Origin of the sequence: Aeromonas sp. S15(2024) (assembly GCF_041402265.1) — a bacterium.
In the GTDB taxonomy this organism is placed as follows: domain Bacteria; phylum Pseudomonadota; class Gammaproteobacteria; order Enterobacterales; family Aeromonadaceae; genus Aeromonas; species Aeromonas dhakensis.
In genome coordinates, this window is sequence record NZ_JBGLQY010000006.1 from 1 (window position 1) to 113260 (window position 113260).

A 113260-nucleotide genomic window follows, 5' to 3' on the forward strand; every position below is an offset into this window, starting at 1 on the left:
ATAGCGCAGTGGAACCACCTGACCCCATGCCGAACTCAGAAGTGAAACGCTGTAGCGCCGATGGTAGTGTGGCATTCGCCATGCGAGAGTAGGACACTGCCAGGCACCCAAATTGAAGAAGCCCGCTCATTTGAGCGGGCTTTTTTATTGCCTGAAATTCAGTCATTTCTCCCCTAAGTGCAGTTCAGCTGTTCGATCTGCAACCACCTTACTCACACTGCTTCTTGTGCGGTTTGCCCATTACGGGGCTGATATTTGTCCATCAATTCAATTGTTGAACAGAAAAAGCACGGAATGTGATGCCTCTACCTTTCTTGCGATGCCCGCTCTGCTTTAATTCGTCAGCCTACGTTCGATGGGCCAAGGAATCACAATAATCTGAGGAATGGACACATGTTCAAAAGAACAGTAACGATGATGCTGGCGGCGGGAACCCTGGTATTAGGCGGTTGCGCATCCAATGGCGGTGCAGAGCAGGCGGCGGACAACAGCGATTTCGGTGGCAAGTCCATCTACCTGCGCGGGGAGATGAACGACTGGATGGCAACCGACGCGAGCAAGGTGGTCAAGGTGGCCGACAAGCTCTATATGGCCAAGGGAACGCTCAAGAAAGAGTGGGCTCCTTACAAGTTCAAATTCGCCGACTCCGGCTGGAGCTGTGGCACCAACTTCGGCTACAAGAGCCCAAGCGATGGCGTTGCCGTGCTGGGTGGAGAAGCCGTACCGGTCAATCCCTGCTCCAAGTATGAGGATATGAAGTTCTCACCGGATGCGGATGGTGTCTATGAGTTCTATCTGAATATGGCTGGTGACACCCCGACCGTATACGTCAAGAAGCCCTGATCTGCGACGGGAAGCAAGCTTCCCGAGCAATTAAATGACGCGATGTAATGCCCCGGATCAGTATCCTGCTGGCCGGGGCATTTTCTTGTGGCAGACATGACCAGAAAGCGCAAATAATTACTATATATTGTGATTTCATCTTCCGTGTTGGCTATATGTAGTAATGGCTGTTACTGTCATGAGGTCGCGGCATATCCAGGAGGTTGATTGAACATGGCTAAATCACATCCGGTGCGAGAGAGCGAAAGCGGCTTTCGCCAGATCCCTCTGCAGGAGACTTCCCTCGAGATCTGGGACAGCAAGTACCGGCTCAAGAGCAAGGACGGCACTCCCATCGATGGTGCCATCGATGAGACTTACCAGCGGGTTGCCCGTGCTCTCGCCGCGCAGGAGCATGACTCTGATGCCTGGTATGAGCTCTTCCTGTGGGCCCTGCGCAATGGTGCCATTCCTGCTGGTCGCATCATTTCCAATGCCGGCGCATTCGAGCACAAGCCTGCTACCTCCACCATCAACTGCACCGTGTCCGGCACCATCGAGGATTCGATGGACGATATCCTCGGCAAGGTGCACGAGGCGGGGCTGACCCTGAAGGCCGGCTGCGGCATCGGCTATGACTTCTCGACCCTGCGCCCGCGCGGGGCCTTCGTCTCCGGCGCCGGGGCCCATACTTCTGGCCCGCTCTCCTTCATGGATATCTACGACAAGATGTGTTTCACCATCTCGTCGGCGGGAGGGCGTCGTGGCGCCCAGATGGGCACCATGGATATCCGTCACCCCGATGTGGTCGAGTTTATCCAGGCCAAGCGGGAGGATGGCCGCCTGCGCCAGTTCAATCTCTCCCTGCTCATCACCGAAGAGTTCGTCAAGGCGGTGAAAGAGGATGCCTCCTGGCAGCTTATCTTCCCCTACACCGCCAGGGAGGTGGGGCAGGATGGTATTGCGCTGGATGATCCCGCCCAGGTGGTCTGGGCCGACTGGCCCAACAAGGAGGGGGTTGTCGTCAACGCCTTGGGACAGGTCGCCTGCAAGGTCTACAAGACCCTGCCGGCCCGCAGGCTGTGGAACGTCATCATGACTTCCACCTACGACTATGCGGAGCCCGGTTTTATCCTTATCGACAAGGTCAACCAGATGAACAACAACTGGTTCTGCGAGGAGATACGGGCAACCAACCCCTGTGGCGAGCAACCGCTGCCTCCCTATGGGGCCTGCCTGCTGGGATCCATCAACCTGACCCGCTTCGTGCGCGATCCTTTCACCGAACAGGCCGCCTTTGACTGGCCCGCATTTCGCAAAGTGGTGGCCATTTTCACCCGTATGCTGGACAACGTGGTGGCGATCAACCAGCTGCCGCTGGCCAAGCAGCGCGAGGAGATCATCAGCAAACGCCGGCATGGCATGGGCTTCCTTGGCCTCGGCTCGGCCCTCACCATGCTGCGGATAAAATATGGCTCTACCGCCGCAGTCGCTTTTACCGAACTGGTATCCCAGGAGTTGGCCATGACCGGCTGGCGCGAGTCCCTGGCCTTGGCGAAGGAGAAGGGCCCGGCCCCCATCATGGAGCAGGAGTTCGAGGTGACCGGCAAGCTGCTGCGACTGCGCCCCGAGATGGCGGCGGATGGCATCAAGCCGGGCGACAAGGTAAAGGGCAAGGTGCTGCACGCGCGCTACAGCCGCTATATGCAGCAGGTGGCCGAGGTGGATCCTGCCCTGGTTGCCGAGCTGGCAGAAGTGGGGGGGCGTTTCACCCACCACAGCAGCATAGCGCCGACCGGCACTATCTCGCTCTCGCTCGCCAACAACGCCAGCAACGGTATCGAACCGAGCTTTGCCCACCACTACAGCCGCAACGTCATCAAGCCGGGCAAGAAGAGCAAGGAGGGCGTGGATGTCTACTCCTACGAGTTGCTTGCCTACCGCGAGCTGGTGAATCCGGCGGCCATGTCCTATGCCGAGGATGAGGCGACCCGGCTGCCGGACTACTTCATCACCGCCGACGACATCACGCCGGCGCAGCATGTGGACATTCAGGCGGCAGCCCAGCGCTGGATCGACTCCTCCATCTCCAAGACCGCCAACGTGCCGACCGACTTTCCGTTCGAACAGTTCAAGGACATCTACCTCTATGCCTCGGATTCGGGGCTCAAGGGCTGCACCACCTTCCGATTCAACCCGGCAGCCTTCCAGGGCGTGCTGGTGAAGGAGCAGGATCTGGAGAAGACTCAGTACGAGTTCACCCTGGAGGATGGCTCAGTCGTCACGGCAAAAGGGAATGAGGAGATCGAATACGATGGCGAGCTGCATACCGCCGCCAACCTCTACGACGCCTTGAAAGAAGGCTATTACGGCAAATTTTGAGGACGAGTTCATGATCAAGAAGATCGACGGGAAAATCGTCGCCTACCAGGTGAAAACCCGGGATGAGCCGCAAGCAGAGCCGGCCCAGCAGGATGCCGTGGTACAGATGCACGAGACAGTGCTGCGGCCGGAGCGGTTGATGGGCACCACCTACAAACTGAAGACGCCGGAGCATGTCTCCGAACATTCGCTGTTCATCACCATCAACGACATAGTGCTCAATGAGGGGACGGTGCACGAGACCCGCCGGCCATTCGAGATCTTCATCAACTCCAAGAGCCTGGAACATTACCAGTGGATAGTGGCGCTGACCCGCATCATCTCGGCGGTGTTTCGCAAGGGGGGTGATGTCACCTTTCTGGTGGAGGAGTTGCGCTCCGTGTTCGATCCCAAGGGTGGCTACTGGAACAAGGGCAAGTACGTACCGTCCCTTATCGCCGAAATTGGCAACGTGATCGAGACCCACCTCACCGAGATCGGTATGCTCAAGGTGGCCGGGCTGGATGAGCACCAGCAGGCGTTTCTGGCCGGCAAGCAGGCGGAGATCCAAGCCGCGCAAGAAGCCGACGAGCAGCAGGCTGGGAGTGGTTTTCCCCCCGGTGCGGCGCTCTGCTACAAGTGCCACAGCAAGGCGCTGGTGCAGAAAGATGGCTGCATGACCTGCCTTAACTGCGGCGACTCCAAGTGCAGTTGAACCCTTGGGGGCCAGTAAAGGTCAGCTGCTGTTTTTCTGCGCAAACACGCGGGGTGCCCAAGTGATTTGTTGCGTGATGGTAAAATCGGGCGTAGCGTTGGGGGTAATAAAACTGTCACGGCCGTGTGGTTTCAATGACATCTGAGATTCACACACGTGGCACCTTCAGTGCCAAGGAGGATGCTTATGGACAACACGGACCGAAAGCTGTTTATCCTGGATACCAACGTTCTGCTTCACGAACCTCTCGCCATCTACTCCTTCAAAGAGCACGACGTGCTCATCCCCATGACGGTGCTGGAAGAGCTCGACAACATCAAGGATCGCCACAAGGACGTCAGCCGCGATGCGCGAGTGGCCATCCGGGCGCTGGAGGATGTATTTCGCGACGCAACGCCGGAACAGATTGCGCAAGGGGTTGCGCTGGCCGGTGAGGCGAGCGGTCACATCTCCATCTTCAGTGACCATCATCTGCCGCAGGATGCCGAGGTGTTCACCGACAAGGAGGCCGACAACCGCATCATCAACGCGGCCCTCTACCTGCAAAAGCACGAATTGAAGCGGCAGGTGGTGCTGGTCACCAAAGACATCAACATGCGGCTCAAGGCCAAGGGGGCCGGGCTTGCCCACGTCGAGGATTATCGCAGCGACCAGCTGATCGATGACATCCGGCTGCTCGCCAAGGGCTTCCAGACGGTGCCCGGCAGCTTCTGGGAGCGGGTCGGCGAGTGTGACAGCGAGACCCATGGCCGCGATACCGTCCACGTCATCGATGCCAAGCTGCTGGAGGGGGTTCACGTCAACCAGTACCTGATCGATGAAGAGAACTTCTTCGCCGCCCGGGTACTCAGCCACGACAACCAGAAGATCCGCATCAAGGATCTAGGGCGCGAGCGGCTGATGTCCCGCAAGGCGTGGGGGGTGCATCCGAAGAACGTCTATCAGGGGATGGCGCTCGATGCGCTGCTCGACCCGCACATCGATCTGGTGATCCTGACCGGCCCGGCGGGCTGCGGCAAGACACTGCTGGCCATGGCTGCCGCCCTGGAGCTGGTGATCGAGAAGGGGATCTACGAGAAGGTCATCGTAACCCGTAATACTCCGGAAATTGCCGAGAGCATCGGCTTCCTGCCCGGCACCGAAGAAGAGAAGATGATGCCCTGGCTGGCTGCGGTCACCGACACTCTGGAGGTGCTGCACAAGCAGGACGAGAACATGAGCGGGTCCCTCAGCTACATCATGGAGAAGGCCAACATCCAGTTCAAATCGGTCAACTTCATGCGCGGGCGCAGCATCCAGAACACCTTCGTGCTGCTGGATGAGTGCCAGAACCTGACCGCGTCCCAGATCAAGACCATCATCACCCGCTGCGGCGAGGGCACCAAGATCGTCTGCTCCGGTAACCTGGCCCAGATCGACTCCAACTACCTGAGCCCGGTGACCTCGGGTCTGACCTACATAGTCGAGCGTTTCAAGGACTTCGATGGCAGTGCCAACATTTTCCTGAACGGGGTGGTGCGCAGCAAGCTCGCCTCCTTCGCCGAGGAAAACCTCTGATCTGACTATCCATCCTCATATGAAAAGGGGAAGCCGACCGGCTTCCCCTTTTTTGATCCCGTTGCCGGTCACTGCTCCTTTGTGCGGCCAAGGTAGCGCAGCAGCCCGGGGTGGTCGCTGTTGTGCAGGATATCCGGCGTACCCTGCAGGGCGATGCGCCCCTCGTCCACGAACAACACCTGATCGGCGATGAGCTGGGCATCTTCCGGGTTGTGAGAGACCATCAGCACGGTAATGCCCTGCTCGCAGGCGAGCCTGGCCACCTCCGCCAGCATCTCCCGGCGCAGGGCTGGATCGAGCGCCGAGAAGGGCTCATCCAGCAGCAGCAGCGGCTTGCCGCGTACCAAGGCGCGGGCCAGCCCCACCCGTTGCTGCTGGCCACCGGAGAGCTGCTCCGGCAGGCGCGTGAGCATCTCGCCGAGGCCGACCCGGTTCGCGGCATCCTTCACCTGAGCCCGCTGGGCGGCGTTCAGGCGCAGGCCGGGGTGCAGGCCGATGGCGATGTTGTCGAATACCGACAGGTGCAGGAACAGGTTGTGATCCTGAAACAGGGTGGTGACCGGCCGTGCGGCCGGGCCCAGCGGCAGCAGATCTTCACCATCGAAGCTGAGGGTGCCTGATTCTATCGGCACGAAACCGGCGATCATGCCGAGCAGGGTCGACTTGCCTGCCCCGCTCGGACCGATCAGCGCGGTGATCTCCCCCTTGGGCAGGGTGGCGCTGAAGCTGACGCGCCAGTCCGGGTAGCTGGTCACCAGCTCATCAATGTTCAGCATGTTTTCCTCTCAAGGGGGCGTTTGAGCGACCAGCACAGCCGCCGAGACGGTAGCGTCGGGTCTTTTGTCTCTCAATGGTCGGCATGCTTTCCTCCAAGCCCCCGCTCTACCAGCCAGAACAGGGAGAAGCAGAGGGTGAGCAGCAGCAGGGCGGTGGCGGCCGCCTCGGTCAGCCGGTAGCTGCCGAGCTGCTGATAGAGCAGCCAGGGCAGGGTGGTGAGCTCCTGGCTGCCGAACATGGCGATGGCGCCGAGATCCCCGAGCGACAAGATCATGGCCAGCGCCGCCGCCTGGCCCAGCGGACGGCGCAGCAGGGGCCACTCAACCAGTCGCAGGCGATGCAGGCCGTGTACCCCCAGGCTGTCGGCCAGCCGGTCGTACTGGCGTACTACCAGCTGCATGGGGGCGGAGAGGGTACGCAGCACATAGGGCAGCGCCATCAGGGCGTTGACCAGCACCACCAGCCAGGGGCCGAGGGCAAAGACATCGGCAAACGGCATGCACAGGATGAAGAGGCCGGTGGAGAGCACCACCGCCGGGATCATCAGGATCACCGAGCCACTGGTCTCCCACAGGGTGGCGGCCCGCCGCTTGTGCTCCCGAACCCGCAGATGGCGGCTGGTGAGCAGCAGGGCGCTGCCGAGCAGGGTGGCCAGGCTGCCCGCCGCCAGCGCAATCAGCAGCGACTGGCCGCTGGCCAGCCACAACTTGCCTGAGGTCAGGGCATCCGGCAGGCCGGGATTGAGGCCGGCCACCACGATGGCCAGCAAGGGGGGCAGGAATACCGCCAGCCCGATGGCAAGGGCGAGGGAATCCACCAGGCCGCTGCCCGGCTGATGACGGTCCGGTCGCAGACAGGGGCGATGAGAGGTGATCCGGCTGGCCGGGCTGCTCTGCAGCTTGTGCTGCAGCATCAGCAGGGCGGCGGTCAGAATGAGCTGGACCAGCGCCAGTCCGCCGGCGGTGGCGAGATCGAAGTCAAAGCGCAGTGCCTGATAGACGGCCACCTCCAGGGTGGTGGACTTGGGGCCACCCCCCAGCGCCAGCACGGTGGCGAAGCTGGTGAAGCAGAGCATGAAGATGAGGCTGGCCAGCCCTGGCAACTGGGCCCGGATCAGCGGCCACTCCAGCAGCTGGAAGATATGGGAGGAGCGCATGCCGAGCTGGCTGGCGAGGCGCCAGGAGGATTCGGGGATGCTCTCCAGGCTCTGCAGCAAGAGACGCGCGGCCAGCGGCATGTTGAAGAAGACGTGGGCCAGCAGGATGCCGAACAGGCCGTAGAGGTAGTTGCCGGGAGCGAGCCCGAACCCGTGCAGCAGTTGCGGCAACCAGCCCTGCTTGCCGTGCACCGCGACGATGCCGAAGACGGCGATGATGACCGGCAGTACCAGCGAGAGGCCGAACAGCTTGATGAGCAGGGTGCGCCCCGGAAAGCGGCGCCGCGCCAGGGCGCGGGCCACCGGAATGGCCAGTCCCAGGCTCAGCAGGGTGGAGAGCAGCGCCTGCCAGAGGCTGAAGCCCAGCACGTGGCGCAGGTAGGGGTCAGCCAGCAGGGGGCGAGGGGCTAGCCCCCCTGCCTGCCACAACAGGGCCGCCAGCGGCCCCAGCGACAACAGCAGGATCAGGACGGTGGCGGCACTGCCCGGCAGCCACCAGAGCAGACGCGTCCCAGGTTTCACGAAGAGATGACTCACTGGGTAACGGCTTGCAGCCACTCGCGGATCCAGCCCTTGCGATTGGCGGCCACCTCGTCAGAGCTGAAGGCGAGCGGCTTAGCTACGGTGATCATCTGCTCGAAGCCCTTGGGCAGCGGTGTGTCGATCACCGGATACATCCAGTTGCCGGTCGCCATCTCGTTCTGGAAGGCGGGGCTTATCATGAACTGCAGGAACTGATCCGCCAGCTTGCCCTGCTTGGCATTTTTGAGCTTGGCGGCCACCTCCACCTGACGGTAGTGCCCCTCTTCAAACGCCGCGGCCTGATACTGGGACTTGTGCTCGGCAATCAGGTGATAGGCGGGTGAGCTGGTGTAGGAGAGCACCATGTCCGCCTCGCCATCGAGGAACATGCCATAGGCCTCTGACCACCCCTTGGTGACGGTGACCGTCTTTTTGGCCAGTTGCTCCCAGGCGGCGGGGGCCTGGTCACCGTAGACCGACTTCATCCACAGCATCAGCCCCTGGCCCGGGGTGGAGGTGCGGGGATCCTGATAGATGATCTTGAGGTCGGGCCGCGCTACCAGTTCTTTCAGGCTCTTGGGGGGCTGCTTGAGCTTCTCCTTGTCGTAGACGAAGGCGAAGTAGCCATAGTCGTAGGGGACGAAGGTGTCATCCTGCCAGCCGCCGGGCACCTTGAGGCCATCCAGCTTGGTGGCGTGAGCGGCGAACAGGCCGCTCTGCTTGGCCTCACTGACGAGGGCATCGTCCAGCCCCAGCACCAGGTCGGCCTTGCTGTGTTTGCCCTCCAGTCGCAACCGGTTGAGGATGGCCACGCCATCTTCGAGCGGCACCAGATTGAGGGTACAACCGCACTCCTTCTCGAAGGCCTGTTTGATCTTGGGACCGGGTCCCCACTCGGCAGTGAAGGAGCTGTAGGTGTAGACGGTGAGGGTATCCGCCGCGAAGGCCTGAGCGGAGAGCAGGCCGGTGGCGGCTAGCAGCAGGGTTTTCATGGGTGGCACTCCCTTTAGCAATGAGGTGCCAGCGGATGAGGGCGCAAAAACGAGCGCCATGCCTCAAATTCCTCCGCCAGCATTATCTGGATCAGGTTCACGGGTATAATCTCAGCGGTAGACCGCACCCCGTTTGAGAAACGCACCGCATTGTATTAACGTTCTTGGGGGGAGGCCAGCACAATTGTTCCTGCGGGCCAGCGAGACGGATCAGCTCAACAGAGGATGTTTGCGTGATCACCAGCACCAAGGAAAGACGCGCCTTCCAGCGCATGATAATCAATGCTCCCGTCACCATCTTCCAGCAGCAGCAGGTGCTGGAGGGGGTCTGCCGGGATCTCAGCGCCAACGGCATGGGCATCTCGGTGCCGGAGCACCAGCTCGATACGACCCAGCCCATCCGGGTGAGCCTGGCCACCAACAACAACCTGTTGCCCCCCTTCGAGGCGCAGGCCCGCATCATCAGGGTGCTGGAAGAGGAGGACGGGCTCTTGCTGGCCATCGAGTTCCAGTCCCTCGCCTGAGCCATCCATTTCCTTGCCTCCATCGACCAGCCCTGCGCTGGTCGCTTTCATTGTGGCCTGTCCCCCCTCGTTTTCATGACGTCCACCACCTATTTGTCGGCGCGAACCGGCTGCACGCTGAGCTGCTTGCTGTCGATGAAGGTCTTGCTGGTCGGGGCCAGCTGACCCATCGCCAGCTGGGCCGGGCCGGTGGGTTCCATCAGCAGGTAGGTTTCCCCTTCCCAGCTCAAGGTAGCCTCGCCTGGCTTGGCCGGCAGCGCCACTCCGAGCAGGGCGTGACCCGGTACGAACACCATGGCCTGTTTCAATTCGGGAAAGAGCTGGGCCAGCATGGCGGTCATCAGGGTTACCTTACTGTCGCAGTCGCCCTGATTTTGCTCCAGTACCTGGCGGGGGCTGAGAAAGCCCTTGCCCTGGCGGCCCGACTGACTGTCGAGCAGTTGATAGGGGATGGCCTGCACGAAGTCGAGCATGTGGGCAGTGGTCTTCTGGCGCGCCTCGGTTTCCGTGCTGCCCTGCTGCTTGAGCTGTTCGGCCAGCGGCGCCAGTTCGCTGCGGCTCTCCAGTGCGATGCGCACGTGATCCTGCTTGATGGCGGCGGCACCGTCGGGGGCGGTGAACGGCTGAAAATAGTGCAGCTTGAGCCACGCAGCCTCCTGCTTGTCGCGCTGCTGGGTGAGCCAGCTCATGGCCTTGGCGACCTGTTCGGGTTGGCGGCCCTTGAGTCTGAGCTCCATCTCGGGGCGGGAGAGGGAGAACTGCACGGCGGGGAACTCGGCCACTCCCTGTTGCAGCAGGCTCTGCAGCACGTCCTCCTGCATGCGGGCCGACCGATAGGCGATGAGCGGCGGCAGCTTGCCTGCCTCCAGCCGATAGGTGAGTTGCTGCGCCTTGCCGTCCTTGTCCTGCCAGCCGACGTTGAGCTGACCGCCACTGCTGTTGAAATAGGTCTGCCCGGCGCAGACCGGCAGCGCCAGCCAGAGGCCGCAGAGCAGGGGGAGGGCGAGTGTCATCTTCATCCAGGTGTCCCGTCGGGTATGCAGAAGTGGCGGGCCATGGCGTGCACCTAGGCCTGACAATAAAACAGGGAGCCAAGGCTCCCTGTTGATTCTACTCGTTTTTTGCAACTGGCTGATTAAATCCAGCTCGGCTGTTTTGCCTCGAAGGCGCTGATGGCGGCCTCGTGCTGCAGGGTCAGGCCGATGGCATCCAGCCCGTTGAGCAGGCAGTAACGACGGAACTCATCGATCTTGAAGCCGAAGCAGAGGCTACCTGCCCGCACCTGATTGGCTTCCAGATCTACTTCGATCTCGATGTCCGGCTGGGCGGCGACCAGTTGGAACAGGGCGTCGACCTCCTCCTCCTTCAGGCGCACCGGCACCATGCCGTTGTTGATGGCGTTGCCGTAGAAAATGTCGGCAAAGCTCGGGGCAATGATGGTCTTGAAGCCGTAGTCCGCCAGCGCCCAGGGGGCGTGCTCGCGACTCGAACCGCAGCCGAAGTTCTCGCGGGCCAGCAGGATGCTGGCGCCGGCGAACTGCGATTGGTTCAGCACGAACTCGGGGTTGGGCTGCAGACCGGCATCGTCCAGGAAGCGCCAGTCGTGGAACAGGTGCTTGCCAAAACCGATGCGATTGACCTTCTGCAGAAACTGCTTGGGAATGATGGCGTCGGTGTCGACGTTGGCGCTGTCGAGGGGGACGACGATCCCTTTATGCTGTTTGAAACCTGTCATGTACGTTCCCTCTTACAGTGCACGAATATCGGCGAAGATGATGTCGGTGACGGCGAAGGGCCGTCCGTGTTGTTTGAATGCTTTCATCCTCAACCCCTCTTACAGTGCACGAATGTCGGCGAAGCGGCCGGTGACGGCGGCGGCGGCGGCCATGGCCGGGCTCACCAGATGGGTGCGGCCGGCGCGGCCCTGACGCCCCTCGAAGTTGCGGTTGCTGGTGGAGGCGCAGCGCTCCCCCGGTTGCAGCCGGTCGTTGTTCATGGCGAGGCACATGGAGCAGCCGGGCAGACGCCATTCAAAGCCGGCCTCGATGAAGATCTTGTCGAGCCCCTCGGCCTCGGCCTGGGCCTTCACCTGCTCGGAGCCCGGCACCACCAGCGCCTGCACGCCAGCGGCGACCTTGCGACCGCGGGCGATGGCGGCGGCGGCGCGTAAGTCCTCGATGCGGCTGTTGGTGCAGGAACCGATAAACACCTTGTCGATGGCGACGTCGGAGAGCTTCTGACCCGGTTGCAGATCCATGTAGGCGAGGGCCTTGCGGGCGGATTGCTGCTCCATCAGATCGCTGAAGGATTCCGGCGCCGGAATGGGTTCATTGACGGCGATCACCTGACCCGGGTTGGTGCCCCAGGTCACCTGAGGGGCGATGTCGGCGGCGTCCAGCACCACTTCGGCATCGAATTTGGCATCGGCATCGCTCTTGAGGCTCTGCCAGTAGGCGATGGCCTGCTCCAGCGCCTCGCCTTTGGGGGCGAACTCCTTGCCACGGATATAGTCGATGGTGGTCTGGTCGGGGGCGATCATGCCGGCCTTGGCGCCGAGTTCGATGGCCATGTTGCACACCGTCATGCGCCCTTCCATGGTGAGCTCTTCGATGGCCTCGCCGGCGAACTCCACCACATAGCCGGTACCGCCGGCATGGCCGACCTTGCCGATGATGGCCAGCACCACGTCTTTGGCGCTGATGCCATCACTCAGTTTGCCGTTGACCGAAATGCGCATGGTCTTGGCACGGCCCTGTTTCAGGGTCTGGGTGGCCATCACATGCTCCACCTCGGAGGTGCCGATGCCGAACGCGAGCGAGCCGAAGGCGCCGTGGGTGGCGGTGTGGGAGTCACCGCAGACGATGGTGGTGCCGGGCAGGGTAATACCGAGCTCGGGACCCATCACGTGGACGATACCCTGATACTTGTGGTTCAGGTCATAGAGGCGAACCCCAAACTCCTTGCAGTTATGGGCCAGCGTCTCCATCTGGATGCGGGCCATCTCGCCGGAGGCGGCGATGTCCTTGGTGGTGGTGGAGACGTTGTGATCCATGGTGGCCCAGGTCAGATCCGGGCGACGCAGCTGGCGGTTCATGGCGCGCAGGCCGTCGAATGCCTGCGGGCTGGTCACTTCATGCACCAGGTGGCGGTCGATGTAGATGAGGGGGGTTTCCCCTTCCACTTCCCGCACCACGTGGGCGTCGAATACTTTCTGATAGAGGGTCTTGGCCATTGCTCGGTTTCCTTGTTATCTATGCCGTGGGGTCAGATGCGCGCGGCGATCTGGCTGCCCATCTCGGCCGTGCTCTGCACCGGGTGCTTGGCTCTGGCCTGATGCAGGTCGGCGGTGAAGTAGCCTTCGGCCAGGGTCTGGGCCACGGCCTGCTCGATGGCCTGGGCGGCGGCTTCCTGGCCGAGGCTGTAGCGCAGCATCAGGGCGGCGGAGAGGATCTGGGCGATGGGGTTGGCGATCCCCTTGCCAGCGATGTCCGGGGCCGAGCCGCCGGCCGGCTCGAACAGTCCGAAGCCCGATTCGTTCAGGCTGGCGGAGGGGAGCAGCCCCATGGAGCCGGTGATCATGGCGCACTCGTCGGAGAGGATGTCGCCGAACAGGTTGGAGCAGAGCAGCACGTCGAACTGGGACGGATCCTTGATGAGCTGCATGGTGGCGTTGTCGATATACATATGGTTCAGTTCGACGTCGGGATACCCCTTGGCGACCTCGTTTACCACCTCGCGCCACAGAATGGAGGAGGCGAGCACGTTGGCCTTGTCGATGGAGGTGACCTTGGCCTTGCGCACCTGGGCCGACTCGAACGCTATCTTGGCGATGCGCTCGATCTCGAAGCGATGGTACACCTCGGTGTCGAATGCCTTCTCGGTGGGGCCTTCCCCTTCACGCCCCTTGGGCTGACCGAAGTAGATGCCGCCGGTCAGCTCGCGCACGCAGGCGATGTCAAAACCGCGATCCGAAATGTCGGCCCGCAGCGGAGAGAATTGCTCGAGGCCGGTGTAGATACGGGCCGGACGCAGGTTGCAGAACAGCTTGAAGTGGGCGCGCAGGGGCAGCAGGGCGCCGCGTTCCGGCTGATCGTTGGGGGGCAGATGCTCCCACTTGGGGCCGCCCACCGAGCCGAACAGCACGGCGTCGGCCGCTTCACAGCCGGCTATGGTGCTCTGGGGCAGCGGGGTGCCGTGGTTGTCGATGGCGATGCCGCCCACGTCATGGCGCTCGTAGTCGAGGGCGAAGCCGAATCTGGCCTGCACCTTTTCCAGCACCTTGACGGCCTCGGCCATGACTTCCGGGCCAATGCCGTCACCCGGCAATACTGCGATCCGATAACTGCTCATACTCACACGCTCTCCGTATTGATCTTGTCTGTTTTTGCGACGTTGCGTTCCATCTGTTCGGCCACCTGATCGGCGCGCCAGATGCTGTTGATCACGTGGATCAACGCCTGGGCGGAAGACTCTATGATGTCGGTGGCCAGGCCCATGCCATGGAATTTGCGGCCCTTGTACTGTGCGACTATGTCGACCTGGCCGAGGGCGTTCTTGCCTTCCCCCTTGCCCTTGAGTTCGTACTTGTCGATGCTGATCTCGTAGCCGGTGATGCGGTTGATGCATTGGTAGACCGCATCCACCGGGCCGTTGCCGGTGGCGGCTTCGCTGACGATCTCCTGGCCCACCTTCAATTTCACCGAGGCGGTGGCCATCACCGAGCTGCCGCTCTGCACGCCCAGGTACTCCAGCTTGAAGTGCTCCGGCTCTTCGTGGATCTGGCTGAAGAAGGCGAGCGCCTCCAGATCGTAATCGAACACCTGCCCCTTCTTGTCGGCCAGGGTGAGGAACTTGGCGTAGAGATCGTCGAGATCGTAACTGCTCTCGGCGTAGCCCATGGACTCCATCCGGTGCTTGATGACGTGGCGGCCGGAGCGGGAGGTCATGTTGAGGTTGTTCTGGGTGAGGCCGATGCTCTCTGGGGTGATAATTTCGTAGGTGTTTTTCGCCTTGAGCACGCCGTCCTGATGGATGCCGGAGCTGTGGGAGAAGGCGTTGGCCCCGACGATGGCCTTGTTCGGCTGCACCGGCATGTTGCAGAGCTGGCTGACCAGGGCGCTGGTGCGATGGATCTCGCTGTGGCGGATGTTGGTGTGCACCCCGAGCAGGTCGGCGCGGGTTTTCAGGATCATCGCCACCTCTTCCAGCGAGCAGTTGCCGGCCCGTTCGCCGATGCCGTTGATGGTGCACTCGATCTGGCGGGCCCCCATCTGCACGGCGCCGATGGAGTTGGCCACCGAGAGGCCCAGATCGTCGTGGCAGTGCACCGAGATGATGGCCTGATCGATGTTGGGGACCCGGTTGAACAGGGTCTGGATGATGCCGGAGAACTCGGTCGGCACCGTGTAGCCCACGGTATCGGGAATGTTGATGGTGCGGGCGCCGGCCTTGATGGCGGCCTCCACCATGCGGCACAGGTTGTCTATCGGGGTGCGGCCTGCATCCTCGCAGGAGAACTCCACGTCGTCGGTATAGCGGCGGGCGTGCTTGATGGCGCTGACCCCCATCTCCAGCACGTCCTCGAAGCTCTTCTTCAGCTTGCTCTCGACGTGGATGGAGGAGGTGGAGATAAAGGTGTGGATGCGAAAGGCGTCGGCGACCCGCAGGGCCTCGCCGGCGGCGTCTATGTCCTTGGGCAGGGCGCGGGCGAGGGCACAGACCCGGCTCTGCTTGATGTGACGTGCAATGGTCTGCACCGATTGAAAGTCGCCGGGGGAGGAGACCGGGAACCCCACCTCCATGACGTCGACACCGAGCCGCTCCAGTGCCTGGGCGATCTGCAGCTTCTCCTTGACCGTCAAGCTGGCCGCCAGGGCCTGCTCACCATCGCGCAGGGTGGTGTCGAATATGATGACCCGATCTGACATGTGACTTCCCTCTTCCTAAGTTCGGTGACGTGCATCCTGCGTTGGCATAAAAAAACCCGTGCAGGGTGCACGGGTTTTTGTAAATTCCGGCTATGCCTGAGCCCGGCTACAAGGATCCCGCGCGAGAGGTCGCGATTAGGGCGATTAGTAGTAGCGGAGCGGCAATACGCATGATGAATCAATCCTTGCAGTCGATAACGCTTTACCAATATCGAGATTTTTATGCTGTGTCAACCGTACGCACCCGGTTCATTTCGCTGGTTTATTTAATCGGATTGTAAAGGAGTGCAAATTTACTTGTCCCATATTCGGCCCTTGCCCGATTATCTGGTCATTCCTGCTGTACTCGATCATCTGTACAATCAGATCGACTTGTCAGTTTCTGCTGAATTATCCGAGGTATTAAATGGAAAAACGTAGACCTGGTCGTCCGGTCGGACGTTCTGACATTCGTGACAAGTTGCTCTGTGCCGCTCGCGAGCGTTTTCTGAACACCCCCTACAGCAAGGTGACGACCCGCGAGATCGCCGAGCTGGCTGGATCCAATCTGGCCATGATCCACTACTACTTCGGCAGCAAAGAGGGCCTCTACAAGGCGGTGCTGGGGGATGTGGCCGAGCCGCTCGACCAGGCCTGGCACGACGAGACCGGCAACCGCAGCCTCAACGATCTGCTCAACACCTACTACCAGGTGATGGCGCCCAACAGCGAGCTGACCTCCGCCATCTCCAGCGCATTATCGACCGAGAAGAGTCCGGGTCGGGATTTTGTGCTGAACCGCCTGCTGGAACGCCAGCTGCCCCAGTTCGATGCCTTGCTGGAGTCCATGAAGAACAACGGCGAGCTGGGTGACAACCTGGATCCCGAGATGCTGAAGATCTCCTTCCTCAGCATGATGTGGCAGCCCTTCGTGATGAAGGATCTCTACGAGCAGGTGTTCGGCCTGACCGTGGACGAGCACTTCATGGCTCGCCTGGCGGATCACAACTGCCGCCTGATGGAAAACGGCCTGCGCGGCACCCTGAACTGATCATTTGCCACGCTGGTAGCAAAAAGGGCCATTCGGCCCTTTTTTCATAAATCTGTTATTTGAACGTCAACCAAGTGTCACCCCGCCACCCTAGTCTGCTCTGTGACGCTAGGGAAGGAGGGGTTATGAACAAGATCCAGCAATGGGACCTGCAGGTGTGCCGCATCTGCCTGCTCCACGCCTACAACCGGCCACAGGCCAGGATCAGCCGGCTCATCTCCCGTACCGGTGACGGCCCGCTCTACGCCGTGCTGGCGGCCCTGCTCTGGTGGCAGGGGGAAGCCGAGCGCGAACTGGTGAAGCTGGCACTGCTCGCCTTCGCCCTCGAGTTGCCGCTCTACCTGCTGCTCAAGAATGCCCTCAAACGCCAGCGCCCGGTGGGGCTGCCGGTCTTCATCACCCCCTCCGACCGCTACAGCCTGCCCTCGGGCCACACCGCCGCCGCCTTCCTGATGGCAACCGTGCTGGCGGCCAGCTTCCCGTTCTGGGCGCCGTTGCTGTTCGTCTGGGCCGCGCTGGTGGGGGCATCCCGTCTGCTGCTGGGGGTCCACTATCTGAGTGACCTGGTAGCCGGCGCCCTGCTCGGCGGTGGCTGCGCCCTGCTGGCGCTCATGTGGGGGCAGGGATGAAGATACTGTTCGGTGTGCAGGGGACCGGCAACGGCCACATCAGTCGCAGTCGTACCCTGGCGCGGGCCTTGCGGGCCCGTGGTCTCGAGGTGGACTATCTGTTCAGCGGCCGTCCTGCGGACGGCTACTTCGAGATGGCCGAATTCGGCGACTACCGCACCTTTCCCGGTATCACCTTCGTCAGCCATGAGGGGGCCATCTCGAACTGGCGCACCCTCAAGGGGCTCTCGCCCCTGCGCTTCTGGCGCGACATGCGAGCGCTCGATTGTCGCGACTACGACCTCGTCATCAGCGATTTCGAGCCTATCAGCGCCCATGCCGCTCGCCGCTGGGACAAGCCGAGCCTCACCATCAGCCATCAGGCGAGTTTCGACTGGCCCATTCCACGCTGGGGGGAGAGCGGTTTCAACCGCCAGCTGATGCGCTACTTCGCGCCGGTGCGCCAGTCGCTCGGGCTGCACTGGTTTCACTTCGGCCAGCCCCTGTTGCCGCCCATCATAGATCCCATCAGTCATGGGCCCGACAACCAGCAGATCCTGGTCTATCTGCCGTTCGAGCAGACCGAGGCGATCGCGGCCCTGTTGTCGCGCTTCAACCAGCAACACTTCGTCTGCTTTCATCCGGCCATTCGCAATGCCAGCCAGTGGCGCAACATTCGCTTCGAGCCGCAGGCCCGTGAGGCGTTCAAGCAGGTGCTGGCCGGCTGTCGCGGGGTCATCACCAACGGTGGTTTCGAGCTCGCCTCGGAGGCGCTCTCCCTTGGCAAAAAGCTGCTGGTCAAGCCGCTGGGAGGCCAGTTCGAGCAGCTGACCAATAGCAAGACCCTCGAACTGATGGGGCTGGCGCGGCTGATGGATGCGCTCGATGCCAACGCGGTGCGGGCCTGGCTGGATGCGACGGCCCCGGGCCAGATCTGCTACCCCGATGTGGCGGGGGAGCTGGCCGGCTGGCTCGCCGCCGGCGCCCAGGAGAGCGTGGCGGATCTCTCCCGCCGGCTGTGGGCCCGAACCCTGTTTCCGGAGGAGGTGTGCGATCGGCTGAGCGAGCTGGAGGAGGGGAGTGCCCTCAGCAGTTGCTGGTTATCGCAAGTGAGCGCCTTTGACTAGACTGAGAGGGATCCCACCAAGGAGAGGACGGACACCATGCGCTTTACCAATGAAAACGGCGACACCATGAACCTGGCGGACAATCTCACCCTGCACGAGCTGCTGGACATGGGGGTCAGCATCTCGGTCTGCGAAGAGACGGATCCGGATCAGCAGATCTGGCTGGCGGAGCCGGAACAGGATCACTGATCCGCAGCCTGCCACCAAGGCCCACCCTGGCGGTGGGCCATTTTTTTCCGCTTTTGGCGGTTGTTGCAGCATGATCCGCTGGCTTGCCACCCATCTTCCCCGCATTGTTCCCACTCTTTCCAGCAAGTCACTGAATGTTAATAGTTGTTTGAAATTTATGACTGTTGTGGTCAGACAAAGCCGTGGACAACCGTTCACAAGCGGGTTAAGTTGGTTTTTCACCCGCTTTGCGGGTGAATGATGGAAAAAACCTATTTTTCTACTATCGACAGTGCCGAACTCGCCGGGTCCGTATTCAGACAACAACAACGCACGGGCCGGCGGTGCCGGGAAGCAGCGGACTGCCGATAGCTTTCGCTTAACGGAGCAAAGCCTGGAGGGCTTTATCATGGAGATGTTATCAGGCGCCCAGATGGTGGTTAGAGCGCTGGAAGATCAGGGAGTTGAGCACGTTTTCGGCTACCCTGGTGGCTCAGTGCTCGACATCTATGACGCTCTCTTTGAAAACGGCAAGATGGAGCATGTCCTGGTGCGGCACGAGCAGGCCGCGGTGCACATGGCGGACGGTTACGCCCGCTCCACCGGCAAGGTGGGCACAGTGCTGGTGACCTCGGGTCCCGGCGCCACCAACTGCATCACAGGGATCGCGACCGCCTACATGGACTCCATCCCCCTGGTGATCCTGTCCGGCCAGGTGCCGACCAGCATGATCGGGGAGGATGCGTTCCAGGAGACCGACATGATCGGCATCTCCCGCCCGGTGGTGAAGCACAGCTTCCTGTGCAAGAAAGCCAGCGACATTCCGGCCGCCATCAAGAAGGCCTACTACATTGCCGCCAGCGGCCGCCCGGGGCCGGTGGTGGTGGATCTGCCCAAAGACGTGCAGAACCCGAAAGAGAAATTCCCCTACGAGTACCCGGAGACGGTCTCCCTGCGCTCCTACAACCCGACCAAGTCGGGTCACAAGGGCCAGATCAAGCGTGCCGCCAAGCTGTTGGTGGAGGCGAGCCGCCCGGTGATGTATGTCGGCGGCGGTGCCATCAATGCCAATGCGGATCACCTGGTGACCAAGCTGGCGGAGCTGCTGAACCTGCCGGTGACCACCACCCTGATGGGGCTGGGGGCCTTCTCCGGCACCCATCCGCAGTTCATCGGCATGCTCGGCATGCACGGTACCTTCGAAGCGAACAAGAGCATGCACAACGCGGATCTCATCTTCGCCGTGGGGGCCCGCTTCGATGACCGCGTCACCAACAATGTGGCCAAGTTCTGTCCCAACGCCACCATAGTCCACATCGACATCGATCCCACCTCCATCTCCAAGACGGTGCAGGCCCATGTGCCCATCGTCGGCTCAGTGGAAACCGTGCTGGAGCAGATGCTGGAAGTGATCCGCGAGTGCGGTTTTGACAACGACAAGCAGGCGCTGGCGGACTGGTGGAGCCAGATCGGCCAGTGGCGTTCGCGCAACTGCCTGGCCTACGAGACCCACCCCACCCTGATCAAGCCGCAGCAGGTGATCGAGACCCTCTACAAGGTGACCAAGGGGGAGGCATTCGTGGCCTCCGACGTGGGTCAGCACCAGATGTTTGCTGCTCTCTACTACCCGTTCGCCAAGCCGCGCCAGTGGATCAACTCCGGTGGCCTCGGCACCATGGGGTTCGGCATTCCGGCCGCCATGGGCGCCCAGTTTGCCAACCCGGATGCCGTGGTCTGCTGCGTCACCGGCGACGGCTCGGTGCAGATGAACATTCAGGAACTCTCTACCTGCATGCAGTACGGGGTGCCCATCAAGATCATCTCCATCAACAACCGTGCGCTGGGCATGGTCAAGCAGTGGCAGAAGATGTTCTACGGCGGTCGCCACAGCCACTCCTACATGGAATCCCTGCCTGACTTCGTCAAGCTGGCGGAAGCCTATGGCCACGTCGGCATCGCGGTGAGCGATCCGGCGGAGCTGGAGAGCGCCATGGAGAAGGCCTTCGCCATGAAGGATCGGTTGGTGTTCATGGACATATCGGTAGACCCGGATGAGCACGTCTATCCAATGCAGATAAAGTTCGGTGCCATGGACGAGATGTGGCTGAGCAAGACGGAGAGAACCTGATGAGACATATAATTTCCGTTCTGCTGGAGAACGAATCCGGCGCCCTGAGCCGGGTGGTGGGCCTCTTCTCCCAGCGCGGCTACAACATCGAGACCCTGACGGTGGCCCCCACCGAGGATCCCACCCTGTCGCGCATGACCATCGTCACCATGGGTGACGAACGAGTGCTGGAGCAGATCCAGAAGCAGCTGCACAAGCTGGTGGACGTGCTCAAGGTGTGCGACTTGAGCGAAGGGGAGCACATCGAGCGCGAGATCGCGTTGGTCAAGGCGCGCGCCGCCGGTGGTGGTCGCGACGAGCTGAAACGGCTGGCGGATATCTTCCGCGGCCAGATCGTCGACGTCACTCCCGAGCTCTACACGGTGCAACTGGTGGGGACCAGCGAGAAGCTGGATGCCTTCATCAAGACTGCCGCTCAGACCAACGAGATTGTCGAAGTGGTGCGCTCCGGGGTGTGTGGCATCTCCCGCGCCGACAAGGCGCTGCGTCCCTGAGCCATCGCTTGGCAGCAGGCAGATTAAAGGGGCTCCTCGGAGCCCCTTTCTTGTGGGCGCTTGGTGGAATGGAGGGCTGGCACGAGTCTGTCATTTTCTTTCAAATGATCGGTAAACTATCCACAAAAGCTGTGGAAAACTCTGTAGATTAGCGGTGTGTCTGGCGTTAGTGTGCTGATCTTAAAAGGATATTTGGATCTGATCTGCGCTGGGGCGCAATTGTGCAATCGACTCTGGCGGGTGTGAGTGTTTGCTTATCCCGCCGCCCTTGCGGGACTGGCGCCTGTCGCCGAGCAGGTGATCCTGCCAGGATCCCGATTTGATCTTGTGGATCAACATTTCCCCAAATCAGCCATAAAAAAACCCGCCTTGCGGCGGGTTTTTCAGCAGGCAGAGCCTCGGACGATTACTCGGCCTGGGCTGCCTGAATACCGGTCAGGGCGATGGTGTAGACGATGTCGTCAACCAGGGCGCCACGGGACAAGTCGTTGACCGGCTTGCGCATGCCTTGCAGCATCGGGCCGATGGAGACCAGGTCAGCGGAGCGCTGTACCGCCTTGTAGGTGGTGTTGCCAGTGTTCAGATCCGGGAACACGAACACGGTGGCCTTGCCTGCTACCGGAGAGTTCGGGGCCTTGGACTTGGCCACGTTCTCCATGATGGCGGCATCGTACTGCAGCGGACCATCGATGATGAGATCGGGGCGCTTGGCCTTGGCCAGCTCGGTCGCTTCACGCACTTTCTCTACGTCTGCGCCGGCGCCGGAGGTGCCGGTGGAGTAGGAGATCATGGCTACACGCGGCTCGATGCCGAAGGCGGCAGCGGAGTCGGCGGACTGGATGGCGATCTCGGCCAGCTGCTCGGCAGTGGGATCCGGGTTGATCGCGCAGTCACCGTAGACCAGTACCTGATCCGGCAGCAGCATGAAGAAGATGGAGGAGATCAGGGAAGAGCCCGGGGCGGTCTTGATGATCTGCATCGGCGGACGGATGGTGTTGGCAGTGGTGTGCACCGCGCCGGATACCAGACCGTCGACTTCGTTGCGCTCCAGCATCATGGTACCCAGTACCACGTTGTCTTCCAGCTGTTCGCGGGCAACCACTTCGGTCATGCCCTTGTTCTTGCGCAGCTCGACCAGGCGGGCCACATAGCGCTCGCGCACGGCAACCGGATCGATGATCTCGACGCGGTCGGTCAGTACCACGCCCTGCTGTTCGGCGACGCGACGGATCTCTTCCGGGTTGCCCAGCAGCACCGGACGGGCGATGCCACGCTCGGCACAGATGGCGGCAGCCTTGATGGTGCGCGGCTCTTCCCCTTCCGGCAGCACGACGCGCTTGTTGGCCTGACGGGCCAGCTCGGTCAGCTGATAACGGAAGGCCGGCGGGCTCAGGCGACGGGAGCGGGTGGACTTGGCGGAGAGAGACTCGATCCAGTGCTTGTCGATGTGGCCAGCCACATAGTCCTGCACCAGCTCGATACGCTCGCGGTCATCTTCCGGGATGTCGACGTTGAAGTTCTGCAGGCTGACGGCGGTTTGCCAGGTGTTGGTGCCGGTGATCATGATCGGCAGGCCGGTAGCCATGGCCTGTTGGCACAGCGCCATCACCTGGGGTTCCGGGTGATAGTTGCCGGTCAGCAGCAGGGCGCCCAGCTTGACGCCGTTCATGGCGGAGAGGCAGGCGGAGACGATGACGTCGGAACGGTCGCCGGAGGTCACCAGCAGGCTGCCCGGACGGAAGTGCTCGATCATGTTGTGGATGGAGCGGGCGCAGAAGGTCACGGTCTGCAGACGGCGGCTGTCCAGCTCACCCTTGTGCAGGATCTTGGCAGCCAGGTGCTTGGCGAGATCCTTGGCGCGCGGGGCGATCAGCTGGGTGTTCCAGGGGATGCAGCCGAGGATGCGCAGCGGGCTCTTGCCGAATACCTGCAGTACTTCCAGGTTGTGAGCGGTGTCGGCGCCGTGGTGATGGGCTTCGAACATCTCGGTCAGGTCGGGGCGGGTCACGCCGTGCTCGTCAACCGGTGCACCCACCTTGTTGATGACGCAGCCCACGATGCGGGGGTTGCTGACGCCACCGAAGTTGGAGCAAGCAAGCTCGATGCGCTCTTTCAGCTTCTGGCTGGAGTCGTTGCCCGGGTGGGTCACGAACACCATGTCGGCGTCCAGCGCCTTGGCGACGTCGTAGTTCAGCTTGTTGGCAAACGGCTGCTTGTCGGTCGGCACCATGCCTTCGATGACCAGCACTTCGGCACCGCTGGCCTTCACGTGCTCTTCAAAGCGGGCCACGATCTCTTCCAGCAGGATGTCGGTGTTGCTGGAGGTGATCATGTTCTCGGCGTAGGAGAGGGCGAACGGCTCGGGCGGGTTGATGTTGGCAGCAGCGCGGATCACGGCGGTGGAACGCTCGGTACCGGTTTCACCCGGACGCGGCTGAGCGACCGGTTTGAAGAAGCTGACATTGACACCGTGACGTTCCATGGCGCGAACGACGCCAAGGCTCACGGAAGTTACGCCGACACCAGTGCCGACCGGGATAAGCATAATAGTGCGTGCCACTTTATACCCCTTGTTCATTTTTGGGATCAGGAAAAGGCCGCCCTTGGGCGGCCTTGCTCTACAGCGAAATTATGCGCCGACCAGTTCCAGCGCGTCGTGGGCGATGACCCACTCTTCGTTGGTCGGGATAACCAGGGCCTTGGTGGAGCCAGCCTTGGTGATCTCGCCACCCTTGCCGAAGCGAGCCTTCAGGTTGGCGTCGTGATCGACGTCGAAGCCCAGCAGACCCAGTTTGTTCAGGGTGATTTCACGGATCGGGGCGGAGTTTTCACCGATACCACCGGTGAAGACCACGGCGTCCAGACGACCGTCCATGGCGGCAGCGTAGGCGCCGATGTACTTGGCCAGGCGATAGCAGTAAACGTCCATGGCACGCTTGGCTTCTTCTTTGCTGTCGTAGTTGTCTTCAACGAAACGGCAGTCGGAAGTTACTTCGGTCAGACCCTGCAGGCCGGACTCTTTGGTCAGCATGGTGTTGATCTGATCAACGCTCATGCCCAGCTTGTCGTGCAGGAAGAAGATTATGGCCGGATCGATGTCGCCGGAGCGGGTACCCATCACCAGGCCTTCCAGCGGGGTCAGACCCATGGAGGTGTCGACGGACTGGCCGTTCTTGATGGCGCAGACGGAGCCGCCGTTGCCCAGGTGGCAGTTGATGATGTTCAGCTCTTCCACCGGCTTGTTCAGCTGCTTGGCAGCTTCCAGGCTGATGTAGTAGTGGCTGGTGCCGTGGGCGCCGTAGCGACGGATGCCGTTCTCTTTGTAGAGTTTGTACGGCAGGGCGTACAGGAAGGCTTCTTCCGGCATGGTCTGGTGGAAAGCGGTGTCGAACACGGCCACGTTCTTCTCGGCCAGCGCCGGGAACACACGACGGGCTTCACGAATACCGATCAGGTGAGCCGGGTTGTGCAGCGGGGCGTACGGTACGGCGGCTTCGATGCCGGCGATCACGTCGTCGCAGATGCGCACGGAGGAGGTGAAGCGCTCGCCGCCGTGTACGACACGGTGGCCGATGGCGATCAGGTTCTTGGACAGCTCCGGGTTGAGCGGCAGGATCTTGTTGACGATGTAGTCCAGCGCTTCCTGGTGAGCGGCACCGGCGCCCAGATCGGCACTGCCTTTCTCGCCGTTCAGTTTCCACTTGATGCGGGCGTCGTCGAGGTTGAAGCACTCGGCCAGGCCGGACAGCAGGTCATCACCGGTGGTTGCGTCAATGACAGCAAACTTCAGGGAAGAGCTGCCACAGTTAAGAACAAGAACCAGCTTACTCATGAATAAATCCTATCGCAGATTGGGTTGTGTAGGAGGATGCGTTGGACGCGCTGTGTCCAAAAACTTTCAACTTATCCTTATGAGGGTTGGCAATCTGTTGCTTGCCCCTTGTATAGTGATACAAGACCCGAAATCCAGACGTCCCTGACGGCTCAACGGCAGGCCGTTGGCGCAAAAATTGGGCGTACAAAGGATAACCCGATTGTTGAAAAATAACAAAGTCATCCTCAACCTTTGTTATTGCGCATCAAATATTGTCGTGGTTTTGCCGTTAATACGTTCAAAAAGAGCTCGGAGGTAGCATGAGCATGAACATTTTTGGAACTAAGTTACAGCAAGGCCGTCATTATATGACCCTTTGGCCCCGCCGTCCCGAGCTTAATTCCATGTTCCCGGAGAATCGGGTGATCAAGGCCACCGAGTTCGCCCTCAAGGTGATTCCTGCGCTGGCAGTGCTCAGCGTCATGCTGCAGTTCCAGTTTGGCGAGCAGCACTACTGGCCTTCCGTCATGACCTCGGTGCTGTTTCTGCTCAGCTTGCCGCTGCAGGGCTACTACTGGCTTGGCCAGCGTGCCGATACCCGGTTGCCGCCCTCCCTTGCCAGCTGGTATCGCGAGATCAACGGCAAGATGAACGAACAGGGCGGTCAGCGCCAGCTGGTGGCCCAGCCCAGATACGAAGAGCTGGCTGATACCCTCAACGCCGCCTTCAAGCAGCTGGACAAATCCTTCCTCTACGAGTGAGGCCCCACGGCCTGCCAACCGGACAAAGGCGCCTCGCGGCGCCTTTTTAATGGCTGCCGGATCAGGCCGCCAATACCTTGCGGATCTCCTGGATGGAGAGCTTGTACTGGCGCGGGCACTGGCGCCAGACCGCCAGCATGCGCTGGTACTTGTCACGCATGGCGATGTCGCTGGAGAGCTCGTCGCAGGGGCAATTGAGCTCGGGGAAGCGCTTGTCCACCTCCAGCAGGAAGCAGACGTAGTCGGCCAGCTCCCGCTCCTGGCTGCGGCTGTAGCCGTTGAACTCCAGTCGGCTGGCATTGATTTCGCCCTGATCGGCTGCGTCCAGGTTGCCCCAGGAGATGGCCAGCGCATGGTGCAGCTCCAGGGTATCGATCACCTCCTGGCAGGTGGCGAGATCCAGATGACCAAAGCTCTTCTCCAGTTCGAGGATCTGCAGGCAGTAGCCGCGCTCGATGATGGTGCTGGCCCGTTGGTAAAACGCCGCCTTCTCCGGATTGAGTTTGGCCAGGATCTCGTACTGGTTGCTCAGGATCAGACGTTCGGTGTGGCTCATGTTCATGGGCTTTTCTCACTGGAAAATGAAACTGGGGTCACGTTAACCCATATATAGGATGAATTTTTTGATCTGGCAGGGGAGGTTGGCGAGATTGCGGGGCGGGAAATCAACGCAGGCGTGGGCTGGTTAATTAAATGTAACGGCTGGCACCTTGCTTTCTGGCCAGTTGGCGCAACAATAAGGGCGTCATTTGGCTTGCGCCGAAAGACCCGTCACCAAGGCATCCCGTTATGGATGCACACAGCCCCGCCATGGAAAACAACAAGGCTGCCGCCCCTCATTCGGGCAGGCGACCGAAAGGGCGGTATCGCGCGCCCCGCCTGCAATGCGGAAGGGCTGCGACATGCGAATAAAAAAGGGCCTGCGCTTGCAGGCCCTTTTCATATCAGCAGTACCGGTATCTGTGGTTCAGCCCTTGAGCAGATCGAGCACCACCTGATGGTGATCGCTGGTCTTGAACTTGTCGAAGCGGTGGGCAATCTTGCCCTCTTCGTCGATGAGGAAGCTGAGCCGGTGGATACCGTCATACTCCTTGCCCATGAACTTCTTCGGGCCCCAGACGCCAAACGCATCGGCCACCGCATGATCTTCATCGGCCAGCAGGCGGAAGTTCAGGCTGTCGCGCTCCTCGAATTTTTTCAGCCGCTTGGCGCTATCCGGGCTGATGCCGAGCACCACCACATTGAGGGCGGCCAGTTCGGCGTTGACGTCGCGCAGGCCGCAGGCCTGGGTGGTGCAGCCCGGGGTCATCGCCTTGGGGTAGAAATAGACGAGCACTTTCTTGCCGCGCAGGTCGGCCAGGCGCACCTGGTTGCCGTCCTGGTCGGAGAGGGAAAAGTCGGGGGCCAGGCTGCCAGCGGATAAAGGTTGCATGGGATCTCCTTGATGAGCCGTCAGGCGTGTTTGTTGTTGACGATGAATTCGAACGATTCTGCGCCCAGTTCACGACAGAATCCGGCGAAGGCCGCCTGCGAGCCGGCCGCCTCTCCCTGCTTGGCCAGATTGAGCTGAAAGCTGGCCTTGAGCAGGTTGAACGGCTGCTGTTCCAGGGTGATGGTCTGCATGGCCTGGATGTCCCAGCCGTGATCGCTGAAGAACTGGGTGCACTGGCTTACGATACCCGGCTGGTCCCGGATCAGGATCTCGGCGTTGGCGCTGATGTCGTATTGCAGCGACTGGTGGCGCTCGGTGCGTTTCATCATGGTGATGAGGTCCCACTCCTGACTGCGCAGGGGCAGGCTTATCTCGAGCTGCATCAGGCTGTTCCAGTCACCGGACAGCAGCATGATGAAGGTGAATTCATTGCCGAAGATGCCAAGACGGCTGTCGACAATGTTGCAGCCACAACCACTGACGTGGCGGGTGACCTCATTGACGATGCCAGGCCTGTCCGTGCCTATGGCCGTTACGACCAGGTAATGAGTCATAAATCTTCTCTCGTCCATTAGCGGGTGGCGAATGCGGGCGGCGGGCACGTCGACCGAAGGGGTCTGGCCCGCGCGGCCGCGTGGCGACCCTGCTGAGAATCTCGTTGTGGCAAGCGTCCTGCCGGGTGGTGGCGGCCCGGTTCCGGCGCCAGTTTCCGGCGCTTGCGCACGGCTGTTTGTGCCGGATGGTAACACGGCTTGGCCGTGGCCTCCCTTGTTTTTCCAAGGGGGCAGCTTTACCATAACGCCCCTGAAAATCGGGAGAAATATCCATGTTGCGCGGTAGTATTGTTGCCCTCGTTACCCCCATGCTGGCTTCAGGTGAAGTCGATTGGGCCAGTCTTGCCAATCTGGTCGAGTATCATGTCAGCGCCGGAACCAGCGCCATCGTCGCGGTGGGGACCACGGGGGAGTCGGTGACCCTGAGCGAGCAGGAGCACATTGCCGTCGTGGAGAAAACCGTGGCACTGGCCGCCGGACGCATCCCGGTCATCGCCGGCTGTGGCTCCAACAATACCGCCCATGCCGTCGCCCTGGCCAAGCGCTTCGCCGAAACAGGCGTAGTAGCGGGTCTCTCGGTCACACCTTATTACAACAAACCCACTCAGGAAGGTCTCTATCGTCACTATTGTGCGATCGCCGAGGCTAGTGGTCTGCCCCAAATTCTTTATAATGTGCCCGGTCGTACCGGTTGCGATCTCAAACCGGAAACGGTAGCCAGACTGGCCAGGGTGCCCGGCATCATAGGCCTGAAAGAGGCCACCGGGGATCTGAGCCGTACGCCGCTGCTGCGTGAGCTGTGTGGTGCGCAATTCGCACTTTATAGTGGCGATGATGCCAGTGGATGTGATTTTATGCTGCAAGGCGGTGACGGTGTCATTTCGGTCACTACCAATATTGCAGCGGCCCAGATGGCCGACATGTGTCGTGCTGCGCTGGCCGGCGATGCCGGGCGGGCGCATGACATCAACAATCGATTGATGCCGTTGCATCAGACTCTGTTCTGCGAACCGAGCCCCATCCCGGTGAAATGGGCCTGCGCCCAGCTGGGATTGATTGCGACGGCCACCTTGCGTCTGCCGCTCACCGACCTCACTGCCGAGGGCGAGCGGGCGATGGCGCGAGCACTGACGACTGCGGAGTTGATGGCGAGTGTTTAAAGCAAATGGAAAGGGAAATGCAGTGCGCCTGGTGCTGAGCGTGGCGACCGTTGCCGTGCTGGCAGCCTGTAGCTCACCCCAGGAACGCAAGATGGCCAACCGTGGTTTCGAGTACGAGGATGCCCGCCTTGAAGGCCGTGCTTTCCTGGTGCCGGCCGGGTTGAGTGCCCCCGCCTTTAACAGCAGTTTCGACATTCCGCCCCTGCCAGAGAGCAGCCGTGACGGCGCCCTGGGGGCCAAGGTGGATGTGCGTCCGCCCGCCCAGCTGCTGACCGTGGTACCGGGCAGCCAGGTGGTAACCAATGCCGGTGAACCTACCATGGCCTTCTACGCTCTCAGCACCTCCCAGAGCGTGGAGCGCGATACCTGGGCCTTCCTGATGAACTTCCTCGCCCAGTACAAGGTCACCACCGAGAAGCTGGACCAGCAGGCCGGCGTGTTGCAGACCGGCTGGTTTGACAATACCAAGGCGCTCGACGGCTGGAGCGAAGAGGACGACGACTTCGTCATTCGCCAGCGCTATCAGTTCACCCTGCGCAACGATCCCCAGCGCCACGCCGTCAACATGTCGGTCCGGGTACTGGATCACGAGGAGACCATCGATGGCGAGACCAGCAAGGAGCTGACCCCGGCCGATGCCCAGCGCTACGCGACCAGGGCCCTCAACCAGTTCTCGCTCTACTACGACAAGCAGCTCAAGTCCCGCGAGCAGCACAAGGCCAACGATGGCATGGGGCTGGAGCTGGGTCTGGACAACAACGAGCTGAGCGCCTGGATCGTCGATGGCTCGTTTGACCAGGTGTGGCGTCGTCTCAATCAGGTGCTGCCGGCCTACGGCTTCACCATCAAGGATACCCAGCAGTCGCTGGGCTGGATCGACGTGGAGTACGACGAGCCGGGCAGCGAGTTTTGGAAGGCCAAGGGCAGCGAGCCGTTCAAACTGGACGAAGACAAGTATCGCTTCCAGCTTGGCGAGATGGCGGGGGGCAAGACCTCCATCACCCTGTTCGACAAGGACAAGAAGCCCGTGTCGTCCGGTGTCATCTCCCAGATGTACATCAGCCTGTCCGAGGCATTCGCCAAGGGTCTGGCTGACCAAGCTGCAAAAACAGAATAGAAACAGGGGCCTTGTGCCCCTGTTTTGTTATGTTAACCCCCCACAAACAGGAAGTGTTATTAGCCATGAGTCTTGCAGACCAAGTATTGGCGGTGAACGATGATTTGCCGATCCGTACCGATAAACCCGTCCATTCCGGTAAAGTGCGCAGCGTCTACTGGCTGACCGCCGCAGACAGTGCCCGCCTCATCCGTGAGAAGGGTTACGACGTGCCGGCGGATGCGCCGCTCGCCATCATGGTGATCAGCGACCGGATCTCGGCCTTCGACTGCATCTGGCAGGGCGTGGACGGGCTCAACGGTGTGCCGGGCAAAGGGGCTGCGCTCAACGCCATCTCCAGCCACTGGTTCAAGCTGTTCAAGGAGAAGGGGCTGGCCGACAGCCATATCCTGGACATCCCCCATCCCTTCGTCTGGATCGTGCAAAAAGCCCGTCCCGTGATGATCGAGGCGATCGCCCGCCAGTACATCACCGGCTCCATGTGGCGTGCCTACAAGGATGGCGAGCGCGAGTTCTGCGGCATCACCCTGCCGGAAGGACTGAAAAAGGATCAGAAGCTGCCGGAGATCCTCATCACCCCCTCCACCAAGGGCGTGCTGAAAGGGCTGGACGGCGTGCCGGAGGCCGATGACGTCAACGTCTCCCGTGCCGACATCGAACGCCACTACCAGGGCTTCAACTTCAGCAAGCCGGCCGACATCGACCGCTACGAAGTGCTGCTCAAAGAGGGCTTCAACGTCATCAGTGACGCGCTGGCCGAGCTGGATCAGGTCTTCGTCGACACCAAGTTCGAGTTTGGCTACGTCCAGGATGCCGCCGGCAACGAAAAGCTGATCTACATGGATGAAGTGGGCACCCCTGACAGCTCCCGTATCTGGGACGGCGCCGCCCTGCGCGACGGCCAGATCGTCGAGAAGTCGAAAGAGGGCTTCCGCCAGTGGCTGCTCAATCACTTCCCGGATCCGGACATCCTGCTCAACAAGCACCGCATGCCGGAACGTTTCGCCCTGGCCCGCGACAACAAGTTGCCGACCGAGGTGATGATGGACATCTCCAACACCTACGTGGGGATTGCCGAGAAGATCATCGGTCAGCCGCTGGTTCGCAGCGCCAATCCGAAGCAGGAGATCATCGAGGTGCTGCGCGAGCAGTACGGGCTGATCGACTGAGGCGTACCGCCTTTTTTACTGTCGTAAAAACAAACGTTTGCCACCTGCCGGTACGGCAGCGGTCACGGAACGGGCCCCATCAAGGGGCCCGTTTTTGTTGCCGTGCCGACTGGGCGGCAGAAGGGCGGCGATCAGCCGTTGACCCTGAACACCTGGCCGGTCTGTACGCCCAGTACCGATCTCTGGTAGGCCTGCGCCACCCTGGCGGCGGGCACGGGGACGAAGCCCGGGAAGAAGCTGGCGTATTTATCCATCGACTCCGTCAGCACGGTCGGGCTCACCACGTTGATGCGCAGGCCCCGCGGCAGCTCGCAGGCGGCCGCCTTGACGAAGTGCTCGACGGCGCCGTTGATGGTGGTGACGCTGGCGCCCCAGTTGATGGGCTCCTCGCTCAGAATGCCGCTGATCAGGGTGATGGAGCCCTTGTCGTTGAGGTGGGGGATGGCGGCGCGGGTCAGGTTGATCTGGCCCATCAGTTTGCTCTGGATCCCCAGCTGCCACTCTTCATCGGTCATCTCGGTCAGGGAGTTGAACGCGGCGCTGCCGCTGGCCACCACCAGCGCATCGAACTGCCCCAGCTTGGCAAACAGCCCCTTGATGGAGGCGGGATCGCGCATGTCGACCCTGGCATCCCCCTGGCTGTGGCCGACCCGGATCACCTGGTGATCCTTGGCAAGCAAGTCGCTGACGGCAGAACCTATGGTGCCGGATGCACCCACAATCACAATTTTCATCTCAGTCACTCCTGGTTGGGATGTGTTGATTCTAGTGCGCTAAAAAAGGGGAAAAAGCGCGTAAAATAAACCCATTGTTTCCAAATTGGAGCTAATGATGGATATCGCCCATCTGGCCAGTTTCTACGAAGTGGTACAAAGGGGCAGTTTCTCCGCCGCCGCCGATGCGCTAGGGGTGAGCAAGGGGATGCTGAGCCGTCATGTCAGTGCGCTAGAGTCCTCCCTCAATGCCCAGTTGCTGCAACGCACCACCCGCCGGCTCAGCCTGACCGAGGCGGGCTCGACCCTCTACCAGCAGGCGGGGGAGATCTTCGCGCTGGCCCGTCAGGCGGAGCAGGATATCCAGGCCCTGACCGAGGAAGATGGCGGCCGGCTGCGCTTCACCTGCCCGATCAGCGCCGGCGATCGCATGGTGAGCGAGCTGCTGGCTCGCTTCGCCGAGCTCTGCCCCGGGGTTGCGGTCGAGCTCAACTTCACCAATCAGATGGTCGACATGAGCCAGGGTGAGCATGACATCGCCCTGCGCGCCATAAGCGAGGTGCCCGACAACCTGGTGGCCATGCCGCTGGGCCGGCTCAGGGATGTGGTGGTGGCGAGCCCCACACTGGTGGCACGGGAGGGCAAGCCGGCCACCCCTTATGAGCTCAACGGCCGTGCCTGCCTGCTCATGGGGAGCAATCCGGTCTGGGAGCAGTGGCACTTCAGCCGGGAGGGGGAGGAGGCGCACATCCTGGTGCAAGGCAAGGTGCGGGCCAATCACTACAGCACGGCGCTGCAGCTGGCCCGGGCGGGGTTGGGCTATGCCAAATGTCCGCTGGTTGCGGTGGATGCCCTGCTGGCGGCAGGGGAGCTGGTGACCGTGCTCGACGGCTGGCACAGCGGTCTGCACCCGCTTCATATCCTGCATGCCCAGCAGCGGCGGGTGCCGCGCAAGATCCGGCTGTTCAAGCAGGTGCTGGCTCAGTGGTTTGCCGAGCGGCCCCACTACCTGCTCTGAACTGCCGTTATTTTTCTGTCATCTTCGGCTGCTAGCCTGCGCCCATCAACGCGATCAGGAAGATGAACGAAGATGAAGGGCTGTCGATATAAAAACCGTGTGTCGCTGCTGTGCGCCGCACTGGGCATGAACATGATGCTGGGCACAGGCTCGGTGCATGCTGCGGTTGAGGTGACGGTGCCGGCGGATTTCCAGATCCTGGCGGTGAGCGCTGGCACCCTGCACGACGAGCAGCACGCCACCCTGCCGGATGGGGAACAGCAGCTGCTGGTGCGTTATGAAGGGGTGATCCCGAGTCGCAGCAGCAGCGAGAATGACCGCCAGCTGCGCTCCGCGCCGCAGGTGCTGCGCTATCAGGCGAGCCAGCAACAATTACAGCTGGTCGCCAACTTGCCGAGGGATGAGCGGGGTATGGCGCAGTATGCCAAGTCTCCAGTTATGGGCTTGCAGGCCGGTGGCCAGAGCATTGCCAGCCAGCAGGATGCGCTGGTGACCAGCGGCATGCTGATCGGCATGGACTGGCGCGCCAAGCTGGCCGAATACAATCAGCGCGGTGGCAAGGCGGCGCTGACGGCGGCTTCTGTTTCTGCACTTCCTGCGGCCGTGGTCGCCAGCGAGGTTGCGCCGGTAGCGGCCAGCGAGCTGGAGGGGCAGTTGCAGCAACTCTTCCTCAAGGCGGATCCGGCCCTGCGCAAGCGCTTTGTCAGCTGGGCCGTGCCGCGGCTTTAAGTTTGCCGTCCGTTGCAGTAACGTGGGGGCTCTCATCGTGTCTAGCGCCCATCTTATTGCAACGAGGTCTTCATGTTTGAATTGCACAGTCGCCTGCAGGCGGATACCCGCCTGCTTGGCGATCTGCCTCTCTGCCGCGTCCTGCTGGCCAAGGACAGCCAGTATCCCTGGCTCATCCTGGTGCCGAGAGTGGCCAATCTGCGGGAAATCCACCACCTGGCGCCGGCCCAGCAACAGCAGCTGATGCAGGAGTCCTGCGCGGTGGCGACCCTGATGGAGCAGGCGCTGCGTCCGGACAAGATCAACGTGGCGGCGCTTGGCAACCTGGTGCCCCAGCTGCATCTGCACCACGTGGCCCGTTTCAGTACCGACAAGGCCTGGCCTGGCCCCATCTGGGGGGCTCATCCCTCCTTGCCCTATGATGAATCGACCCTGCAGCGGGAAGCCGCCGGCTGGCGACTCAAGCTGGCCAATCTGGCCGGATTCACTCCCCTTGAAACTGACAGTTGAATCAAGTGAGAGGCGGCTCGCTATTTCGACGCCCGGGCCGCGCTATCTGTTAGAGTTATGGTATAGATAAGCCCATTTTCGATGTTCAGGAAGGTCCCATGATAGTGACAAGAGCCGACGATGATACCGTATTGACCACAGAGGACGTGCTGTTGAGCCTGTGCCATTCGGTGACGGATGTATTGAGTGCGGCAACCCAGAGTCAGGTGCGTTTCTCCGGCATGGTGCAGCGGATCAGCAAAACCTGCCTCAAGCCGGATATCGGCTGCTTCGTGCTGTTTGACGGCGGCTTCTCCGGCCTGGTGGTGATCAACTTCTCCGCCTCCGCCGCCATGGAGCTCTACGAGAGCTATATGCTCAGCATGGGGTTATCCAAGGAAGATCTCGCCATCTCCCACACCTCGGACGAGGTGAGCAACGTCATGGGCGAGCTGATGAACCAGATCGTCGGCAGCTTCACCGTCAAGGTGGGCCGGGATCTGCAGACCCACATCACCCAAAACCAGCCGAAGATGCTGGCCCTCAACAAACAGGTGATGCTGAGCGTCGATACCAATCTCGACAGCCCGGAGTCGCGCCGGGTCACCTTCTTCACCGCTCGCAACAACATCTTCTATCTGGAGCTGGCGATGGACAAGACCGAGTTCATCCGCATCCACAACGATGGCATGGATCAGGAAGAGCTGGATCCCGATGCCTTGATCGCCCAGACCAAACGCGATGCTGCCCAGCCTGTGCCGGCCGCCGCCCCGGTGGCCAACGATCACGACGATCTACTGGACTCCCTCGGGATCTGATTTTCCCGCTGTCCGCCAACAAACGAGGCCACCCATGGGGTGGCCTCGTTTGTTGGTGCTGATCGCCGTTAGAAGTTGTAGAGCAGACCCGTGCTGAAACGGGTGGACTGGCTGTCGTAGAAGTCGATGTCCGAGTCGGCATTGGAGTAGGCTGCGGTGAAGGTGGCGGCCAGGGCCTTGACGCCGAACAGGTTGTGCCAGAAGAAGGTACCGTTGACGGCGAATTCGTCCGCGTCGGCATGCTGGCCGAAGATGGGGTTCGCCTCGTCGTACTTGCGCTTGCCGGTGTAGAGGTTGCTGACGAAGGACCACTGGGGGCCGCGCTTGGCGTAGGTCAGCTTTAGGCCGGTGTTCTTGAAGCTCTCGGCGCTGCCGTCCAGGCGAGCCTCCTTGTAGAGGATGGCCGGCTCCAGCAGCTGGTTGCCGTTGAAATGGAACTGGTAGGAGAGCTCCATGTCGTGCACCTTGCCGTTGCGATCCAGCATGCCGGCGTAGTGGGTGCCGTGGCTCTGATCATACTGCTGGCCACTGCGCTCCTCGTCCATGTCCACCTCCCGGGTGGTCAGGTTGCCGTAGAAGTTGCTGCCCCAGATCTTGTCCCAGGCGAAACGGGCCCCTTTTGACTTCAGGTCGGTCGAGCTGCGGTCCACGCCGGTGGCGAAGGGATCGCTCCACAGCTCCACCGGCATGACGTTGAACACCAGCGAGGTGGCAACGATACCCTTGTCGCCCATCTCCTGGCGCAGGCCGAGCTGCTGGGTGAAGTCGAAACGCACCGCATCCTGGATCAGGTTGCCGAGGAATATTTGGGTGCGGGTATCGGCGAAGGTATAGCGGATGTCGGCGTTGAGCAGCGGCGTCAGGCCACTCTCGCTGTCGGGCGAGCCGAGATCATTGATACGGCTGTGGTTGTCATCGCCCGCGTAGAAGTTGGACTGGTAGCTGACGGCGTTGACCCCGCCCAGCAGAAAGCCGGACCAGCCTGACTGCTTGGGGATCTCGCCCAGGTCGGCGTGGGCGGCATTGGCTGCCAGCAGGCCAAGACTCAGCAGGGTGAGATTGCGCATCGATGAGACTCCTGAATTATCAGTTGGTTGAATTGAACGGCCTGGCATTATAGCCAGCCAGGCTTAATCCGGGCTGACCGAATTGACTCCGGCATGCTACCCCAGCGGGCGGAGGAGGTTAATCGATAATTTATCGTGCGACGGCAGAAGAGTTCGGCGCGTCGTGCTGGTATTCTGTTCGGCGAATATCGGGGAGAAAACAATAAGATGAAACAGATAAAATCCTGGGCGCAATATTACGTCGACCTGATGACCAAGCTGGGGCTGGTGCGATTCAGCATGTTCCTGGCCACCGGCATCATAGTGCTGGCCGTCTCCATCCAGATGGGGGTCACCCTGTTTCTGCGCGGCACCGTGGATATCGTCGACCTGGTGCGCTCGGTCTTCTTCGGCCTGCTGGTCACCCCCTGGGCCGTCTATTTTCTCTCCATCGTGGTGGATCAGCTGGAGGATTCCCGCCAGCGGCTGACCCGCATGGTGCGCAAGCTGCAGGACATGCGCGAGCGGGATCTCGAGCTCAACAGCCAGCTGCAGGAGAACATCAGCCGCCTCAACGCCCAGATCGCCGAGACCAATCGGGCCGAGACCCTGCGTCAGCAGGCCATCGAGGATCTGGAGAACGAGGTGTTCCAGCGCGAGAAGGCCCAGCTGCACCTGGGCGAGCGCACCGCCCTGCTGCGCTCCTTCATCGACTGCTCCCCCGATCTGGTCTATTACCGCAACGAAGACGAGCAGTTCTCCGGCTGCAACCGCGCCATGGAGGAGCTGACCGGCAAGGTGGAGGCCGAACTCATCGGGCTGACTCCGTTCGACGTCTACAAGCACGACATCGCCAGCAAGGTGGTGGAGACCGACAAGCAGGTCTTCGCCAGCAATGAGCCGCTCACCTATGAGCAGTGGCTGGAGTACCCAGATGGCCGCAAGGCCTACTTCGAGTTGCGCAAGGTGCCCTTCTTCGACCGCTTCGGCAAGCGGCTCGGCCTGCTCGGCTTTGGCCGCGACATCACCGAGCGCAAGCAGTACCAGGACAAGCTGGAGAAGGCGAGCCGCGACAAGACCACCTTCATCTCCACCATCAGCCACGAGCTGCGCACCCCGCTTAACGGCATCGTCGGCCTGAGCCGGATGCTGATGGATACGCCGCTCGATCCCAAACGGCATCAGCAGCTCAAGACCATTCACCTGAGCGCGGTGACGCTCGGCAACATCTTCAACGACATCATCGATCTGGACAAACTGGATCGGCGCCGGTTGGAGATTGCGCCGACCCGCATCGATCTGCCCGCCTTCCTCGACGAGCTGGAGACGCTGTCGCGCATCCAGGCGGAGCAGAAGGGGCTCTATCTGCACTTCGATCGGGATGGTGAGGTGCCGCAGTTCGTGATGGCAGATGGCACCCGATTGCGCCAGGTGCTGTGGAATCTGGTGGGCAATGCGGTGAAGTTCACCGACGAAGGCGGGGTGACGGTACGCTGCCTCGCCCATGCCGCCGACGCGCCGGGCAAGCTGGCGCTGCACTTCGAGGTGGAGGATACCGGCATCGGCATTCCACGGGCCCAGCAGGAGAAGATCTTCGCCATGTACTATCAGGTACAGGGCAAGAAGCACGCCACCGGCACCGGCATCGGCCTCGCGGTCTCCCGCCAGCTGGTGCAGGCGATGGGTGGCCAGCTCTACGTGGACAGCGATCCGGGCGAGGGATCCTGCTTTACCGCCGAACTGGAGGTGGAGTGTATCGAAGGAGAGGTTGCCGCCCTCGAGCCCGAGATGCCGTCCCTCGACATCCTGCTGGTGGAGGACGTCGAGCTCAACGTGACCGTGGCCTGCGCCCTGCTGAGCAAGCTTGGCCATCAGGTCAAGGTGGCGCGCGATGGCGCCCAGGCGCTGGCCATGGCCAACCCGGATGATTTCGACTTGATCCTGCTCGACATCCAGCTGCCGGACATGACGGGGTTCGATGTGGCGGAACAGCTGCTCGCCCGCTACGGCGAAAGTTTGCCGCCCATGGTGGCACTCACCGCCAACGCCACCGGCGATCGCCAGTACTACCGGGATCACGGTATGCAGGATGTGATCAACAAGCCGCTCGGCTCGAAGGCGGTGCGGGAGGTGATTGGTCACCTGTTTGCCGATCTGGCCGGGGACGAGGCGGACGAGCAGGCCGACACCGTCAGCCAGGATGCGCTGCTGGACCTGCCCTTCCTCACCGATTATGCCGATACCGTGGGCAAACCGGTGCTGCTCTCCAGCGTCGATCTGTTCGAGAAGATGATGCCCGACTACATGGCGGTGCTCGACTCCAACATGATTGCCCGGGATCAGGCCGGCGTAGTGGAGGAGGCGCACAAGATCAAGGGGGCGGCGGGCTCCATCGGCCTGCGCCGGCTGCAGCAGACGGCCCAGCTGATCCAGAGTCCGGATCATCCGGCCTGGTGGGAGAACGTGGAAGACTGGATTGAGACGCTGCGCCGGGAGTACCCGGGCGATATCGCCCGCCTGCGGCGCTGGTTGCTCTCATAAACGCGCTGCGCTGGCAAGGAGCTGCAACATGTATAGCCGTTTGATTACCCCCGAGCGGATCCACCCCTGGGGTGACGAAGAATTGCTGGAGGCGACCGAGCAGGATCGTGCCCGTATCGTGCAGGCGGCGCCGGTGCGCCGGCTGCAGCAGAAGACCCAGGTCTTCCCGCTCGACGTGAAGGCCTCGGTGCGCAGCCGACTGACCCACTCGCTGGAAGTACAGGAGACCGGTCGCCAGATCAGCCGCCGCGTTCTGGCGGCCCTGCCGGCCGGCGCTGTGTGTGAGGGGGCCTTCGTCAATCTGGTGGAGATGTCCTGCCTGTTGCACGACGTCGGCAACCCGCCGTTCGGCCACTTTGGCGAGCAGGTGATGAGCCAGTGGCTGGCGCAGGAGCTGGACGGCCTGTTTGCCGCTGCGCTGGGCAAGGCGCCCAGCCCGCAGTGGGCCGAGCTTCGCCAGGATCTGCTGGTGTTTGACGGCAATGCCCAGAGCCTGCGGCTGGTACACAGCCTGCACGAGTTGAATCTGACCCTGGGGCAACTGGCGGCACTGTGCAAGTATCCGCAACAACCGCCGGTGGGCCGGCAGGCAACCCCCTACTATGGCCAGCATCACGGCTGGAGCAGCAAGCGCGGCATCTTCTTCAGCGAACAACCCCTCTACAGCGCCCTTGGCCAGAGCCTGGGGCTAGCCGCCGGCTGTCGTCACCCGCTGGTCTACATCATGGAAGCGGCGGACGACATCTCCTACTGCATCGCGGATCTGGAGGATGCGGTGGATCGGCGCATCCTCGGCCTCGGCGAACTGCTGCAGGCGCTGCGGGAAGCGGATGGCGGTGACTACATGGCGGCGTTGCTGAGTGCGGCCGTCGACTCGGATCGCGGCTTCTTTCCCCATTTCCGCCAACAGCTGACTCGGGATCTGGTGGCGCTGGCCGCCAGCACCTATGTGAGCGAGCACGCCCAGATCCTGAGCGGCGCCTATCCTCAGGCCCTGCTGCACGGCCAGGCGCCGGCGGCGCGGGTGCTCGACATCCTCAAGCGGGTCGCTCGCGAGCTGGTGTTCATGCGTCCCGAGGTGGAGGCGCTGGAGCTGGAGGGCTACGCCGCCCTGCGCGGCGTGCTCTCCACCTACGCCTGCCTGCTGGCCCTGCCTGCTGGCCACTTCGAACGCCTGCTGGCGGGGCAGGGGGGCAGCGAGCTGTTCTTTGCCCGGCGGCTTTACCATCGCCTGTCGGCCCGCCATCTCAAGGCCTATCGACTGGCGGTGGCCAACCGGGATCCCCGTTTTGCCGAGGAGGCGGAGCAGGAGTGGTATTACCGGGTGCGGCTGCTACTGGATTACGTGAGCGGCATGACGGACACCTATGCGCTGGAGGAGTTTCGGCTGCTGTCCGGGATCTGAGCGGGACGGCGTCAGGCTCTCTGTTCCGGATGAGTATTGATAGATGACTCACCTCCCCATATGGGGGGTGAGGTTCTTGTATAAAATTCGGTCTTTTTTTAGACTGTGGCAACTTGTTCAACTTTCACACGGTAAGGAGACGGATATGCAACATTCAATGCTAAACGTTGCGTTCGACCGCTGCATCAGCAGCGCGAAGACTCGTGCTCTTTTTCTGCCGCGTGGAGGAAACAGGTAACACCTGCTTTTTCATCACCCGCGGTTGTCCCGCAGGGTGATCTCTTCTCTCCGGGGGAACCGCACGTTCAACTGGAGAATATTATGTCTATCGAACTGACCCTGCTGCGCACCGTCGAGACCCTGGTCCAGAAACGGATCACCCGGCTGGAACGCCGCACCCGTTATCTGCACCTGTCGCCCGCCCTGCTCAAAGACATCGGTCTGGAAGGGCAAAATGTGCAGATCGCCCACATCCGTGAGCAGGAGTATCAAACCGGCTTCCGGCTTGGGAACCGAATAACCTGATAAGGTGGGGCCTGGCCCCCTTCTTGCTAGAAAACGGCAGGCGTGAGCCTGCCGTTTTTCGTATCCGCACAAGTTCTGTTATGAATTTTTATTCACACATTTTGCCAAAATCCCTATGATCGCTCTCCGATCTGTTCAGGAGTCACCCATGCTGCGCCTCTGTTATCGCGCCATTCTGTTGTGCTGGTTTGCTTGCTGGAGCCATGTGGCTGCGGCAGAAACCTCTCTGGACAAGGATCAGCTGGGACTGACGGAACGGCTGTGGCTCGCCTCGCGCAATGACCTGGTGGTGGGCATGCCCTCGATGGCCTGGCCCCCCTACATCTATACCAATGGCCGGGGTGGCTTCAACGGTCCGCTCGACGACTTTGCCAACCAGATTGCCGGCCGGCTGGGGCTGACCGTGCGCTACAAGACCTATCCCTACTATGCCGATGCCCAGCAGGCGCTGCTCGATGGGGAGGTGGACATGCTGATCGGCGTGACGCCCAGCCAGTCGCGTCAGGAGAAGATGCGCTTTACCTCGGATCTGATGACCCTGCAGCGCGCCGTCCTGCTGACGCGGGAAGAGGGGGAGCCGACCCTGGCCGCGGCACGCCAGTTGCGCTGGGTGTGCGAGCACGGCTTCAGCTCCTGCGAGGAGCTGACCCAGCTCGGGATGACCCAGCTGACCGAGGCGGACAGCAGCGACGAAGCCGTCTTCATGGTCAAGAAGGGGCTGGCGGATGCCTATCTCTCCGATCTGCCCTCGCTGATGCGGCTGCAGCGCCTGCAGCCGCAGACCGGGCTCAGGGTGATCACCCCGGAGTGGGTGACGGATACCTCGCTGGCCATGGCGGTGAGGCTGGACAATCAGGGGCTGCGCGATCTGCTGGAGCTGGCCCTCAACGATATGTCGCTGGATGAGCGCCGCCGCATTCTGGAGACCGGCGGTATCGTCGACTACGAGCTGGCCAACGGCCCTCGCCAGATAGTGTTCAACCAGAGCGAATTGGACTGGCTGGCCCGCCACCCGACCCTGCGCTTCGGGGTGGCGCCGGACTGGCCAGCGGTGAGCGAGATCGATGGCAATGGCCAGCTCAAGGGCTTCATCGCCGACCTGCTCAAGCTGGTGAGCCTGCGATCCGGCCTGCACTTCAGCCTGGTACCCACCAGCAGCTGGGCCGAGACCCAGAGCCTGCTGCAGGCGCGCAAGCTGGATTTCATTCCGGCCATCACCCCGACTGCAGAGCGGCGCCAGTACGCCCTGTTTACCCCCGACTACGCCTTCATCCACCGGGTGATTGCCGCCAGGCAGGGGAGTGAAGAGCTGGCCAGTCTCAACGAGCTCAAGGGACGCCGGGTGGGGATCGTCGGCGGCTCGGTGGAGGAGTTGGTGCTCAAGGAGGTGGGCGCCAACCCTGTGGCAGTGAGCAGCGATACCAAACTGCTGCCGCTGCTGGACGGACACCAGGTCGACTATGTGCTGATGAGCATGACCACCCTGGAGCAGGCATTGCAGAAAGGGTTCAACAACCGCTACCAGGTGGTGTTTTCCGGCAACGAGCTGAGGGTGCCGGTCGCCATGGCGGTGCATCAACAGGATCCCATGTTGCAGCAGATCCTGACCAAGGTGCTGCTCTCCATCCGGCCGGAAGAGATGACCAAGCTGGAGCACAAGTGGCTGACTCTGACCATCCAGACCGGCATCAATCCGACCACGGTGGCGCTCTGGTCCGCCTTGGGGCTGGGGGCCTTCCTGCTCTGCGTGCTGCTGTTCATGGGCTGGAACCGGACCCTGCGTCGCCAGATAGTGCAGCGCCAGCTGGCCGAGCACAAATTGAACGAGCAGCTGACGTTTGTGCAGACCCTGCTCAACTCCCTGCCCAACATGGTGGTGCTGCGGGATCGCGAGCAGCGCATCACCCTGTGCAACCGGGCCTATCGGGATGCCTTCATCGGCGACCCGATGAAGGAGGGGGGCGACGATCTGGACCGCATGCCGGCCAGAGAGCGGGCGCGGGTACTGAAAGAAGAGCAGAAGGTGTGGCAGAGCGGCGCACAGTTGGAGGGGGCGGGCAACAGCCGCCGCCAGGATGGCGCCATGTTCCACGTCATCTATACCAAGCGTCCCTACACCTCCCCGGATGGAGACATGCTCGGTGTCTTGACCGTGCTGACCGACGTGACCCGCATCAAGGAGGCCGAGGCGCGGGCCCGCAAGGCGGAGACCCGCCTCACCCAGATCACTGACAGCATGCCTGGCATCGTCTATCAGTACCTCTGGATCGGACCCGGCAAGGGGCGCTTCCTCTATGCCTCGCAGGGGGCGAGCGAGATCCTGGGGGCCAGCCGGCAGGAGATGCTGTCGGCCGAGTCGGGGGGAGAGGTGTTCGGCTTTACCGAGGAGGCGTTGCAGGACTTCGTCAGCAAGGTGGCCAACCATGCTCAGACCCTGGCCCCCCTCGATCTCGAGGTCAAGGTGGAGCGGCCGGAGGGAGCGCGCTATCTGCAGGTGCGCGGCAGCTTTGTGCCGCAGGAGGAGGGGCACCTGATCCTCAACGGGGTGATCCAGGACATCACGGCCCTCAAGCGCCAGGAGCATGAGCTGAGGGAGGCGCGGGCCTATGCCGAGCAGGCGATGCAGGTACGCAGCCGCTTCCTCGCCACCATGAGCCACGAGCTCAGAACCCCCATCTCCGGCATGCATGGCATGCTGGAGCTGCTACAGATGAGCGAGCTGAACGAGGATCAGCGCTACCTGCTGCGTAACGTGGTCACCTCCACCAACAACCTGCTCTATCTGGTCAACGATGTGCTCGACTTCTCCAAGATAGAGGCGGGCCAGTTGCAGCTCCATTATCAGGAGTGCCGGCTTGCCTCCGTCATCTGCGACGTGATCCGCGGCCATGCCACCCTGGCCCATGGCAAGGGGCTCAGAGTGACGCTGGACTGGGGCACCGAGGTGCCGGATCAGGCCCGAATCGATGCGGTGCGGGTGGGCCAGGTGCTCTCCAACCTGCTCAACAATGCGGTCAAGTTCACCGAGCGGGGCGAGATCCGCATCCAGGTAGGCCTGCAGGCCGAGCGACTGGCCATCACGGTCAGCGACACCGGCATCGGCATCGCCGAAGAGAAGCAGGATCGCCTGTTCACTCCGTTCGAGCAGGTGGAGTCCGACATAACCCGACGCTTCGGCGGCACCGGGCTGGGGCTGGCCATCTGCCACCAGCTGGCCCAGAAGATGGGGGGCACGCTGACGCTCGAGAGCAAATCGGGGCACGGCACCCGGCTCACCTTCGAGTTCCCGCTGAGCGAATGTCAGTGGGATGCCCCGCCGCTGGCCGGCCAGGAGTGGTGGCTGTTTGGCGAAGATGTTGCCTTGCAGAGCGCCATGCAGCGGCTGGGGGCCAGGCTGCATCGTCTGGATCCACAACAGTGGCAGCAGCCCCTCAACGGCCTGTTGCTGGTGGAGGAGAGCTGGCTCGAGCAGACGCTCGGCAGCGACTGGCTGGGCCATTTGCAGCAGTCGACCCTCAAGGGCATAGTGCTCTCCCCGCAGGAGGCCCTGCGCGGTCGTATGGGATCGAGTGCCTGGTGGCGGCTGGGGCAATCGCCGCTCTATCCCGACCTGTTGCTGGAGACTTGCCATCAGTTATTGGGGGAGGCGGCGATCAGCCCGGTGGAAGCCAATGCGCCCAAGCTGCACGGGCGGGTGCTGGTGGCCGACGATCACCCCATCAACCGCGCCCTGCTGGCCCGCCAGCTGGCGATCCTCGGCGTGGATGCCGAGGTGGTGGATGACGGCGACAAGGCCTTGCGCACCTGGCAGGGGCAGGGATTCACCCTGCTGCTGACCGACTGCCACATGCCGGCGATGGATGGTTACAGCCTGACCCGGGCGCTGCGGGAGCAGGGGGTATCGGCCCCTGTCATCGGGGTGACGGCCGACACCTCCGAAGAGGCCGGCCTGCAGATGCAGGAGGCGGGCATGAACGACATGTTGTTCAAACCCTATACCCTGGATACGCTGCGGCAGGTGCTGATGCGCTGGCTGCCGGTGAGCAGCCAGGCGCAGGAACCCAGCCTGGCCCCTGCCCCTGCCAGCGAGCAGGGGGAGCGCTGGATCTCGCTGTTTGGCGATGAGGTGGTGGCGCGCAGCATGGCGCGGGAATACCTGGATTCCAATCGCCAGGACGGAGATGACATGATGCAGGCACTGGCCAGGCAGGATACCTATGCCCTGGTGGAGACGGCGCATCGGATCAAGGGGGCTGCCCGCATGGTGGGGCAGCAGGCATTGGCGGAGGAGGCGGCCCGGCTCGAAGCGGCGGCCCGCCTCAAGCAGCTGGACGAGCTCAGCGAACTGAGCCAGACGGTGCTGGCGCTGATGAAGGCTATTACAGGTGAAATTGGATTATGGCTCGATGAACAAGACACAGCATGAGTTGGTGATCATGGTGGTGGAAGATCACGCCTTCCAGCGCAAGGCGTTGATGCACCAGATCCGCGGGCTCGGTTACGCTTCCCTGCTGGAGGCGCAAGACGGGGTGGAGGCGTTGGCCATGTGCCAGCGGCATCAGGTCGACATCCTGTTTTGCGATCTGCGCATGCCGGGCATGGATGGCATGGCGCTGTTGCGCCGCCTCTCCCTTGGCGGCTTTCGCGGCGGCATCATCCTCTCCAGTGCGCTGGAGGATGACGTGGTCGAGGCCGTGCTGCGCATGAGCGCCGCCTATGGCTTGCAGGTGCTGGGGCGCATCGAGAAGCCCTCCAGCCAGCAGCAGATCAGCCAGCTGATCGGGGCCTGGCGCCCGCAGCAGGAGCGAGCCCAGGAGGAAGATGGCCACCGTCTGACCCTGGATGAGCTGAGCCTGGCGCTGGAGCAGGATCAGCTGCTGCCCTGGTATCAGCCCAAGGTGAGCTTCGGCTCCGGCCAGTGGGTCGGCATGGAGGCGCTGGCCCGCTGGCAGCATCCGGAGTACGGCCTCATCTCGCCGGCCCGCTTCATTCCGCTGGCGGAGCACAACGGCCTCATCGATCGGTTGACCGAGGTGATCATCAGCAAGTCGCTGCGAGACGGCCACCTGTGGGAGCAGACCGGGCTATCCCTCAACCTCTCGATGAACCTCTCCACCACCTCGCTGATCGAGGGGGATCTGTGCAACACCCTGATCAACCAGTGCCAGCGCTGGAGCATCAATCCCGAGCTCATCACCCTGGAGGTGACCGAGAGCGCGTTCGTGCAGGATCTGGGCAAATCGCTGGAGGTGCTGACGCGCCTGCGCATGCACGGTTTCGGCCTCTCCATCGATGACTTCGGTACCGGCTACTCCTCCATGCAGCAGCTGGCCCTGCTGCCCTTCACCGAACTCAAGCTGGATCGCTCTTTCGTGGATCACTGCTTTGAGGACCCCTCTCGCTTGGCCATAATAGAGTCAAGCATCGAGCTGGCCCGCAAACTGGGGCTCAAGTCCGTCGCCGAAGGGGTGGAGGATGAACTCACCTGGCGGCTGCTGGCGCGGCTGGGGTGCGACGTGTGCCAGGGCTTCTTCTCTGCCCGGCCCATGCCGCGTGAGGAGTTGATGGGATGGCACGACTCCTGGCGTGAACGGCTACCGGCGCTGCTCGGGGAGTGAATGTTGGACAGGATGCCCGCAAAGAAACAAGGATGTTCATGAAAATTTCAAGCAAGTTGCTGCTCAGCTTCTGTTTTATCAATCTGCTGGTGATCCTCTCTTCCAGCCTGGTCTACCACCAGCTCGGCCGCATCGGACAGGCCGGCAGCGCTCTGATGGAGCAGGCCCTGCCCGCCCTGCAACGGGATGAGGCCAGCCAGAAGGCGCTGGTGGCGACTATCTCCTCCCTGCGGGCCTATCTCATCCTGGGCAAGGATCCGGCGCAGGCCGACCGCCTCAAACAGGAGTGGGAGGGGGCCTGGCAGGTGATCGAACACCAGCAGTTCACCGCCGAGCTTGCTCGCTCGCTCAAGGCCTTCAAGACCAGCCAGCAGAAGGTGTGGGACATAGCTCAGACCGACGAGAATCTGCCCGCCCATACCCTGATGTTGCAGGAGGCGGGGCCGTTGGCAGAGTCTGCCCTCGATCAGCTGCAGTCCTTTGCCAACGAAGAGGTGGCCACCCCGCAGGATCAGCTGCCCGGCGATCGCCGTCTGCTGCTCAAGCAGGTGGGGGATGCCTATAACGGCCTCTCCAATGCCCTTTCCGCCCTGCGTGACTTCCTCATCTCGGGGGATCCGGACTATCGCACCAAATACCAGGACTATTACCAGTTCCACCAGCAGCGGGTGGCCGAACTGAAGCAGCAAGAGGCCAACTTTACCGAGGCGCAGAAGGGGATCTGGTCGCTGTTCGAGGAGATGTCGGCCCCCTTTGTCGAGCTGGTGGGCCAGGTGATAGAGAAGCGTCAGGCCCCGGACTGGGATCAGGCCAATTACCTGATGGCGACCGAGATTGAGCCCGCACTCGGCCAGCTGGCGACCCAGCTGGCCGGCCAGGTGACCGAGACCCGTGCCGAGGTACAGAGCATGGGCCAGAAGATGACCAGCGCCGGTCAGGCCATCAATCGCACCCTGCTGCTGGCCACCCTGACCGTGATCGTGCTGGGTACCCTGGTGGCGCTGCTGTTCAGCCGGCGCCTGACCCGGGACATCGCCAGCCTGGTGCTGCGAGCCGATCAGGTGGCCAATGGCCGGCTGCCGGCCCGCCCCCTGCCGGTGCAGAGCCAGGATGAGCTGGGCGGGCTGACGGGCTCCATCAACCAGATGTCCGGCCAGCTGCGCCAGCTGGTGGGGGAGATCCAGGGGGCGGTGGGGCAGGTAGACGGGGCCTGCGGCGAGGTGAGCGCCACCACCCGCGCCATCGTCACCGATCTGGCGAGCCAGAATCAGCGGGTCGATACGGTGGCGGCGGCCATCGAGCAGATGTCGGTCAGTACCCGGGATGTGGCGGGCAATATCGCCGAAGCGGCGCGGGCCGCCCAGCAGGCCGAGCAGCAGACCCGCCAGGGGGGCCACGAGCTGGCCCGCATGACGGCCACCATGCAGCAAATTGCCGCCATGATTGCCCAGGCGAACGAGGCGATGGGTCAGCTCAGCAGCCAGAGCGAGCAGGTGGGACGCGTCACCGAGGTGATCGCCACCATTGCCGAGCAGACCAATCTGCTGGCGCTCAACGCCGCCATCGAGGCGGCGCGGGCCGGCGAGCAGGGACGCGGGTTTGCGGTGGTGGCCGACGAGGTGCGCCTGCTGGCGAGCCGCACCAGCCAGTCCACCGAGGAGATCAGCCAGACCATCGCCAGCATCCAGCAGCAGACCCGCCAGACCGTCAACACGGTCGGCAGCGGTACCCGGCTGGTGGAAGAGGGGCGCGGCGCCGTCGACTCGGTGACCGCTACCCTGGACGCCATGCTGCAGCTGGTGCAGGACTTGTCGGGTCAGCTGGGGGCCATCGCCACCGCGACCGAGCAGCAGTCGCGGGTGGCCCAGGAGGTGGCGGGCACGGTGGAGGAGATCGCCGGGCTCAGCCGGCAGTCGAGCCAGCGCAGCCAGCAGGGGGAGGAGATAGTGGCCAGGCTGGCGCAGGATACCGGCCGCTTGACGGCGGTGATCAGCCGCTTCGAACTGGATGACTGAGGCGGACAAGGCCCATAAGAACGGGGCAGGCCGCTTGGCCTGCCCCATTTCTTTTCAATCTTGCTGGCAAGAGATGGTTGCTCTGACCTGGCGGGTCACTCCAGCCGGCGGAAGGACTGGTTGTCGAAGCTGCTGCTGGTCTCCTGATTGAGCAGGCTCACCAGCAGGATCGCGCGCTTGTCGCCATCCGGCTCCAGATAGATAGCCTCGAAGCCGGCCAGCGGACCGGATTCTATCAATACCTTGTCACCCTGGGTCGGCAGGTTGGCGTAGCTGGCGCGCGCCTCGTCGCTGTCGTCCCGGCTCATCAGCTGATAGACCAGCTGGCTGTTGATGGCGGTCCACTCCCGTCCGAAGTGGATGATGCGGCTGATGCCGCGGGTGGACTTCAGGGTGACCGGGGTGACCTCTTCCAGATCCACGTAGATGAACAGGTAGTTGGGGAACATGGGCTCCCGCACCGGGACTCGCTTGCCCCGCCGCAGTTTTTCAATTTCCACCATGGGATAATAGGACTCGATCCCCTGGGCTTCGAGATGGGCGCGGGCGCGGGCCTCTTCTTTTGGCTTGCAGTAGGCCAGATACCATTTTTTCATGTGATGAATATGTTCGTGTTGCCGTGCTCGCCGATATGATAGCGGCAGCAATAAAAAAGGCCACGCATTGCGTGGCCTTTTTTGCCGAGTGAGTGATTACCAACCTTTCACCAGGCCGCCTTTGAACAGTTCCAGCCCTTTCTTGTAGACGTCATCGGTCTGGAAGGCTTGTACGAACTGTTTGACCTTCTCGTCGTCCTTGTTGTTGTCGCGGGCGACGATCAGGTTGACGTAGGGGGACTCCTTGTCCTCAACAAACAGGCCGTTCTCGGTCGGGGTCAGGCCAATCTGACCGGCGAAGGTGTTGTTGATGATGGCCAAGTCCACGTCTTCCAGCGAGCGCGGCAGTTGGGCCGCTTCCAGCTCGACGATCTTGAAGTTGCGCGGGTTGCTGGCGATGTCCAGCACGGTCGCTTCCAGACCGGCACCCTCTTTGAGCTTCAGCAGACCCTGCTTCTCCAGCAGGATCAGGGAGCGGCCCAGGTTGGTCGGATCGTTCGGCACCGCGATCTGGGCACCATCTTTCAGCTCGGAGAGGGCCTTGATCTTCTTGGAGTAACCGGCGATCGGGTAGACGAAGGTGTTGCCGACCGGCACCAGCTTGAAGCCGCGATCACGGATCTGGGCATCCAGATAGGGCTTGTGCTGGAAGGCGTTGACGTCAACGCTGCCATCGTTCAGGGCCACGTTCGGGGTGACGTAGTCGGAGAAGTTGACCACCTCGACGGTCAGACCGTATTTCTCCTTGGCCACTTTGGCGGCCACTTCAACCAGTTCGGTCTCGGGGCCGGCGATGGCGCCCACCTTCAGGGTCTTGTTCTCTTCTTTTTGACCGCAACCGGCCAGTACCAGGGTAGCCAGCAGGGCAGCCGCAACGGATTTGATGCCAAATTTCATAAAACCTCCTGTCAGAAATCGACGATTAACGATGATCACATTTGTTGACCAGGCGCTCACCCGCGCTCTGGATGAGTTGAACCAGCACTACTAGGATCACGACGGTGACCAGCATGACGGTCGGGTCAAAGCGCTGATAGCCGTAGCGAATACCCACATCGCCCAGTCCACCGCCCCCGATGGCACCAGCCATGGCGGAGTAGTTCACCAGCGTGACGAGGGTGATGGTGACGCTGTTGAGGATGCCGGGCAGGGCCTCGGGCAGCAGCACCTTGGTGATGATTTGCAATGGCTTGGCGCCCATCGCCTTGGCCGCTTCCAGCAGGCCGTCCGGCACCTCCATCAGGGCCCCTTCCACCAGGCGGGCGATGAAGGGGATGCAACCGACGGTCAGCGGCACGATGGCGGCGATGGTGCCGATACTGGTGCCGACGATCAGCCGGGTCAGCGGGATGATGGCGACCAGCAGGATGATGAAGGGTACCGAGCGACCCACGTTGACCACCATGCCCAGGGTGCGGTTGAGCAGCGGGTTGGCCAGGATCTGGCCGGCCTTGGTCACGTGCAGCGCCACGCCGAGCGGCAGACCGAGCAGGCAGCCAAACAGGGCGGAGGCAAACACCATGATGAGGGTGTCGCCCAGGGCCGTGAACAGCAGATTAATCATTGCTTCGGACATAACCCATTACCTCCAGCTGAATATGGTTGTCGATGAAGAACTGCTGGGTGGCCTCGCACTGGGCCTCATCCCCGAACAGTTCCGCCAGCAGGAAGCCGAACTTGACGCCGCCGGCGTACTCGATGTCGGCGCTCAGGATGCTGATGTCGATGTTGAAGCGGCGGCTCGCCTCCGAGATGAGCGGCGTGTCGACCGTGCTGCCGGTAAAGCCGAGCTTCACCAGCGGATAGCTGGCAGGTATCCGGTCGCTACTCATCCGATCCTGATACTCCTGGGGTACTTCCAGGTGAATGGTGGAGTGGATGAAATCCCGTGCCAGCTGGGTCTTGGCATTGCTGAAGAACCAGGCCACTTCGCCCTGTTCGATCAGACGGCCGTCGCTGATGATGGCCACTTCGTCGCAGATCCCCTTCACCACGTCCATCTCGTGGGTGATGAGCAGTATGGTGAGCCCCAGCTTGACGTTGATCTCCTTGAGCAGGGTCAGGATCGAGCGGGTGGTCTGTGGGTCGAGGGCCGAGGTGGCCTCGTCGCACAGCAGCACCTTGGGGGCCGGGGCCAGCGCCCGGGCGATGGCGACCCGCTGCTTCTGACCACCGGACAGCTCGGACGGATAGGCGTGGGCGCGGGCTTCCAGCCCGACCAGCGCCAGCAACTCGGTGACCCGATTCTGGATCTTGTCCTTGCTCCAGCCCGCCAGCTCCAGCGGGAAGGCGATGTTGGCGGAGACGGTGCGGGAGGCCAGCAGGTTGAAGTGCTGGAAGATCATCCCGATCTGGCGGCGGGCCTGGGTCAGATCCCGCTCGCTCAGGGCGACCAAATCCTGGCCGTCGACGATGACCTGGCCATCCGTCGGGCGCTCCAGCAGGTTGACACAGCGGATGAGGGTGCTCTTGCCGGCACCGGAGGCACCGATCACCCCGAAAATTTTGCCTTGCGGCACATGCAGGCTGACATCACGCAGGGCGTGCACGGCATCACTGCCTTTACCGTAGACTTTGTTGAGACCGATCAACTTAATCATGGATTCTTCCGTGCTAACAGCCTTAAAGCACAGGGCGCTACAGGCGGGTGAATTGGGCAGAGGTTTCACTGGGTTGCTCTGTCATCATGGAGGATGATGCTAAGATGTCTGGATGGCCGTGTCAACGCGTGTTTATACATCTAGACGTCTAAAAAAGTGCTAAGGATTGCCACTGGTTGACTAAGGCCGACGGTGATCCGGTTCACATCAATATTGTATTTTGCAGTGTAGTAGGATTGCCGAATATCAAATGGCAAATACACCATTATCACTTCCTTTATTAGTCGTGAGACGGATTCAGCTGCTCATCCTTTTACTCCCCCCGGGTTGGCACAAATCATTCCATTTTGTATCGATCGCTGCTTTCTTGGCCGGCTTCTTGATGCAGCACAACAAGGGCCGTGCTTTGGCTTGGCTTGCAATTGCCTGTTTTTTATACTGAGTGGGCACGACATACAGGAGGGCAACCTGATGCGATTTCAACAAATCAAAGACTTGCTGCTCTATCTGGAGCAGGTGCATCACCAGCTTGGACTCTGTTACGGGCGCCTCATGACCCAGGTGGATGGCGAGCGCAGCCGGCTGCTGCTGGCCTATCTGCAGCAGCGGGAGGAGGCGGCGGGTACCCAGCTGGAGGACTACCTGAGCGAACTTGGCGAAGGGGTGAAGGAGACCTGGCTGGAGCGGGGCTTCAGCGAGGATCTGCTGCCCGGGATCCGGCGCCTTGACCTGCCCGCCACGGCCCAGACCCAGGACATAGTGCAGCTGGTGTGCCGGCAGGAGGAGAAACTCATCGGTGAGCTCAGCCATCTGGCCCGGGAGTGTCCGACCGAGGAGACGGTGCGGCTGCTCGGTGGCTTGGCCACGCAGGAGCAGACCCGCCTGACCCGGTTGGTGCACGGCGCCCATCGGCTCGACGACCTCTAGGGGATGGCCGCTGTCGGGTGAAGTGTGCGGCGCGTAGTGAAAAATGTGTGGGGAAAACAGCAGAGGCCCGGCAATGCCGGGCCTCTGCTGTTTGTTGTTCACGATGGGCTCATGCCGACTGGCGGGCGGCGGTCAGCTCGGCGGCGTGCAGGGCGGCGCCTATGATGCCGGCCTGATTGAGGTTGGCGGCCGCTACCAGCGGGGCACGGGTCTCAATCTTGTCGATGAACTTGTCGAGCTTGGCGGCGCTGCCGCCGCCCAGGATGAAGAGGTCGGGGGAGAACAGAAACTCGAGGCGAGACAGGTACTTGTTGAAGCGCTTGCCCCAGCGGCCCCAGGAGAGATCCTCGCGCTTGCGCACCGCGTCCGAGCAGTAGTGCTCGGCCACCATCCCTTCCAGCATCAGGTGACCCAGCTCGGTGTTGGGCAGCAGTTGGCCGTTGACGAACACGGCGGTGCCGATGCCGGTGCCGACCGTGATGAGGATGATCACCCCCTGGCGATCCCGGCCGTTGCCGTAGCGCATCTCCGCCAGACCGGCCGCATCGGCGTCGTTCAGCACGTGGCAGGGCTGGCCGGTCACGTCGCCAAACAGATGGGCGACGTCGGTCTCAATCCAGCTCTTGTCGATGTTGGCCGCACTCTTGGCGATGCCGTTGTGGATGGTGGCGGGAAAGCCGCAGCCCACCGGGCCCTTCCAGTCGAAGTGTTCCACCAGCGCCTTGAGGGTATGCGCCACGGCGGCCGGGGTGGCCGGCTGCGGCGTCACCAGCCGGTGGCGTTCGCCAATCAGCTCGCCCGTTGCGGTGTCGACGAGGCATCCCTTGATCCCCGAACCACCGATATCCACTCCCAACATCTGCATCAGCTTGTTCCTTTTGTTGTGCCGACCATCGACCGTCGGCAGAGCATGAAAAAATGACCTGGATCCGGCAAGGGGCAGATCGTCTATGCGTGATCCGGCAGACCTTTTTCGATGCAGCGGATCAGCAAGCGGGTCTTTTTGTTGTCATCCTGCTGGCGCCGGGCCAGGGTCGCCAGCGCCCACTCGATATGTTCGGCCACCATGGGTTCGGCTTCAGCCAGCGCCTGCTGCAGGGCCACCATTACCTCCTGGCTGGCCGGGCCGTTGCCAAGGGCCACCGCCAGGTTGCGGCGCCAGCGCTGATAGCCGATGCGGCGAATGGGGCTGCCTTCCGTGTGTTTGAGAAACTCGCTCTCGCTCCAGCCCCACAAGGTCAACAGCGGCGGGCGGTGCAGATTGGGGCGCGGGCTGAAGTCGGGCTCAGGGCTGGCATTGGCGTAGCGGTTCCAGGGGCAGATGAGCTGGCAGTCGTCACAGCCATAAATGCGGTTGCCCATCAGCGGCCGGAACTCTACGGGGATGGGGCCGTCGTTCTCGATGGTGAGATAGGAGATGCAGCGGCGGCCATCCACCACGTAGGGGGCGACAATGGCGCCGGTGGGGCAGATGTTGATGCAGGCCACGCACTTGCCGCATTGCTCTTTCTCCACCGGGGCGTCCAGCGGCAGTGGCAGGCTGAGCAGCAGCTCCCCCAGAAAGAAGAAGGATCCCGCCGACTCGTTGAGCAGCAGCGAGTGTTTGCCCACCCAGCCGAGGCCGGCCTTGGCCGCCAGCGGTCGCTCCAGAATGGGGGCCGAGTCGACGAAGGGGCGCCAGCCCAGCGCCTCGCAGCGCTGCTCGATGCGCTCCCCCAGCTGCTTGAGCCGGCTGCGCAGCAACTTGTGGTAGTCGCGACCGAGGGCGTAGCGGCTGATGTAGCCAAGGGTGGGGTCGCGCAGGGTGGCGGCGAAGCCCGCCTCGAACGGGAGATAGTTCATCCGCACCGACAGCACCCGCAAGGTGCCCGGCAGCAGCTCGTGGGGGCGAGCCCGCATCATGCCGTGGCGCGCCATGTAGTCCATGCTGCCGTGATAGCCAGCGTCCAGCCAGGCTTGCAGCCTGGGCTCTTCGAGGGTGAGATCCGTGTCTGTGATGCCGGCCTGGTCGAATCCTAGCTCGCTCGCCCAGAGCTTGATATCTTGGGCCAGTTGATGGAGTTCGGCCGTGGTCATGGCGCTGCCGGTCCTGCTGGCGGGCGGCCTGAGCGTGCACCGGGATGGGAGTGTACTGTCATGCTGTATCGCATCTCTGGGGGCTTGCTGCCAAGGTTAACCGATGGGGGCGTTTGCCGCCGTCATACTGCATCATGAGCCCGGTGCCCGCCGGACCGGATCAATGGATGAGAGTCAGGAGCCGTCATGGAACAGGTCATCGGGGATGCTATCAGCGGGAAAGAGGGGCAGAGCTTACCACAATCACTGTGGCGGACTGAACAGATCCGTGCCCTGGAGCGGGAGTGGGCCGAACGCGAGGGGCTGAGTCTCTATGCCCTGATGGAGCGCGCCGGCGCTGCGCTGCGCACCTACGCCATCCACCACTGGCCGCACAGCCGGTGCTGGTGGATCTTTACCGGCCCCGGCAACAACGGTGGCGACGGCTACGTGCTGGCCCGCCTGGCGAGACAGCTTGGTCTTGAGCCTCAGGTGATTGCCGTGCGGGATCCCGCCGAGCTGACGGGGGATGCCAGGCGGGCCGCCGACGAGTGGCTGGCGATGGGGGGCACAGTGGTGTCGCCCGAGGAGCGGGAACTCGACCGGCTGCCGGCCCCGGATCTGGTGATAGATGCACTGCTTGGCACCGGTGTCCATATCCGGCTGTCACCGCTCATGACAAGGATCGTCGCAACAATCAATGGCTTGCAGGTGCCCGTGTTGGCGGTGGATCTCCCCTCCGGCCTCAATGCCGATACCGGCTGCGCCATGGGAGCCGTGGTGCGCGCCAGCCGTACCCTCACCTTCATCGGCATCAAGCAGGGCATGCTCACCGCCGACGGGGTGGATTGCGTCGGTCGACTCGACTGCGACACCCTCGGCGTCACCGCGCCGCCCGAGTGGCAGGCTGCCGCCGAGCGTGTCGATTATCCTTCTCTTTGCGCCAGGCTGACGCCGCGCCAGCGCTCGTCCCACAAGGGCTCCCACGGCAAGGTGTTGCTGGTGGGGGGTAATGCGGGGATGCAGGGGGCCATCGTGCTGGCCGCGCGCGCCTGCCTGCGGGCCGGTGCCGGTCTGGTCCGGGTGTGCCAGCATCCTGACCAGCTGCCCGCCAGCCTCTACCAGGCCGAATTGATGGGCAGTCAGGCCGGGGGGGAGGAAAGCTGGGCCTCGGTGCGGGTAGTGGGACCGGGTCTGGGTCAGGATGAGTGGGGTCGGCGCCATTTTGAGTCATTTGTTAACGAGCGGGTGCCACTGGTATTGGATGCCGATGGATTGAATTGGCTGGCGCAATGTCCCCGTCATCAGGATAATTGGGTGCTCACGCCCCATCCGGGCGAGGCGGCCCGCCTGCTGGGCTGCACCATTGCCGAGATCGCCGCGGATCGCTTTGCCGCGGTGCAGCGTCTGCAGCAGCGCTTCGGCGGTGTGGTGCTGCTCAAGGGGGCGGGGACGCTGATCCACGACGGCAAGGGGATGGCGCTCTGCAACGAGGGCAATCCCGGCATGGCCTGTGGCGGCATGGGCGACCTGTTATCTGGTATAATCGCCGCCCTTTTGGCCCAGGGCTGGTCTGCCGCCGAGGCAGCCCGACTGGGCGCCGTGATCCACGGGGAAGCGGCCGATCTGGCCGCTGCAGACGGAGAGCGGGGCATGCTGGCATCAGACCTGCTGCCCTTTATCCGTCGACTGGTTAATCCCGACACCATAACAAGCTAAAGAAGAACATGGCAAAACAGTTGATGATGACACTGCCGGACGAGGCAGCAACCGTGGCACTGGGTGGCCGTCTGGCCCACGCCTGCCAGCAGGCGACCACTGTCTTCCTGCATGGGGCCCTCGGGGCCGGCAAGACTACCCTGACTCGTGGCTGGGTGCAGGGGCTGGGTCATGAGGGCAAGGTCAAGAGCCCGACCTACACCCTGGTGGAGCCCTACGAGCTGGCCGACTGGCAGCTTTACCACTTCGATCTCTATCGGCTGGCCGACCCGGAAGAGCTGGAGTTCATGGGGATCCGCGACTACTTCGGCGCCAACACCCTTTGTCTGGTGGAGTGGCCGGAAAAGGGCGACGGCTGGCTGCCTGCGCCAGATCTCGAGATCACCCTGAGTTATGCAAACGAGCAGCGCGAGGTGCAGATTGACGCCCGCACTGCTATTGGCGAAGCCATTCTGGAACGGTTGTCATCTACGTGCGCTTGATCCTTGTTATTGCCCTCTCCCTGCTGGCCTTACCCTCCTGGGCGAATCAGCTCAAGAGCGTGCGGGTGTGGCCATCGCCGGACAACACCCGGGTGGTGCTCGACATGAGCAGCGCCCCCAATTACAACTACTTCACCCTGACCGGCCCCGATCGGCTGGTGATCGACCTGAAAGGGGCGAGCAACGTCACCAACCTGGCCCGCATCGAGAACAAGAGCGAGCTGGTGCGCAAGATCCGCGAGAGCTCGCCTCTGGAAAAAGGCGGGCTGCGGCTGGTGCTGGACCTGAGTTCAGCCATCAAGCCGGTGGTGTTCCCGCTGGCACCGGCCGGCCCCTACGGCCACCGGCTGGTGATCGACCTGCCTTATGAAGAGAAGTCCTCCGCCACCGCTCAGGCGGCACCGGTGGGTGGCAAGGGCAAGGGGGTGGTGATCGCCATCGACCCGGGCCACGGCGGGGAAGACCCGGGCTCCATCGGTCCGCGCCGTACCTACGAGAAGCGGGTGACCCTGGCGGTTTCCCAGAAACTGGCCGCCCTCATCGACCGCGAACCCGGCATGCGCGCCGTGCTGACCCGGCGTGGCGACTACTTCGTCGATCTGAACAAGCGCTCCGAGATTGCCCGCAAGGCCAAGGCCGATCTGCTGGTGTCGGTGCACGCCGACAGCTTCCACAACTCGACCCCGCGCGGCGCCTCCGTCTGGGTGCTGTCGACCAACCGTGCCAACCGCGAGATGGGCAGCTGGCTGGAGAAGCAGGAGAAACAGGGCGAGCTGCTGGGGGGCGTAGGCAAGGTGTTGGCCGAATCCGATCCCAACCCCTACCTGGCGCAGACCTTCCTCGACCTCTCCATGGACAAGTCGCGGGCCGAGGGCTATGACGTCAGCCGCCAGATCCTGCGCTCGCTGGGCCGGGTGGCCCGGTTGCACAAGAAGGCACCGGAACACGCCAGCCTGGCGGTGCTGAAGGCACCTGACATTCCCTCCGTGCTGGTGGAGACGGGCTTTATCTCCAACCACGCCGAAGAGAAGCTGCTGGCGACCTCCAGCTATCAGGATCAACTGGCTCGCGCCATCTTCGAGGGGATCCGCAACTACTACAGGGCTCACCCGACCAAGGGGGCCATGCTCACCGGCAAGGGGCAGGCCAGCAACAAGCAGGCCGCGGTCAGCCGACCTGCCCCTGCCAGCAAGCCGGTCGCCGTCAGCAAACCGGCGGCGCAGCCGGTGCAGCAGGTGGTAACCAACCGGATGCCGGCCACCGAACCGAACCGCAGCAGCGACGGCGGGGCGCCGGTCAGCAGCGTCGGCGGCTCTTCGTCCGGTGCCGGGGTGATCAAGCCCTACGTGGTGGCAGCCAAGGAGCCGAGCGTCCCGGTGACCAGCGTGCAGAGCAATGACAAGGCCAACATGATCCGTCATGTGGTCACCCGCGGGCAGAGCCTCTCCCGGCTTGCCGAGAAATACGGGGTCAGCCAGGCGCGGCTGGTGGAGATCAACAAGCTCAAGTCGCGGGACATCCAGATAGGGCAGGTGCTCTATATCCCGCAAAAGTAGCGCTGGATGAGGTGCCGGGTCCGTCCCTGCCGGTGGCAGAGGCTGACCCGGTGAACCGTCATCTAACCCCGCCGATTGCCCGCACCTTCAACCAAGCAGGAGCCAGCGATGCCGATCCGTACCTTGTCCCCTGTTCTGGCCAGCCAGACGAGCGCGGGCTGTGATACGGCGGCGTGGCTCCCAGTCGGGGCGGTTGCCACAGCCATTCCGTTCAACCAGCAGGAGTAAGCGATGCCAATTCGTATATTGCCGCCGATTCTGGCCAACCAGATTGCTGCCGGTGAGGTGGTGGAGCGGCCCTCCTCCGTGGTCAAGGAGCTGGTGGAAAACAGCCTGGATGCAGGGGCCGACCGGGTCGAGATCGACATCGACAAGGGTGGTGCCAAGCTCATTCGCATTCGCGACAATGGCGGTGGCGTCGCCAAGGATGAGCTGGTGCTGGCGCTGTCGCGCCACGCCACCTCCAAGGTGGCGACCCTCGACGATCTGGAAGGGATCAACAGCCTGGGCTTTCGCGGCGAGGCGCTCGCCTCCATCAGTTCGGTCTCCCGGCTCACCTTTACCTCCCGCACGGCGGAGCAGTCCGAAGCCTGGCAGGCCCAGGCCGAAGGGCGCGAGATGAGCGTCACCGTCAAGCCGGCGGCCCACCCGGTGGGCACGACTGTGGAGGTGGTGGACCTCTTCTTCAACACCCCGGCCCGGCGCAAGTTCATGCGCAGCGAAAAGACCGAGTTTGCCCACATCGACGAGCTGGTGCGCCGCATCGCGCTCTCCCGCTTCGACGTCACCCTGATCCTGCGCCACAACGGCAAGGTGGTGCGCCAGTACAAGGCCGCCAACACGGTGGCGGAGCAGGAGCGCCGGCTCGCCGCGGTGTGCGGCTCTCCCTTCATGCACCACGCGCTGGCGGTGGAGAGCGAGCACAGCGACGTGCGGCTGTGGGGCTGGCTGGCCACGCCCGCCGGCGCCAGACCGCAAAACGATCTGCAATACACCTATGTCAACGGCCGCATGATGCGCGACAAGCTCATCAACCACGCCATTCGCCAGGCCTATGACGAACTGCTGCCGACCGACCGGTTCGCGGCCTACGTGCTCTACATCGAGCTGGATCCGCGTCAGGTGGACGTCAACGTCCATCCGGCCAAGCACGAGGTGCGTTTTCATCAGGCGCGCCTCATTCACGACTTCATCTTCCAGGCGCTCTTTACCGCCCTGCGCCAGCCAGGGGCGGCAAGCGACGAGAGCGACCAGCCTCTGGCCGAGACCCTGGTCGAGCTGCCGGTCAGTGCCCCCATCGAGTATCCGGGCCAGGCGCCCAGAGCCGAGTGGTATGGTGCCGAGCACAACTACCGGGCCCCGGCCCGGGAAGTGCGGGAAGGAAGTGGCGCCGGGCGACCCGGCAACTACCAGCCGCCCGAGCCCCCGAGCCGGGAGGCGATGCGCGGCATGGGAGCCCTGCTCACCACCCTGCCGACGGTGCAGGACACGCCGCTGGCAGAGGCTGAAACCGCGCCTGCTGCCGCCGCCGTGGCCGCCAAGGCGGGGGCGTGGCGGGCCTTGACCCTGGTGGAGCAGGCCTATCTGCTGCTGGAGCGAGACAACCGGCTGGCCCTGCTGTCGCTGGTGCGGGCCGAGCGCCTGCTGCTGCGCCACTGGCTGCTGGAAACCTGGGGCCAGGGGCTGGCGGCCCAGCCGCTGCTGCTGCCGGTCTCCTTCAAGCTGCCGAAAAACCTGGTCGCACTGGTGGAAACGCAGGAGCGTTTGCTCAAACGGATGGGGCTGGAGTTGAAAAGCGGCGGGCGCGACACCATGATCCTGACTCGGGTGCCGGCGCTGCTGCGCCAGACCGATCTGGTGCGCTTATTACCCGAATTGCTGCAACTGATCGAGAGCGGATCTGACAGTGATGCTGGCCAGCAGGCTGAAGTACTATGCCAATGGCTGGTGGAGCAGGGGATAAGTCGCGAAAAAGTATATGATTTTGCCACGGCCAACCGCTTGCTGACGGAACTTGTTGCCGATTTCAGTGACCAACTGGCAGACGTTCGCATGGTGCGCCCGCTGTCACTGGCCAGCGTGCTGGCCGAGTTCGCCGATGGCCATTGAGGGAAATGCCCTCTTGAATCCATAAACCAGTTTTTTGCAGGTGCGCCACCAAGGGGGGGCGACCATGCAAGGGGAGTTTTTCACGTGGCTGACTTGCCGACTGCAATTTTTCTGATGGGGCCGACGGCCTCCGGCAAGACGGATCTCGCCATCGAACTGTGCCAGGCACTGCCCTGCGACATCATCAGCGTGGATTCCGCGCTCATCTATCGCGGCATGGATATCGGCACCGCCAAGCCTACGCCGGCCGAACTGGCGCAGGCGCCGCACCGGCTGATCGACATCCTGGATCCCGCCATGAGCTATTCGGCGGCCGATTTTTGCCGTGATGCGCTGCGGGAGATGAAAGAGATTGCCGAGCGCGGCCGCATTCCGCTGCTGGTGGGCGGCACCATGCTCTATTTCAAGGCGCTGCTGGAGGGACTCTCTCCGTTGCCCTCCGCCGACCCCGCCATTCGGGCCGGCATCGAGGAGGAAGCCTCCCGCCTTGGCTGGCAGGCGCTGCACGATGAGCTGGTGCGCATCGACCCGGTGGCCGGGGCCCGTATCCATCCCAATGACCCGCAACGGCTCAGCCGGGCGCTCGAGGTCTACCGCATCAGCGGCAAGACGCTCACCGAGCTGACCCAGGTGCAGGGGGAGGGGCTGCCCTACCGGGTACTGCAGTTTGCCATCGCACCGAGCGATCGCGCCGTGCTGCACCAGCGCATCGAGCTGCGCTTTGACAAGATGCTGCAGGGTGGCTTTGAACAGGAGGTCAGGGGCCTCTACCAACGGGGCGATCTCACCCCGGATCTTCCCTCCATCCGCTGCGTGGGATACCGCCAAATGTGGGACTACCTGGCGGGGGAAGTGGAGTATGATGAGATGCGCTATCGCGGAATTGTTGCCACCCGCCAGTTGGCCAAGCGTCAAATGACCTGGTTGCGCGGTTGGTCTGATGTGACCTGGTTGGAATCTGGTGAGTCTGGCAATCTGGCAAGGGTCGTCGCCCGTGCCGGAGTGGCTTGACACTCCTGTATAATCAGGTTGTTATATTGATATCCGGTGTTTAAAAACAACAAACTATAAGGAAAAGAAGATGGCTAAGGGGCAATCTCTCCAAGACCCGTTTTTGAATGCGCTGCGCCGTGAGCGGATTCCTGTTTCTATCTATTTGGTGAACGGCATCAAGCTGCAGGGTCAGATCGAATCGTTTGACCAGTTTGTCATTTTGCTGAAGAACACCGTGAGCCAGATGGTCTACAAGCACGCCATCTCCACCGTGGTGCCGGCCCGTGCCGTCAACCATCACCAGCACGCCCAGGGCGCGGCTGGCGAAGAGCAGGGTGAAGCCGAGGCGTGATATCCCGGGACGAGGCGACTCGTCAACCCAGATTCATCATGATTCCTGTCAAGGAGCAAGCGCTTGTTTGACCGTTATGAAGCCGGCGAACAGGCCGTTCTGGTACATGTCAACTTCAGTGATGAGGGTGAGCGGGAGGATCTGGAAGAGCTCAAGATGCTGGTGAGCTCGGCCGGGGTCAATGCGCTGGGGGTGATCACCACCAGCCGCAGTGCGCCCAGCGCCAAATTTTTTGTCGGCAGCGGCAAGGCTGAAGAGATCGCGTCCCAGGTCCAGATGCTGGACGCCGACGTCGTCATCTTCAACCATGCCCTGACCCCTGCCCAGGAGCGTAACCTGGAGCGTCTGTTCCAGTGCCGGGTAGTGGACAGGACCGGCCTGATCCTCGATATCTTCGCTCAGCGTGCCCGTACTCACGAAGGCAAGTTGCAGGTCGAACTGGCCCAGTTGCGCCATCTCTCTACTCGCCTGGTGCGAGGCTGGACCCACCTTGAACGTCAGAAGGGGGGGATCGGCCTGCGCGGTCCGGGTGAAACCCAGCTGGAAACCGACCGCCGCCTGTTGCGTGAACGCATCAAGGCGATTTTGCGCCGGCTCGACAAGGTGGCCAAGCAGCGGGAACAGGGACGTCGTGCCCGCAACCGCAACGAGGTGCCGACCGTTTCTCTGGTGGGTTACACCAACGCCGGAAAGTCCACTTTGTTCAACCAACTTACAGCTGCCAGCGTGTATGCTGCCGACCAATTGTTCGCAACCCTGGATCCGACCCTGCGCAAATTGGTGATCCGGGATGTGGGTGATGTGATTCTGGCGGATACAGTTGGATTTATTCGACACTTGCCCCATGATCTGGTCGCGGCCTTCAAGGCGACGCTGCAGGAGACCCGCGAAGCGGATCTGCTGCTGCACGTGGTGGACTGTGCCGACGAGCAGATGCAGGAGAATATCGAATCGGTGCAGCAGGTGCTGGCCGAGATCGAAGCCGATGACCGGCCCCAGCTGATGATCTGCAACAAGATCGACAAGCTGGGTGAACACCCGGTCGGGCTGGAGCGGGACGAAGAGGGGCGCCCGGTGCGGGTCTGGCTGTCTGCCCAGACCGGCGAGGGGTGTGACGATCTGTTTGTTGCCCTGACCGAGCTGCTGGCCGGCTCCATGGTGCACCACACCCTGCAGTTGCCCCCTTCGGCCGCCAGATTGCGCAGTGCGCTCTATCGCCTCAAGGGCATCGAGCAGGAAGGTTTCAGCGAGGAGGGGGATTTTGTGTTGGAAGTCCGCCTGCAACTGGCTGACTGGAACCGCCTCGTGAAGCAAGAAGGTGAGAGTTTACAACGCTTTATCAGGCATTGATTCGTCGATGAGATGAATGTTTGCTAGCTTCATCAACGGTTGATGGCCCGATAGAGATGATATCCATCCGCATGTATTAATGGAGACGCTGATGGCTTGGAATGAGCCTGGTAATAACGGCAAAGACCGTGACCCCTGGGGGAACAACGGCAAGAATCAGGGACCCCCTGATCTGGACGAGATGCTGCGCAAGGTGAGCCGCCGTTTTGGTGGTCTGCTGGGTGGCGGCAAATCGGGTGGTGGTGACGTCGGCAAGTTCGGCCTCTCCATCGCGCTGGTAGTGGCGGTAGTGGTGTGGGTCGTCAGCGGCTTCTATACCATTCGCGAAGCCGAACGTGGCGTGGTGCTGCGCTTTGGCGAGTACTCCCACAACGTGGATCCGGGCCTGCGCTGGAAACCGACCTTCATCGACCGGGTGATCCCGGTGGACGTGGAGTCGGTCCGCTCCCTGCCGGCCTCCGGCTTCATGCTGACCCAGGACGAGAACGTGGTGCGGGTCGAGATGGACGTGCAGTATCGCGTGGTCGATCCCGAGCAGTACCTGTTCAGCGTCACCAACGCTGACGAGAGTCTGAGCCAGGCGACCGACAGCGCCCTGCGCTACGTGGTGGGTCATACCCGGATGGACGACGTGCTGACCACGGGCCGTGAGAAGGTGCGTCAGGAGACCTGGCAGGTGATCGACAGCATCATCGAGCCCTATCACATGGGTCTGCAGATCGTCGACGTCAACTTCCTGCCGGCGCGTCCGCCGGAAGAGGTGAAGGATGCGTTCGATGACGCCATCTCCGCTCAGGAAGATGAACAGCGCTTCATTCGTGAAGCCGAAGCCTATGCCCGTGAAGTGGAGCCGAAGGCCCGCGGCCAGGTCAAGCGTCTGGAGCAGGAGGCTGAGGCCTACAAGTCCCAGATCGTGCTGAAGGCCAAGGGTGAAGTCGCTCGCTTCAACGAGCTGCTGCCCCAGTATCAGGCTGCGCCCGAGCTGACCCGTGATCGTATCTACCTGGAGACCATGGAAGAGCTCTATCAGCAGGCCAACAAGGTGGTGGTCGACATGCCGGCTGGCAACAACAGCATGATCTACCTGCCGCTCGACAAGCTCTCCGGCAAGGCCAACGCGGTGCAACCGGCTCGTCCGGCAGGTGCGCCGGTGGTAGAACAAACCCCGCCGTCCAACGAAGGGGCCAACTCCACGCCGACCCCGCTGCGCAGCGGCGACCGTTTCAGCTCAGGGAGAAACTGATAGATGAAAAAGCTAGCTATTGGTGTCATCGCTGTGGCCGCCATGGTCTGCTTCTCTTCGGTCTTCATCGTCGATGAAGGTCAGAAGGGAATCGTGGTGCAGTTCGGCAAGGTGAAGCGGGTTGAATCCGGCGAGCCGCGTCTGTACGAGCCGGGCCTGCACTTCAAGGTGCCGCTCATCGACCAGGTTCGCAAGATGGATGCCCGCATCCAGACCCTGGAAGGGCAGGCAGATCGCTTCGTCACCTCCGAGAAGAAGGACCTCATCATCGACTCCTACGTGAAGTGGAAGATCGAGGACTTCTCCAAGTACTACCTGGCGACCGGCGGTGGCAACAAGATCCAGGCCGAAGACCTGCTCAAGCGCAAGATCAACAACGGTCTGCGTTCCGAAATTGGTAATCGCACCATCAAGGACATCGTCTCTGGCGAGCGCAGTACCGTAATGGAAGATGCCCTGATGAAGATGGCGCGCTCCTCCGAGCTCGGCATCAAGGTGGTGGATGTGCGCATCAAGCAGATCAACCTGCCGGTGGAAGTCTCCAGCTCCATCTATCAGCGGATGCGTGCCGAGCGGACCGCGGTAGCCCGTGAGCATCGCTCCCAGGGCCGCGAGCAGGCCGAGATCCTGCGCGCCGACATCGACCGCAAGGTGACCGTCATGATCGCCGATGCCGAGAGTAATGCTCGTCAGCTGCGTGGTGAAGGGGATGCCGAGGCCGCCAAGATCTATGCCGACAGCTACAAGAAAGACCCCGAGTTTTTCAGCTTCGTGCGCAGCATGGAGGCCTATCGCAAGAGCTTCGCCGGTGGCAACGACCTGATGGTCCTCAAGCCGGACAGCGAATTCTTCCGTTACCTCAAGTCGCCGCACGGCAGCAAGCAGTAAGCACGTCGTGATTTGACCCAAGGGCCTGATGATTCAGGCCCTTTTGTTTGCCGGCTATTGGCTGGCAGCGGGGGGCTGTGTGTGAGGCGCTTGTAGTTGGGGCGCATTCAGGCGAGAAAGGAGGTTGTATGCTGACATCCATCCTGATGGGGCTGGGCTTGCTGCTGCTGTTCGAAGGGCTGGGGCCGCTCTTGATGCCGCGCACCTGGCAGCAGATGTTGCGGCTGCTGAGCGATCAGCCGGCCAAGCAGTTGCGCCGTATCGGCGGCTGTCTGGTGGTGGCCGGGGCCGTTATCTTGTGGGCGCTGGCCCGCTAGCTCCTGGTTGAAACGACAGTGGTACAGTGAGTGCGGACAATAAAAAAGAGGCCCTCTGGCCTCTTTTTTATTGTCTACCGGCTGGCATCAGGCGCTGCGTTGTACCGCCATGTGGGCCAGGGTTTCCAGCGCCTGCTTGTGCCGGGAGTCCGGCAGGATGGCGAGGGCCGCGATGGCCTTGTCGGCCTCCTCCCGGGCCCGCATGCGGGAGTACTCCAGCGCGCCGGTACGGTCGAGGATGGCCAGGATCCGGTCGAGGTGCTCCATGCCGTTGCGGTGCTCGATGGCATCGCGCACCAGCTGGCGCTCTTCCGGGCTACCCACTTCCATGGCACGCAACAGCGGCAGGGTCGGCTTGCCTTCGGCCAGATCGTCGCCCACGTTCTTGCCCATCTCGTCGCTCTGGGAGCAGTAGTCCATCACGTCGTCGATGATCTGGAAGGCGGTGCCCAGATACTTGCCGTAGTCGGTCATCGCCTGCTCGATGGGGGCGGGCTGATGGGTCAGCACGGCTGCGAGACGGGTGGCGGCTTCGAACAGTTTGGCGGTCTTGCAGTAGATGACCGTCATGTAGCTCTCTTCGGTGGTATCCGGGTCGTTGCAGTTCATCAGCTGCAGCACCTCCCCTTCGGCGATGGTGTTGGTGGCCTCGGAGAGGATCTCCATCACCCGCAGGTTGGAGAGCTCGCTCATCATCTGGAAGGAGCGGCTGTAGAGGTAGTCACCCACCAGGACGCTGGCGGCGTTGCCAAACATGGCGTTGGCGGTCTCCCGGCCGCGGCGCAGGTCGGATTCGTCGACCACGTCGTCGTGCAGCAGGGTGGAGGTGTGAATGAATTCGATGATGGCAGCCAGTTTCAGGTGATCCTCACCCTCATATCCCAGTGCGCGGGCGGCCATGACGGTCAGCATGGGGCGCATCCGTTTCCCGCCTGCACTGACAATATAGAAACCCAGCTGGTTGATCAGGCTGACATCGGACTGGAGTCGCGCCAGGATCAGTTCATTGACCGCCGTCATGTCGGCGGCACAGAGCGCACGGATAGTCTGTTGGTCCATAAGTCTCGTAACGTGACGGCAGTGATGACTGCGATTTTAGCAATGGCGGGGATTCTACACGATTTCACAATGGGTTACAGTTAAGCGTTTATTCACGGCGGCAGATATGCGCACAAAATAAACTTTTTGCTAAATTGGCCTTGCCTGAGCAAATCGATTTGCGTAGAATGCCCGCCCATTGTTATAGGTTTTTGCGCGTGTCTGGCCTTGAGCAAAAGACACGCCTTTACGGAGTTAATCAAATGTACGCGGTATTCCAAAGCGGCGGAAAACAACACCGTGTGGCCGAAGGTCAAATCGTTCGTCTGGAAAAGCTGAACGTTGAGACTGGCGCTACCATCGACTTCAACGAAGTGCTGATGGTTGCTGCAGGCGACACTTTTAAAGTAGGTGCTCCTTTCGTTGAAGGTGGCAAGGTTGTAGCTGAAGTTGTGGCTCACGGCCGTGGCGAGAAAGTGACTATCGTCAAGTTCCGTCGTCGTAAGCACCACCGTAAGCAAGCGGGCCACCGTCAGTGGTTCACTGAAGTCAAAATCACTGGCATCAGCGCTTAATTAGAGGAGTACGATAGATGGCACACAAAAAAGCTGGCGGTTCATCCCGCAACGGCCGCGATTCAGAAGCTAAACGCCTGGGCGTGAAGCGTTTCGGCGGCGAAACAGTTCTGGCTGGCAGCATCATCGTTCGTCAGCGCGGCACCAAGTTCCACGCTGGTGAGAACGTTGGTCTGGGCAAGGACCACACCCTGTTCGCTACCGCGAACGGCAAGGTGCAGTTCGAAGTCAAAGGTCCGCTGAACCGTAAGTACGTAAGCATCGTTGCTGAGTAATTACGGACCGCAAGGATCCGAAGCCCCGCCAACAGGCGGGGCTTTTGTTTTTCTGATGTAGTTGACGAAAAAACGGCACGCAGCCGACCCTGGCTCTGAAGGGGCGACTGGCAAGATGCGTATCGCCCGCAGGGGTCTGTACCACTATAATGGCGTATCGGTTTTTCGAATTAAGGTGACGGTTACCTATGAAGTTTGTTGATGAAGTCCAGATTCGAGTCGATGCCGGTGACGGTGGTAACGGTTGTGTGAGCTTTCGCCGGGAGAAATACATTCCGAACGGCGGCCCGGACGGCGGTGACGGCGGTGACGGTGGCGACGTGTATCTGGTTGCCGATGAAAACCTGAACACCCTGATCGACTACCGTTTCGAGCGTTTCCACGCCGCCGAGCGTGGCGAGAATGGCCAGAGCGCCAACTGTACCGGTCGTCGCGGCAAGGACAAGATCCTGCGCGTGCCGGTCGGTACCCGTGCGACCGATGAAGATACCGGCGAACTGCTGGGGGATCTGACCCACCATGAGCAGAAGCTGCTGGTTGCTAAGGGCGGCTTCCACGGTCTTGGCAACACCCGCTTCAAGAGCTCGGTCAACCGTGCGCCGCGCCAGAAGAGCAACGGCACCCCGGGTGAAGTACGTACCCTGAAGCTGGAGCTGCTGCTGCTGGCTGACGTCGGCATGCTGGGCCTGCCCAACGCCGGCAAGTCCACCTTCATCCGCGCCGTCTCTGCGGCCCGCCCGAAAGTGGCCGACTACCCCTTCACCACGCTGGTGCCTAACCTGGGGGTGGTGCGTGGCGAGAACTCCCGCTCCTTCGTCATTGCCGACATTCCGGGTCTGATTGAGGGTGCTGCCGAAGGCGCCGGCCTCGGTATCCGCTTCCTCAAGCACCTCGAGCGCTGCCGCGTGCTGGTCCATCTGGTGGATATCTGCCCGGTGGATGGTTCCGATCCGGCCGAGAATGCCGTGACCATCGTCCGTGAGCTGGAGAAGTACAGCCCGGAGCTCGCGAGCAAGCCACGCTGGCTGGTGTTCAACAAGATGGACCTGATCCTAGAAGAAGAGGCAGGTGAAGTGATGGAGCGCGTGAAGGCTGCCCTGAACCACGAAGGGCCGGTTTACGCCATCACCGCCATTAGCAAGGAAGGGACCAAGAAGGTCTGCTACGACATCCTGGATCTGCTGGATACCATGCCCCGTCAGCTGGCGGAAGATGCCAAGGAAGCCATCGAGAAGGTGGAGTTCAAGTGGGACGACTACCACAAGAACCAGCTGGCCAAGGCCGAAGCGGATGCGCTGGCTGCCTCCAAGGCGTTTGACGAGTCGCTGGACGACGATGACTGGGACGACGAAGACGATGATGGCGTGGAAGTCATCTACGTGCGTGACTGACCCTCATCCTGCGGGTGGGCACAGTGCAGCCACCCGCCGCTGAAAAACCGGAGCCTTGCCAGGCTCCGGTTTTTTTATGGGGATCGACTGGATCACCATATAGATATATTTCTCATGTCACTTATTGCCTGCCAACCGCAACTGATTATACTGCGCTCCTGAATGTAACCTTAACGAAACAATGTGCTAACCATTTGTAATGAATTGATATGCGCATCTGTTTGGGTACATTCTTATGGAAGGTTTGCCTGTAAAAATATTTATGCTTGAAATGATCCATTAAAAGCTTGTTTGTGCATTTTTTTGGAGTATTCTTGCGCCCGTTTTGTCGGGTGAGAGCATGGGTATGCAGGTTCGCCTGGCTAAGGAAAAGTAACATTAAGGCTGTAAACCATGCTGGAAAAGACTCTGCAAGCACCTGCGCTCAATACCCGTCGCAACGTGCTGATGTTCCTGGTCCCGTCACTCATCGGGATCCTGCTGTTCATGACCCCCGTTCTCTATGACGGCAACGTCACCATCCCGGTAGCCGTACTGGCGAAGCTGGTACAGAGGGTGTTTGCCGACTATCTGGTGGCCATGGTCAGCGCCATCATCACCACCACCATGCTGATGACCCTGATCGCCTGGTTGTTCAAGCCGGCGATCCTGGTGAAGCGCCCCTTCCTCAACAGCCTGTTCAACGTCTCTCCCTTCTGGGCCTGCGTGCGGGTGCTTGGCGGTATCTTCGTGCTGCTGACCTTCTTCGAGGCCGGTCCCGAGGTGCTGCGTTCCGGTGCGACCGGTGGTCTGGTGCTGCACGATCTGCTGCCGGTGCTGTTCTCCGTCTTCATCTTCGCCGGCCTGCTGCTGCCGCTGCTGCTCGATTTTGGTCTGCTGGAGTTTGTCGGCACCATGATGACCCGCATCATGCGCCCCGTGTTCCGCCTGCCGGGCCGCTCTGCGGTGGACTGCTTCGCCTCCTGGCTCGGGGATGGCAGCGTCGGCATCCTGCTCACCAGCAAACAGTACGAAGGCAAGTTCTACACCCAGCGGGAAGCCGCCGTCATCGGCACCACCTTCTCTGCCGTTTCCATCACCTTCTGCCTGGTGGTGATCTCCCAGGTGAAGCTGGAGCACATGTTCGTGCCCTTCTACCTGACCGTCTGCCTGGCCGGGGTGGTGGCCGCCATCGTGGTGCCGCGCCTGCCGCCGCTCTCCTGGAAGAAGGATGTCTACAGCGACGGTACCCCCCTGTGCCGCAAGCAGGAGGCGATCCCCCATCAGCACAGCGTGCTGAGCTATGGCTATGAGCGGGCCCTGACCAAGGCCGACAGCATGACGGATCTCGGCGCCGTGGCGCGGGAAGGGGTGAAGAATGCCCTGGACATGGTGTTTGGCGTGCTGCCGGTGGTGATGGCGGTGGGTACCTGTGCCCTGATGCTGGCCGAGCACACCCCCATCTTCAACTGGCTGGGGGCCCCCTTCGTCCCCTTGCTGGAGCTGCTGCAACTGCCGGAGGCGGAAGCCGCTTCCAAGACCATCATGGTGGGCTTCGCCGACATGTTCATCCCGGCGGTGCTGGCCTCCACCATCGAGAGCGAGATGACCCGCTTCGTGATCGCCGCCATGTCGGTCACCCAGCTCATCTACATGTCGGAAGTGGGTGCCCTGCTGCTGGGCAGCAAGATCCCGGTCAAGCTGTGGGAGCTGTTCGTGATCTTCCTGTTGCGCACCCTGATCACCCTGCCGGTCATCGCCGGGGTGGCGCACCTGCTGTTCTGATCTGCCCCGCGTTTGTAAACGGTCAACTTCGGTTGGCCGTTTTTTTATGGTCGCTATTAGACCAAAGTGAGTCTTTTATGAGGCCCGAATTTACATTAATGTAACAAGCTGAAAAAACACGCCAGCCGAGCAGTAGGCAATTCCAACCTATGTGGCCAGGAGTCACCCCATGACCTCACTGCTCAGCTACCGGGCCGGTCCTTGCGATCAGCCGCTGCTTCACCAGACCATAGGCGCCTACCTGCAAGAGGTGGCGGAACGTTTCCCCGAGCGGCCCGCCGTGGTGGTGCGCCACCAGCAGATCCGCTGGAACTACCGGGAATACCTGACCCAGATAGACCGGCTGGCGCTGGGCCTGCTGGCGCTCGGGATCCGGCCAGGGGATCGGGTCGGTATCTGGTCGCCCAACAACATCGAGTGGTGCCTGGTGCAATTCGCTACGGCCCGCATCGGGGCCATCATGGTCTGCATCAACCCCGCCTACCGCAGCTACGAGCTCGCCTTTGCCATCAACAACGTGGGCTGTCGGGCCCTGATCTGCGCCAGCGCGTTCAAGGGCTGCGACTACCTCGCCATGCTGGGCGAGTTGGCCCCCGAGCTGGCGAGCTGTCCGCCAGGCCGCCTGACATCATCCCGGCTGCCAAGCCTGGAGATGGTGATCCGGCTCGGGGAGGAGCAAAGCGCCGGCATGCTCAACTTCCCCGAGGTGCTGGCACTGGGCGACCGGCAAGATCCGGCCTGGCTGGCCCGAGTGGCCGCCACCCTCAAACCCGATGACGCCATCAACATCCAGTTCACTTCGGGCACCACGGGCAACCCCAAGGGGGCTACCCTCAGTCACAGCAACATCCTCAACAACGGCCGCCAGGTGGCGCAAGGCATGGCGTTCAGCGAGCAGGATCGGCTCTGCATCCCGGTGCCGCTCTACCACTGTTTCGGCATGGTGCTCGGCAATCTGGTCTGCATCAGTGTGGGGGCCTGCGCCCTGTTTCCGGCCGAAGCCTTCGATCCGGCGGCCACCCTGCGGATGGTGAGCGAGGAGCGCTGCACCGCCCTGCACGGGGTGCCGACCATGTTCATCGCCGAGCTGGAGCTGGCGGAGTTTGACCAGTTCGATCTCTCCTCTCTGCGCACCGGCATCATGGCCGGTGCCATCTGTCCCGAGCCCTTGATGCGCAAGGTGCAGACCCTGATGCACATGACCGAGGTGACCATCGCCTACGGCCAGACCGAGTGCAGTCCCATCAATCACATGACCGCCATCGATGCACCGCTGGACAAGCGGGTCACCACGGTCGGCCGCGCCATCGGTCACACCGAGATCAAGCTGGTCGACCCCAGCGGAGAGATAGTGGCCATCGGCGAGCGGGGCGAGATCTGCTGTCGCAGCAACGGGGTGATGCAAGGGTACTGGCAGGATCCGGCCAAGACGGCGGATACCATAGATGAGGAAGGGTGGCTGCACTCGGGGGACATCGGCATCATGGATGAAGAGGGCTATGTGCGGATCGTCGGACGCAGCAAGGAGCTGATCATTCGCGGTGGCGAGAACATCTACCCGCGCGAGATCGAGGAGCGGCTCTATGATCATCCAGCGGTGCAGGATGCAGCCGTGTTCGGGGTCGACAGCGAGCGCTATGGCGAGGAAGTGTGTGCCTGGGTCAAGCTCAGGCCCCGCCAGGAGGCCAGCGAGGAGGAGCTGAAGCAGTTCCTGTCGGCCCGCATCGCCTACTTCAAGGTGCCCAGATACATCCGTTTCGTGGAGGAGTACCCCATGACGGTAACCGGCAAGCTGCAAAAATTCAGGATGCGGGAACTGATGAGCGACGAGCTGGCCCGCCAGCACGCCGAGGCGATGCGCTGAGCGTGGCGACATCGGAAAAAAGGGCCTGCGGGCCCTTTTTTGTCAGCGTCCCAGCGGGTGAGGCTGTGCCGGCTTGCGGGGGCACTGCACCAGCAGGGTATGGGTGGTGAAGGTGCTGCTCTGGGGGAAGCTTGGGCGAAATCCCGTCATCGGATCGGCGGCCCCCATGCTCATCTGATGGGAAGTGAAGGTGCGCTGGCGGCGATCGGTCTCCTGATAGCCGAGCGGGCAGCTCAGCGTCGCCTGCTGCTGGCACTCCTCCAGTGCGGCGCACTCGATCTGGAAGCGTTGCAGTGCGGGATTGGCTGAAGCGAGTTCGGTGACGGTGGCGGGCGCCGGCAGCAGGGCGCAGCCGGACAGCAAGAGGCTGCCCAGCAGGAAAATTCGGGGTGACATAAGAGAGTAGTGCTCGATGAAACAAGAAAAGGGTGGGTCGCGGCCGACCGGGGCCATCTGCCTCGTGCCGGCCGCAAAGCGCGGATCAGCGCGGCGTGATGCCCATATCGACCGGACACTGGATGGTCAGAGAGTGCACCGTGTTGGCCATGCGATAGGGTTTGCCAGCCTTGTAGACCTTCTTCTCGTCGTCATAGCTGCCTGCCGTGTACTGGGTGCTGTAGAGGGTCTGCTGACGGCGATCCGTCTCCTGGTAGCCCTGCGGGCAGGTCTGGTTGGCCTGCTGGAAGCAGGCCGTCATGCTGCTGCACTCGATGTAGAAGCCGCGCTGACTGGCATCGGCCAGGTGCACCGGGGTGACGGTGGGGGCGGGGGGAGACAACAGGGAGCAGCCGGAGAGCGTCAGCGCGCCCAGCATGATGAGATGTTTTGACATAGATAACCTGAACAGTGTGGTGTGACAAAGAGTGAGGGGGAGTCTATTGCTCCCCCTTCGCTATAGGGGCACCGTTATAACCAGCCGGGGGCGTTCAGGCCAGTCCGCAAATGTAAGAAAATATGACCCGGCCCTAGGCCAGCTCGGCCAGCAGGGCGTTTTCATCCACCTGATCCAGCTGTTCGGGGGCGAGGAATCTCCCGGCGTAATCGCGCCAGATGCCGCTGCTGACGAACAGGGCAAACAGGGCGGGATCGATGTGCTGCTCGCGCACCATGCTCTGCATGATGGCCAGCGACTGGGAGACCGTCTTGCCCGATTTGTAGGGGCGATCGCTGGCGGTCAGCGCCTCGAAGATGTCGGCGATGGCCATGATGCGGGCGGGGATGCTCATCTGGCTGCCCAGCAGCTGGCGCGGGTAGCCCTTGCCGTCCATCCGCTCGTGATGGCCGCCGGCAATCTCGGGCACGCTGCGCAGATGGCGGGGGAAGGGGAGGCGTTCGAGCATGCGAATGGTCTGGATGATGTGCTCGTTGATCTTGTAGCGCTCCTCCTCGGTGAGGGTGCCGCGGCCGATGGCGAGGTTGTAGCGCTCGCCGCGGTTATAGAGGTGAGTGGGCACCCGCACCTTGAAGCCCCAGGGATTGCGCTCGTCCAGCTGATCGTGGACGGGGCGGGGGATGAGGTGGGCGGCCTTGTCCGCCAGCAGGGGTTCGACGCAGGGCAGCGGTGCGGCCGGCTCCCCCTGGCGCAACTTGAGCTCCTCCCGGCTGATGCCGAGCCGATCGTCCAGGGTGCGCAGCCAGGTGCGGCTGGCGATGGCATCCAGCCTGGTCAGCTTCTCCGGTGCCATCCATTCACCGCCCAGGTTGCACTCGGCGACGAAGGTGAACTCCTCGTCCAGGGTGCTCCAGAGCGGCGCCACCGCCGCCCTGGCCGCTTCCCGCTCTGACGCCGGCAGGCGGGCCGCCAGCGCCTCTATGTAGCCGTCGCGCTTGAGCACCTCGAAGCGGGTACGGATCTCGTGGATCCGGTCGTACAGGGTCTCCAGCTTGGTGGCCTTGTCCACCACGAACTCGGGGGTGGTCACCTTGCCGCAGTCGTGCAGCCAGCTGGCGATATGGATGGCCTCCCACTCCTCCTCGTTGAGCCGGAACTCGGCGAACGGTCCCTGCTGCTGGGCGCAGGCGGCCTCGGTCAGCATCCGGGTCAGCTCCGGCACCCGCTGGCAATGGCCGCCGGTGTAGGGGCTCTTGGCGTCGATCGCGCCGGCCATCAGCTCGATGAAGGACTCCAGCAGCTGTTTCTGCTCCTCCAGCAGGCGCTGATTCTCGATGGCTGAGGCCGAGGTGCCCGCCAGCGCCTCGATCAGACTGATGCGCGAGGCCAGTTCACGGGCCGAGCAGTCAGGCAGGATCAGCAGCAGGCAGCCGATCAGCTCCTGGCGATGGTTGCGCAGGGGCTCGGCCACCAGTTGGCAGGGGCCGGGGAAGGGGCCCCAGTCGGCCAGATGCTGCTGCCAGCCCTGCTGGTCGATGGCGAGGCTGAGCCGCTCACCCCGGACCAGCTCGCCAAACAGGGCCTGTTGCCAGCGGATCTGCCCGGCCGGCAGCGGCGCTTTGCGCCACAGCGCCTGTACCGCCACCATCCCCTGCTCCTGAGCCAGGTAGAGACAACCCCCTTCGGCCTGCACCGCTGCGATGGTTTCGTGCAGGATGCGGCTGAGCAGGGAGTCGAAGCGGTGTTCGGCCGCCAGCGCCCGCCCCATGTTCATGAAGTTGCCGAGGGTCAGCCGCATGCCTGACATGGTATGGGCCAGATCGTCGATCTCGCGGATGGAAGACTCGGGGACCCGGCTCTCGCCAAAATCGAAGTGCTGGATCCGCTCCGCCTCCTTGGTGAGCGCCAGCAGCGGGGTGGCGGTACGCCGCGAGACCAGCCAGATCACCGGCAGCAGCAACAGCAGGCCCGCCAGCGCCCAGCCAAGATTGACCAGGGCCTCGTCTCTGGCCTGCTGATAGAGCAGGTCAGCCGACACCAGCAGGGCGATATGGAAGGGGGAGTCGCTCCCGAGGGGGGAGAGGTTGACCAGCCAGTCGCTACCATCGGCGGCAGTCAGGTTGAGCTCGGCCGGGTCGCTTAGCAGGGTGGGCTGGCTGATGATCCGTTGTTGCAGGTCCGCCAGGGCCGGGTGGGGCAGGCTGGCCAGCATGGGCAGCTGGCTCAGCTGCTCGAAGCTGGGCAGGTGTCTGGGATCGGCGGCCAGCAGGGTGGCGTACTCATCGAACAGGATCACCTGGCTCTGGGCAGGCAACTGCAGCTTGCCGATCAGGGCCGACAGCCCCTCGACGCTGGTGTCGAGCCCGATCACGGCGCGTCTGTCGTCGCTCTCCACCGCCAGCGTCATGCCTGGCTCCTTGGTGGTGAAGAAGAGGTAGGGGTTGGTGGTGGCGATCCCCGCGCGCCAGCGGGCCTGCTTGTACCAGTCGCGGCTGCGGGGATCGTAGCGGTAGTTCGGCATGGGGCGCCGCTCGAGCAGGCTAAGGCGCTGATCGAAATAGAGAAACTCTCCCTTGCCCTGACTGAGGCTCTGCACCAGCAGGCTGCTGGTGGCCGGCACGCCGCCCAGCTGGGTTTTGGCCCGCTCGGTCAGTTTGCGCACCAGAAAGAAGTCGCCATCCTCGTAGCCGGCATAGACGGCCCCATAGCTGGGGCTGTTGGCCAGTACCTCCGCCAGTTGCGGCAGGTAGGCCAGACGGTCGGTCAGGTTGGTCATGGCCGCCAGCTGGCCGCTGCGCAGCAGGCTGAGCGACATGCGGGCCGGCCGCTCGTTCAGTTGCAGGGCGAGGGCCAGCTGCTGGCGATACTGCAGAAAGTTCTGTCGCTCGTGCTCCAGCCCCTGGCGGGCCCCTTGCTGGAACTGCAAGGCGATGAGGGCGCTGCCGAGCAGGGTGAACAACAGGATGAAGAGGGTGGCGATATGCACATAGAAGGGTTTACGACCTGGCCTGGCAGTTGTCATGGACACATCCTTGTCACACGGGCGATTGCAGAGACGATCAACCTGCAGTGTGCCTGCAGGATGACAATAAACACAATAACCCATTCAGAGAGATCGGGATGTGACAGAGAGAAACTCCCCCTGCTGGTGCTCCCGGAACCCGTGTCCGTCAATTTTGCCGGCCGATCAGGTGATTCATTCAGGTATCCCGTGCTACATTGCCCCCCTTGTTACTGGTCTGTGAATCAATGGAGTGACCCATGTCTGCCATCCCCTATTCCGTGCTCGATCTGGTGCCCGTTGCCGAAGGCTCCCAGCCGGCCGAATCGTTTCGCCGCTCGCTGGATCTGGCCCGTCATGCCGAGCGCTGGGGTTACAACCGCTACTGGCTGGCCGAGCACCACAACATGCCGGGCATCGCCAGCGCCGCTACCTCTGTGCTGATCGGCCACCTGGCCGGCGGCACCAATACTCTGCGCATCGGCGCCGGCGGCATCATGCTGCCGAACCACTCGCCGCTGGTCATTGCCGAGCAGTTCGGCACCCTGGCGTCACTCTATCCGGATCGCATCGATCTCGGCCTTGGCCGCGCGCCGGGCACCGATCAGCGCACCATGCGGGCGCTCAGACGCCAGCGCAGCGGCGAGGTGGATGACTTCCCGGCGGATGTGCGCGAGCTGATGGACTACTTTGGCGACGAGGTGGGCGCGGTGCAGGCGGTGCCGGGCCAGGGGCTGCATCTGCCCATCTGGCTGCTGGGCTCCAGTCTCTACAGCGCCCAGCTGGCGGCGGCCATGGGGCTGCCGTTCGGTTTTGCCTCCCACTTCGCCCCCGCCATGCTGCTGCAGGCGCTGGAAATTTACCGCGCCCAGTATCGCCCCTCCGCCCGCTGGCCCAAGCCCCATGCGGTGGTCTGCATCAACATGATCGCCGCCGACAGCGAGCGGGAGGCGCGCTTCCAGTTCACTACCCTGCAGCAGCAGTTCCTGCGCCTGCATCGCGGCAACGCGGGCAAGTTGCCGGCGCCCGTCGTCGAACTGAGCGAGGAGTGGTCCGAGCGCGAGCTGGTGGCGATGGAGCAGACCCTGGCCCGCTCACTGGTGGGCAACCCGGATCAGGTACGTCACGGCCTCAAGGCGCTGCTGGCGGAAACCCGGGCCGACGAGCTGATGTTCAACGGTCCCATCGTCGATCATCAGGCGCGGCTGCGCTCCTTTGAAATTGCCGCTGAGCTGATGCAGGCTCTATAAGCTCGACTCCCCGAAGAGCAGGGCGCTATCTTGCTAGAAGTGCCTCTGTCGCCCTGCTGTCAGGTCATCGAGAGGGGGCGTTGTGGGGAGGAAAGATGGGGTTTCTGCCCTCTCTATTTTATCTAATGCACTGAATTAAAAGGAAAGTCAGGTCGGTGTCAGGGCGCTGTCGTGTCGCATGCCACCCTCCGGCCCCTATGCTGGCCCCGTCAATCAACCACAAGGAGTTCGAGATGATCGTCAGGAAGTTGAGATTGCAGCGGGGCTGGTCACAGGAGCAGTTGGCCGCCTTTACCGGCCTGAGCGTTCGCACCATTCAGCGGATCGAGCAGGGTCAGCAGCCCGGACTGGAATCCCTCAAGGCCCTGGCCGCCGTCTTTGAGCTCGAGGTGGCGCAACTTGACGGTACAAGCCAACAGGAGCATGAGATGAGAGGGAGTGACACGATGGAACGGGATCAGATCCGGGTATCGGTAGAGGAGCGGGCCGCCATGCGTTATGTGGAGGGGCTCAAGGGCTTCTATTACCACATCGCCAGCTACCTGCTGGTAATATGCGGGCTGTTTGTCATCAACTATCTGAGCAACCCGGGCTATATCTGGGCCTGGTGGCCGGCACTGGGCTGGGGGCTGGGATTGATCTCCCATGCCATCAACCTGTTCCAGCCCTTCAAGCTGTTCGGCCCCGAGTGGGAGCGACAGCAGATCGAGAAACGACTGGGACGCAAGCTCTAGGGTGAGCAGTGCACCATAAAAAACGGGCCCGGCAATACCGGGCCTGTTTTATTGTCTGCAGCCTACTTGGCGTTGGCGGGACAGTGAGTGACGATCAGGGCATCATCTTCATGGCACCACAGGGTTGCTCAGGTTCAGCCGCTTATCGTCACTTGGCGTAGGTAGGGCAGGGGGTCGCGATCAGGGCATCATCTTCATAACGCCACAGGGTGAGGCTGTTGCCCCAGACGCAGCCGGTGTCGAGCGCCTTGATATCCTGCTTGCCGGTGTTGCCCATCAGGGCCGCCCAGTGGCCGAACACCAGAATGGGGTCGTCCACATGGTGTTCGCGCTGCTCGAACCAGGGACGCAGGCCCGGGGTCGACTCGGTGGGGCCCTTCTTGCATTTGAAGTCGAGCCGGCCGTCGAAATAGCAGAAGCGCATTCGGGTGAAGGTGTTGATGATGTAGCGGTAGCGCTCGATCCCGACCAGATCGTCCTGCCAGCCATCGGGCTGATCGCCATACATGTTGTGCAGCAGCCACTGGTACTGATCACCGCGCAGCAGGCTCTCCACCTCGCGGGCACAGTTGCGGGCGGTGCGGGCGTCCCACGCCGGGGAGATGCCGGCATGCACCATCATGATGGGCAGGTCGGGGTGCTCCGCCAGCAGCGGGCGGTGGCGCAGCCACTCCAGCAGCTCGTCCCGATCCGGTGCCTCCATCAGCTCCTGCAGTCTGTCTTTCTTCTTGAGTGGGGCGACCCCATCGGCGACCGCCAGCAGGTGCAGGTCGTGGTTGCCGAGCACGGTGACGGCACGGTTGCCCAGCCCTTTGACGAAGCGCAGGGTGTTGAGGGAGTCCGGGCCGCGGGCGACCAGATCGCCGCACAGCCAGAGTACGTCGTTAGCGGGATCGAACTCGGCTAGATCCAGCAGACGGCGCAAGTCGTCGTAACAGCCCTGGATATCGCCAACAAAACAGTTCGCCATGAAACCTCAGTTGATAATGTGGGGGACGGCCAGCGTAAAGGGTGCGATGGGCACCTCGAATTGCTGCCCCGACTCGTCTTGCAGGGTATAACTCCCTTCCATCACGCCGAGCGGGGTGGCCAGCGGCACGCCGCTCTGATAGCGGAAGGTCTCGCCGGGGGCGATGACCGGCTGCTCGCCGACCACGCCGGGGCCTTCGACTTCCAGCATCTTGCCATTGGCATCTGTGATGAGCCAGCGCCGGCGCAGCAGTTGCGCCGGGCCGGGCCCCAGGTTCTCGATCTCGATGAGATAGTGGAACTGGTAAGGGTCTTTGCTGTCCGCCACATACGAGGGGTATGGGCGGACCAGGATGTGCGGGGTTGCCACGGGATCAGGCCTTTGGCTGATCCGCCAGCCAGTTGGCGATCATGACGAACTGCTCGAGGGAGAGGTTCTCCGGGCGCAGGTTGCCATCGATGCCAAGTTCGGTCAGCTGGGCGTCCGTGATGAAGTTGGAGAAGCTGTTGCGAATGGTCTTGCGACGCTGGCCGAAGCCCTCGGTGCAGACCCGGTTCAGGCAACGAATGTCTTTCGCGACTATGGTCGGGTTCTTGTGCGGGATCAGACGGACCACGGCAGAATCCACCTTGGGCGCCGGCTTGAAGGCGCCAGGGCCCACTTCCAGCACAGGCACTACCTGGCAGTAGTACTGGGTCATCACGCTCAGCCGGCCATAGGCCTTGCTGCCTGGGCCGGCGGCCAGACGCAGTACCACTTCCTTTTGCAGCATGAAGTGCATGTCTTCTACCCGATCGGCGAACTCGCACAGGTGGAAGATGAGCGGGGTGGAGATGTTGTAGGGCAGGTTGCCGAAGATGCGCAGCGGCCCCTTGCCTTCCCCCATCAGGGTGCTGAAGTCAAAACGCATGGCATCGGCTTCGATGACGGTGAGTTTATCCTTCAGGGTCGGGTGCTCGCGCAGGCGCGCCGCCAGATCCCGGTCCAGCTCGACCACGGTCATCTTGTCCATCTGGGCGGCGACCGGCTCGGTCAGCGCGGCCAGACCCGGGCCTATCTCCACCAGGTTCTGACCCGGCTGTGGATTGATGGCGGCCACGATCTGGTCGATCACGTAGCGATCGTGCAAGAAGTTCTGACCGAAACGCTTACGGGCCGTGTGGCCCATGTGCACCTTACTGCTCATATCTTTTTTTCTCTACCATCTTGATGGCGTGGTTGATCGCGGTGATCAGGCTGCCGGAGTCGGCCAGGCCCTTGCCTGCCAGGTCCAGTGCGGTGCCGTGATCCACCGAAGTGCGGATGAAAGGGAGTCCAAGGGTGATATTGACCGAACTGCCGAAGCCCTTGTATTTGAGCACGGGCAGCCCCTGGTCGTGGTACATGGCGAGTACCGCATCCGCATCCTTGAGGTATTTCTCCTGGAACAGGGTATCGGCCGGCAGCGGGCCGACCAGATCGATCCCCTCCTGGCGCAGGCCGGCCAGGGCGGGTTCGATCACGTCAATCTCTTCACGGCCGAGGTGGCCGCCTTCCCCGGCGTGGGGGTTGAGGCCGCAGACGTAAATGCGGGGCTTGGCGATGCCGAACTTGGCTTTGAGATCCGCATCCAGGATACGGATCACCTTGCCGAGGCGATCCTCGGTGATGGCCATCGCCACATAGGCCAGCGGAATGTGGGTGGTCGCCAGCGCGACCCGCAGCCCTTCGGTCGCCAGCAGCATCACCACGTCGGCGGTGTTGGATTGCTGGGCGAAGAACTCGGTGTGACCGCTGAACGAGACGCCAGCCTGGTTGATGATCCCCTTGTGCACCGGCCCGGTCACCACGGCGGCAAATTCGCCGCTCATGTTGCCGTCGCAGGCGCGTTGCAGGGTGGCCAGCACGTAGGCGCCATTGCCCTCGTCCAGCTTGCCCGGTATCACGGTGGCGCCGAGGGGAATCGGACAGACGGTGAGGGTGCCCGCCCGCTGCGGTTGTGCCGGCTGACCGGCATCATAGGGCAGCAGCTCGACGGGCAGCTCCAGCAGGGCGGCCCGTTCGCGCAGCAGCGCCGGATCGGCGATCACCACCAGCTGGTGCGGCCAGTCCTGCTGGGCTATCTGCAGCACCAGATCCGGGCCGATCCCGGCCGGTTCACCCGGGGTAATGGCGAGGCGACGACAGGTCATCAGCTGCCGGCGCCTTCGATCTGGATGTAGGCCTCGTCACGCAGCTCGTCCAGCCAGGCCTGGGACTCTTCGGTGAAGCGGCGGTTGTAGATCAGCTGATAGGCGCGCTGCTCCTGGGCCTTGGTGGTGGCATCCTGGCTGCGGCGCTCTTCCAGCTGGACGATGTGCCAGCCGTGGGTAGTGCGGAAGGGTTCGCTGATCTGGCCTGGTTGCAGGCGGTTGACCATGTCGCGGAACTCGGGCACGTAGACGTTGGGATCGGACCAGCCCAGTTCGCCACCCTGCACCGCGGAGCCCGGATCCTCGGAGTACTTCTCCGCCAAGCTGGCGAAGCTCGCCTTGCCGCTCTTGATGTCGTGCAGGATGCCGTCCAGCATCCCCTTGGCTTTCTCTTCGCTCAGGATGATGGAGGGCTTGATCAGGATGTGGCGGGCGCGCACTTCGGTCTGCACCACCTGCTGCTGGCCCTTGCTGTCGAACACCTTGATGATGTGCAGGCCGGCACCGGAGCGCAGCGGGCCGACGATGTCGCCCTTCTTGGCACCCTGCACCGCTTCGGCCATTAGGGTCGGCATCTCTTGCGGGCTCATCCAGCCCCAGTCACCCCCTTCCAGCGCCTTGGGTCCGCTGCTCTCGGCAATGGCCATCTTGCGGAAGTCGGCGCCCTGCTTGAGGGCGGCCAGGATGCGTTCAATCTTGCTCTTGGCGGCGTTGAGCTGCTCGGCGCTCGGGTTGTCCGGCAGGGCAACCTGGATGTGGCCGACATGGTACTGCTGTTGCTGCTGACCCTGCTTGGCCAGGATATCCACCACCTGCTTCACCTCCTGCTCGGAGATGTTGATGCGGCGGCGCACCTGGTTGCGGCGCACCTCGTTCATCAGGATCTCGCGGCGCACCTCTTCCCGATACTGGGCATAGGTCAGTCCCTCGCGATCCAGCTGGGCACGCAGCTGATCCAGAGTCATCTTGTTGTCGGCGGCGATGCTCTGGATCGCTTGCTCCAACTGGGTATCGCTGATCTTGAGGCCCTGGCGCTCGGCCAGCTGCAACTGCAGGCTCTCCTGGATCAGGCGGTCCAGCGCCTGTTTGCGCAGGGTAGCGTCATCGGGCAGGGACTGGCCGTTTTCCTGGGCGGAGATCTTGACCTTCTGGACCAGGGCCTCCTGCTGGCTGGCCAGCACCACGTCCTTGTTGACCACGGCAAGCACCTTGTCCATCAGCTCGGGGGCGGCGAAGGCACCCTGGCTCATGGCTCCGAACAGGCCTGCAGTCAGCAGGGAAATCAACGTCTTCTTCATATCCATCTCTCAAGGCGTTTGCCAGACCGCTTATTGGTCTCGCAGGTTAAACGGACGAATGTAAGGCAGTGCTTCGGTGTCAAGGGAGGTGCCCTTGGTGCCGGTACCCACGCTACCCAATCCTTTCATTTCAAACTGAATGCCCAGGCTGCGCTCCGAAGTCGGACGCAGGGTCACGTTGTCCGGAGTGTTGACCCACTCCAGGTTGAAGTTGATGCTCCAGCAGCAGGAGTCGTACTTCAGGCCCACCTTGCGATCAGACTTCACGCTCTGGTTGAGCTCCTGGTAGTAACCCCCGTACAGGTGCCACTGATCGTTGAGCGGCGTGGTCAACAGCAGGCCGATCTGGTTGAGGTCGGTGACCTGTCCCCGGTTTTCGAGATCGTAGTTGGCGTCGCGCACGAAACGGTGGTTCAACTGGCTGATCAGCTTCTCGTGGCGATACTCGAGGGCGCTGTTGGCGGAGCTGAGCCGGCTCTGGTCCATATCATATTGCGCGCCGGCATGGGCAAACCACTGCTCGTTGATCTTGGCATCCCCCTCGAAGGAGAGCGGGGAGCGGGTGTTGGTGGTCAGGGTCTCGCTGGGATAGAGCTTGACCCTGGGCGCAACGAAATCGAAAGCTTGGGCAACGGCCAGCCGAATTCGTTCATCGCCGACCTCATCATATACCCGGCTGGTGAGGCCGATGGAGATCCTGTTGGAGTCGCTGATGCGATCCAGGCCGGCGTAGCGGCGGTCGCTGAACAGGCTGTAGTAGTCCTGGCGCATGGTGGTGGAGTCATAGACCCCTATGTTGTCCTGATCCTTGTAGGGCACATAGAGGTACTGGAACTCCGGCTCCAGGGTCTGGTTGGCATCGCCGCCGAACCAGTTCTGGTTGCGTTCGAAGGTCATGCCGCCCTTGAGGCGGAACGAGGGCAGGGTGCGGGTGATGATCCCTTCGTCCAGCGTAACCCCGTTGGCGCCTGCAGGGGTGAAGCGGCTGACAAAGGTCTGGCTCATGTTGTCCGGCACTTCCTGATCGTAGCGGGTGTACATCAGCTTGTACTGGCTGTCGAGGTAGTAGCCTGCCTCGTTGATCAGCGGCATGGTCAGGGTCGGGGCCGTGTAGACCCGGGTGCCGGTATAGGCGCCGCCCTGGTTCTGGGCGATGGCCTGGGCATTGTTGTAGCCGAACTTGGTGATCTCGGTGTTCCAGGCCAGATCGTACCAGCTGCCCTGCTGGTAGTAGTTGTGGTCGATGCGCGGCATCAGCTCGTGGGGCTGCTGGGCGCTGGCCAGCAGGATCTGGTAGGTACGCACCTCGGTGTTGATGTTCCAGTTGGGCTGGAAGTAACCGGCCATCAGGGACTGCTGCAACTGGTTCTCGACCTGGGTACCCACCTTGGGAGAGAAGTCGTTGAAGTAGTTGTAATCCCGATCCCGCACCTTGGTGTAGTCCACTGATACCCGCATGGCGTTGTCCATGAACATGGAGGTGTGACGGGCATTCAACAGGTAGCGGTGCCCGTCGGACATGGCCTGGTTGAGGCTCGGGGTCTCGTCGTACTGCTTGTCGTTGGCCAGGTTCTCGAAATAGAGGCTGCCTACGTGGGCCGGATCCGGCATGTAGCGGAACTGCACCTGCTCCATCAGGCCCCGTCTGTCCATGAAGCGGGAGGTGATGGTGGCATCGTAGTTGGGGGCTATGTTCCAGTAGAACGGCTGGGTGATGTCCATGCCGTTCTTGGAGCTCTGGGTGTAACCCGGGTAGAGCAGGCCCGTCTTGCGCTCATCCTTGATGGGGAAGTTGATGTACGGGAAGTAGAACACCGGATAGTCGTAGAGCCAGAGGCTGGCGTTCCAGGCTTCCCCGAACACCTCGGTCTGATCGATGTCGATGCTGCCCGCCTTCAGGGTCCACACTTCCTGGCCCGGTGGGCAGGTGGTGTACTGGGCCCCTTCCAGGGTGATGTTCTGGTTGTTGTTGGTCATGGTGACCCGGTCGGCAGAGCCGCGCACCGGCGAGCCATGCACCTGATACTTGCCCTCTTCCAGCTCGGAATTCTTGGTATCCAGGTTGGATTTCAGGGTCTTGTCGCTGGTGACCGTGATCTGGCCGTCGTTGTAATAGATGTTGCCGATGGCGATGACGTCCCGGCTCTTCTGATCGAGCTCGGCGTAGTCGGAATCGAACTTGCGCACGCCCTGGCGCACCTTGACGTCGCCCTGATAGACGGCGGTGCCGCCCTGCTTGGCTTCGAGGCGATCGGCATCCACCTCCACGGGCTGGGCATTGGCGTCGGTGCCGGGCGCCAGTTTTTCAATCTTGGGGACATAGTCATAGCAGAGCCCGTCCAGGATCCCGGTGGCGGGAGGCGGCGTCAGCGGCGCTGCCTGCACGATGGCAGGGGTCAGGGCAGGAACAAGGCTGATGGTCAGGGCGATGGGATAGGAGTATCCCAGTGTCCGTTTTGTCATGTGAAAGACTCGCGCAATCCGTGGTAGCTACGGCTGATTCAAGACATGCATTTTACGACAGGATTCATCGAGTTGACATTGCATGTCATTGCTTTATGTTAGCCGGCAATGATAAAGCATTATTGCGGCCAGGGCTAACAGCCAAGTGCTGCTTTCCAATTTGGTCCCCGACTTATGCACGATCGCGATTCCCTCTTGCTGCACTGGGCGCGCCGGATTTCCGGTGATGCCAGCCTTCAGTTGACCCTCATTTCCGGTGACGCCAGTTTTCGCCGCTACCACCGTGGCGGTGGCCTGATCTGGGTGGATGCCAACCCTAAAACCGAAAAAAATCATGAGTTTGTCCGCAATGCCTCGGCCCTGCATGCAGGCGGCCTGCTGTCCCCCGAGGTGCGGGCGGTGGACTACGAGCAGGGGCTGCTGGCGGTGACCGATCTGGGGGATACCCAACTTATTAGCTGCCTGAACGCAGACAATGTGCAGGCCTGGTACGGCAAGGCCATCGCGCTGCTGCCCCGTCTCGGCGCGGTTGAGCTGGACCTTGAGCCTTTTGATTCCGCCTTTATGGCGCGGGAGAACAGCATCTTCCCCGAGTGGCTGCTGGGTCACCATCTGCAACTGACCCTGAGCGATGAAGAGCAGCAACTGCTGGCCGAGACCTTCGCCTGCCTTACCGAGAACAACCTGGCCCAGCCCCAGGGGGTGATGCACCGGGATTTTCACAGCCGCAACCTGATGGTGTGCGGCGGTGAGACCCCGGCCGACAGTGAGCTGGCGGTCATCGACTTCCAGGACATGGTCATCGGGCCGCTCAGCTATGACCTGGTCTCTCTGCTGAAAGACTGCTACGTGCGCTGGCCGGACGCGGTGATCGAGCAGGGCATGCGACTCGGCTTCGACACTTTGCAGCAGGCCAAGCTGCTCGGCGGGCTCGATTACGCCGCGTTTCGTCGCGCCGCTGACCTCACCGGCATGCAGCGCCACCTCAAGGCGGCGGGCATCTTCACCCGGCTCTACCACCGCGACGGCAAGTCCGGCTACCTCAAGGATATTCCCCGCACCCTGGGCTACGTGGTGGATGTCTGCCGCAGCCATGGCGTCGCCTATCCGGTGCTGGCCCGCTTCGGCCAGTGGCTGGAGCAGGTGGTGCTGCCCGGGCTGGCCCGCAGCGGAGTGGCGTCATGAAGGCGATGATCCTGGCCGCCGGTCGCGGCGAGCGGATGCGCCCGCTCACCGACAGCCTGCCCAAGCCACTGCTGGCGGTGGGGGGCAGGCCGCTCATCGTGCACCATATCGAAAAACTCAAGGCGGCCGGTGTGACCGACCTGGTCATCAATCACGCCTGGCTTGGTCACAAGCTGGTGGAAGCGCTCGGCGATGGCAGTGCGTTCGGGGTCTCCATCCACTGGTCGGCCGAGGAGAGCGCGCTGGAGACCGCCGGCGGCATCATTCAGGCGCTGCCGCTGCTGGGCAGCGATCCTTTTCTGGTGATCAACGGCGATACCTGGCTCGACCTGGACTATCGCACCCTGGTGAGCCAGCCCCTTGGCGACCAGCTGGCCCACCTCTGGCTGGTGCCCAACCCGCCTCAGCATCCGGCGGGGGATTTTGCGCTGCAGGCGGGCAAGGTGGTTGACACCCCTGCGCTGACTTTCAGCGGCGTCGGGCTCTATGATCCCGCCGCCTTTGCCGGATTGGCGGCGGGGGCACGCAAGCTGGCGCCCCTGCTGCGGGAGTGGATGGCGCAAGGCAGGGTGGGCGGCAGCCTGCTGGCCGGCGAGTGGCGCGACATAGGGACGGCCCAGCGGCTGCACGAGCTGGACGATCAGTTGCAAGGACGCACTCATTAATTTCACGAGGTCTTGAACCATGCGTATTTGGGGTAAGGTGCTTGGCGCCTTCTTCGGTTTTCTGCTCGGCAACATCTTTGGTGCCCTGCTTGGCCTCTGGATCGGCCACCGCTTCGATCGGGGCATGGGCTTGAATTTTCGCCGCGCCCCCACCCAGCAGCAACAGGCGGTCTTCTTCCACGCCACCTTCGCCGTCATGGGCCACATCGCCAAGGCGAGCGGCCAGGTGACCGAGCAGGAGATCCGGGTCGCCTCCAACCTGATGGACCGGATGCGGCTGGCAGGGGAGCAGCGGGCTCGCGCCCAGGAATCGTTCCGCCAGGGCAAGGAGGCGGACTTCCCGCTGCGGGAGACCCTGGCCGAGTTTCGCCAGGCCAGCCAGGGCCAGCGCGATATCCTGCGCTTCTTCCTCGAGGTACAGCTGCAGGCCGCCTTCGCCGATGGCAAGGTCGAGGCCAGCGAGCGCGCCATCCTGCACACCATCGCCGACGAACTGGGCTTTAGCCGCATCGAGCTGGCCCGCATCCTGGCGATGGCCGAGGCGCAGATGAACTTCTTCAAGCGGGCCCACGGCGGTCAGTATCAGAATGGCGGGCAGGGTGGTCAGCAGTATCGGCAGGAGGCCCCCTCCCGTGACAGGCTCAAGGATGCCTACCAGCTGCTGGGAGTGAGCGAGAGCGACAGCGATCAGGAGATCAAGCGCGCCTACCGCAAGGAGATGAGCAAGCACCACCCGGACAAGCTGGCCGCCAAGGGCTTGCCGCCGGAAATGATGGAGATGGCCAAGGAGAAGACCCAGGAGATCCAGCAGGCCTGGGAGTGGATCCGCGAGGCGCGCGGCATTCGCTGAGCGCCCCTTCATTAGCCATAAAAAAATGCCCGTCGCTGACGGGCATTTTTGTTTGCGCAGTATTTGTGCGTCGCGGCTTAGTGGCTGTCGACCCAGACAAACTTGAGCACGAACAGCAGAGCCACCACCAGCACGCAGGGGTTGATCTCGCGCCAGCGGCCGGTGCCCGCTTTCATCACGCAGTAGGAGATGAAGCCCACGGCGATCCCCTCGGTGATGGAGAAGCTGAACGGCATCATGACGGCGGTCATGAAGGCCGGTACCGCTTCGGTCAGGTCTTCCCACTTCACCCGGGTCAGCTCGGAGCACATCAGCACACCCACGTAGATTAGGGCGCCGGCTGCGGCATAAGCTGGCACCATGGCGGCCACCGGGGAGAAGAAGATGGCCAGCAGGAACAACAGGCCGACCACGATGGCGGTCAGACCGGTACGGCCGCCTACGGCGACGCCGGAGCTGCTCTCGATGAAGGCGGTGACCGAGGAGGTACCCATGAAGGCGCCGCCGACGGAGCTGGCGCTATCCACCAGCAGGGCCTGCTTCATGCGCGGGAAGTGACCCTTGTCATCGGCCAGCTTGGCGCGGTTGGTGACGCCGATCAGGGTGCCGGAGGAGTCGAACAGGTTGACCAGCATGAAGGAGAAGATGATCCCGGCCAGGCTGATGTCGAGCGACCCCATCAGATCCAGCTGGCCGAACACCGGCTCTATGCTCGGAGGCATGGAGACGAAGCCCTTGAAGGTGACGTCGCCAAACAGCCAGCCCAGGGTGGTGGTCACCACGATGGCGATCAGCACGGCGGAGTGGACGCCGCGGGCGGAGAAGATGCAGATCAGGAAGAAGCCGAGCAGCCCCAGCAGGCAGGGCAGGGAGGTGAGGTTGCCCACCGTCACCATGGTAGCTGGGCTGGCCACCACTATGCCGGCGTTGTGCAGGCCGAGCAGGGCGATCAAGAGGCCGATGCCGGCGGTGATGCCGACCCGCAGGGTGAGCGGAATGTTGGCGATGAGCCAGTAGCGCACCCGCAGCAGGGTGAGGATCAGCAGGCCCATGGCGCCCCAGAAGATGGTGCCCATGCCCACTTGCCAGGAGTAGCCCATGCCGGCCACCACCACGAAGGCGAAGAAGGCGTTGAGGCCCATGGCGGGAGCCAGCGCGATAGGCAGGTTGGCGAGCAGGCCCATCAGGATGCTGCCGATGCCGGCGATGAGGCAGGTGGTGACGAACACGGCCTGGGTGTCCATGCCGGCCGCAGAGAGGATCTGCGGGTTGACGAAGACGATGTAGACCATGGTCAGGAAGGTGGTGATGCCGGCGATCACTTCGGTGCGGGCGTTGGTGCCATGGCCCTTCAGGGCAAACAGACGCTCAAGCAATCCTTGCCCGGCGGCCTGTGCGGGGGCCTGGTGTGGTTGATTCATGTTGGATTCCAATAGGTGACGTGAAATAAGCAGCAGGAGAGGGGCATCCTCCATGGGGGAGTGACGCCCGCTTTCTGGTGGTTAAACAACCAGACTCGTCCTGATACCGTGACAGCGCGCACATTTTTACACAGGCGGCGCCGTTTACAAACCCCGGATCTGCGAGGCGGATCAATGAATAGAGTAAAAATTCAAACGTTTTCCCCACCGAAAATAAAAAAGGTTCTCGCTGGAGAACCTTTTGAGGGGCAGGGATCGGGTCAGAGGGTCTTGAAGTAACGCTCCACCAGCTGGGCCAGCACGGAGTCGAGCTTGTCCTGCACCTCTCCCAGTTCCCGCCCCATGCGGCGCAGGAAGAGGCTGGCCTGCTCCTCGCTCAGCTTGCGGCCGTCGATGAAGAACTCCTGCTCCGGCAATTGCTTGTCATAGCGGGGCAGCAGGGTCCAGTTCACCAGCTCCGGCTCCACGGCGGCGAAGATCCTGGCGGCGGCGGCACAGAAGGTCTCGATGTGCGCCTTGCCGTCCGGCCCGAGGCAGCCCGGTTCAACCCGGATCTGGATGGTCAGTTTCTTCTCTGTGGTGGGCTGGGTCGTCATCTTGCTACATCCATGCATAAAAGGTATCCGTCTTGGATTGTAAGCCATCGGGCACAAGAAAGGGGAGCCTGGGCTCCCCTTGTCGCATTTGCCGGTTTACTTGGCGATGCGCTTGTACTCGTCGTGGTGGGAACGGTGCGGCTGATGCAGAAGCCGCACTTGTTTGCCCTGTTACTTGGCGATGCGCTTGTATTTCGCACGGTGCGGCTGGACCGCCTCGGCGCCGTAGGTCTTCTTCTTCCACTCTTCGTATTCGGTGAAGTTGCCTTCGAAGAATTCGATCTTGCCCTCGTCCTGATAGTCCAGGATGTGGGTGGCGATGCGGTCGAGGAACCAGCGGTCGTGGGAGATGACCATGGCGCAACCCGGGAACTCCAGCAGGGCGTTCTCGAGGGCGCGCAGGGTTTCGATGTCCAGATCGTTGGTCGGTTCATCCAGCAGCAACACGTTGCCGCCAGTTTGCAGCAGCTTGGCCAGGTGCAGACGGCCGCGTTCACCACCGGAGAGCTCGCCGACCCGCTTCTGCTGATCGGCGCCCTTGAAGTTGAAGCGGCCGATGTAGGCGCGGCTCGGGAACTCGTAGTTGCCGATGCGCAGGATGTCCTGGCCGTCGGCGACTTCCTCGAACACCGTCTTCTTGTCGTCCATGCTGTCGCGGAACTGATCGACAGAGGCCAGCACCACGGTTTCACCCAGGGTGATGGCGCCGGAATCCGGCTGCTCCTGACCCGACATCATGCGGAACAGGGTCGATTTACCGGCACCGTTCGGGCCGATGATGCCGACGATGGCCCCCTTCGGAATGGCAAACGACAGATCGTCGATCAGCACCCGGTCACCGTAGGATTTGCGCAGGTTGGCCACTTCCACCACCTTGTCGCCGAGGCGCGGTCCGGGCGGAATGAACAGCTCGTTGGTCTCGTTGCGCTTCTGGTAGTCGTTGGTGTTGAGCTCTTCGAAGCGTGCCATACGAGCCTTCGACTTGGCCTGACGGCCTTTCGGGTTCTGGCGAACCCACTCCAGCTCTTTCTCGATGGACTTGCGACGAGCCGCTTCCGTGCTGGCTTCCTGCGCCAGACGGGCATCTTTTTGCTCCAGCCAGGAGGAGTAGTTGCCCTCCCACGGGATACCTTCGCCGCGGTCCAGCTCCAGGATCCAGCCGGCCACGTTGTCGAGGAAGTAACGGTCGTGGGTGATGGCCACGACGGTGCCCTCGTAGTCGTGCAGGAAGCGCTCCAGCCAGGCCACGGATTCCGCATCCAGGTGGTTGGTCGGTTCGTCCAAGAGCAGCATGTCCGGCTTTTCCAGCAGCAGGCGGCACAGCGCCACGCGGCGGCGCTCACCACCGGAGAGGTGCTTGATCTTGGCATCCCAGGCCGGCAGGCGCAGGGCGTCGGCGGCGCGCTCCAGCTGGTTTTCCATGTTGTGGCCACCCTGGGCCTGGATGATGGCTTCCAGCTCGCCCTGTTCGCGGGCCAGCTTGTCAAAATCCGCATCCGGGTCGGCGTAGGCCGCATAGACCTCGTCCAGCCGGGCCATGGCGCGTTTTACCTCGCCGACCGCCTCTTCGACCGCTTCACGCACGGTCTGCTCCGGATCCAGCTTGGGCTCCTGTGGCAGGTAGCCAATCTTGATGCCGGGCTGCGGACGGGCTTCCCCTTCGATCTCGGTGTCGATGCCTGCCATGATGCGCAGCAGGGTCGATTTACCGGCGCCGTTCAGACCCAAAACGCCGATCTTGGCGCCCGGGAAGAAGGAGAGGGAGATGTTCTTGAGAATATGACGCTTGGGCGGCACTACCTTGCCGACCCTGTTCATGGTGTAAATAAATTGAGCCATTGGCTAATTCTCTTCCTTTTCAGCAGGTTAATGTCTTGGCACTAACAGACTGATGTCGTGGTGGGGCCAGGTCGACGCAGGTCGACCGGGTTCCAAAAAACCCGTCGATTGTAAACCAATGGGCGAGGGGGGGCAAAGGTGGCACCCGGTCGGCCATTCCCTTTGCCGGGGCCATCACAGCCTGCTGCAACGGGCCGCCAAACTTGGCATGATGAAGGCCCAGTTTGCCCCGGAGTTTGCATGACCAGCCTGCCCTCTGCCCCGCCTCTGGCGGCCACCCTCGCCGCCATGGGGTTGGCACCCGCCATCGGCGAGCCGCTTGCCGGCCGCCTGCCCCGTTTGACCTTGCAGCCGGGTCAGCCGCTGCTGGCTCAGGGGGCAATGCAGGAGTCGGCTTTCTACATCGAGCGGGGCATCGCCCGCGCCTGCCACTATGCCCGGGACGGGCAGGAGCGCTGCAAGGAGTTCTACTTCGAAGGGGAGCTCTGTCTGCTCTACGACAGCTGGCTCACCGGGGCTCCCGCCCGTTACCAGCTGGAGGCCGTCACGACGCTGCAGCTGGTGCGGGTGCCGCTCGCCCTGCTGGACGAGCCCGCCTGGCAGCCGGTCTGCATGGCCCTGCTGCGGCAGCAGTTGTGCTACAAGGAGCGCAAGGAGGCCTTCTTGCTGCTCCACTCCCCCGAAGAGCGCTACCGGGAGCTCTGCCGCACCTTCCCCCACTGGCCGGCGCGGCTCACCCAGGTGCAGCTCGCCAACTACATCGGCATCAGCCCGGTCACCCTGTCGCGGATCCGCCGACGCATTAACCCGGGTTAATGCCGCGCCGCGTCCATTCCCGCCATGCTGGGCCTCTCGAACAAGTCTGGAGTGGGGATGATGTCGCTGTTCTTGTGGTCACAACTGGTGGTGAGCCTGGCGCTGCTGCTGGATCTGCTGTCGTTTCAGCTGCGGACGCGCCGGGCCATTCTGGCCTGCCTGGCGCTCTCCTGCGCCCTCAATGGCGCCCATTTCGCGCTGCTGGGACAGTGGTCTGCCGCCCTGCTGCTCTGGCTGGCGAGCCTGCGCTTCGTGGTCAGCATGCTGGCCACGCGCCGCCTCTTGATGTGGCTCTTTATGGGGTTGTCCTGCCTCGCGGTGCTCGCCACCTATCAGGGGCCGCTCGCCCTGCTGGGGTTGCTGGCCAGTCTGCTGCAGACCCGGGCTGCGTTTTGCCTGGATGATCGCCTGCTGCGGCGCTGGATGCTGCTGGGCACCCTCTGCTGGCTGGCCAACAACCTGCTGGTGGGGTCGCCCGTGGCGGCGCTGATGGAGGGGCTGTTTCTGGTCAGCAATCTGGTGGGCTACTACCGCCACTATGGGCACAGGGTGTTACCTGCCGGCTGAGGTCGGTCTGCCGAGAAAAAAGCGGGTAATGCTGCAGAATGGGTGTTGTAAGGCAAAGAGGCCGCCACTGTGGCGGCCTCTCTGGCATGTCAGGCTTTGTTGAAGCCGTTGATGAGCGCCTTTGCGTAGTCGATGACGAACTGCTGGCAGTGAATGGCGGTTTGCGGATCGAACTCCTCGCCGTGCAGATCGCTGTTGGAGAGCACCCGGATACCCACGAAGGGCACCTTGTAGGCCTCCGCTACCAGGGCGGCGGAGGAGGTTTCCATCTCTTCTGCGGCGGTCTGGTAGGTCTGGTGCAGCCAGTTGATGCGGGCGACCTGGCGGTTCCACTCGTCGGCGGTGCCTATGATGCCGGGGACCACCCGACCGTGACGATAACCGTCGGCCATGCCGAGGGCGCGGCCGACCAGCTCAGGATCGCCGGCAAAGGAGGCGTGCTCCACCAGTTTGCCGTTGTCGCGCAGGCGCATGGTGACCTCGAAGTTGTGCCATTTGCTCGGATCGACGCCCTGCTCGGCGGGGGTCAGATCACTGCGATAAGCCCCCATGTTGAAGCTCCTGGTGCCGATGACGATGTCGCCCCGGTGCAGCGCCGGATCGTGGCCGCCCGCCGTGCCCTGGTTGATGACGAGGCGCGGCCGGAAGCGCTCCATGGCGAGGGTGGTGGCCGCGGCGGCATTGGCCAGTCCCACCTCGGTGCGGGAGACGACCACCGGATAACCCGAGAGGGTGCCCTGCCAGTAGGTCCAGGTGCCCACGGTCAGCTCTTGCTTCTCCTTGAGGGCGGCCACCAGGGTTTCGACTTCGACGTCCATTGCCCCCTGGATCAGGATGGGTGCCGGATTGGCCGCCACGACGGCGGAGGAGAAGAGGGCAAACAGGGTGAGCAGGCGCGAGCAGCGTTTGATGAAATTCATGGATTACCTGTAGAACGTGCGAGAAAGCGCCGGATCCTATCGAAAGGCAAACGATTGCGCAAATGAGGGGGTGGTTTTTGTCAATAGCAGGCCGGCAGGAAGTCGGGTTCAGGGCTGCTTGTGGCCGGCGAAGTAGAGCACCCGCCGTACATATTGCTGGGTCTCCTGATAGGGGGGGATGCCACCATACTGCTCCACCGATTTTTCGCCGGCGTTGTAGGCCGCCGACATCAGGGTCCAGTTGCCATCGAAATGGGTGTGCAGCCACTTGAGATAGGCCACACCCCCCTTGATGTTCTGCTCCGGATCGAAGGGGCGGGTCACCCCGAAGCGCTGCTGGGTCTCGGGAATGAGCTGCATCAGCCCCTGGGCATTCTTGGGGGAGACGGCGCGGCTGTCGAGGTTGGATTCGGCGATGGCGATGGCCAGCACCAGCCGCTCGTCGATGCGGTGGCGCTTGGCGGCATGGCGCAGCATGTTGGCCAGCTTCTGCTTGGCGGGTGACTGGCGGGCCAGATAGGCCTCCAGATTGAAAGGGGTGGTGGGGATGGCGGCGAAGTAACCGCCGGATCCGCCGACGCCGCTGCCGCACTGATCCCCCATCACGGCATTGCCGACCCGGCTGTTGTAGTAACGGATGGCCTGCTGGTTGCCAAGACGGATCGCCATGGCCAGGTAGGCGTTGGCCATGCGGGGGTTGCGAACCGAGCCCGGGCCGGTGGCGAGCAGGCGGCCGATGCGAAAATACCCTTCCGGGTTACCCGTGGTGGCGGCGGCGCAGTAGAAGTGGATGGCCTGGGTCAGGTTGCCCTGACTCTGTGCCTGTTGCCCTTGCTTCAGTGCGCTGAGCGCCTTGGGCGCCTGTCTGAAATCCCTGCTTTGCGCCGCTGCCTGCACGTTACCGGCCAGCAACAGCGATAAAAAAAGCAGCAAAAACAGCCTGTTTTCGCTGAGGCTCGACATGGATTCTCTCCTGTTGGGGTACAGAAGATATAGGGGAACATGGCCCGTTCTGCCATTAATCCAGTGGATCCTGTTGTTATTGATCCGGGTATCCAGAGATCAAAACGGTATGGAACCAATGGCCGATGCAGTCCTATCAGGGGCTGGCCGTGCATCCAGGTGGTCGGTGGCGATAAAGAGGTGGCTAAATCAGTTGCCCCCGGCCCCCTCAGACGTCGAGGTGATAGGGCTGCTCGTCCGGCTCGGCGGCGGGCAGCTGGCGATACATCAGGCGAATTTCGCTCACTACCCAGAGCGAGAGCAGACCGAGCAGGCTCAGCAGCGGCGCCAGGGTGTGGCTCTGTTGCAGTCCGTAGGCAGACAGGGCGGCGCCCAGCAACAGCAGAATACGGATCATGAGGTGACTCCTTCTCATCATGGTGAGGGGGCGGATGCGTGCCCGTGTGGCACCAAGTGCGGCCAGTATACCCCAGCCGGTGCCCGGCAAACCGCCATCCGCCTCACATCCCCATCCTAAGGGGGGAGGTGGTGCGGCGCCATTCCATTAACTCATCAAACAATTTTCAGCCGGCCGTAGCAGGGCGCACCCAGTGTCCGGTCGGGATGGCTACTCCAGCTCAGCGGGTTGGTAGTAGTCGAGATACCAGCGCACGAACGCGGCGACCCCTTCCTCGATGGAGGTGGCGGGGCGCAGGCCGGTGAGGGTGTGAAGGGGCTCGCTGTCGGCCCAGGTGGCGTGCATGTCGCCCGCCTGCATCGGCAGCATCCGCTTGATGGCGGGCTTGTCCAGCGCCTGTTCCAGCGCCTCGATGAAGTCGAGTAGCCGCACCGGCTGGCCATGACCGATGTTGAGGATGCGGTAGGGGGCGGCGCTCTCGGCCGGGCTCTGTTCGCCGGCGTGCCAGTGAGGATTGGGGCGGGGTGGCAGCTCGGCGACGGCGAGGATCCCCTCGACGATGTCGTCGATGAAGGTGAAGTCGCGGCTGAGATCGCCCTGGTTGTAGACGTCGATGGGCTCGCCCGCCAGGATGGCGCGGGTGAACCTGGCGATGGCCATGTCGGGCCGGCCCCAGGGGCCGTAGACGGTGAAGAAGCGCAGCCCTGTGGTGGGCAGGCCGTAGAGCGCCGAGTAGGCGTGGGCCATCAGCTCGCCGCTCTTCTTGGTGGCGGCATAGAGGGAAACCGGGTGGTCCACCTGCTGATCGGCACTGAACGGCAGCTGCTCGCCCATGCCATAGACCGAGCTGGAGGAGGCGTAGATCAGATGCCGGATGTCGTGCTGGCGGCATCCCTCCAGCACCGTCAGCATGCCGGTGAGGTTGCTCTCGCTGTAGGCAAAGGGGTTTTCCAGCGAGTGGCGCACCCCCGCCTGGGCACCCAGGTGGATCACCCGCTCGAACTGCCCCTCGGCAAACAGGGCGGCCATGCCGGCCCGGTCCGCCAGCTCGCCCTCTACGAAGCGAAAATGGGGGAAGGGGGTCAGCATCGACAGGCGAGCCTCTTTGAGGCTCACCTCGTAGTAGTCGTTGAGGTTGTCCAGCCCCACCACCTGATGACCCGCCTCACACAGCCGTCTGGCGACGTGAAAACCGATAAAACCGGCGGCGCCGGTGACCAGATACTTCATGGCTGGGGTCCTGTGCAGATCATGGGGCTCCTGATGGTGGTGCTGGAGTTGGGGCTGCGCGCGTTGTAGCAGAGCCGGCGCGTCTGTGCCATGGCAAACCGCCCTTTTCGTCAAGGTGGGGGCGGCTCAGGCGCGGCATGCTGCATCTTGGTGCAGCGGCTGTCAATGGAGAATGACAGGCACCAAAACGGGGCGTGGGCGGCGACTATTGTGATCATGGTCGCAAAAAATAGACTGAATCCCATAACGAAGCCCTGTGGACAGGGCTCGCGCCCGCGATATGGGCCACAGACACTCTTTTACTTCGCTATTGGATACCGGTTATGGACAACACCCCCGTCTCGGCGCAGTCCGCTCGTACTGCGCACCCCCTCTATGAAGACATCATCGCCCTGCTGACCGCCGCCGGCTTCGTCTCTCTCGGCATCTTTCTGTTTCATCAGGTGGGCCTGCTCACCGGCGGTACCGCCGGGCTGGCACTGCTGCTGCAGCAGGTGACCGGGCAGAGCTTCGGCCTGCTGTTCTTCGGCATGAACCTGCCCTTCTATGCCCTGGCCTGGCTCAGGATGGGGCCGCGCTTCACCCTCAACACCTTCGTCTCGGTGGCGACCGTCTCCTTCATGACGGATCACCTCAATGCCGTGCTGCAGATAGGCAAGATTGAGCCGGTCTACGCGGCGCTCATCGGTGGCACCCTGATCGGCATGGGGCTGCTCATCATGTTCCGCCACAAATCGAGCCTGGGCGGCTTCAACATCCTGGCGCTGTTTATCCAGGATCGCTTCGGCATCCGCGCCGGCAAGCTGCAAATGGGGCTGGATTGCACCATCGTCATCGCCTCTTTCTTCGTGGTGCAGCCCTGGATCCTGGCCCTCTCCGTGGTGGCGGCCATCATCTGTAACCTGGTGTTGACACTCAACCACAAGCCGGGTCGCTATCAGTTGGCGTGAGGCCTCTGTGAACCGGGTGGAAAAAGGGTGTGCAGCCGATGATCGGGCAGCGGTGAGGAGAGACCCCAGTGCACCCTGTGCCGCAGCAGATTGCCCTGGGCTTCCAGCCGGGTCAGGATCTGGTTGAAGGCTGCCAGCTGCGCCTCGCTCATGCGTTGGCGGTTGAAGGCGATGTAGTAGTTCGCCTCGTGACTCTTCTGCCATAGCCTGATCTTCGAGGCGCCACTGAGGTTGAGTCGATAGAGGGCCACATCCAGGTTGGAGAAGTAGAGGTTGTAGCGCCCCTGTCGCTCTATCTTGAGCAGGTTCGCATAATCATCGTTGACGTTGAGTTCCAGCTGCATCGGGGAGATCCCCTGCTGGTGCAGGGTGTCGTCAAGCTGGCGCAGCAAGGTCTCGCTGAAGGAGCCTCTGGTCACCCCGATCCGTGCGTGACCAAGGCGAGCCAGAGTCAGCGGCGCGTCAATTTCGTCGACGTGGGCAAAGATGCCCCAGCTCGCCTTGCACAGCGGTACCGAGTAGCTCAGCGTCTTTGCCCTAGCATCGCTCCAGGCGAGCGGAAACATGCCGTCCACTTCCCCCAGATCCAGCTCCTTTCTGGCCCGCAGATTGGGGCGCAGCGTGATCTGGCACCCTTCAGGCCAGTAGCTGCACGCCTCTTTCACCATGTCCACCATGGCGCCGGTCGGCTGGTTGTCACTGCCCATGAAGCTGTAGGGAGCAAACTCCTGGACGACCAGACGCAGGGGGGCGGCAACGCAGAGAGGGGAGAGGAGCCAGAGCAACAGCAGACGAGCAGGCATGGGGCAAGCATCCGTGATTGACACCCTTGCAGTATGAGCGAGAAATCGCCCTACAGGACGACGGTATACATCCCCTGCGGGTCTGTGATCACCCGGGCCGGGTAGTCGTAGAGCCGGTCGATGAGATCAGGCGTCAGCACCTCGCGCGGGGTGCCGTCGGCCATCACTCTGCCCTGCTCCAGCATCACCAGCCGGTCGGCGTAACGGGCCGCCAGATTGAGGTCGTGCAGCACCACCAGCACGGCGGTATGACGGGCGGCGAGGGCGCGCGCCATGGTGAGCAGCTGGTGCTGGTACTTGAGATCGAGCGCCGAGGTGGGTTCGTCCAGCAGCAGCAGCCGCGCTTGTTGCGGTTCCTCCGGGGCCTGCCAGATCTGGGCCAGCACCCGGGCGAACTGTACCCGCTGGCGTTCCCCGCCGGAGAGACCGGGATAGAGGCGGCCGGCCAGATGATCCACCCCGGCATGGGTCATGGCGGCCCGCACTATCTCGTCGCGTCGGCTGGCCGGCTCGCTGTGGGGCAGTCGGCCCATGGCCACCACCTCTTCGCACAGGAAGGGGAAATTCAGGGACGAGCTCTGCGGCAACACGCCTACACGGTGGGCCAGCTCGTTGCCGGCCCACTCCCGCCGCTCCCGGCCAAACAGATCTATCTCCCCCTCATGTTCCAGCTCGCCGGTGAGGCACTTGAGCAGCGAGCTCTTGCCGGCGCCGTTGGGGCCGAGCAGGGCGGTGAGGCTGCCCGCCTGCAGGCTGAGGTCGAGCCTGTCCAGGATGGGGCGGCCGCCCCGGCTGAGGCTGAGCTGGCGACAGTGCAGCAGGGTCGATGAAGCTGACAAGATGAGTCCTCCGGTTAAAGGGTGCGGCGGCCCTTGACCAGCAGCCAGATGAAGAAGGGGGCGCCCAGCAGGGCGGTGATGATGCCGACCGGCATCTCGGCCGGCGCCAGCAGGGTGCGGGCCAGCATGTCGGCGCCCAGCAGCAGGGCGGCCCCGAGCAGGGCTGAGAGCGGCAGCAGCCGGACGTGGTTGGGGCCGGCCAGCAGCCGCACCAGGTGCGGCACCACCAGACCGACGAAACCTATCATGCCGGCCACCGCCACCGCCACGCCGACCCCGGCGGCGGTGAACAGGATCAGCCGCCGCTTGAGGGACTGTACCTGGATGCCGAGGTGGCGGGCCTCCCCTTCACCCAGCAGCAGGGCGTTGAGGGGGTTGGCATCGCGCATAAACAGAATGAGCAGAGCAACCAGGGTCAGCAGCGCCAGCGCCACGTCCACCGGCTTGCCTGCCGCCAGCGACCCCATCTGCCACAGGCTCAGGTTGCGCAGCATCTGATCGTCGGCGAGATAGGTGAGCAGGCCGATCACAGCGCCGGAGAGCGCAGTGACGGCCACCCCGGCCAGCAGCATGACGGTGACCGAAGTGCCCCCCTCTCGGGTGCCGAGCAGGTAGACGAGGGTGGTGGTCAGCGCGCCGCCGAGAAAGGCGAGCAGGGGCAGCAGGCCGATGCCGAGCAGGCTCTGCCACTGCTGGCCGAGGGGGGCCAGCAGCACGATGGCCAGCGCCGCGCCGAGCGCCGCCCCGCCGGAGACCCCGATGATGCCGGGGTCGGCCAGGGGGTTGCGAAACAGCCCCTGCATCACGGCGCCGCAGAGGCCGAGAATCCCCCCTACGGCGATGCAGAGCAGGGTGCGTGGCAGGCGGATCTCCTGCACGATCAGCAACTTGTGGGCCTCAATCCCGCTCCCTTGGCCGGCGAACAGGGCGCGCAGGCTCTCGCCAAAGGAGAGGGCCATGGGACCGGTGGCCAGCGACCCAACCAGCAACAGAGCCAGTGCGCCGCCGGTGAGGCACAGCAGCCAGGGCAGTGGCAGACGCATCATGAACCCAGCTTGATCCACTTGGCGATCTGGCTAGCCTGCTGCAGCGAGGTGAGGCTGAGCCCCCCTTGCAGGGCGTGACCGTCGATGGCGTGAATGGCCCTGTTCTTGCCGGCCGGGGTGGCGGAAAGGGCGGGCACCTGGCTCAGCACGGTTTCAGGATCCTGATACTGCTGCCAGTCGCGGCCGCTCACCAGCACCAGATCGGGCTGCAGCTCGATCAGGGATTCGGTGGAGACGGGCTTGTAGTCTTGCAGCTGGGCCACCGGGTTGACGCCACCGGCCAGGGTGAGCAGGGCGCTGGCGGTGGTGTTGCCGCCGGCGATGCTGGTGGGCTGGCCCTTGTGCAGTAGCAGGAAGACCACCTTGAGCGGCTTGTTCTGCTTGGCCTGAGCGGCCAGCAGCTCGCTCTGGGTCTGGATTTCGGCCTTCAGACGGGTGCCGGCGGCCGGGTCTTTGAGCAGGGTGGACAGGGTATCGATGCGCTGGTTGAGGTTGGCGAGGGTGGGGGCGGTGGGCAGCACGTCCACCTCGACCCCGGCCCGGCGCAGCTGTTCCAGGGCGGGTGGTGGCCCCATTTCGTCGCTGCCGACCAGCCGGGTCGGCGCCAGGCTCAGGATCCCTTCGGCGGCGAGGGCGCGGTGATAGCCAACCCGCGGCAGGTTCTTCGGCTCCGGGCTGCTGATGTCGGTGGCAATGAGGCTCTGCTCGCCCCCGAGTGCCAGAATGAGTTCAGTGGTGGCCGGGCCTATGCTGACGATACGTTCCTGCGCCAGAGTGGGCAGGGACAGGGCTGAGCAGCCGAGCAGGCTGAGTGCGAGGGCAAAACGACGGCCCATGCTAACCTCCGAAGGGTGAATGAAGTGGGATTGCCGCCGAGAATATCAAGCCGTCGAAAAAAATGCACTGAGAATGAAAGCGATTATCAATTGCATTGGTTTGGGGCCTTCATTACAGTATCCGCCATGACAGAACAGGGATGTCGCAGGCATCCCAAGGGAGAACCGATGAGCATTGCACAACGCATTCATGGGCTGCTGGCACAAGATCCCGGCGCTCACCCGTCCACCATCGCCGCCGAGCTGGCCGTCAGCGAATGGGAGGTGGTGCGCCACCTGCCGGCCGAGCTGGTTACCCTGGTGCCCGCCGAGCAGGCAGAAGCCCTGCTGGCGGACCTGGCCGACTGGGGCCAGGTGACCACCATCGTCGAGTCCGACGGCTCCATCTTCGAGGTGAAGGCCCCCTTCCCCCGCGGCAAGAGCGCCCGTGGCTACTACAACCTGATGGGGCGTGACGGCGAGATGCACGGCCACCTCAAGCTCGACAACGTGGTCGGTATTGCTCTGGTCAGCAAGCTGTTCATGGGCAAGGAGGGACACTCCTTCCAGTTCTTCGGCCACAGCGGTCGCTGCATTTTCAAGGTCTATCTGGGGCGTGACGAGCAGCGTCAGCTGCTGCCGGCCCAGGTGGAACGCTTCATGGCCCTGCGCCACCAGTATCAAGAGGAAGTCAAAGCATGAGTGAACGTCAGGAGCGTCTGCAGAACCGCCTGCAACCGGAGATCCGCGAGTTTCGCGACGGTTGCCGCACCCTGCAGCTGGCGACGGTGGACAGTGAAGGCAACCCCAATGCCAGCTATGCCCCCTTCGTGCTGCAGGAAGATGGCTACTATGTGCTCATCTCCGAGATCGCCCGCCACGCCCGCAACCTGCAACAGGTACCCAAGGTGTCGCTGATGCTGATCGAGGACGAGAACGGGGCCCGCGAGCTGTTTGCCCGCAAACGCCTCACCTTCGATGCGCTGGCCGAAGTGGTGGCCCGCGACGACGTGCGCTGGGAGAAGGCCGTGGCGGCGCTGGAAGGGCGCTTTGGCGAGATAGTCAAAGGGCTCTCCAATCTCAAGGACTTCGTGCTGTTTCGTCTCAAGCCCGAGCAGGGGCTGTTCGTCAAGGGCTTCGGCCAGGCGTTCCGGGTCTCCGGCGACGAGCTGGTGGACTTCGTCCACCTGGTGGAAGGGCACAAGCGCATCGACAATGGCGCCGAGCTGACCAGCCCGGCCGATGCACCGGTCTGATCCGCGCGGATCGCCAAGATGACAAAACGGGCAGCCCTGGGGCTGCCCGTTTTTTTATGGACGGTTTTCCCTCAATCCTGCCAGGAGGCCTTGTTGGGAAAGGCGTCGCGGTCGGCCCGGGTGGCGGTCTCGTTGCACTCGCCCCGGATCTTCCAGGAAGTCTGGCTGAGCACTATGTAGCCTTCGCGGCAGTATTTGCGCTCGGTCAGTGCCTGGGTGAGCTGGGCATCCTGCAGCGCTTCGCGCCGCTCCAGCAGGCTCTTGTTCCTGCTCAGCCTGCTGCCGTCATCGTTCTGCAGGCGGGTGGGCAGGGTATCGAGCGGGGCGGCCTCGAAGGTGAAGCGCTTGCTCCCCTCCTCATTGATGTGGGTCATGAACAGGGGGGCCGGGCCATCCGGCTGGTGCCCCGGCAAGCCCGAGCAGGCGGTGATTGCCGGTAACAGCAGCGTGAAGGCAACGGCAGAGAGTAGACGCACACAAGACTCCAATCGGGTGATCGCTTCAAAGCGGGCAGATTAACATGCCGGCTCGGGTTGGGTGGCGCCGAGCAGCTCATCCGTCGTGAGCAGGGTCACGCTTCTGCCTTTTGGCAGGCTGAGGTGACGCCACATCCAGTGATGGTGCTCGATGATCTGCTCCGCGCTCAGGTGGGGCCGGTCAGCCGTGGTGTGGGCGTCGGTCACCGCCACCACCTCAAAACCGCGGGCGGCGGCGCTGCGCAATGTGGTGTCGACGCAAAAATCGGTGGCACAGCCGCAGACGAGCAGCCTGTCCACCGCCTGTTCCGCCAGCAGGAAACCGAGCTCGGTGTCGAGAAAGCTGTCGCAGGCGGTCTTGCTCACCCGGCTGTCATGCCCCTGCGGGGCGAGATCGGCGTGCAGATGCCAGCCCGGACTGGCGGGATCCACTTCGGAACCGGGGGCATCGTGCTGCACATAGATGACACGACCCTGTTCTGCCCGCACGCGCTCGGCCAATCGATTGATATTGGCGATGACCTGGGCGTCCTGATGGCGAGGCTGGGTGAACAGCCCCTGTTGCATGTCGATGACCAGTAACACATCCATATGAAATCCTTGGGCAATTGTTTGTCAGGGTGGCAGCCACTGGGCTCCTCAGACTCAAGGTCAGGGTTGCAGCCACTGGCTGCAGTCACGACTGCGGGATTGATGCAGTGCGCCCATATCTTGCTTCATTTCATCGGCATTTAGCCAGCGTTCCGGCAGGGGGGCGATGCCGACCCGCACGTCGGCCACCCGGCCGGCTGCCGCCGCTTGCTCCTTGCCCGCTTGCGGCGCTGTCAGCTCAGGCACGACCAGCGCCACCTTGAGGGCCGGGTTGCGACTGGCGATGCGGCTGGCCAGCCCCAGTCCCCCCTCCACGTGGAAGTTGCCGGCGATGTGCATGATGCGCCGGCCCGGGTGGCTGCGCAGGTAATCCACCATGCTCTCGGCCATGGTGTCGTCCCAGCTGGTCTGGGCGGCAAAGCGGCGGGCGTTGCCGTCGGCATCCCCATGATGGAGCGAGGCCATGAATTTCTGGCGATAGGGGTCATCGCCGAGAGTGAGGGTGCGGGCCAGCTGACTGCGACGGCTGGCGGGCAGCTGATCCAGCCAGGCCGGCCCCTCCTGGCCGACACAGCTCACCAGCGGTTTGGGCGCATTGGCGGCGATGACCGGCAGGTGGCGCGCCTTGGCGAACTCCACCAGCGGGCGATAGTCGCTCGGGTAGTTGGGCCAGGCGTTGCCGTCGCGAATGAGGGCCGCCTCGCCGATGCGACCGGCGAGGTAGGCATCCAGCACCGGCTGATCGGCGCGGCTGAACTGCTCCATGGAGAGCACCAGGGGGCGGCCGTCTGCCTGTGCCGTGTCGGCCAGGCCCGCCAGCATTCTGGCCTGCAGCAGGTGCACCGCCGGGTGGGTGTGCAGCTCGCCCACCAGCACTATGTCGGCATCCGCCACCCGGGTCAGGGCCTGCTCCAGGGTCAGCGCATCCCCCTGGGTGGCCTTGAGCTGATAGTGATAGAGGGTGCCGGCATCGTTGACGGGGGCCGTCGTGGCACAGGCGGCCAGCAGCAGGGGCAGGGTGAGCAGGGGCAGAAGTCGGGTCATGGGGGTCTCGCAGCGATGAGGTGCCTGCACTATACAATGGCAGCATGGCGGGCGGGAAAACAGAGGGGCGTAGTGTAGAACCTAATTACGACAAAAGAAAATGAGAATGATTCCGTTTATTATTGATCTTTATTGAGAGGTGAGTAAGATGCCTGCTGTTTGATAACAGTTCTCAATAAGGATTTGCAGTGGCCCATAACAACACCCTATCGCTGGTCGCCCTTGCCGTGGCGGCCGGCCTCGCTTCCCCGGTTTTCGCGGCGGACAAGAAAGCAGATGACGTCATGGTGGTCAGTGGCTCCCGGATGGAGCAGAAACTGGAAGATGTCTCCGGTCCCATCTCGGTCATTACCGCCGAACAGATTGAAGAGCAGGTGGTGAGCAACGTCGCCGACCTGTTCCGTTACGAGCCGGGCGTCACCGCTCTCGGCGGTGCCGGCGATGCCCAGACCTTCATCATTCGCGGCATGGGTGAGAACCGGGTCAAGATAGTGCGCGACGGCGTGCGCGAGAACGACGCCTACAAGAACGGCGGCGTGGGCCAGAGCTATTTCGACACCGACATGATCAAGCAGGTCGAGGTGGTCAAGGGGCCGGCCTCGGCCGCCTACGGCTCCGATGCACTGGGCGGCGTCATCGCTATCACCACCAAGGATGCGGCGGATTTCCTCAAGGGGCGCGACAGCTATCTGGACGCCACCTCCGGCTATGCCTCCAGCAGCCACCAGAAGATGGCGGGCTTTACCGGTGCCCTGCGTACCGGCGAGCTGGAAAACCTGCTGCGCTACACCTGGCGTGACGGCGGGGTGACCCAGAACTACGACAGCGACAAGAACGAGTTCGACATCGTCAGTCAGGCCGTGCTGTTCAAGAGCCAGTGGAACCTGAGCGATAGCCAGTTCCTCAAGCTGACCGTCGACTACTTCACCGAGGGTCAGGATCCCGACGCGGTCGACCTCACCAAGGCGGGCTCGGTCTTCAACCAGCCGATCACCGACAAGGATACCGACAACCTGTCGCTGGTGCTGGATCACGGCATCGCCCTGCAGGCGCCCTGGGTCGATCGCATCGACAGCAAGATCTACTACGCCCGCACCAAGCAGACCATGGATCAGTACGCCTCATCCAAATACCCGGTGCGGCCGACCAACCCCTATGTGACCAAGAACTCGCTGGATCACAACGGTTTCGAGCAGAAGAGCCTGGGCGCCCAGGTGAAGTTCAGCAAGGCGCTGGATAGCCAGCGGCTGGCCTGGGGCCTGGAGTATGAGCACACCGACAACGAGCGGACCCGCTTCAAGGCGCCGACCGTGGCGGGGGATTTTGAAGGCTACAGCGAGCTGAGCTTCCCCTCCACCACCACAGAGCACGGCGCCCTGTGGGCCTTTGACGAGCTGAAGTTCGGCGAGCGCTGGGTGCTGACGCCGGGGGCTCGCTATGACTACTATCGGATGAACCCGGATCAGGACCCCGCCTACACGGGCGAGAACCTCAAACGCTTCTCCGAAGGGGAGTTCTCGCCCAAGCTGGGGCTGGTATTCAAGGCGCACGAGGCGGCCAACCTGTTCGCCCAGTACAGCCACGGCTACAAGACTCCCATGTATGACAACGCCTTCTCCACCCTGAACCACCAGGCGTACGGCTATCGCATCGAGCCCAACACCAACCTCAAGCCCGAGAGCAGCGACGGCATCGATCTGGGGGTGCGCGGCAGCGCCGGCGGCTTCAGCTATGAAGTGGCCACCTTCTACAACAAGTACGACGACTTCATCGAGCTGGGCCAGGTGAGCACCGAAGGGCGCACCGCCGTCTACCAGTACCAGAACCTGGACAAGGCCACCACCAAAGGGGCCGAGGCCAAGGCGGACTACTGGCTGAACGATCTGGTCAACGTCTGGGGCAACCTCTCCTACATCGAGGGCAAGGATGGCGACGGCAACTACATCAACAGCCTGAGCCCGCTCAAGGGGACCCTGGGGGTACGACTGGAGCAGGCCAACTGGAACATCAACACCGCCCTGCGCTTTGCCGACGACATGAGCAAGGTGGGCAAGGATGCCAAGGGCAACGACAACATCAAGAGCGCAGGCTGGGGCGTGGTGGACATCTACGCCCAGTTCAAGCCGGTGCAGGATCTGCAGTTCAACGTGGGCGTCTTCAACCTGTTCGACAAGGAGTACGTCAACTACGAGAGCATCACCGGCCAGAGCGCCAGTGCCAGCATCAGCAACAAGACCGAGCCGGGTCGCAACCTGAGTGCACGGGTCAAGTACGTGTTCTGATGAATACCCATCACGACAAGGGGCCTGCGGGCCCCTTTTTCATGGCGCAAGCGAACGGCCAAAAAGAAACCCGCCGGTGGCGGGTGGAAGGATTGCAACACTAACCAGGAGGAGGTGTTACTCGATAGACACCGGTCTTGCGCCAATAGTTCAATTCTATTGATATTTTTCATTGTTGCCTGCGCGGCTTCCCACCCGGGATTGCAGGATCCCCACCGGCAAATCGGTTATCATTTGTGCCCCATCTTCCCCCTTGCCGAGGTTCTATGCCCGCCTTCTCCTGGTTAGCCCTGTTTTTTGGTGCTTTCTACTTCGTCTATGGTGCCTATCTGCCGTTCTGGTCGCTCTGGCTGGAGGGGATCGGGGTGAGCGCCGAGATGATAGGCCTGCTGCTCGGTGCCGGCATGGCAATCCGCTTTGCCGGCAACCTGATGGTGATGGGGCAGATCAAGGGGGCGGGGCACCTGCTGCCGGTCACCCGCCTGCTCTGCCTGCTCAGTCTGCTGGCCTTCCTCGGCTTTTATCTCAGCCACAACCTCTGGTGGCTGGTGGGACTGACCCTGGTGGCGAACTTCATCTACCCGACCCTGATGCCGGTGGGGGAGGCGCTGGCCACCCGCATGGTGGTGCAGGCGCACCTCGACTACGGCAAGGTGCGCCTGTGCGGCTCCTTTGCCTTCATCGTCGCCTCGACCCTGGTGGGGGCCCTGGTGGGGAATTTTGGCAGCGAGTGGGTGCTGCACACCATGGTGGCCGGGCTGCTGTTGATGCTGCTGCTCAGCTGGCTGCCGCTGCACCCGGCGCCGCGGGACATCCAGGGCGAGCGGGCCAAGGCCTCCCTGCTCGATACCCTCAAGTCCCCCCAGGTGCGCCGCTTCCTGCTGATCTCGGCCCTGCTGCAGGGCAGTCACGCCGCCTATTACGGCTTCAGCGCCATTCACTGGAAGGCGGCGGGCTACAGCGGCACCACCATCGGCTATCTGTGGGCGCTGGGGGTGGTGGCGGAGATCGGCATGTTCGCCGCCGACAAGCGCTTCCTCAACCGTTTCGGCGCCCAGACCCTGTTTCTGGTGGGGGCGCTGGGCTGCGTGGTGCGCTGGATCCTGCTTGGAGCCTCCACCGAGATCCTGGTGCTGGTGGCGGGCCAGCTGCTGCATGCGGTCACCTTCTGCGTCAGCCACCTCGGCGCCGTGCGCTTCATGACCCGCCAGCTGCCGGCCGAGCAGCTGATCCCGACCCAGGCGCTCTATGCGGCGCTGGGGCTCGGCATGACGGTGGCCGCCCTGATGACCCTGTGCGGTCTGCTCTACGAACCGCTGGGGGGCAGCATCTTCTTCCTGATGGTGCTGGTGGTGCTGCCGGTGTTCGTGCTGCGCCTGCGCCCAGCTGCGCCGTCTGGGCAGGGGCATGTCCCGGCCTGATACCGACCCGTCTGAATCATCACGCAGCAAAAGGGAGAGCCATGGCTCTCCCTTTTTCGTTGCGGCGTGCGGCGTTACCGCGCTTCGCCAAGATAGTGGCGGCTCAGACGGCGCCAGGTCTCCGAGCCTATGGTGCCAGCAAGCAGCTCATTGGATGCGGTATCAAAGCGACCATCCGCCAGCCAGCCCAGCTGGGGCAGCAGCCGGGCCAGGGCGGCGTCATTGTGTTGCAGCTCCCTGTCCAGGGTTTCCCAGAAGGCGCTCCCCTTGACGTAAAAGAGCGGGTAGTAGGATCGATCCCCTGCCATCACCTCGCGGGCCGCCCGATAGAGGCCGCTCTCGCCATGGGGCAACTGCTTGCCCCGTTCGGCCAGCTCGTTGACCGCCGTGACCTGATGCAGCCGAAAGCGGCGCAGCGCCTTGATGGCAAGGTACTCGGCAAGGCTCTCGTTGACCCAGGTGGGCTGTGGCGCGGTGCTGAGGATGTGCACCGCCTCGTGGGCGGAAGTGCGCAGCAGACGCAGTGGCGCCTGTTGCGTCGGCTTGCCATCCATGGTGGGGTAGTTGGCGACAAACACCTGATCCCCGGCGGCGCCGCCGAGGGAGCGGGTCGCCACATCCCGCCCCAGCCACACCAGCCGCCACGGGTGAGTGGGCGGGGTGACATCGAGCTGGAAGGCCAGATAGTCGATGATCTCATTCATTTGTTGCTGCAGGGCCGGCAGATCGAGCTGATTGGCCGTCTCGTCATGGCTCAGCAGCAGCCTGGGCTCCCGTTTGGCGACGGGCACTGTGGCCAGACCAAATGGCAGGATCAGCGGCGGCTGGTTGAGGTCCGGCAGCGGCTGGCAACTGCCGTCCGGCAGACAGACGTCCCCTTGGCGACTCCCTTGCTGGCGTACCAGATTGCCCCATTCGGTCAATAGCCACCGATTGGGGGCAAACAGCAGCGACGCCTGGGCCGAGGCATCGGCCCCCAGGGCTGGCGCCGGGGTGAGGGTTACCTGCCAGCCGACCTCTTGGCAGGAGAAGGGCTGGTTGAGGGCCACCGGCTGGTTGTCTGCAAGACAGATCAGCTTGGGTGAAACCGGCGCGGTGCTGCCCGACAACTGACGAGCGGGGAGCAGGGTAAAAGGGGGATTGCCCTGCATCGTGAGGCGTACCTGCAACTGATTGGCACGGCTGCCCTGCTCAATATGGTAGCGAGGGCCGCTGGTGTCATCGGCGGCGCAGGCCCACAGCGGCAGCAACCACAGGGCACACAGGGGGAGATGGCGACTCATAGGGGATCAACGCTCCTCCTCGAAGGCCAGCAGATCCCCGGGCTGGCAGCCCAGTTCGCGGCAAATTGCCTCCAGGGTGGAGAAGCGAACCGCCTTGGCATGGCCGTTTTTCAGGATGGAGAGGTTGGCCTCTGTGATGTTGACCCGCAGGGCCAGCTCGCGGGCGGTCATCTTGCGTTCGGCCAGCAGGGCATCGAGTCGGATGATGATGGGCATGGGATCCTCACACCGTCAGTTGTTGTTCATCGGCCAGCAGTTTGGCCTCGCGCATCACCAGGGCCAGTGCCGAGACGATCAGCCCGGCCAGCAGCAGCTGGAAGTCCGACGAGCTGATGTTGATCTTGCCGTGCAGCTCGGGTCCCGGCAGGGTGAGCACTATGTCCAGCAGCGGCGTCGTGCCGATCTTGGTGACGAAGCTGACGCAGAGCAGCAGGCCGATCCACTGATAGCGACGGATCTGGCTGAAGGTGAACAGCATGGCCTGTCGGTAGCCGCGAAACAGCTGGAGCAGCTGCCACAGCATCAGCATGAACACCAGATCCGGCAGCAGCATCACCAGGGTGCCCAGCAGGCGGGTCCCCAAAGTGAGGGGATAGTCGGCAACGGCAGGCTGGGTGCTGGCCTGCGGGAGCGATTCCGTGGTCAGGGGCACCTTGCCGAGCACCGAACTCTCTTCCACATTCAGCGCTTCTTGCAGCTCCTGCTGCAGGTAGTCGCTGCCGCCGATCAGATGTGACCAGACCCCCATGACCGTCAGGACGGGGGTGGCCAGCAGGGTGGCCAGCAGGATCCATTCGATCAGGCTGCTCATGCGTTCGAGCTTGTTGTGTTTCATCGCTTACCTCTTTGAGTGAAAGGGTGGGCCACGCGTAGCGCCGAGTTATCGTTTATCAATAAACACAGACTGATGTTTATCGTTTTTCGATATTTATTCAACCGTTTTTTATTGAAAAACGATAAATTCTCGCCGCAATAAGGAGATGACATTTTCCGGGCAGCTCTCTAGACTGGCTGCTGCTGCGCTTGAATCTTCAACACTGACAAGAGGTTACAGATGCACCAGGGATGGTTGCTGATCGGATTGTCGCTCTCCTACCTGGGGCTGCTGTTTCTGATCGCCTACGTGGCGGACAAGAACAAACGGCGTCGCCTCCAGGGCCAGCCCCTGCTCTACAGCCTGTCGCTGGCGGTCTACTGCACCTCCTGGACCTTCTTCGGCACGGTGGGCCAGGCCAGCGAGTCGCCCTGGTCGCCGGTGCCCATCTACCTGGGGCCCATGCTGGTGTTCCTGTTCGGCTGGCGACTGCTGGCCCGCCTCATCCTGGTGGCCAAGCGCGAACACATCACCTCCATCGCCGACTTCATCGCCGCCCGTTACGGCAAGTCCCAGCGCCTGGCCATGGTGATCGCGCTGATCGCCATCATGGGCATACTTCCGTACCTGGTGCTGCAGCTCAAAGCCATCGTCACCGGGCTGGATCTGCTGATGGCCAACCCTGTGCCCGCCGGCCCCACCGGCAATACCGCCGGGCTGGCCCTCGGGGTGGCCCTGCTGCTGGCCCTGTTCAGCATACTGTTCGGCACCCGCCACCTGGATGCCACCGAGCACCACCGCGGCATGGTGGTGGCCATCGCCTTCGAATCCGTGGTCAAGCTGCTCGCCTTCATGGCGGTGGGGAGCTTCGCGCTCTGGCTCATCCTCAGCAAGCCGAGCCAGGCCCGCACCCTGGTGGCCAGCGATTTTCTCGATGCGGTGGTGGCGGTGACGCCGGGCAGCCTGCTGGAGCTCGCCATCTACACCCTGGTGGCCATGTGCGCCGTCATCTGCCTGCCGCGCCAGTTTCACGTGACCGTGGTGGAGAACAACCAGGGCCAGGATCTGCACTGGGCGCGCTGGTTGTTCCCGCTCTACCTGTTCATGATGGGGCTCTTTATCTGGCCGCTGGCGCTGGCGGGCAAGCAGTGGGTGGGGGCCGGCATGGCCTCGGATACCTATGTGATCAGCCTCCCCATGTCGCTCGGGTTCGACGGCATGGCGCTGCTGGCGTTTCTCGGCGGCACCTCGGCGGCCACCGGCATGGTGATCGTCTGCACCATAGCGCTGGCCATCATGGTCAGCAACGATCTGGTGCTGCCGGTGCTGCTGCGCCGCTTCTGGCAGCAGGGGCGGGACGAGCGGCTGGTGCGCCTGCTGCTGCAGGTGCGCCGCGGCGCCATCCTGCTGATCCTGCTGGCAGCCTGGGGGCTCTACCTCTGGCTCGGGGATCTCACCAGCCTGTCGCGCATCGGCTACCTGTCGTTCGGTGCGGTGGCCCAGTTCGCACCAGCCCTGCTGCTCGGCCTCTACTGGCGGCACGGCAATCGCAAGGGGGTATATCTCGGCCTCGCCCTCGGGGTCAGCCTCTGGTTCGCCACCCTGCTGGCGGAGAGCGGCCTGCTGGCCGGCTCGCCGCTGGCGACCCTGCTGGCGCCGCCCGACTGGCCCGCGGTACGCGACTTGAGCCTGGGGGCCTGGTGCATCTTCCTGAGCCTGTTGCTCAACCTGGTCGGCTATGTGGCGGGCTCCCTGCTCTCCCGCCCGGCGGTGAGCGAGCGGCTGCAGGCGGCCAACTTCGTCGGCAAGCCGAGCCGCGATACCACTGCGCTCTATCAGGCGCGGGTCTCGGTCAAGGAGCTGGAGATGCTGGCGGCCCGCTTCGTCGGCTCGAGCCGGGTCAAGCGCGCCTTCGGCCGCTTCGCTGGCGAGCGGGGCGGTACCCTGGCGCCCCAGATGCAGGCCTCTGCCGAGCTCATCGCCCACACCGAGCGGCTGCTGGCCGGGGTGTTCGGCACCTCGTCCGCGCGGCTGGTGCTGGCCTCGGCCCTGCAGGGGCGTAACATGCAGCTCGAAGAGATCGCCACCATAGTGGACGAGGCCTCCGACGTGTTTCGCTTCAACCGCGGCCTGCTGCAGGGGGCCATCGAACACATGGGGCAGGGGATCTCGGTGGTGGACCGGGAACTCAAGCTGGTGGCCTGGAACCGGCGTTACATCGAGCTGTTCCACTATCCCCCCGGCCTCATCCAGGTGGGCCGCCCCATCGAGGAGATCATTCGCTACAACGCCCAGCAGGGGCTGTGCGGCCCCGGCGATGTGGAGGCTCAGGTGGCGCGGCGGGTCGCCTTCATGCAGCGGGGCAGTCAGCACATCTCGGCCCGTGAGCGCCCCGATGGCCGGGTGATCGAGATGCAGGGCAACCCCATGCCGGCGGGCGGCTTCGTGATGACCTTTACCGACATCACCCCGTTTCGCGACGCCGAGCGGGTGCTGCGCGAGGCCAACGAACACCTGGAGGCGCGGGTGGCCGAGCGCACCCACGAGCTCTCCGAGCTCAACCGTCAGCTGCTGTTGGTGAACCAGCAGGTGGAGCGGGCCAACCACTCCAAGAGCCGCTTCCTGGCGGCGGTGAGCCACGATCTGACCCAGCCCCTCAACGCCGCCAAGCTGTTCACCTCCTCCCTGCTGGAGATGCTGCCGCCGGCGGACGAGCCGGCCCGCATCGCCCGCCACATCGACGATGCGTTGGGGGCGACCGAGGATCTCATCACCGATCTGCTCGACATCTCGCGCCTCGAGGCGGGCAAGTTCAAGGCCAAGAAGCTGGATTTTGCCCTGCGCGACGTGTTCGACAACCTCAAGGCGGAGTTCGGGGTGCTGGCCCAGGCGGGGGAGATCCAGTTCTCGGTGGTGGAGAGCAGCCTTGCGGTCTACAGCGACGTGCGCCTGCTGCGGCGGGTGCTGCAAAACTTCCTCACCAACGCCTTTCGCTACAACCCGGGGGGGCGGGTGCTGCTCGGCTGTCGCCGGCTCGGCGACAAGGTGCGCATCGAGGTGTGGGACAACGGCCCCGGCATTCCGGCCGACAAGCAGGAGGCGATCTTCGACGAGTTCTCCCGCCTCGATCACTCCCGCACCGCGCGGGAGCAGGGGCTGGGGCTCGGCCTTGCCATCGCTCGCGGCATCGCCCTGGTGCTCGGCCACAACCTGACCCTGCGCAGCTGGCCGGGGGCGGGCTCGGTGTTTGCCGTCACCCTCAACCTGGCGACCCGTCCTGTCGCAACGACGCAGGTGGCGGCCCCTGCCCAGCGCGACAGCCAACTGGAGGGGATCCGGGTGCTCTGCATCGACAACGAGAGCGATATCCTGATCGCCATGCAGTCACTGCTGGGGCGCTGGGGCTGCGAGGTGGTGTGCGCCCAGAGCCAGGCCCAGGCAGAGGATCTCATCGCCGGCGGCTTCCTGCCGCAGCTGGTGCTCTCCGATTACCATCTGGACGACGGCAAGACCGGATTGCAGGCGCTGCACATGCTGCGCCTCGCT

Annotated in this window: 102 protein-coding genes, 1 rRNA gene and 1 riboswitch (1 of these 104 cut by a window edge); of the genes, 55 read left to right on the top strand and 48 right to left on the bottom strand. The window is 62.7% G+C overall.

Annotation, left to right across the window (positions count from 1 at the left end; translation table 11 throughout):
* The 5 genes from rrf to ACB033_RS13585 all read left to right on the top strand — a co-directional run.
* Positions 1-105, top strand: a 5S ribosomal RNA gene (rrf, locus tag ACB033_RS13565); the annotation flags it as partial.
* 288 nt (positions 106-393) lie between these two features.
* A complete protein-coding gene (locus ACB033_RS13570; protein WP_005304399.1) occupies positions 394-843 on the top strand; it encodes a pullulanase in 450 nt (149 codons plus the stop codon).
* 213 nt (positions 844-1056) lie between these two features.
* The gene (locus ACB033_RS13575; RefSeq protein WP_139726431.1) at positions 1057-3204 is read left to right on the top strand and encodes an adenosylcobalamin-dependent ribonucleoside-diphosphate reductase; all 2148 of its coding nucleotides are present in this window, start codon (positions 1057-1059) and stop codon (positions 3202-3204) included.
* Between the two features lie 10 nt (positions 3205-3214).
* On the top strand, positions 3215-3898 hold the full coding sequence (locus ACB033_RS13580) for an NrdJb (protein WP_139726432.1): 684 nt from the start codon (positions 3215-3217) through the stop codon (positions 3896-3898).
* 186 nt (positions 3899-4084) lie between these two features.
* Complete coding sequence (locus ACB033_RS13585; protein WP_139726433.1) at positions 4085-5455, top strand: PhoH family protein; 1371 nt, start codon at positions 4085-4087, stop codon at positions 5453-5455.
* A gap of 68 nt (positions 5456-5523) precedes the next feature.
* On the opposite strand, the gene thiQ is transcribed toward ACB033_RS13585, so the two are convergent.
* The 3 genes from thiQ to thiB all read right to left on the bottom strand — a co-directional run bounded on the left by thiQ (position 5524) and on the right by thiB (position 8902).
* Positions 5524-6231, bottom strand: a complete 708-nt coding sequence (thiQ, locus tag ACB033_RS13590; protein WP_139726434.1) for a thiamine ABC transporter ATP-binding protein — start codon at positions 6229-6231, stop codon at positions 5524-5526.
* A gap of 71 nt (positions 6232-6302) precedes the next feature.
* Complete coding sequence (thiP, locus tag ACB033_RS13595; RefSeq protein ID WP_139431545.1) at positions 6303-7925, bottom strand: thiamine/thiamine pyrophosphate ABC transporter permease; 1623 nt, start codon at positions 7923-7925, stop codon at positions 6303-6305.
* On the bottom strand, positions 7922-8902 hold the full coding sequence (thiB, locus tag ACB033_RS13600; protein WP_139431546.1) for a thiamine ABC transporter substrate binding subunit: 981 nt from the start codon (positions 8900-8902) through the stop codon (positions 7922-7924). Before thiB ends, thiP begins: the two co-directional genes overlap by 4 nt.
* A 51-nt stretch (positions 8903-8953) precedes the next feature.
* A riboswitch (TPP riboswitch) is annotated at positions 8954-9044 on the bottom strand.
* 91 nt (positions 9045-9135) lie between these two features.
* Here thiB and ACB033_RS13605 point away from each other — a divergent pair.
* Positions 9136-9426, top strand: a complete 291-nt coding sequence (locus ACB033_RS13605; protein WP_005304376.1) for a PilZ domain-containing protein — start codon at positions 9136-9138, stop codon at positions 9424-9426.
* An 89-nt stretch (positions 9427-9515) separates the two neighbouring features.
* Here the strand turns inward: ACB033_RS13605 and ACB033_RS13610 are convergent, their stop codons facing one another.
* The 5 genes from ACB033_RS13610 to leuA all read right to left on the bottom strand — a co-directional run bounded on the left by ACB033_RS13610 (position 9516) and on the right by leuA (position 15353).
* Positions 9516-10445 (bottom strand): transglutaminase domain-containing protein, encoded by a 930-nt coding sequence (locus tag ACB033_RS13610; RefSeq protein WP_139431548.1) that lies wholly within the window; start codon positions 10443-10445, stop codon positions 9516-9518.
* A 116-nt stretch (positions 10446-10561) separates the two neighbouring features.
* On the bottom strand, positions 10562-11161 hold the full coding sequence (gene leuD / locus ACB033_RS13615; protein ID WP_139726435.1) for a 3-isopropylmalate dehydratase small subunit: 600 nt from the start codon (positions 11159-11161) through the stop codon (positions 10562-10564).
* A gap of 99 nt (positions 11162-11260) precedes the next feature.
* Positions 11261-12658 (bottom strand): 3-isopropylmalate dehydratase large subunit, encoded by a 1398-nt coding sequence (gene leuC, locus ACB033_RS13620; RefSeq protein WP_139726436.1) that lies wholly within the window; start codon positions 12656-12658, stop codon positions 11261-11263.
* Positions 12659-12690: 32 nt separating this feature from the next.
* On the bottom strand, positions 12691-13776 hold the full coding sequence (gene leuB / locus ACB033_RS13625; RefSeq protein WP_139726437.1) for a 3-isopropylmalate dehydrogenase: 1086 nt from the start codon (positions 13774-13776) through the stop codon (positions 12691-12693).
* Between the two features lie 2 nt (positions 13777-13778).
* Complete coding sequence (gene leuA / locus ACB033_RS13630) at positions 13779-15353, bottom strand: 2-isopropylmalate synthase (protein WP_043171981.1); 1575 nt, start codon at positions 15351-15353, stop codon at positions 13779-13781.
* Positions 15354-15759: 406 nt separating this feature from the next.
* On the opposite strand from leuA, the gene ACB033_RS13635 reads away from it, so the two are divergent.
* The 6 genes from ACB033_RS13635 (at position 15760) to ilvN (ending at position 20908) form a co-directional block, all read left to right on the top strand.
* Positions 15760-16383, top strand: a complete 624-nt coding sequence (locus tag ACB033_RS13635) for a TetR/AcrR family transcriptional regulator (protein ID WP_005304358.1) — start codon at positions 15760-15762, stop codon at positions 16381-16383.
* Between the two features lie 125 nt (positions 16384-16508).
* Positions 16509-17012, top strand: a complete 504-nt coding sequence (locus ACB033_RS13640) for a phosphatase PAP2 family protein (protein WP_043171982.1) — start codon at positions 16509-16511, stop codon at positions 17010-17012.
* Entirely contained in the window at positions 17009-18118 is a 1110-nt protein-coding gene (locus ACB033_RS13645; RefSeq protein WP_139726438.1) for an MJ1255/VC2487 family glycosyltransferase, read from the top strand. Before ACB033_RS13640 ends, ACB033_RS13645 begins: the two co-directional genes overlap by 4 nt.
* A 36-nt stretch (positions 18119-18154) precedes the next feature.
* Positions 18155-18307, top strand: a complete 153-nt coding sequence (locus tag ACB033_RS13650; RefSeq protein ID WP_005304348.1) for a hypothetical protein — start codon at positions 18155-18157, stop codon at positions 18305-18307.
* 388 nt (positions 18308-18695) lie between these two features.
* Positions 18696-20414 carry an acetolactate synthase 3 large subunit gene (locus tag ACB033_RS13655; RefSeq protein WP_005304345.1) on the top strand — a complete coding sequence of 573 codons (1719 nt, stop codon included), beginning with the start codon at positions 18696-18698 and terminating at the stop codon, positions 20412-20414.
* Positions 20414-20908: an acetolactate synthase small subunit gene (gene ilvN, locus ACB033_RS13660; protein WP_005304342.1), complete on the top strand. Its 495-nt coding sequence runs from the start codon at positions 20414-20416 to the stop codon at positions 20906-20908. The genes ACB033_RS13655 and ilvN overlap by 1 nt, the downstream gene beginning before the upstream one ends.
* Positions 20909-21314: 406 nt before the next feature.
* Here the strand turns inward: ilvN and pta are convergent, their stop codons facing one another.
* Entirely contained in the window at positions 21315-23486 is a 2172-nt protein-coding gene (gene pta / locus ACB033_RS13665; protein ID WP_017763828.1) for a phosphate acetyltransferase, read from the bottom strand.
* 51 nt (positions 23487-23537) lie between these two features.
* Complete coding sequence (locus tag ACB033_RS13670) at positions 23538-24740, bottom strand: acetate kinase (RefSeq protein ID WP_005304335.1); 1203 nt, start codon at positions 24738-24740, stop codon at positions 23538-23540.
* Positions 24741-25042: 302 nt separating this feature from the next.
* Between ACB033_RS13670 and yfbV the strand changes: the two genes are divergently transcribed.
* Complete coding sequence (yfbV, locus tag ACB033_RS13675; protein ID WP_017779105.1) at positions 25043-25483, top strand: terminus macrodomain insulation protein YfbV; 441 nt, start codon at positions 25043-25045, stop codon at positions 25481-25483.
* Positions 25484-25544: 61 nt separating this feature from the next.
* Here yfbV and ACB033_RS13680 read toward each other — a convergent pair whose 3' ends face one another.
* The 3 genes from ACB033_RS13680 to ACB033_RS13690 form a co-directional block, all read right to left on the bottom strand.
* Positions 25545-26045, bottom strand: coding sequence for a YfbU family protein (locus ACB033_RS13680; RefSeq protein WP_139726439.1), 501 nt, complete (start codon positions 26043-26045; stop codon positions 25545-25547).
* A 405-nt stretch (positions 26046-26450) separates the two neighbouring features.
* Positions 26451-26915: a thioredoxin-dependent thiol peroxidase gene (gene bcp, locus ACB033_RS13685; RefSeq protein WP_010634967.1), complete on the bottom strand. Its 465-nt coding sequence runs from the start codon at positions 26913-26915 to the stop codon at positions 26451-26453.
* 20 nt (positions 26916-26935) lie between these two features.
* Positions 26936-27469, bottom strand: a complete 534-nt coding sequence (locus ACB033_RS13690; protein ID WP_005304323.1) for a glycine cleavage system protein R — start codon at positions 27467-27469, stop codon at positions 26936-26938.
* Positions 27470-27741: 272 nt separating this feature from the next.
* On the opposite strand from ACB033_RS13690, the gene dapA reads away from it, so the two are divergent.
* The 3 genes from dapA (at position 27742) to ACB033_RS13705 (ending at position 30915) form a co-directional block, all read left to right on the top strand.
* A complete protein-coding gene (gene dapA, locus ACB033_RS13695; RefSeq protein ID WP_005304320.1) occupies positions 27742-28629 on the top strand; it encodes a 4-hydroxy-tetrahydrodipicolinate synthase in 888 nt (295 codons plus the stop codon).
* Positions 28622-29746, top strand: a complete 1125-nt coding sequence (bamC, locus tag ACB033_RS13700; protein WP_017763831.1) for an outer membrane protein assembly factor BamC — start codon at positions 28622-28624, stop codon at positions 29744-29746. Before dapA ends, bamC begins: the two co-directional genes overlap by 8 nt.
* Before the next feature lie 65 nt (positions 29747-29811).
* A complete protein-coding gene (locus ACB033_RS13705) occupies positions 29812-30915 on the top strand; it encodes a phosphoribosylaminoimidazolesuccinocarboxamide synthase (RefSeq protein ID WP_010634965.1) in 1104 nt (367 codons plus the stop codon).
* A 131-nt stretch (positions 30916-31046) separates the two neighbouring features.
* Here the strand turns inward: ACB033_RS13705 and ACB033_RS13710 are convergent, their stop codons facing one another.
* The gene (locus ACB033_RS13710; RefSeq protein ID WP_139726440.1) at positions 31047-31649 is read right to left on the bottom strand and encodes a short chain dehydrogenase; all 603 of its coding nucleotides are present in this window, start codon (positions 31647-31649) and stop codon (positions 31047-31049) included.
* Between the two features lie 97 nt (positions 31650-31746).
* On the opposite strand from ACB033_RS13710, the gene ACB033_RS13715 reads away from it, so the two are divergent.
* The 4 genes from ACB033_RS13715 (at position 31747) to ACB033_RS13730 (ending at position 34682) form a co-directional block, all read left to right on the top strand.
* Positions 31747-32646, top strand: coding sequence for a LysR family transcriptional regulator (locus ACB033_RS13715; protein WP_139726441.1), 900 nt, complete (start codon positions 31747-31749; stop codon positions 32644-32646).
* Between the two features lie 72 nt (positions 32647-32718).
* Positions 32719-33375 carry a DUF2057 domain-containing protein gene (locus ACB033_RS13720; protein WP_162852117.1) on the top strand — a complete coding sequence of 219 codons (657 nt, stop codon included), beginning with the start codon at positions 32719-32721 and terminating at the stop codon, positions 33373-33375.
* Positions 33376-33447: 72 nt separating this feature from the next.
* Positions 33448-33885, top strand: a complete 438-nt coding sequence (locus tag ACB033_RS13725; RefSeq protein WP_094697423.1) for an HIT domain-containing protein — start codon at positions 33448-33450, stop codon at positions 33883-33885.
* Positions 33886-33983: 98 nt separating this feature from the next.
* Positions 33984-34682: a DUF3334 family protein gene (locus ACB033_RS13730; protein ID WP_139726442.1), complete on the top strand. Its 699-nt coding sequence runs from the start codon at positions 33984-33986 to the stop codon at positions 34680-34682.
* Positions 34683-34750: 68 nt separating this feature from the next.
* Here ACB033_RS13730 and ACB033_RS13735 read toward each other — a convergent pair whose 3' ends face one another.
* Positions 34751-35749 carry a DUF2860 family protein gene (locus ACB033_RS13735; RefSeq protein ID WP_019840636.1) on the bottom strand — a complete coding sequence of 333 codons (999 nt, stop codon included), beginning with the start codon at positions 35747-35749 and terminating at the stop codon, positions 34751-34753.
* Positions 35750-35956: 207 nt separating this feature from the next.
* Here ACB033_RS13735 and arcB point away from each other — a divergent pair, with 207 nt between their 5' ends.
* From arcB to ACB033_RS13765, 6 genes are all read left to right on the top strand, one after another.
* On the top strand, positions 35957-38269 hold the full coding sequence (arcB, locus tag ACB033_RS13740) for an aerobic respiration two-component sensor histidine kinase ArcB (protein WP_005304292.1): 2313 nt from the start codon (positions 35957-35959) through the stop codon (positions 38267-38269).
* Between the two features lie 28 nt (positions 38270-38297).
* A complete protein-coding gene (gene dgt, locus ACB033_RS13745) occupies positions 38298-39674 on the top strand; it encodes a dGTPase (protein ID WP_139726443.1) in 1377 nt (458 codons plus the stop codon).
* A 321-nt stretch (positions 39675-39995) separates the two neighbouring features.
* Positions 39996-40199, top strand: coding sequence for a hypothetical protein (locus ACB033_RS13750; protein ID WP_005304283.1), 204 nt, complete (start codon positions 39996-39998; stop codon positions 40197-40199).
* A gap of 148 nt (positions 40200-40347) precedes the next feature.
* Positions 40348-44625 (top strand): transporter substrate-binding domain-containing protein, encoded by a 4278-nt coding sequence (locus ACB033_RS13755; protein ID WP_371140561.1) that lies wholly within the window; start codon positions 40348-40350, stop codon positions 44623-44625.
* Entirely contained in the window at positions 44606-45817 is a 1212-nt protein-coding gene (locus ACB033_RS13760; RefSeq protein ID WP_017763841.1) for an EAL domain-containing protein, read from the top strand. Before ACB033_RS13755 ends, ACB033_RS13760 begins: the two co-directional genes overlap by 20 nt.
* Before the next feature lie 38 nt (positions 45818-45855).
* A complete protein-coding gene (locus ACB033_RS13765) occupies positions 45856-47832 on the top strand; it encodes a methyl-accepting chemotaxis protein (protein WP_371140562.1) in 1977 nt (658 codons plus the stop codon).
* 95 nt (positions 47833-47927) lie between these two features.
* On the opposite strand, the gene rfaH is transcribed toward ACB033_RS13765, so the two are convergent.
* The 4 genes from rfaH to metN all read right to left on the bottom strand — a co-directional run bounded on the left by rfaH (position 47928) and on the right by metN (position 51028).
* Positions 47928-48428, bottom strand: coding sequence for a transcription/translation regulatory transformer protein RfaH (rfaH, locus tag ACB033_RS13770; RefSeq protein ID WP_005304273.1), 501 nt, complete (start codon positions 48426-48428; stop codon positions 47928-47930).
* 96 nt (positions 48429-48524) lie between these two features.
* Positions 48525-49325 (bottom strand): methionine ABC transporter substrate-binding lipoprotein MetQ, encoded by an 801-nt coding sequence (gene metQ / locus ACB033_RS13775; RefSeq protein ID WP_005304269.1) that lies wholly within the window; start codon positions 49323-49325, stop codon positions 48525-48527.
* Positions 49326-49350: 25 nt separating this feature from the next.
* Positions 49351-50004: a methionine ABC transporter permease gene (locus ACB033_RS13780; RefSeq protein ID WP_011704854.1), complete on the bottom strand. Its 654-nt coding sequence runs from the start codon at positions 50002-50004 to the stop codon at positions 49351-49353.
* Positions 49985-51028, bottom strand: coding sequence for a methionine ABC transporter ATP-binding protein MetN (gene metN, locus ACB033_RS13785; RefSeq protein ID WP_099358967.1), 1044 nt, complete (start codon positions 51026-51028; stop codon positions 49985-49987). Before metN ends, ACB033_RS13780 begins: the two co-directional genes overlap by 20 nt.
* A gap of 471 nt (positions 51029-51499) precedes the next feature.
* Between metN and ACB033_RS13790 the strand changes: the two genes are divergently transcribed.
* A complete protein-coding gene (locus tag ACB033_RS13790) occupies positions 51500-51955 on the top strand; it encodes a hypothetical protein (protein WP_005304257.1) in 456 nt (151 codons plus the stop codon).
* 109 nt (positions 51956-52064) lie between these two features.
* On the opposite strand, the gene ppgK is transcribed toward ACB033_RS13790, so the two are convergent.
* Positions 52065-52820: a polyphosphate--glucose phosphotransferase gene (gene ppgK, locus ACB033_RS13795; protein ID WP_139725171.1), complete on the bottom strand. Its 756-nt coding sequence runs from the start codon at positions 52818-52820 to the stop codon at positions 52065-52067.
* A gap of 83 nt (positions 52821-52903) precedes the next feature.
* Complete coding sequence (queG, locus tag ACB033_RS13800) at positions 52904-54031, bottom strand: tRNA epoxyqueuosine(34) reductase QueG (protein WP_043170997.1); 1128 nt, start codon at positions 54029-54031, stop codon at positions 52904-52906.
* Between the two features lie 186 nt (positions 54032-54217).
* Here queG and ACB033_RS13805 point away from each other — a divergent pair, with 186 nt between their 5' ends.
* The 10 genes from ACB033_RS13805 (at position 54218) to ACB033_RS13850 (ending at position 65019) form a co-directional block, all read left to right on the top strand.
* The gene (locus ACB033_RS13805; RefSeq protein ID WP_371140563.1) at positions 54218-55729 is read left to right on the top strand and encodes an NAD(P)H-hydrate dehydratase; all 1512 of its coding nucleotides are present in this window, start codon (positions 54218-54220) and stop codon (positions 55727-55729) included.
* 8 nt (positions 55730-55737) lie between these two features.
* A complete protein-coding gene (gene tsaE, locus ACB033_RS13810) occupies positions 55738-56211 on the top strand; it encodes a tRNA (adenosine(37)-N6)-threonylcarbamoyltransferase complex ATPase subunit type 1 TsaE (protein ID WP_005304245.1) in 474 nt (157 codons plus the stop codon).
* Positions 56202-57767, top strand: coding sequence for an N-acetylmuramoyl-L-alanine amidase (locus tag ACB033_RS13815; protein ID WP_139431525.1), 1566 nt, complete (start codon positions 56202-56204; stop codon positions 57765-57767). Before tsaE ends, ACB033_RS13815 begins: the two co-directional genes overlap by 10 nt.
* A 231-nt stretch (positions 57768-57998) precedes the next feature.
* Entirely contained in the window at positions 57999-59876 is a 1878-nt protein-coding gene (gene mutL / locus ACB033_RS13820) for a DNA mismatch repair endonuclease MutL (protein ID WP_139725173.1), read from the top strand.
* A 93-nt stretch (positions 59877-59969) separates the two neighbouring features.
* Positions 59970-60887 (top strand): tRNA (adenosine(37)-N6)-dimethylallyltransferase MiaA, encoded by a 918-nt coding sequence (miaA, locus tag ACB033_RS13825; RefSeq protein ID WP_095593354.1) that lies wholly within the window; start codon positions 59970-59972, stop codon positions 60885-60887.
* Positions 60888-60957: 70 nt separating this feature from the next.
* The gene (gene hfq / locus ACB033_RS13830; protein WP_005304228.1) at positions 60958-61221 is read left to right on the top strand and encodes an RNA chaperone Hfq; all 264 of its coding nucleotides are present in this window, start codon (positions 60958-60960) and stop codon (positions 61219-61221) included.
* Positions 61222-61284: 63 nt separating this feature from the next.
* A complete protein-coding gene (gene hflX / locus ACB033_RS13835) occupies positions 61285-62571 on the top strand; it encodes a ribosome rescue GTPase HflX (RefSeq protein ID WP_005304225.1) in 1287 nt (428 codons plus the stop codon).
* A 91-nt stretch (positions 62572-62662) separates the two neighbouring features.
* Complete coding sequence (gene hflK, locus ACB033_RS13840) at positions 62663-63814, top strand: FtsH protease activity modulator HflK (RefSeq protein WP_005304223.1); 1152 nt, start codon at positions 62663-62665, stop codon at positions 63812-63814.
* A 3-nt stretch (positions 63815-63817) separates the two neighbouring features.
* Complete coding sequence (gene hflC / locus ACB033_RS13845; RefSeq protein ID WP_005304220.1) at positions 63818-64702, top strand: protease modulator HflC; 885 nt, start codon at positions 63818-63820, stop codon at positions 64700-64702.
* A gap of 128 nt (positions 64703-64830) precedes the next feature.
* Positions 64831-65019, top strand: a complete 189-nt coding sequence (locus tag ACB033_RS13850) for a DUF2065 family protein (protein ID WP_139725174.1) — start codon at positions 64831-64833, stop codon at positions 65017-65019.
* A gap of 87 nt (positions 65020-65106) precedes the next feature.
* On the opposite strand, the gene ispB is transcribed toward ACB033_RS13850, so the two are convergent.
* Positions 65107-66078 (bottom strand): octaprenyl diphosphate synthase, encoded by a 972-nt coding sequence (ispB, locus tag ACB033_RS13855; RefSeq protein ID WP_010634945.1) that lies wholly within the window; start codon positions 66076-66078, stop codon positions 65107-65109.
* Between the two features lie 242 nt (positions 66079-66320).
* Here ispB and rplU point away from each other — a divergent pair, with 242 nt between their 5' ends.
* From rplU to ACB033_RS13880, 5 genes are all read left to right on the top strand, one after another.
* Positions 66321-66632, top strand: a complete 312-nt coding sequence (gene rplU / locus ACB033_RS13860; RefSeq protein ID WP_005304210.1) for a 50S ribosomal protein L21 — start codon at positions 66321-66323, stop codon at positions 66630-66632.
* 17 nt (positions 66633-66649) lie between these two features.
* Positions 66650-66907: a 50S ribosomal protein L27 gene (gene rpmA / locus ACB033_RS13865; RefSeq protein ID WP_005304202.1), complete on the top strand. Its 258-nt coding sequence runs from the start codon at positions 66650-66652 to the stop codon at positions 66905-66907.
* 188 nt (positions 66908-67095) lie between these two features.
* On the top strand, positions 67096-68298 hold the full coding sequence (gene cgtA / locus ACB033_RS13870) for an Obg family GTPase CgtA (RefSeq protein WP_017763857.1): 1203 nt from the start codon (positions 67096-67098) through the stop codon (positions 68296-68298).
* A gap of 393 nt (positions 68299-68691) precedes the next feature.
* Positions 68692-70062, top strand: coding sequence for a YjiH family protein (locus tag ACB033_RS13875; protein WP_005304191.1), 1371 nt, complete (start codon positions 68692-68694; stop codon positions 70060-70062).
* 169 nt (positions 70063-70231) lie between these two features.
* A complete protein-coding gene (locus ACB033_RS13880) occupies positions 70232-71926 on the top strand; it encodes an AMP-binding protein (RefSeq protein ID WP_017784329.1) in 1695 nt (564 codons plus the stop codon).
* A gap of 42 nt (positions 71927-71968) precedes the next feature.
* Here ACB033_RS13880 and ACB033_RS13885 read toward each other — a convergent pair whose 3' ends face one another.
* The 3 genes from ACB033_RS13885 to ACB033_RS13895 form a co-directional block, all read right to left on the bottom strand.
* Positions 71969-72322: a hypothetical protein gene (locus ACB033_RS13885; protein WP_005304185.1), complete on the bottom strand. Its 354-nt coding sequence runs from the start codon at positions 72320-72322 to the stop codon at positions 71969-71971.
* A gap of 85 nt (positions 72323-72407) precedes the next feature.
* Entirely contained in the window at positions 72408-72758 is a 351-nt protein-coding gene (locus ACB033_RS13890) for a hypothetical protein (RefSeq protein WP_005304182.1), read from the bottom strand.
* A 133-nt stretch (positions 72759-72891) separates the two neighbouring features.
* Positions 72892-75864, bottom strand: coding sequence for an HD domain-containing phosphohydrolase (locus ACB033_RS13895; protein ID WP_139431523.1), 2973 nt, complete (start codon positions 75862-75864; stop codon positions 72892-72894).
* 155 nt (positions 75865-76019) lie between these two features.
* Between ACB033_RS13895 and ACB033_RS13900 the strand changes: the two genes are divergently transcribed.
* Both ACB033_RS13900 and ACB033_RS13905 read left to right on the top strand, forming a co-directional pair.
* Positions 76020-77009: a luciferase-like monooxygenase gene (locus ACB033_RS13900; protein ID WP_005304175.1), complete on the top strand. Its 990-nt coding sequence runs from the start codon at positions 76020-76022 to the stop codon at positions 77007-77009.
* A gap of 233 nt (positions 77010-77242) precedes the next feature.
* Positions 77243-77743 (top strand): 2TM domain-containing protein, encoded by a 501-nt coding sequence (locus ACB033_RS13905; RefSeq protein ID WP_017763864.1) that lies wholly within the window; start codon positions 77243-77245, stop codon positions 77741-77743.
* A 148-nt stretch (positions 77744-77891) separates the two neighbouring features.
* On the opposite strand, the gene ACB033_RS13910 is transcribed toward ACB033_RS13905, so the two are convergent.
* The 6 genes from ACB033_RS13910 to lptD are packed head-to-tail and all read right to left on the bottom strand — an operon-like array spanning position 77892 to position 84645.
* Entirely contained in the window at positions 77892-78713 is an 822-nt protein-coding gene (locus ACB033_RS13910) for a symmetrical bis(5'-nucleosyl)-tetraphosphatase (RefSeq protein WP_123245421.1), read from the bottom strand.
* 6 nt (positions 78714-78719) lie between these two features.
* Positions 78720-79082 carry a Co2+/Mg2+ efflux protein ApaG gene (gene apaG, locus ACB033_RS13915; protein ID WP_005304166.1) on the bottom strand — a complete coding sequence of 121 codons (363 nt, stop codon included), beginning with the start codon at positions 79080-79082 and terminating at the stop codon, positions 78720-78722.
* A 4-nt stretch (positions 79083-79086) separates the two neighbouring features.
* The gene (rsmA, locus tag ACB033_RS13920) at positions 79087-79899 is read right to left on the bottom strand and encodes a 16S rRNA (adenine(1518)-N(6)/adenine(1519)-N(6))-dimethyltransferase RsmA (RefSeq protein WP_005304162.1); all 813 of its coding nucleotides are present in this window, start codon (positions 79897-79899) and stop codon (positions 79087-79089) included.
* Positions 79889-80884 (bottom strand): 4-hydroxythreonine-4-phosphate dehydrogenase PdxA, encoded by a 996-nt coding sequence (pdxA, locus tag ACB033_RS13925; RefSeq protein ID WP_139725175.1) that lies wholly within the window; start codon positions 80882-80884, stop codon positions 79889-79891. The genes rsmA and pdxA overlap by 11 nt, the downstream gene beginning before the upstream one ends.
* Positions 80884-82182, bottom strand: coding sequence for a peptidylprolyl isomerase SurA (surA, locus tag ACB033_RS13930; RefSeq protein ID WP_005304159.1), 1299 nt, complete (start codon positions 82180-82182; stop codon positions 80884-80886). The genes pdxA and surA overlap by 1 nt, the downstream gene beginning before the upstream one ends.
* Before the next feature lie 30 nt (positions 82183-82212).
* Positions 82213-84645 carry an LPS assembly protein LptD gene (lptD, locus tag ACB033_RS13935; RefSeq protein ID WP_139431520.1) on the bottom strand — a complete coding sequence of 811 codons (2433 nt, stop codon included), beginning with the start codon at positions 84643-84645 and terminating at the stop codon, positions 82213-82215.
* Between the two features lie 174 nt (positions 84646-84819).
* On the opposite strand from lptD, the gene ACB033_RS13940 reads away from it, so the two are divergent.
* From ACB033_RS13940 to djlA, 3 genes are read left to right on the top strand one after another with little or no spacing between them, the layout of a single operon-like run.
* Positions 84820-85830, top strand: a complete 1011-nt coding sequence (locus ACB033_RS13940) for an aminoglycoside phosphotransferase family protein (RefSeq protein WP_139725176.1) — start codon at positions 84820-84822, stop codon at positions 85828-85830.
* The gene (murU, locus tag ACB033_RS13945; protein WP_139725177.1) at positions 85827-86495 is read left to right on the top strand and encodes an N-acetylmuramate alpha-1-phosphate uridylyltransferase MurU; all 669 of its coding nucleotides are present in this window, start codon (positions 85827-85829) and stop codon (positions 86493-86495) included. Before ACB033_RS13940 ends, murU begins: the two co-directional genes overlap by 4 nt.
* 19 nt (positions 86496-86514) lie before the next feature.
* Positions 86515-87345, top strand: coding sequence for a co-chaperone DjlA (gene djlA, locus ACB033_RS13950; RefSeq protein WP_139725178.1), 831 nt, complete (start codon positions 86515-86517; stop codon positions 87343-87345).
* Between the two features lie 77 nt (positions 87346-87422).
* On the opposite strand, the gene ACB033_RS13955 is transcribed toward djlA, so the two are convergent.
* From ACB033_RS13955 to ettA, 3 genes are all read right to left on the bottom strand, one after another.
* Entirely contained in the window at positions 87423-88766 is a 1344-nt protein-coding gene (locus ACB033_RS13955; RefSeq protein WP_005304142.1) for an NCS2 family permease, read from the bottom strand.
* A gap of 260 nt (positions 88767-89026) precedes the next feature.
* Positions 89027-89362, bottom strand: a complete 336-nt coding sequence (locus ACB033_RS13960; RefSeq protein WP_010634932.1) for a hypothetical protein — start codon at positions 89360-89362, stop codon at positions 89027-89029.
* 171 nt (positions 89363-89533) lie between these two features.
* Complete coding sequence (ettA, locus tag ACB033_RS13965) at positions 89534-91201, bottom strand: energy-dependent translational throttle protein EttA (RefSeq protein ID WP_010634931.1); 1668 nt, start codon at positions 91199-91201, stop codon at positions 89534-89536.
* 240 nt (positions 91202-91441) lie between these two features.
* On the opposite strand from ettA, the gene ACB033_RS13970 reads away from it, so the two are divergent.
* Positions 91442-92017: a Crp/Fnr family transcriptional regulator gene (locus ACB033_RS13970; protein WP_139725251.1), complete on the top strand. Its 576-nt coding sequence runs from the start codon at positions 91442-91444 to the stop codon at positions 92015-92017.
* A 57-nt stretch (positions 92018-92074) separates the two neighbouring features.
* The gene (locus ACB033_RS13975) at positions 92075-92584 is read left to right on the top strand and encodes a YgjV family protein (protein ID WP_162519861.1); all 510 of its coding nucleotides are present in this window, start codon (positions 92075-92077) and stop codon (positions 92582-92584) included.
* Between the two features lie 89 nt (positions 92585-92673).
* Here ACB033_RS13975 and ACB033_RS13980 read toward each other — a convergent pair whose 3' ends face one another.
* From ACB033_RS13980 to ACB033_RS13995, 4 genes are all read right to left on the bottom strand, one after another.
* On the bottom strand, positions 92674-93504 hold the full coding sequence (locus tag ACB033_RS13980; RefSeq protein ID WP_162519862.1) for a 5'-methylthioadenosine nucleosidase: 831 nt from the start codon (positions 93502-93504) through the stop codon (positions 92674-92676).
* Between the two features lie 108 nt (positions 93505-93612).
* Complete coding sequence (locus ACB033_RS13985) at positions 93613-94467, bottom strand: lytic transglycosylase domain-containing protein (RefSeq protein WP_005304122.1); 855 nt, start codon at positions 94465-94467, stop codon at positions 93613-93615.
* A gap of 208 nt (positions 94468-94675) precedes the next feature.
* Positions 94676-94864, bottom strand: a complete 189-nt coding sequence (locus ACB033_RS13990) for a hypothetical protein (protein WP_139725255.1) — start codon at positions 94862-94864, stop codon at positions 94676-94678.
* A 210-nt stretch (positions 94865-95074) separates the two neighbouring features.
* On the bottom strand, positions 95075-96094 hold the full coding sequence (locus tag ACB033_RS13995) for an NAD-dependent epimerase (protein WP_054544205.1): 1020 nt from the start codon (positions 96092-96094) through the stop codon (positions 95075-95077).
* Positions 96095-96417: 323 nt separating this feature from the next.
* Between ACB033_RS13995 and ACB033_RS14000 the strand changes: the two genes are divergently transcribed.
* Positions 96418-97044 (top strand): YitT family protein, encoded by a 627-nt coding sequence (locus ACB033_RS14000; RefSeq protein ID WP_139431514.1) that lies wholly within the window; start codon positions 96418-96420, stop codon positions 97042-97044.
* Here ACB033_RS14000 and ACB033_RS14005 read toward each other — a convergent pair.
* From ACB033_RS14005 to ACB033_RS14020, 4 genes are read right to left on the bottom strand one after another with little or no spacing between them, the layout of a single operon-like run.
* Positions 97032-97847 (bottom strand): ABC transporter substrate-binding protein, encoded by an 816-nt coding sequence (locus ACB033_RS14005; RefSeq protein ID WP_139431513.1) that lies wholly within the window; start codon positions 97845-97847, stop codon positions 97032-97034. The two genes, ACB033_RS14000 and ACB033_RS14005, sit on opposite strands and share 13 nt — an antisense overlap.
* A 50-nt stretch (positions 97848-97897) precedes the next feature.
* Positions 97898-98686 carry a heme ABC transporter ATP-binding protein gene (locus ACB033_RS14010; RefSeq protein WP_005304104.1) on the bottom strand — a complete coding sequence of 263 codons (789 nt, stop codon included), beginning with the start codon at positions 98684-98686 and terminating at the stop codon, positions 97898-97900.
* Positions 98687-98700: 14 nt separating this feature from the next.
* On the bottom strand, positions 98701-99732 hold the full coding sequence (locus ACB033_RS14015) for an iron ABC transporter permease (RefSeq protein ID WP_162518980.1): 1032 nt from the start codon (positions 99730-99732) through the stop codon (positions 98701-98703).
* Positions 99729-100568 carry a hemin ABC transporter substrate-binding protein gene (locus ACB033_RS14020; RefSeq protein WP_139725257.1) on the bottom strand — a complete coding sequence of 280 codons (840 nt, stop codon included), beginning with the start codon at positions 100566-100568 and terminating at the stop codon, positions 99729-99731. The genes ACB033_RS14015 and ACB033_RS14020 overlap by 4 nt, the downstream gene beginning before the upstream one ends.
* A gap of 168 nt (positions 100569-100736) precedes the next feature.
* Between ACB033_RS14020 and hutX the strand changes: the two genes are divergently transcribed.
* Both hutX and hutZ read left to right on the top strand, forming a co-directional pair.
* Entirely contained in the window at positions 100737-101249 is a 513-nt protein-coding gene (gene hutX / locus ACB033_RS14025; protein ID WP_005304096.1) for a heme utilization cystosolic carrier protein HutX, read from the top strand.
* The gene (hutZ, locus tag ACB033_RS14030) at positions 101246-101803 is read left to right on the top strand and encodes a heme utilization protein HutZ (protein WP_005304092.1); all 558 of its coding nucleotides are present in this window, start codon (positions 101246-101248) and stop codon (positions 101801-101803) included. Before hutX ends, hutZ begins: the two co-directional genes overlap by 4 nt.
* A 71-nt stretch (positions 101804-101874) precedes the next feature.
* On the opposite strand, the gene ACB033_RS14035 is transcribed toward hutZ, so the two are convergent.
* From ACB033_RS14035 to ACB033_RS14045, 3 genes are read right to left on the bottom strand one after another with little or no spacing between them, the layout of a single operon-like run.
* The gene (locus ACB033_RS14035) at positions 101875-102279 is read right to left on the bottom strand and encodes a hypothetical protein (protein ID WP_139725259.1); all 405 of its coding nucleotides are present in this window, start codon (positions 102277-102279) and stop codon (positions 101875-101877) included.
* Between the two features lie 39 nt (positions 102280-102318).
* On the bottom strand, positions 102319-102870 hold the full coding sequence (locus tag ACB033_RS14040; protein WP_139725261.1) for a cysteine hydrolase family protein: 552 nt from the start codon (positions 102868-102870) through the stop codon (positions 102319-102321).
* Positions 102871-102930: 60 nt separating this feature from the next.
* Positions 102931-103914, bottom strand: a complete 984-nt coding sequence (locus tag ACB033_RS14045; RefSeq protein WP_042009122.1) for a ChaN family lipoprotein — start codon at positions 103912-103914, stop codon at positions 102931-102933.
* A gap of 188 nt (positions 103915-104102) precedes the next feature.
* Between ACB033_RS14045 and ACB033_RS14050 the strand changes: the two genes are divergently transcribed.
* Entirely contained in the window at positions 104103-106196 is a 2094-nt protein-coding gene (locus ACB033_RS14050) for a TonB-dependent hemoglobin/transferrin/lactoferrin family receptor (RefSeq protein ID WP_054544208.1), read from the top strand.
* Between the two features lie 266 nt (positions 106197-106462).
* On the top strand, positions 106463-107617 hold the full coding sequence (locus ACB033_RS14055) for a 3-phenylpropionate MFS transporter (RefSeq protein ID WP_054544209.1): 1155 nt from the start codon (positions 106463-106465) through the stop codon (positions 107615-107617).
* A gap of 74 nt (positions 107618-107691) precedes the next feature.
* On the opposite strand, the gene ACB033_RS14060 is transcribed toward ACB033_RS14055, so the two are convergent.
* From ACB033_RS14060 to ACB033_RS14070, 3 genes are read right to left on the bottom strand one after another with little or no spacing between them, the layout of a single operon-like run.
* Complete coding sequence (locus tag ACB033_RS14060) at positions 107692-108900, bottom strand: hypothetical protein (protein WP_371140564.1); 1209 nt, start codon at positions 108898-108900, stop codon at positions 107692-107694.
* A gap of 6 nt (positions 108901-108906) precedes the next feature.
* Positions 108907-109116, bottom strand: a complete 210-nt coding sequence (locus ACB033_RS14065; protein ID WP_005304071.1) for a helix-turn-helix transcriptional regulator — start codon at positions 109114-109116, stop codon at positions 108907-108909.
* A 7-nt stretch (positions 109117-109123) separates the two neighbouring features.
* Entirely contained in the window at positions 109124-109735 is a 612-nt protein-coding gene (locus ACB033_RS14070; RefSeq protein WP_042009128.1) for a DUF2975 domain-containing protein, read from the bottom strand.
* Positions 109736-109954: 219 nt separating this feature from the next.
* Here ACB033_RS14070 and ACB033_RS14075 point away from each other — a divergent pair, with 219 nt between their 5' ends.
* Positions 109955-113260, top strand: partial view of a PAS domain-containing hybrid sensor histidine kinase/response regulator gene (locus ACB033_RS14075; RefSeq protein WP_017787710.1) — the 5' portion only. The gene runs 195 nt beyond the window's last position; 3306 of the gene's 3501 nt are visible here — the first part of the coding sequence; it begins with the start codon at positions 109955-109957; the stop codon falls past the right edge of the window.

Bases quoted from the DNA above. Each gene is read 5' to 3' on its own strand.
- ACB033_RS13570 (WP_005304399.1), top strand. From the start codon at position 394: ATGTTCAAAAGAACAGTAACGATGATGCTGGCGGCGGGAACCCTGGTA.
- ACB033_RS13575 (WP_139726431.1), top strand. From the start codon at position 1,057: ATGGCTAAATCACATCCGGTGCGAGAGAGCGAAAGCGGCTTTCGCCAG.
- ACB033_RS13580 (WP_139726432.1), top strand. From the start codon at position 3,215: ATGATCAAGAAGATCGACGGGAAAATCGTCGCCTACCAGGTGAAAACC.
- ACB033_RS13585 (WP_139726433.1), top strand. From the start codon at position 4,085: ATGGACAACACGGACCGAAAGCTGTTTATCCTGGATACCAACGTTCTG.
- thiQ (WP_139726434.1), bottom strand. From the start codon at position 6,231: ATGCTGAACATTGATGAGCTGGTGACCAGCTACCCGGACTGGCGCGTC.
- thiB (WP_139431546.1), bottom strand. From the start codon at position 8,902: ATGAAAACCCTGCTGCTAGCCGCCACCGGCCTGCTCTCCGCTCAGGCC.
- ACB033_RS13610 (WP_139431548.1), bottom strand. From the start codon at position 10,445: ATGAAGATGACACTCGCCCTCCCCCTGCTCTGCGGCCTCTGGCTGGCG.
- leuD (WP_139726435.1), bottom strand. From the start codon at position 11,161: ATGACAGGTTTCAAACAGCATAAAGGGATCGTCGTCCCCCTCGACAGC.
- leuC (WP_139726436.1), bottom strand. From the start codon at position 12,658: ATGGCCAAGACCCTCTATCAGAAAGTATTCGACGCCCACGTGGTGCGG.
- leuB (WP_139726437.1), bottom strand. From the start codon at position 13,776: ATGAGCAGTTATCGGATCGCAGTATTGCCGGGTGACGGCATTGGCCCG.
- leuA (WP_043171981.1), bottom strand. From the start codon at position 15,353: ATGTCAGATCGGGTCATCATATTCGACACCACCCTGCGCGATGGTGAG.
- ACB033_RS13635 (WP_005304358.1), top strand. From the start codon at position 15,760: ATGGAAAAACGTAGACCTGGTCGTCCGGTCGGACGTTCTGACATTCGT.
- ACB033_RS13640 (WP_043171982.1), top strand. From the start codon at position 16,509: ATGAACAAGATCCAGCAATGGGACCTGCAGGTGTGCCGCATCTGCCTG.
- ACB033_RS13645 (WP_139726438.1), top strand. From the start codon at position 17,009: ATGAAGATACTGTTCGGTGTGCAGGGGACCGGCAACGGCCACATCAGT.
- ACB033_RS13650 (WP_005304348.1), top strand. From the start codon at position 18,155: ATGCGCTTTACCAATGAAAACGGCGACACCATGAACCTGGCGGACAAT.
- ACB033_RS13655 (WP_005304345.1), top strand. From the start codon at position 18,696: ATGGAGATGTTATCAGGCGCCCAGATGGTGGTTAGAGCGCTGGAAGAT.
- ilvN (WP_005304342.1), top strand. From the start codon at position 20,414: ATGAGACATATAATTTCCGTTCTGCTGGAGAACGAATCCGGCGCCCTG.
- pta (WP_017763828.1), bottom strand. From the start codon at position 23,486: ATGAACAAGGGGTATAAAGTGGCACGCACTATTATGCTTATCCCGGTC.
- ACB033_RS13670 (WP_005304335.1), bottom strand. From the start codon at position 24,740: ATGAGTAAGCTGGTTCTTGTTCTTAACTGTGGCAGCTCTTCCCTGAAG.
- yfbV (WP_017779105.1), top strand. From the start codon at position 25,043: ATGAGCATGAACATTTTTGGAACTAAGTTACAGCAAGGCCGTCATTAT.
- ACB033_RS13680 (WP_139726439.1), bottom strand. From the start codon at position 26,045: ATGAACATGAGCCACACCGAACGTCTGATCCTGAGCAACCAGTACGAG.
- bcp (WP_010634967.1), bottom strand. From the start codon at position 26,915: ATGCAACCTTTATCCGCTGGCAGCCTGGCCCCCGACTTTTCCCTCTCC.
- ACB033_RS13690 (WP_005304323.1), bottom strand. From the start codon at position 27,469: ATGACTCATTACCTGGTCGTAACGGCCATAGGCACGGACAGGCCTGGC.
- dapA (WP_005304320.1), top strand. From the start codon at position 27,742: ATGTTGCGCGGTAGTATTGTTGCCCTCGTTACCCCCATGCTGGCTTCA.
- ACB033_RS13705 (WP_010634965.1), top strand. From the start codon at position 29,812: ATGAGTCTTGCAGACCAAGTATTGGCGGTGAACGATGATTTGCCGATC.
- ACB033_RS13710 (WP_139726440.1), bottom strand. From the start codon at position 31,649: ATGAAAATTGTGATTGTGGGTGCATCCGGCACCATAGGTTCTGCCGTC.
- ACB033_RS13715 (WP_139726441.1), top strand. From the start codon at position 31,747: ATGGATATCGCCCATCTGGCCAGTTTCTACGAAGTGGTACAAAGGGGC.
- ACB033_RS13720 (WP_162852117.1), top strand. From the start codon at position 32,719: ATGAAGGGCTGTCGATATAAAAACCGTGTGTCGCTGCTGTGCGCCGCA.
- ACB033_RS13725 (WP_094697423.1), top strand. From the start codon at position 33,448: ATGTTTGAATTGCACAGTCGCCTGCAGGCGGATACCCGCCTGCTTGGC.
- ACB033_RS13730 (WP_139726442.1), top strand. From the start codon at position 33,984: ATGATAGTGACAAGAGCCGACGATGATACCGTATTGACCACAGAGGAC.
- ACB033_RS13735 (WP_019840636.1), bottom strand. From the start codon at position 35,749: ATGCGCAATCTCACCCTGCTGAGTCTTGGCCTGCTGGCAGCCAATGCC.
- arcB (WP_005304292.1), top strand. From the start codon at position 35,957: ATGAAACAGATAAAATCCTGGGCGCAATATTACGTCGACCTGATGACC.
- dgt (WP_139726443.1), top strand. From the start codon at position 38,298: ATGTATAGCCGTTTGATTACCCCCGAGCGGATCCACCCCTGGGGTGAC.
- ACB033_RS13750 (WP_005304283.1), top strand. From the start codon at position 39,996: ATGTCTATCGAACTGACCCTGCTGCGCACCGTCGAGACCCTGGTCCAG.
- ACB033_RS13755 (WP_371140561.1), top strand. From the start codon at position 40,348: ATGCTGCGCCTCTGTTATCGCGCCATTCTGTTGTGCTGGTTTGCTTGC.
- ACB033_RS13760 (WP_017763841.1), top strand. From the start codon at position 44,606: ATGAACAAGACACAGCATGAGTTGGTGATCATGGTGGTGGAAGATCAC.
- ACB033_RS13765 (WP_371140562.1), top strand. From the start codon at position 45,856: ATGAAAATTTCAAGCAAGTTGCTGCTCAGCTTCTGTTTTATCAATCTG.
- rfaH (WP_005304273.1), bottom strand. From the start codon at position 48,428: ATGAAAAAATGGTATCTGGCCTACTGCAAGCCAAAAGAAGAGGCCCGC.
- metQ (WP_005304269.1), bottom strand. From the start codon at position 49,325: ATGAAATTTGGCATCAAATCCGTTGCGGCTGCCCTGCTGGCTACCCTG.
- ACB033_RS13780 (WP_011704854.1), bottom strand. From the start codon at position 50,004: ATGTCCGAAGCAATGATTAATCTGCTGTTCACGGCCCTGGGCGACACC.
- metN (WP_099358967.1), bottom strand. From the start codon at position 51,028: ATGATTAAGTTGATCGGTCTCAACAAAGTCTACGGTAAAGGCAGTGAT.
- ACB033_RS13790 (WP_005304257.1), top strand. From the start codon at position 51,500: ATGCGATTTCAACAAATCAAAGACTTGCTGCTCTATCTGGAGCAGGTG.
- ppgK (WP_139725171.1), bottom strand. From the start codon at position 52,820: ATGCAGATGTTGGGAGTGGATATCGGTGGTTCGGGGATCAAGGGATGC.
- queG (WP_043170997.1), bottom strand. From the start codon at position 54,031: ATGACCACGGCCGAACTCCATCAACTGGCCCAAGATATCAAGCTCTGG.
- ACB033_RS13805 (WP_371140563.1), top strand. From the start codon at position 54,218: ATGGAACAGGTCATCGGGGATGCTATCAGCGGGAAAGAGGGGCAGAGC.
- tsaE (WP_005304245.1), top strand. From the start codon at position 55,738: ATGGCAAAACAGTTGATGATGACACTGCCGGACGAGGCAGCAACCGTG.
- mutL (WP_139725173.1), top strand. From the start codon at position 57,999: ATGCCAATTCGTATATTGCCGCCGATTCTGGCCAACCAGATTGCTGCC.
- hfq (WP_005304228.1), top strand. From the start codon at position 60,958: ATGGCTAAGGGGCAATCTCTCCAAGACCCGTTTTTGAATGCGCTGCGC.
- hflK (WP_005304223.1), top strand. From the start codon at position 62,663: ATGGCTTGGAATGAGCCTGGTAATAACGGCAAAGACCGTGACCCCTGG.
- hflC (WP_005304220.1), top strand. From the start codon at position 63,818: ATGAAAAAGCTAGCTATTGGTGTCATCGCTGTGGCCGCCATGGTCTGC.
- ACB033_RS13850 (WP_139725174.1), top strand. From the start codon at position 64,831: ATGCTGACATCCATCCTGATGGGGCTGGGCTTGCTGCTGCTGTTCGAA.
- ispB (WP_010634945.1), bottom strand. From the start codon at position 66,078: ATGGACCAACAGACTATCCGTGCGCTCTGTGCCGCCGACATGACGGCG.
- rplU (WP_005304210.1), top strand. From the start codon at position 66,321: ATGTACGCGGTATTCCAAAGCGGCGGAAAACAACACCGTGTGGCCGAA.
- rpmA (WP_005304202.1), top strand. From the start codon at position 66,650: ATGGCACACAAAAAAGCTGGCGGTTCATCCCGCAACGGCCGCGATTCA.
- cgtA (WP_017763857.1), top strand. From the start codon at position 67,096: ATGAAGTTTGTTGATGAAGTCCAGATTCGAGTCGATGCCGGTGACGGT.
- ACB033_RS13875 (WP_005304191.1), top strand. From the start codon at position 68,692: ATGCTGGAAAAGACTCTGCAAGCACCTGCGCTCAATACCCGTCGCAAC.
- ACB033_RS13880 (WP_017784329.1), top strand. From the start codon at position 70,232: ATGACCTCACTGCTCAGCTACCGGGCCGGTCCTTGCGATCAGCCGCTG.
- ACB033_RS13885 (WP_005304185.1), bottom strand. From the start codon at position 72,322: ATGTCACCCCGAATTTTCCTGCTGGGCAGCCTCTTGCTGTCCGGCTGC.
- ACB033_RS13890 (WP_005304182.1), bottom strand. From the start codon at position 72,758: ATGTCAAAACATCTCATCATGCTGGGCGCGCTGACGCTCTCCGGCTGC.
- ACB033_RS13895 (WP_139431523.1), bottom strand. From the start codon at position 75,864: ATGGGTTATTGTGTTTATTGTCATCCTGCAGGCACACTGCAGGTTGAT.
- ACB033_RS13900 (WP_005304175.1), top strand. From the start codon at position 76,020: ATGTCTGCCATCCCCTATTCCGTGCTCGATCTGGTGCCCGTTGCCGAA.
- ACB033_RS13905 (WP_017763864.1), top strand. From the start codon at position 77,243: ATGATCGTCAGGAAGTTGAGATTGCAGCGGGGCTGGTCACAGGAGCAG.
- ACB033_RS13910 (WP_123245421.1), bottom strand. From the start codon at position 78,713: ATGGCGAACTGTTTTGTTGGCGATATCCAGGGCTGTTACGACGACTTG.
- rsmA (WP_005304162.1), bottom strand. From the start codon at position 79,899: ATGAGCAGTAAGGTGCACATGGGCCACACGGCCCGTAAGCGTTTCGGT.
- pdxA (WP_139725175.1), bottom strand. From the start codon at position 80,884: ATGACCTGTCGTCGCCTCGCCATTACCCCGGGTGAACCGGCCGGGATC.
- surA (WP_005304159.1), bottom strand. From the start codon at position 82,182: ATGAAGAAGACGTTGATTTCCCTGCTGACTGCAGGCCTGTTCGGAGCC.
- lptD (WP_139431520.1), bottom strand. From the start codon at position 84,645: ATGACAAAACGGACACTGGGATACTCCTATCCCATCGCCCTGACCATC.
- ACB033_RS13940 (WP_139725176.1), top strand. From the start codon at position 84,820: ATGCACGATCGCGATTCCCTCTTGCTGCACTGGGCGCGCCGGATTTCC.
- murU (WP_139725177.1), top strand. From the start codon at position 85,827: ATGAAGGCGATGATCCTGGCCGCCGGTCGCGGCGAGCGGATGCGCCCG.
- djlA (WP_139725178.1), top strand. From the start codon at position 86,515: ATGCGTATTTGGGGTAAGGTGCTTGGCGCCTTCTTCGGTTTTCTGCTC.
- ACB033_RS13955 (WP_005304142.1), bottom strand. From the start codon at position 88,766: ATGAATCAACCACACCAGGCCCCCGCACAGGCCGCCGGGCAAGGATTG.
- ACB033_RS13960 (WP_010634932.1), bottom strand. From the start codon at position 89,362: ATGACGACCCAGCCCACCACAGAGAAGAAACTGACCATCCAGATCCGG.
- ettA (WP_010634931.1), bottom strand. From the start codon at position 91,201: ATGGCTCAATTTATTTACACCATGAACAGGGTCGGCAAGGTAGTGCCG.
- ACB033_RS13970 (WP_139725251.1), top strand. From the start codon at position 91,442: ATGACCAGCCTGCCCTCTGCCCCGCCTCTGGCGGCCACCCTCGCCGCC.
- ACB033_RS13975 (WP_162519861.1), top strand. From the start codon at position 92,075: ATGATGTCGCTGTTCTTGTGGTCACAACTGGTGGTGAGCCTGGCGCTG.
- ACB033_RS13980 (WP_162519862.1), bottom strand. From the start codon at position 93,504: ATGAATTTCATCAAACGCTGCTCGCGCCTGCTCACCCTGTTTGCCCTC.
- ACB033_RS13985 (WP_005304122.1), bottom strand. From the start codon at position 94,467: ATGTCGAGCCTCAGCGAAAACAGGCTGTTTTTGCTGCTTTTTTTATCG.
- ACB033_RS13990 (WP_139725255.1), bottom strand. From the start codon at position 94,864: ATGATCCGTATTCTGCTGTTGCTGGGCGCCGCCCTGTCTGCCTACGGA.
- ACB033_RS13995 (WP_054544205.1), bottom strand. From the start codon at position 96,094: ATGAAGTATCTGGTCACCGGCGCCGCCGGTTTTATCGGTTTTCACGTC.
- ACB033_RS14000 (WP_139431514.1), top strand. From the start codon at position 96,418: ATGGACAACACCCCCGTCTCGGCGCAGTCCGCTCGTACTGCGCACCCC.
- ACB033_RS14005 (WP_139431513.1), bottom strand. From the start codon at position 97,847: ATGCCTGCTCGTCTGCTGTTGCTCTGGCTCCTCTCCCCTCTCTGCGTT.
- ACB033_RS14015 (WP_162518980.1), bottom strand. From the start codon at position 99,732: ATGATGCGTCTGCCACTGCCCTGGCTGCTGTGCCTCACCGGCGGCGCA.
- ACB033_RS14020 (WP_139725257.1), bottom strand. From the start codon at position 100,568: ATGGGCCGTCGTTTTGCCCTCGCACTCAGCCTGCTCGGCTGCTCAGCC.
- hutX (WP_005304096.1), top strand. From the start codon at position 100,737: ATGAGCATTGCACAACGCATTCATGGGCTGCTGGCACAAGATCCCGGC.
- hutZ (WP_005304092.1), top strand. From the start codon at position 101,246: ATGAGTGAACGTCAGGAGCGTCTGCAGAACCGCCTGCAACCGGAGATC.
- ACB033_RS14040 (WP_139725261.1), bottom strand. From the start codon at position 102,870: ATGGATGTGTTACTGGTCATCGACATGCAACAGGGGCTGTTCACCCAG.
- ACB033_RS14045 (WP_042009122.1), bottom strand. From the start codon at position 103,914: ATGACCCGACTTCTGCCCCTGCTCACCCTGCCCCTGCTGCTGGCCGCC.
- ACB033_RS14055 (WP_054544209.1), top strand. From the start codon at position 106,463: ATGCCCGCCTTCTCCTGGTTAGCCCTGTTTTTTGGTGCTTTCTACTTC.
- ACB033_RS14060 (WP_371140564.1), bottom strand. From the start codon at position 108,900: ATGAGTCGCCATCTCCCCCTGTGTGCCCTGTGGTTGCTGCCGCTGTGG.
- ACB033_RS14065 (WP_005304071.1), bottom strand. From the start codon at position 109,116: ATGCCCATCATCATCCGACTCGATGCCCTGCTGGCCGAACGCAAGATG.
- ACB033_RS14070 (WP_042009128.1), bottom strand. From the start codon at position 109,735: ATGAAACACAACAAGCTCGAACGCATGAGCAGCCTGATCGAATGGATC.